This is a genomic window from Cribrihabitans marinus, assembly GCF_900109035.1.
GTDB classification, from domain to species: domain Bacteria; phylum Pseudomonadota; class Alphaproteobacteria; order Rhodobacterales; family Rhodobacteraceae; genus Cribrihabitans; species Cribrihabitans marinus.
The window spans coordinates 55,337-166,106 of the sequence record NZ_FNYD01000005.1 but is presented as its reverse complement, the minus strand read 5'-3'; the positions used below and the strand labels follow the sequence as shown (position 1 = coordinate 166,106).

The following is a 110,770-nucleotide window of genomic DNA, read 5'->3' as shown; positions in this document are numbered from 1 at the left end:
TGTCTGTTACATCAAGTCACAACAACAAGGATGGGCGATATGCGAGCAAAAGGGATTGTCACGGGGCTGGCGCTGTTTGCCGGCCTGGCGGCCTGCGGAGACAACACGACGGAACGCGTGCTCTATGGCGGCGGGGCCGGCTTGGCCGGGTCGCTGCTGCTCGACACCAACCCGGTTGCGGGCGCTGCGGTCGGTGCCGCGGGCAACGTCATCTATTGCGAAGAGAACCCCGGCCGCTGCTGATCTGAGCGGCGCGCCCTACGGAGAGACCTCCCGCCGCGCGGCGGGGACCGAGATTTTTGGAACCGCCGTTCCGGGCCCGAGGGCACCGGGGCGGCGGTTCCGCGTTTTTGCGCCACAAGAACAAGGGACTGCCGATGTTTGACAAGATCCTGATCGCCAATCGGGGCGAGATCGCCTGCCGGGTCATCAAGACGGCCCGGAAAATGGGAATCAAGACCGTCGCCGTCTATTCCGACGCCGACAAGAACGCGCTGCATGTCGAGATGGCCGACGAGGCCATCCATATCGGCCCGCCGCCCGCGAACCAGTCCTATATCGTCATCGACAAGGTGATGGAGGCGGTCCGCGCATCCGGCGCCCAGGCGGTGCATCCCGGCTATGGCTTCCTGTCCGAGAACTCGAAATTCGCCGAGGCGCTGGAGGCCGAAGGCGTCGCCTTCATCGGCCCGCCCAAGGGCGCGATCGAGGCGATGGGCGACAAGATTACCTCGAAGAAGATCGCGCAGGAGGCCGATGTCAGTACCGTGCCCGGCTATATGGGCCTGATCGAGGATGCCGAGGAGGCGGTGAAGATCTCCAACGAGATCGGCTATCCGGTGATGATCAAGGCCAGCGCCGGCGGCGGCGGCAAGGGCATGCGGATCGCCTGGACCGACGACGAGGCGCGCGAGGGGTTCCAAAGCTCCAAGAACGAGGCGGCCAGTTCCTTCGGCGACGACCGCATCTTCATCGAGAAATTCGTGACGCAGCCGCGCCATATCGAGATCCAGGTGCTGTGCGACACGCATGGCAACGGCATCTACCTCAACGAACGCGAATGCTCGATCCAGCGCCGCAACCAGAAGGTCGTGGAAGAGGCGCCCAGCCCGTTCCTGGACGAGGCCACCCGGCGCGCAATGGGCGAACAGGCCGTCGCCCTGGCGCAGGCGGTGGACTATGCCAGCGCCGGCACGGTCGAGTTCATCGTCGACGGGGACAAGAATTTCTACTTCCTGGAAATGAACACCCGCCTGCAGGTGGAACATCCCGTGACCGAGCTGATCACCGGGGTCGACCTGGTCGAGCAGATGATCCGCGTGGCGGCGGGTGAAAAGCTGTCGATCAGCCAGCAGGATGTGAAGATCGACGGCTGGGCCATCGAGAACCGGCTCTATGCCGAGGATCCCTATCGCGGGTTCCTGCCGTCCATCGGCCGGCTCACCCGCTATCGCCCGCCGCAGGAAGTGGCCGCCGGGCCGCTGCTGGCCGACGGAAAATGGCAGGGCGAGGCGCCCGAGGGCGCAACGGCCGTGCGCAACGACACCGGCGTCTTCGAGGGCGGCGAGATCAGCATGTACTACGACCCGATGATCGCCAAGCTGTGCACCTGGGCGCCGACCCGGGCCGAGGCCATCGAGGCGATGCGCGTGGCGCTGGACAGTTTCGAGGTCGAGGGGATCGGCCACAACCTGCCGTTCCTGAGCGCGGTGATGGACCATCCGAAATTCATCTCGGGCGACATGACCACCGCCTTCATTGCCGAGGAATATCCCGACGGGTTCCAGGGCGTGACGCTGGACGGCGACAGCCTGCGCCGGGTCGCGGCGGCGGCGGCGGCCATGTACCGTGTCGCCGAGATCCGCCGCACGCGCGTATCGGGCCGGATGGACAACCACGAGCGCAAGGTCGGCGAGAACTGGGTCGTGACGCTTCAGGGCGAGGCGTTCGCGGTCACCATCGACGCCGACAAGGAGGGCTCGACCGTCACTTTCGACGACGGCGCCAAGCTGCGTGTCACCTCGGACTGGACGCCCGGCGACAGCCTCGCGCGGCTGGACGTCGGCGGGGCGCCTCTGGTGCTCAAGGTCGACAAGATCACCGCCGGCTATCGGTTGCGGTCGCGCGGCGCCGATCTGCGGGTGCATGTGCGCACGCCGCGACAGGCCGAGCTTGCGGCGCTGATGCCCGAGAAACAGGCGGCCGACACGTCCAAGCTGCTGCTCTGTCCGATGCCGGGCATGGTGGTCAAGCTGGATGTCGAAGCCGGGCAGGAGGTGCAGGAAGGCCAGGCGCTTTGCACCATCGAGGCGATGAAGATGGAGAACATCCTGCGCGCCGAGCGCAAGGGCGTCGTGTCCAGGATCAATGCCGGCGCCGGCGACAGCCTGGCGGTGGATGACGTGATCATGGAGTTCGAATAGGCGATGCAGGACACCCTGTCGCAATACTGGCCGATCCTGGTGCTGGGAGGGGCCGCCGTTCTGGCGGTGGCCTTCTTCCTGACCGAGGACGCGGCGGTTTCGCGCAGGGTGTTCCGACGCTTCTTTCTCAATATCGGCCTGCCGCTGGTGGTGCTGCTGGGCCTGCCGCTGGTCGTTCTGGCGCTGAATGTGGACCTGGAGCCGCGGTTGATGCAGGCGCTGGTGGCCGGGCTGATCATCGCCGCCGGCTGGCTGACCACTGCGATCTTTTCGGAACTGGAGAAGGCGCGCGCCAAGGCGGAAAAGACCCGCGACTATCACAAAGCGCTCTTTGCCGAGATCCGGCATACGCTCGAGGCCTTCTATGCCGACGGCAGCGCCGACGAGATGGTGGGCCGGATCGTAGAACGGATGCAGGCCGACGAGGCGTTCGTGCCGTTCATTCCCAAGGAGCGGCACGACCTGGTCTATTCCGCGTTGGTGGACGGGATCGAGGTGCTGCCGCGCCAGACCATCGACGCCGTTGTGGCCTTCTACAGCGTGATCGCAGCACTACAGGCCTTTGCCGAGGACATGCGCGGCGAGGCGTTCAAGACGCTGGCGCAACCGCGCCGGATCGCGATGTACGAGGACTACGCGGCGATGCGTGTGCGCGCATATCAGTTGGGAAGCTATGCCTTGCGGCTGATCCAGGCCTATAGCGAAGGTGGGGCGGCTGCGGCGGAAAGCGCCGCCAAGCGGTTCAGTAGCCCGGCCGCGGGCCACCCCGGCCAGTCACCGGAATCGGGGTAAGCGGGATGCTGGGATCCTTTTCCATGATGCTTGCCCTTTCGCCATGCCACGCGGGCCGTTCCCGCGCGTTCATCTCCAATATATGGTGCCGTCCGGACCCGGACAAGAGGGTGCACCCTCAGGGGGCGGCGCGCCGGTCGCGGATTTCCCGCTGCCGCATCGGCGTCTTGTCGATGGACCGGCTGATTTCCCGCACGCTCCACGGTGACGGCTTGCGGAGCTTCACGCTACCATCCTTGCCCACCAGCACCAGTTGGAAACCACGCGGGCGCAGTTTCTTGCGCAGCGGCGAGAGCGTGTCGGGGTCGGTATCGGTAAGCACGACCACATCGCGCTCGATCATCATCTCGGCGCCTTCGGTCAGCGCCTTGATCTGCTCCTGGAACCGCGGATCCGCCGGCGTGTCCGCAAAGACGATCACCGGCCGGTTTATCCATAGAAATTCGCTCAAATCGCTGTCTTCCGCGGGCCGCAGATACGCGTCCCCGTCCACGATGGACGGGTCCGTGGCGCCTGCGGCCAACGGAAGAAAGGCCGAGAAAACAAGGGCTAGCGTGCGTTTCATGAACACTCCTGTCGGGATGAATATAACCCCCCCGCCGGTGATTGCGACCGCACAAATCGCCCCCGACATCAAAAATTCGAGCGTTAAGGGCCTGGAGAGGGGGGCGGCATGACCATGCGTGCATCTTTTCCAACCCGGCCGCGCCGCGCGGCCCCGGACCGAGGCCGAGCCATGGATGTCATTCTGCATATCGGCGCGCATCGCTGCGCCACCACTACCTTTCAGGGATACCTGCGCCTCAATGCGGTGCGTCTGACGCGCGAGGGAACCGGGTTCTGGGGACCGGGCCGCACCCGCAACGGGCTGTTCAGCGGCCTGTCCGACGCGCCGCCGGCGGGGCCGGTGCGCGACCCCCTGCGGCGCGCGCGCCGGGCGCGGGGGCGGATCCGCCTCAACCTGCGCCGCAGCGCCGATGCCGGGCTGGAGCGCCTGGTGGTCAGCGACGAGAACATGCTGGGTGCGATGGGCGCGAACCGGCGCGCGGGCGGGCTCTATCCGGCGGCGGGTGAGCGGATCGCGCGCTTTGCCGAGGCGTTCGGCATCATGCCGCTGCGGCTGGCGCTGACGATCCGCGCGCCCGAGATCTGGTGGCCCTCGGCGCTGGGCTACGGGCTGTCGCGCGGTGCGCCGCTGCCCGGATCGGCCGAGCTGGAGGCCATCGCCGCGGCCCGGCGCGGCTGGCGCGAGGTGATCACCGACCTGGCCTGCGCCGCTCCGAACGCGCAGATCCTGGTGCTGCCCTTCGAGGTCTTTGCCGGGCGCCCCGATGCCCAGCTGGCCGCGCTGATCGACCGCGCCGCGCCGAACCTGCACAGCCGTGACTGGCGCAACCCCACGCCGCGCCTGGAAGAGCTGCGCCAATTGCGCCCCGACCTGGACCTGCCCGACGGCAGCGGCCGCTGGCAGCCCTTCACACCGGTCCAGACGGCGCAGCTGCGCCGGCTCTACGAGGCCGACATGGCCTGGCTGACGGCCGGAGCCGACGGGCTGGCCCGGCTAGTGACGGACCCGGACAAGACCCCGGCGGGAGAAAACCCGCCAACACCCGATGCGACAAGAGGAAGACGCGATGAGCAAGACAGACGACTGGCGGGCGCTGGCTGAGAAGGAATTGCGGGGCCGCGCGCTCGAGGATCTGACCTGGGAGACGCTCGAGGGGATCGACGTCAAGCCGCTCTATACCGAGGCGGACACGCGCGACCTGCCGCATATGGGCTCGCTGCCCGGCTTCGCGCCCTTCACGCGCGGCCCCAAGGCCACGATGTATGCCGGGCGCCCCTGGACCATCCGGCAATATGCCGGCTTCTCGACGGCCGAGGAATCCAACGCCTTCTACCGCCGCAACCTGGCGGCCGGGCAGCAGGGCGTTTCGGTGGCCTTCGATCTGGCCACGCATCGCGGCTATGACAGCGACCATCCGCGCGTGGTGGGCGATGTGGGCAAAGCCGGCGTCGCCATCGACAGCGTCGAGGACATGAAGATCCTGTTCGACGGCATCCCGCTGGATCAGGTCAGCGTGTCGATGACGATGAACGGCGCGGTGATCCCGATCCTGGCCAGCTTCATCGTCGCGGGCGAGGAGCAGGGCCACGACAAGTCGCTGCTGTCGGGCACGATCCAGAACGACATCCTCAAGGAGTTCATGGTCCGCAACACCTATATCTATCCGCCCAAGCCCTCGATGCGGATCATCTCGGACATCATCGAATACACGTCGAACGAGATGCCCCGGTTCAACTCGATCTCGATTTCCGGCTATCACATGCAGGAGGCCGGCGCGAACCTGGTGCAGGAGCTGGCCTATACGCTGGCCGACGGGCGCGAATACGTGCGCGCGGCGATCGAGGCGGGCATGGATGTGGACAAGTTCGCCGGGCGGTTGTCCTTCTTCTTTGCCATCGGCATGAATTTCTTCATGGAGGCGGCCAAGCTGCGCGCCGCGCGCCTGCTGTGGCACCGGATCATGACCGAGGCGGGGGCGAGATCCGACCGCTCCAAGATGCTGCGCACCCATTGCCAGACCTCGGGCGTCAGCCTGCAGGAGCAGGATCCCTATAACAACGTGATCCGCACCGCCTACGAGGCGATGAGCGCGGTGCTGGGCGGCACCCAGTCCCTGCACACCAACGCGCTGGACGAGGCCATCGCGCTGCCCACCGACTTCTCGGCCCGGATCGCCCGCAACACCCAGCTGGTGCTGCAGGAAGAGACCGGGATCACCAATGTCGTCGATCCCCTGGCCGGGTCGTACTATGTCGAGACCCTCACGCATGAGCTGGCCGAGAAGGCCTGGGCGCTCATCGAGGAGGTCGAGGAGATGGGCGGCATGACCCAGGCGGTGATCTCGGGCCTGCCCAAGCTCAGGATCGAGGAGACCGCCGCGCGCCGCCAGGCGATGATCGACCGCGGCGAAGAGGTGATCGTCGGCGTCAACAAGTACCGCAAGGACAAGGAGGATCCGATCGACATCCTGGATGTCGACAACGTGGCCGTGCGCGAGTCGCAGATCGCCCGGCTGGAGCGGATCCGTGCAACCCGTGACGCCTCGGCCTGCGAGGCGGCGCTCGATGAATTGACCCGCCGCGCGAAAGACGGCGGCAACCTGCTCGAGGCGGCGGTCGAGGCCGCACGGGCCCGTGCATCCGTGGGAGAGATCAGCATGGCGATGGAAAAGGAATTCGGCCGCCACCGCGCCGAGGTCAAGACGCTGGCCGGGGTCTATGGCGCCGCCTACGAGGGCGACGCCGATTTCGCCGCAATCCAGAAGGACATCGAGGCCTTTGCCGAGGCCGAGGGGCGGCGCCCGCGGCTGCTGGTGGTCAAGATGGGCCAGGACGGCCATGACCGCGGCGCCAAGGTCATCGCCACGGCCTTTGCCGATATCGGCTTCGACGTGGATGTGGGCCCCCTGTTCCAGACCCCCGCCGAGGCCGCGCAGGACGCGGTCGACAACGATGTGCACGTGGTCGGCATCTCCAGCCAGGCGGCGGGTCACAAGACCCTGGCGCCGCAGCTGGTCGAAGAGCTGAAGAAGGCCGGCGCCGAGGACATCGTGGTGATCTGCGGCGGGGTCATCCCGCAGCAGGACTACCAGTTCCTGCACGATCACGGGGTCAAGGCGATCTTCGGGCCGGGCACCAACATCCCCGAGGCGGCGCGGCACATCCTCGGCCTGATCCGCCAGGACGCCCCGGCGTGAGCAAGCGCGCCACGGTCCTCGCCGGCATGGCCGGCAGTGCGCTCTGGGCCGTGGCGCTGGTCTGGCTGCCGCAACGCGCGGAGCTGCCGTTTATCCCGGCACCGGTCGCCCTGCCGCTGGCCTTTCTGGCGCCGGGCCTGGTGATGGTGGCGATGATCGGGCGGCTGGCGCAGCGGCGGTTCTTCGACGACGAGATCATCGACGGCGCGCGATTCGCCCCCGGCTCGGGCGCCGAGATCGACCAGAGGGTACTGACCAACACGGTCGAACAGCTGGTGCTGGCGGCCGTTCTGTGGCCGTTTGTCGCCAATTCCCTGGGTGGCGCGGTGGTGATTGCGCTGGGACTGGGACTGGCGCTCATGCGGGTCTTGTTCTGGGTCGGCTATCACCTGTCGCCCCCCTTGCGCGGGCTGGGCTTTGCCGGCAGTTTCTACCCGACGATCCTGGCGGCACTGTGGTCGCTGGTGGCCTGGCTGGGCTAGGGGGCTGTCTGCCCCCTCTTGAGCCTGCGGCTCAATTCACCCCCGAAGGTATTTCGGGCAAGAGGAAGGGCGGGACGGCGCGATGCAACTGGATCACCTGGCCGTGGCCGGGGAAAGCCTGGGGGCGGCGGCAGAGGCGGTCGAGACGGCTTTGGGCGTTCCGATGCAGTCGGGCGGCCGGCACGCGCGGTTCGGCACCCACAATCGGCTGCTGGGCCTGGCCGGCGGGCTCTACCTCGAGGCCATCGCCGTGGATCCCGACGCGCCGGATCCCGGGCGGGCGCGCTGGTTCGACATGGACCGGTTCTCGGGGCCGCCGCGCCTGGGCAACTGGATCTGCCGCACCGGCGACCTGGACGCCGCTCTGGCGGCGCTGCCGGTGGCGGCCGGGAAGCCGGTCGCCCTGGAGCGGGGCGATCTGCAATGGCGCATGGCCGTGCCGGATGACGGCGTTCTGCCCTTCGACAACCTGTTTCCCGCCCTGATCCAGTGGCAGGGCGATCTGCATCCCGCCTCCATGCTGACCGACCGGGGCTGTGCCTTGCGACGGCTGGTCGTGTCGCATCCCGACGCGGCTGCGCTGGCGGAGGTGCTGGCGCCGATACCACTTGTCGTGATCGAGCCCGGCGAGCCCGGCCTGATGGCCGAGTTCGACACGCCGCATGGCCTGCGGGTACTGCGGTGACGGTGCGCACGGCCCGCGCCGCCGATGCCGGCGCCGTGGCCCGGATCGCCAACGCGGTGATCCGCGACACGCTGATCACCTTCACCACCGACCTGCGCCAGCCCGAGGACATCGCCCGCCAGATCGCGGCGCGCGCCCCGCGCTTCCTTGTGGCCGAGCGCGACGGGCAGGTGGTCGGCCACGCCACCTATGGCCCGTTCCGGACCGGTCCCGGCTATGCCCACACCGCCGAGCACAGCATCCAGCTGGACGAGCGCGCGCGCGGGCAGGGGCTGGGCCGGGCGCTGATGGCGCGGCTGGAGGCGGTCGCGCGGGACGACGGCATTCACGTGCTGGTCGCCGGCATCAGCGGGGCCAACGCGGGCGGCATCGGCTTTCACGCGCGGCTGGGCTTTGCCGAGGTCGGGCGGATGCCGCAGGTCGGGCGAAAGGCCGGGCAATGGCTGGACCTGGTGCTGATGCAGAAGATCCTGTCCCCGCGCCCGCAAGCCGTACCTGACACCGCAACGGCCAGCGGCTAGACTGGCGCCATGTCACTGTGGACCCGCATCGCCGACGCGCTGGGCGCGCTGGCCCAAGGCGAAAGCCTGGGGGCGGTATTCGACCGCCTGCGCACCCCGCCCGAGCGCTCGGTGGCCTTTGCCATCGCTGTGATCGCGCTGGGCGCCAAGATGGCCAAGGCCGACGGCCGGGTGACGCGCGACGAGGTCACGGCCTTTCGCGAGGTGTTCCGGATCCCGCCCGAGGAGGAACGCAACGCCGCGCGGGTGTTCAACCTGGCGCGGATGGACGTGGCCGGCTACCGCGAGTACGCGCGCAAGATCCGCCAGATGTTCGGAGAGGATTCGCAAGTCCTGTGCGACCTGATGGAGGGGCTGTTCCACATCGCCCTGGCCGACGGATCCTATCACCCGGACGAGGACGCCTTTCTGCTCGACGTGGCGCGCATCTTCGGCCAGAGCGACCGCCAGTTCCAGGCGCTGCGCGCGCGTTTCGTGCCGGATGCGCCCAAGGATCCCTATACCGTCCTCGGTGTCAGCCCCGACATGCCGCTGGACGAGATCCGCAAGGTCTGGCGCCGGCTCGTGCGCGACACCCATCCCGACGCGATGGTCGCGCGCGGGGTTCCGCCCGAGGCGATCCAGCTGGCCGAGCGCCGCATGGCCGACATCAACCGCGCCTGGGACGAGTTGAACGGCGCAAGGGTCTGAGCCATGCGGCTGGCGACCTACAACGTGGAATGGTTCGCCAACCTCTTCGACCGTGACGACAGGCTGCTGCTGGATGACGGTTGGTCGGGCCGGCACGATGTCACCCGCGCGCAGCAGATCGAGGCGCTGGCCAAGGTGTTCACCGCGCTTGATGCTGACGCGGTGTTGGTGATCGAGGCGCCAAACACCGGCCGCACCCAGAACACGGTGCGCGCGCTGGAGCAGTTCGCCGCGGCGTTCGGGCTGCGCACGCGGCGCGCGGTGATGGGATTCGTCAACGACACCCAGCAGGAGATCGCGCTGCTGTTCGATCCCGACCGTCTGAGCGCCCGGCACGATCCACGCGGCGAGGAGACCGGCAAGAAGGGCAGCCCCGAAGCGCCCCGGTTCGACGGGGTGTTCCGGATCGACCTGGACATCGACGCAACCGAGGATCTGGTCAGGTTCTCCAAGCCGCCTCTGGAACTGGCGCTGCGCACGCAGGCGGGGACCGAGCTGCGCATGATCGGTGCGCATCTCAAATCCAAGGCGCCGCACGGGGCCAAGACCCGGGACGAGATCATGCGGCTTTCCATCGCCAACCGCCGCAAGCAGCTGGCGCAGGCGATCTGGCTGGCCATGCGGGTCGAGGCGCATCTGTCGCAGGGCGACGAGCTGATCCTGCTGGGCGATCTCAACGACGGGCCGGGCCTGGACGAGTACGAAAACCTGTTCGGCCGCTCCTCGGTCGAGATCCTGGTCGAGACCGGGCTTTATGATCCGCATGCCGACAAGATGCGCCACCGCCGTGCCGGGGCCCTGCCCAGCACCGCGCGGTTCCAGATATCCGAGGACGGGCGGTTCCTGCAGGCACTGCTGGACTACGTGATGATCTCGCCCGGCCTCAGGGTGCGTAACCCGCGATGGCGCATCTGGAATCCGTTCGAAGACATGAGATGCTGGCAGGCGGTGGAGCTGCGCGAGGCGTTGCTGACCGCCTCGGACCATTTTCCGGTTTGCCTGGACATCGACATCTGAGCTTTGAACCCCGTCGCGCGGCGACCTATATTGTAGGCATGAAACGTCTCGCCGCCCTTGCATTCGCCGCCCTGATCGCAGCACCCGCCCAGGCCGAAGAGCCCGAGGGCAAGTCCCTGATGGAGCAGGGCGCCGAGCTGTTCCTGGAAGGGCTGCGCCAGGAGATGTCGCCGGCGCTGGAGGATCTGCAGGATCTGGCCCGGGAATTCGGACCGGCGATGGCCGGCTTTCTGCAGGAAATGGGGCCTGCGCTGGCCGAACTTGCCGACGAGGTGAAGGACTGGTCGGTCTATCACCCGCCCGAGATCCTGCCCAATGGCGACATCATCATCCGCAGGAAGGTGCCTGAGGACCGGCCGGACCCCGTGCCCGAGGAGAGCCTGCCGGAACCGGGGCCGGGCGGAGCGATCGAGCTTTAAGCCGGTGTCAGCCGCGGATCGTCACCGACAGATCCGCGCCCAGGGCCGATGTCAGCGATTTCAGCCGTGCCTGCGCCACTTCTCCGAACAGGGGTTCCGCCTGCTCGGGCAGGACGAGGTCCAGCTGCTTTTTCTTGGGGAACCACCGCAGCCGGCCCATCGGGGCGTCGGGCTGCATCCACAGCATGGCGCCGAAGCGCAGCGCCTTGCCCAGGATCTCGGCCTCCTGCTGGCCCTTTTCGTCGAGCAGGGCATAAAGAGGCTCGAACCGGTTGCCCTCGCGCTTGTTGCGGTAGCGATGCAGGAGCGCCAGGCCAAGGAACACCCGTTCGGAGTGTTTCAGGCCGCCCAGGTTCGCGCGGGTGGCGTTGTCGAAACAGACCTCGGCGCGATAGTCGGGATGCGCCCGCCAGCTGACGTCGTGCAGCAGGCAGGCCGCCTTGACCAGCCGCAGGCGGGCGGGCGGGGCCGACTTGAACAGCGGCGAGACGAACTCGAACAGCGTCTTGCCGAAGCCGGGCAGGCGGGCATCCTTGTTCTCGGCGAAATGGCAGGCCTCGATCAGCGGGTCGCGGTCGCGCAGGCGCTGCGGCATCTGTTCATAGAGCAGCCCCTCGCGGATGCCGTATGAGGAGATCGCGATGTCCTTGGGCTTGAACACGCGCACCAGCCGGACCAGGACATCGGCGGCATAGGGCACCAGTGCCATGCGCGCGCCCGACACTCCGGCCTCGGCGCGCAGCGCCTCGGGGTCGCTTTGCTCGATGAACTTGGCGGTCTCGCGCACGTCCTTGGTGGACATGCGGTATTCGTGCAGCACCTTGAGCGGATAGCCGCGCCGCACCATGTCGATGCGCGCGATGGCCCGCCAGCTGCCGCCGACCAGGAACAGCCGGTCGCGCTGCGGTCCCATCTGCGCGCGCAACTCCTCGAGCGTTTCCTTGATCGCCGCCTTGCGCCCGCGCCGGCCGCCCTTGATGTCGCGCAGCTTGAGCGGGCCGAGCGAAGAGGTGACGCAGCGCCCGACCTTGCCGCCGCCGATCTCGGCCAATTCCATCGAAGAGCCGCCGATGTCGCAGATCAGGCCATAGGCGCCGGGCCAGCCCAGCAGCACGCCCTGCGCCGAGAGCCGCGCCTCCTCGGTGCCGCGGATCACCTGCACCTGCAGGCCGGTGCGCGCCTGGACTTCGGCGCAGAAGGCGGCGCCGTCCTCGGCATCGCGCACCGCGGCGGTGGCGACCACGTGCAGCGGCGGCATCTCCAGTCCGCGGGCGAGATACTGGAACCGTTCCAGCGCCGCCAGCGCGCGTTCCCGCCCCTCGGGGTTCAAGCGGCCGGTCTCGGACAGCCCGGCACCGAGGCCGCACATGATCTTTTCGTTGTAGAAATAGGCGGGCGAGCGCGCCGCGCCGTCAAAGACCACCATCCGCACCGAGTTCGATCCGACATCCACCACCCCGACACGCGACAGCGCGCGCGCGCTGGGTTCGTTGAAGAGCGGTCTGCCGAGCGGGCCCCAGTCGGGCGTGGCGGTCTCTGTCTGCAGGTTCATGGTGTCCTTGATCCTTGCGCCGGCAGGATTCTGCGATCGGCCCGTCCTTGTCAATCGTGCCGTTGCTCTGGCGCGGGGGCCATCCCTTCGACCACCGCGGCGGCCAGGCTGCGGGTGATGCCGCGCCGTTCCGCCAGCGCCGCCCGGTCGAGCCGCGCAACCGCACGGGCGGCGGCGTCAAAGCTGCGCTCCAGCCGGCGCACCAGATAGGTGATGACCTCGGGCCCGGGGCTGAGCTGGCGGTCGTCGAAGAGCTTGGCCAGCACCGCGCCCAGCAGCGCGTCGTCGGGCGCGCTCAGCGCGGCGTGATTGGCGCCCTCGATCCGGCTTGTCAGGTCGGGCAGGGTCAGGCCCCAAAACCGCGGCGCGCCGCGCCCGGTGAGCAGTAGCGCGCGCCCTTCGGCCAGGGCCAGGTTGTGCAGGTGGAAGAGCGCGTCCTGCGCCTGCGCGTCTCCGGCGATTTCTGGCACATCCTCGATCGCAACTGGCCCCTGCGCCAGGGTCGGCACGGCCTCGGGTGTCAGCGCGGTTGCGGCGACGATCCGGCCGCCGGTCTGCGCCGCCCAGACATGGGCGAGATGGGTCTTGCCCGATCCCGCCGGTCCCGACAGCACCAGCTTGTTGCCCGGCCAGTGCGGCGCCGAGATCGCCGCCACCGCCTGGCTGTTCGCGGGCGAGACGAAGAAATCCTCGCGCCCGAGCGCGGTGTGGGCCGGCAGGTCGAAACTGAGCTGCTGGGCCATCATTCGGCGTCCTGCTCGCTCAATCCCTTGTAGAGACGGCTTTGCAGGTATTGCTCGGTACCGAACCGGGCCAGCACGCCCAGCGCCGCCGCCACCGGCACGGCAACCAGCATGCCCACGAAGCCGAACATCGAGCCGAAGACCGACAGCGCCAGCAGCAGCCAGACAGGATGCAGGCCGACCGAGTTGCCGACCAGCTTGGGGGTCAGGAAATTGCCCTCGACCACCTGGCCGATGGCGAAGATCCCGGCCACCAGCGCGATCGAGCCCCAGGACCCCCAGAACTGGAACAGCGCCAGCCCGATGGCCAGCAGCCCGCCGATCAGCGCGCCCAAGTAGGGGATGAACGTGACCAGCCCGGCGATGAAGCCGACCACCAGCCCGAATTGCAGCCCGACCGCCATCAGCGCCACGGCGTAATAGGTGCCCAGGATCAGGCAGACGGTGCCCATGCCGCGCACGAACGAGGCCAGCACCCGGTCGATATCCGTCGCCAGTTGCCGGATCACCGGCGCATGGTCGCGCGGCAGCAGTTGGTCGATGCGCCCGATCATCCGGTCCCAGTCCAGCAGCATGTAGACCGACACCACCGGCACGATGACCAGCAGCACCACCACGTTGATCGCCGAGGCGGCCGAGCCCAGCACTGTCTTCAGCACGTCGCCGATGCGCGACTTCAGGGTCTGGCCGATCTCGGTGAGGGCCTTGTGCGCTTCCGAGTTCTGGTCCAGCAGGGACGGGAAATGCTTGTTGATGAAGCCGCGCAGGTCCTGGAACAGCTGCGGCATGGTGTTGGCCAGGTCCACCATCTGCGTGATCAGTGCCGGCACCACCGCCAGCAGCAGGATCACCACCACCAGGATGGACGCCACCGTGATGACGAAGGTCGCGGCGACCCGCGAGAGGCCCCAGCTTTCCAAACGGTCGGCCACCGGGTCCACGAAATAGGCGATCGCGCTGCCGATGATGAACGGCAGCAGAACGTCGCCCAGAAACCACATCACGACCACGAAGATGGCCGTGGCGATGCCCCAGTATCGGAACTGTGTCGAAGTCGGAAGCGCCATCGGCCCTCTCGTCGGTTGACCTAGACATCGCCCAATCCCCCGGCGGGCGCAAGTGGCGGCGGCCCAAGCGTATTGGCCGATTGCCTGTCACGCGGCGATGCCGTAGACCGCGACACAGCGAAACGTTGCGAGACAAGAGAGGTCCGATGCGCCTGACCCGTTACTTTCTGCCTGTTCTCAAGGAGACGCCCAGCGAGGCGCAGATCGTCAGCCACCGCCTGATGCTGCGCGCGGGCATGATCAAGCAGGCCGCGGCGGGGATCTACTCGTGGCTGCCGCTGGGCTACAAGGTGCTGCGCCGGATCGAGCAGATCGTGCACGAGGAGCAGGTGCGCGCGGGTCACATCCCGCTGTTGATGCCGACCCTGCAATCGGCGGACCTGTGGCGCGAGAGCGGGCGCTATGACGACTATGGGCAGGAGATGCTGCGCATCACCGACCGGCACGGGCGCGATATGCTCTATGGCCCGACCAACGAGGAGCTGATCACCGACATCTTCCGCGGCCATGTCAGCAGCTACAAGGACCTGCCACTGACGCTCTACCACATCCAGTGGAAGTTCCGCGACGAGATCCGCCCGCGTTTCGGCGTCATGCGCGGCCGCGAGTTCCTGATGAAGGACGGCTACAATTTCGACCTGACCAAGGAGGACGCGCTGCACGCCTATAACCGTCACCTGGTCAGCTATCTGCGCACCTACGAGCGGATGGGGCTGCAGGCGATCCCGATGCGCGCGGATTCCGGCCCGATCGGCGGCGACGACACGCATGAGTTCCTGGTGCTGGCCGAGACCGGCGAATCCGAGGTGTTCTATGACAGCGCGGTGACCGACATCCGCCTGGGCGAGCGCGAGATCGACTACGATAACGTGGACCAGTGCCGCGCGGTGATGGAGGAGTTCACCGCGCTCTATGCGCGCACCGACGAGACCCATGACGAGGCGCGGTTCAACGAGGTGCCCGAGGACCGGCGCCGCAACGCGCGCGGAATCGAGGTGGGCCAGATCTTCTACTTCGGCACCAAGTATTCCGAGCCGCTGGGAGCCGTGGTGCAGGGGCCGGACGGCAAGCAGTCGCCGGTGCACATGGGCAGCCACGGCATCGGCGTCAGCCGGCTGGTCGGCGCGATCATCGAGGCCAGCCATGACGACAGGGGCATCATCTGGCCCGAGGGCGTGACGCCGTTCCATTGCGGGATCGTGAACCTGAAACAGGGCGACGCCGAGGCCGACGCGGCCTGCGAGCAGCTCTATTCGGCGCTGACCGCGATCGGGCTGGAGCCGCTCTATGACGACCGCAACGAGCGCGCCGGCGGCAAGTTCGCCACGATGGACCTGATCGGTCTGCCCTGGCGCATCACCGTGGGTCCGCGTGGGCTGAAGAATGGTGTGGTCGAGCTGACCTCGCGCCGCACGGGCGACAGCGAGGAGGTGAGCCCCGAAGAGGCGGTGCGCCGGATCGCGGCCATCTACGAGCCGCACCGCTGAAGGGCGGTCAGGCCGGGCGGCGCGGGCCGGTCGCGATCAGTTCGCCATCCGCGCGACCGCCGGGCAGGGGCCGCACCGCGGGCCGGCCCAGTCTCCTGACCAGCTCGCCGAAGGGCTGGCCCAGGAAACGGTCCGAACAGACCCGCTCCTTGCCGGGCAGGCTGGTCAGCACCAGGCGCCCGCCATAGAAGGCCAGGCCATAGCCCTTGCGGGCCAGGCGGCTCAGCAGGCCACCCCATGTGTTGGACCGGTCGAAGATCGGGTTGAGGCTGGCGCGCAGCAGGGCCGCTGTTTCACAGTCCGGCTTGGGCGCCATGGATGGCGGCAAAACCTTGCCGGCCATGTCTTCGGTTCGCGTCTGTTTCATAACACCAGTTCACTTGTCACCCCAGGTAAAGCACATCACGGGTTAAAGCCTGCCTGACGCCCGGCGAATCCCAAAGGTAAAAAGTCACATAACGCGCAAGTGTTGTCTAAAACGACACAATGCCAGCGGCCATGGCTGCTTTGTTCGGGGCCGTCGCACGTTCCGCGCGAGCGGTTCCGGCGCAGGACGACCCCGGCGGGCGTGGCGTTCACGGCTTGACGATACCGGTCGAAACGCACAGGTTCGCCGCGAAACCACGACAGGACGGAACATGGCCCAAAGCCCGCCCCCCTTTGCCAGGCACGAGTGGATGATCGCCTGGCGCTATCTGCGCGCCCGCCGGTCCGAGGGCGGGGTCAGCGTGATGACCTGGATCTCGCTCATCGGGATCACCCTGGCGGTCTTCGCGCTGATCGCAACGCTGGCGGTGCGTTCGGGCTTCCGGGCCGAGTTCGTCGACACGATCCTGGGCGCGAACGCCCATGTGACGGTCTACAACGCCACCATGATCGGCGAGACCGGCGCCGCCGACCGCAGCATTCCCGACTATGCCGAGATGGCCGCGCGGGTGGCCGAGGTGCCGGGCGTGACCCGCGCCGCGCCGCTGGTGCGCGGGCAGGTGCTGGCCTCGCATGGCGACCGCAACGCCGGCGTGCAGGTCTATGGCATCGCGCCCGACGACCTGGCCGACCTGCCGGGCATCGCCGACGGCGAGGCGGCGCAGGGCGACCTGTCGCGCTTTGGCGAAGGTGTCGCCATCGGCTCGGGCGTGGCGCGCGAACTGGGCGTGGTGGCAGGCGACCGGATCAAGCTGATCTCGCCCAACGGGGTCAAGACCGCCTTCGGCACCAGCCCCCGGGTCAGCGCCTACGAGGTGGTCTATGTGTTCTCGGTGGGCCGCTACGACATCGACCGCACCCGCGTCTACATGCCGTTCTCCGAGGCGCAGATCTACTTCAATCGCGAGGGGGTAGCCGACGAACTTGAAGTGATGGTCGAAGAGCCGGAGGCGCTGGACAAGGTTGTTGTCCCGATCCTGACCGCCGCGGGCGAGCGTGCCCGGGTCTGGACCTGGCAGGACGCCTCGGGCGGGTTCCTGCGCGCGCTCGAGGTCGAAGACAACGTGATGTTCGTGATCCTGTCGATCCTGGTGCTGATCGCGGCGATGAACATCGTCTCGGGGCTGATCATGCTGGTCAAGAACAAGGGCCGCGACATCGGCATCCTGCGCACCATCGGGCTGAGCGAAGGCTCGGTTCTGCGGGTGTTCTTCATCTGCGGCGCCTTCACCGGGCTGATCGGCACCGCGCTGGGCGTGATCCTTGGGTGCCTCTTTGCCATCTACATCGATCCGATCTTCTCCTTCGTGAACTACGCGATGGGCGGCGGCGTCTGGGATCCGGCGATCCGGGGCATCTATGCCCTGCCGGCGCAGCTGCACCTGTCGGACGTGCTCAAGGCGGTGTCGCTGTCGCTGGGCCTGTCTTTTCTCGTCACCTACTTTCCCGCCCGCCGCGCGGCGCGGATGAACCCGGTGGAGGCGCTGCGCTATGAGTGAGACGGTTCTGCGGCTGGAGGGTTTGACCAAGACCTACAATTCGGGACGGCCGAACGAGGTCCAGGTGCTGCGCGGCTCCGACCTGGAACTGCGCGCGGGCGAGACCGTGGCGCTGGTGGCGCCCTCGGGGGCGGGCAAGTCGACGCTGCTGCACATGGCGGGCCTGCTGGACACGCCCGACCGCGGCCGGGTCGAGATCGGCGGCGCCGACATGGCCGGGCGCGGCGACCGCGCGCGCACCGCTGCCCGTCGCCGCGACGTGGGCTTCGTCTACCAGTTCCACCACCTGCTGCCCGAATTCACCGCCGTCGAGAATGTGGTGCTGCCGCAGCTGGCCAACGGCACCTCACCGGCCGAGGCCGAGGCCCGCGCGATGGAGCTTCTGGGCCGGGTCGGGGTGGCCGAGCGCGCGGGCCACCGGCCCGCGGCGCTCTCGGGCGGCGAGCAGCAGCGTGTCGCCTTCTGCCGCGCGCTGGCCAACGCGCCGCGCCTGCTGCTGGCCGACGAGCCGACCGGCAACCTCGATCCCGAAACTTCGGACCGGGTGTTCGCGGCGCTGATGGGGCTGGTGGCCGATACCGGCCTTTCGGCGCTGATCGCCACCCACAATCACGACCTGGCGGCGCGGATGGATCGCGTGGTGCACCTGGACGCGGGCCGGATCACGCCAGCTGCGTGACCGCCACGCCCGCCGCCATCAGGGCGATTCCCGCCGCGCGGCTCAGGCTCAGCGGGCTGACCTGGGCGCCGAACAGTCCGAAATGGTCGATCGCCGCGGCCGAGAGCAACTGGCCCAGCAACACGAAGAACACCGCGTTTCCGACGCCGAAATGCGGTGCGATATGCGTGATGGTCAGCACGTAGAACGCCACCAGGAGGCCGGCGAGGAACAGGTGCCGCGGCGCCTCGGCCAGCCGGCCCAGCGCCTGCGGTCCGGAAAAGGCCAGCATCAGCGCGCCCGAGGCCAGGAACGCGATCAGGAAAAGTACCGCCCCCGCGGTGGTGGGCGAGCCGATCACCCGGCCCAGCGCGGCATTCAGCGCCGCCAGCACGGGAATCCCGATCCCGGCGGCCAGCATGATCAGGGCGTAGTGGGTCATGGCAGATCTCCGGCGATTGGCGGTTCGATTTGACGTGGATCATTGCGGCGCCGACCGGAATCCACAAGCCTGTGAGTACCGAGGGGCAAAGCTCGAAGGATGAAGCGACCATGAAATACAAAGCGATAGCCGCGATCCTGATGGCCCTGGCGACACCGCTGGGCGCGCAGGATGCCGAACGCGGAGAAGAGCTGTTCCTGCGCCATTGCGCCACCTGCCACGGGCTGGAGGCGACCGGGCAGGGGCCGATGACGGGCGTTCTGGTCATCAAACCCGCCGATCTGACCGCCCTCACGCCCGAGGGCGGCGAATTTCCGCTGGAACGGGTGATCAAGCGCATCGACGGGCGCGACCCGCTTGTCAGCCACGGCAGCCCGATGCCGGTCTACGGCTTCTTCTTCGAGGGCGAGGATGTCGCGGCCAAGACCGCGTCGGGCCAGCCGATCCTGACAAGCGTTCCGATCCTGGATCTTGTGGCGTATATGAAGACCTTGCAACGCCACTGAAAGGACCGACGCCCATGACCCGACCCGCCGCCTTCTCCGCCCTCGCCGCGGCCGCCTTTCTGGCCGCCTGCGGCCCGGAAAACGAGATGCCCACCGCGTCGGACGGGGCCGCCATCTTTGCCGAGAACTGCGCGGCGTGCCACGGGTCGGATGCCAAAGGCCGGGTGTTGCCCGCCGGCGGCCGGGCGCCGGACCTGACCACCATCGCGGCGCGCAACGGCGGTACCCTGCCGCGCGCCGATACCCTGTCGCGAATCGACGGCTATGGCCGCGGCCGGGTGCCCAGCGACGTGATGCCGGAATTCGGCGCCCTGCTCGAAGGGCCAACGGTGCCGGTCGAGGTCGACGGCACGATGACGCCGACGCCCCGCCCGCTGGCGGCATTGCTGTTCTATCTCGAAAGCATCCAGCCCGCCGCGCTCTGACGCCGCTCAGTCGCAGATGTCGCGCAGCTCGGCCCCCCGCCACGGCAGGTAGACATCGCTTTCGCGGCTTTGCGGCAGGTCCGAGACGGGAAACGCACCCGAAAGCATCCTGTGCAGCCGCCGGGTGCGCTCGGCGCCGGGTGCAAGCGCCCGGCAGCAGACATATTCCTCGACGATGGCGCCCTGCTGTTCGTATCCGAAGCTCAGCAAATCCGGGGCGCCGGACAGGTCGAACAGGTACGGATCATCCACCCGCCCGTGTTCGGTGGCCGCGCGCAGCGGCGTGTATCCGGTGCGGTCCCGGTTCTGCCACTGCCAGACATGGGTCAGCTCATGCGCAAGCAGCATCGCCTCGATCAGCGGAAGGCTGTCGGGATAATCCGGGGTGTAGTTCTTCAGATACCATTCGCGCACGAAAAAGATCCGGTTGAACAGCGCGACCGCGGCCGGTTTCGACGTCACTATCTCTTCCCTGACCGGCGGCAGGATCCGCTCGCGGCAGGTCACGCGCGGGCGCGGCTGGCGGCGAAAGGTGATTGCGGCGACCGGCGCGCCTTCGACTAGGCGGACCCGGTCGAGATCCAGCGCGTCGCCGTGGATCTGTCCGGCAAAGGCCCGCTCGGTTTCGCTCAGCGGGCGACCGCAGGAGATCAGGAAGATGCAAATCAACAGGAAACGCGTGACCATGACCCGAGCCTATCGGGTTGGCCTGTCGCCGGGTAGACCGAATCTCCGAACGCCGGCGCGTCACGCGGCGTAGAAACTGGCGGTTGCCGTGGCGACCAGCTTGGCGCTGTCCGCGTCGCTCATCTCGGCCCGGGCGAAGACCAGCGCGCGCCCGGCCCGCACCACATGCGCCCGGCACAGGATCGCCCGCCCGGTGCCGGGGCGCAGGAACTGGGTGTGCAGGTCGGTCGTGGCAAAGAGCCGGGGGCGCCGGCATGGGCGATCGCGGCCAGCACCATCGCGGTGTCGGCCAAGGCCGCCAGCGCCTGTCCCGAGACGATGCCGCCCACCCGCGCCAGGTGCTCGGCCATCGGCATGCGCAGGGTCACGCCGTCGGGACCGGCCTCGGTCACGCTCAGATCCAGCGCCAGCACCCAGGCGGCGAAATTCTCGTCGAGCACGCGCTGCACGTCTTGCGGGGTCATCGGCTCTGGCGCGGGGTCTGTCGTCACGTTGGCCGTCCTCCTGGTGCCCGGCTTCGGTGTCCGGTGCCGGGCGAGGATCAGCCTGCCCGGGCACTTGACTTTGCGCAAGGCGGCAGGGCAGGCGGGATGTCACAACCCGCCCGGAACCCGGAACCAGACGCGGAGGTCACATGTTGGGATGGGGCGAATTCAGCCTTGCGCTGGCGGTCTTTCTGCTCAGCCATGCGGTCCCGGTGCGTCCGCCGGTGCGGCCCTGGCTGATCGCGCGGCTGGGAACGCGCTATTTCGCCGCCTATTCGGCGCTGTCCCTGGCCGTGCTGGGCTGGCTGATCCTGGCCGCCGCGCGCGCGCCCTATGTTGAGGTGATCCCGCCCTGGCCGGCGCTGCGCTGGCTGCCGCTCCTGGTGATGCCCGTGGTCTGCCTGCTGGCGGCGGGTGGCATGGCGATCCGCAATCCTCTCTCCTTTGGCGGCATGGGGCGGCGGCCCTTCGATCCCGCGCAACCCGGCCTGCTGGCGTTGACGCGGCATCCGCTGCTGCTGGCCGCGTTCCTCTGGGCGCTTTCGCATCTGCTGGCCAATGGCAGCCTGGCGCATGTGCTGCTCTTCGGCCTGTTCGCGGGCTTTTCGGTGATCGGCATGGCGCTGATCGACCGGCGCAAGCGGCGCGAGATGGGGGCGGAGTGGGACCGCCTGGCGCGGCGAACCGCGCGTTTCGATCCCGCCGCGCGGGGCTGGGTGCCGGGCGCTGGCATCTGGCTGGCGGCGGCGGCGCTCTACCTGCTGCTGCTGGCCGCGCATCCCCTCGTGATAGGGCTTTCGCCCCTGCCGTGACCTGTGCCAAACTCTGACCGCCCGAGACGGCGCGAAAGGACCCCGAGATGAACCTGGCCTATGTCTCCACCACCGAACGCGGCGCCACCGACCGGCTGCTGAGCGCCGCGGCGGCGCATCTGGCCGCAAGGGGCGTGGCTCTGGCCGGCGTCGTGCAGAGCAACACCGAATGCGCCGACAGCAGCAAATGCGACATGGACCTCAAGGTGCTGCCCGATGGCGAGACCATCCGCATCTCGCAATCGCTGGGCGCGGGGTCGCGCGGCTGTCGCCTGGACCCGGCCGGGCTGGAGCTGGCGGTCGGGCTGGTGGGGCGGTCGCTGGATGCCGGGCCGCGCCTGCTGATCGTCAACAAGTTCGGCAAGCACGAGGCCGACGGGCGCGGCTTTCGCCCGCTGATCGGCGAGGCGCTGGCCCGCGACATCCCGGTTCTGGTGGGGCTGAACGGCCTGAACGCCGAACGGTTCCTGGAATTCACCGATGGCGCGGCCGAACAGCTGTCGCCCGAGATCGAATCCATCGAAACCTGGCTGAACCGCGTCGCGCCCGAGGGCACCGCCGCCGCCTGACCCGCGCATCGCGGGCGTGTTCCGAGGAAAAGGAAGATGGTGGGCGACCCTGGAATCGAACCAGGCGTGCGTCTCCGCGAGGGAGTTACAGTCCCCTGCCACACCTTGCGGCCTGTCGCCCATCTGGCGCGGACTTAGCCAATCTGCGCGGGGGGCGTCAACCGGAAAAGTGGCGAATTCTCCGGCCTTGATCCAGGGCGTGGCGCCCGCATGATGGTTTCGACCGGGCCGGGCATCTGCTATGCGGCTTGCTATCCGAAATATGCGGGACGCACATGGCCAGGAAACCGAAATGGGTCGTCGAGAAGGAGCAGGCGCGCAAGGCCGCCGGGGCCGAGACCGTGTGGCTGTTCGGTCTGCACGCGGTGCGCGATGCGCTGGAAAACCCGCGCCGGGAAAAGCTGCGCCTTGTGGTCACGCTCAATGCCCGCGACAAGCTGGCCGAAGCGATCGACACGGCCGGGATCGAGCCCGAACTGTCGGACCCGCGCAAGTTTGCCGCGCCCATCGACCCCGGTTCGGTGCACCAGGGCGCCGCGCTGGAGGTGAAGCCGCTGGACTGGGGCGGGTTGGCCGAGACCTGCGTCGGCCGCGAGATGCCGCGGGTGATTCTGCTGGACCGGGTCACGGACCCGCATAACGTGGGCGCGATCCTGCGCTCGGCCGAGGTTCTGGGCGCCAGCGCGGTGATCGGCACCCGCCATCATTCGGCACCCGAGACCGGCGCGCTGGCCAAGACCGCCAGCGGCGCGCTGGAGCGCCAGCCCTATCTGCGCGTGCGCAACCTGGCCGAGGCGATCACCGAGCTGCAGCGCATGGGATTCGTGGTGCTGGGCCTCGATGGCGAGGCCGAACAGACCGTCGAGCAGGCGCTGGAAGGCCGGCGCGACCGGCCGGTGGCGCTGGTGCTTGGCGCCGAGGGCCCGGGATTGCGGCAAAAGACCCGCGAGACCGTGGATCTGCTGGTCAAAATCGACGCGTCGGGCGGGTTTGGCTCGCTCAACGTCTCAAATGCGGCGGCGATTGCCCTATATGCCTCTCAACCGAGATAGGAGGCCGCTATTCCCGCCCCCCGCAAGATCGCCACGTGCTGCTATTGCGGCACCCGCGCCGCGCTGGTCCTGGCCGGCGACACGCGCCACGAGCTGAGCTGCGCGGCCTGCGGCGCGCCGCTGCGCAATCTCAAGATGCTGCCCGACCGCAATTCGGGCCGCACGCAGCCCGGCCGCCCGAAACCCTCGGCGCCACCCCCGGCCCGCAAGAAAAAGCCGAAATACAGGAAGCCGAAAAAGCGCAAGAGCGTGTTGGTGCGGTTCCTCGACGAGGCCTGGGACGTGGTCGAGGACATTTTCGACTAGGATGCCGGTCTTTCCGGACACTTTGCGTTCACAACCCTGTCACCCCACTTCCCCGGCCGGGCGCGCGGGGGCATGTTGACGGCATCGCATTCTCAAATGACGGACGCGCATGCAGAGACGACGCAGTTTCCTGGCCGGGTTGGCCGCAATCGCACTGGCCCCGGCGGTCTGGGCCGAGACCCCGGTCTACTACGCCCCCGCAGGCGTGGCCATAGGCGGCTATGACCCGGTTGCCTATTTCCGCGACAATGCGCCGACGCTCGGGCGGGCGGAGATCTCGGTGCGCTGGAAGGGGGCCGAGTGGCATTTCGATAGCCAGGCCAACCGCGCCGCGTTCGAGGCCAATCCCCGCGCCTATGCGCCGCAATTCGGCGGGTACTGCGCCTATGCCATGTCGCTGGGCCGCAAATCGACCACCGACCCCGAGGCGTGGCGAATCGTTGACGGCAAGCTTTACCTTGTGCATTCGCGCAGCGTGGCAAGGGTTTGGGAGGCCGATATGTCCGGCAATATCATCCGGGCCGAGGCGCATTGGCCGGCCGTGCTTTATGATTGAGCGCATTTGCCAATCACGAATATGAGACCACCCCTTTATTTTGGGAAACGAGTGCCTAAATGTCACGGTGTCTGCGGATTGGAACCTCCGTAGATCATTTCACTGTCCCTCGTTCCATACCTAGCGCCCGGATCATTCCGGGCGCTTTTTTCTTTCCCGCCATGGCGCTAGGGTGACGCAATGAGCACCTATTCCGACAGCTGGCTGAAACGGATCCTGCAACGGACCAGGGTGATCGCGGTTGTCGGCGTGTCGATGAACCCGGTGCGCCCCAGCTATTACGTGGCGCGGTATCTGTCGCTCAAGGGCTACAAGGTCATCCCGGTCAATCCCGGCCATGCCGGCAAGGTGCTGTTCGGCGAAACCGTGCGTGCGGGGCTAAAGGACATCCCGGAACCCGTTGATATGGTGGATATCTTTCGGCGGTCCGAGGCCGTCCCACCGATCGTGGACGACGCGCTTGAGCATCTGCCGGGGCTGCGCACGATCTGGATGCAGATCGGGGTCGAACATGCCGGGGCCGCGGCTGTGGCGCAGGCGCGGGGGATCGACGTGATCCAGAACCGCTGTCCCAAGATCGAGTATCAGCGCCTGTTCGGAGAGCTGCGCATGGGCGGTTTCGCGACCGGCGTGATCTCGTCGAAACTCTAGCGGGGGCAGGCGGAATCGGGCTTGTGCCGGGGCGTGCGCTGTGGCACGGGACCGGCCGCATGGTTCACAAAATGACACAGGTGGGCCGTGGCATCGGGGCGGTTCATTGAAATGACCGGCCCGGATTGCTACCTTTTCCATACCCGGGCGCCGCAGGGTTGTGGCGGCGCGCTACCAAGGAGGACCATGTCCTGTCCACTTTTGCAGAGTCGGCAATTTCCGCCGATGACGGGGCCATCGTGATGGCCCGAACTCCGCTGACCAGCGAAACGCTGCTGGCGCGTATCCTGACCTCCCTGACTGATGACAAGGCCGAAGAGGTCGTGCAGATCGACCTGCGCGGCAAATCCTCGATGGGCGATTACATGGTGATCGCTTCGGGCCGGTCGTCGCGGCAGGTTTCGGCCCTGGCCGAGAAACTGGCGGATCGCATCAAGCAGGAATTCGGCGTGACCTCGAAGGTCGAAGGCAAGGATGCCGGCGACTGGGTTCTGATCGATACCGGCGATGTCATCGTCCATATCTTCCGCCCCGAGGTGCGCGAATTCTATCAGCTGGAAAAGATGTGGCAGCCCCAGGGAGCCAACGTCCCGGCAAGCTGAGGCGCCGGACGGCCCGGATTTGACGAGGCCGGAGGCGGAGAGGAATGCGGATCAGCATTTGCGCGGTCGGCCGCCTGAGGGCCGGACCGGAGAAAACCCTGATTGACGACTATCTGACCCGGTTCGACCGGACGGGCCGCGCCCTCGGGCTTGGTCCCGCACGGGTTGTCGAGGTCGAGGACCGCAAGGGCGGCGGTATGGGGGCCGAGGCCGGGTTGCTGCGCAGGGCGGCACCGACGGGCGCAGTTCTGTGCACGCTGGATGAACGCGGCAAGGCGCTGTCCTCGCCCGAGCTTGCCCAGCGCCTGGGGGCGTGGCGCGACCAGGGTCGGGGCGACCTTGCGCTTGTGATCGGCGGGGCCGACGGGATCGACCCGGGCCTGCGGGCCGAGGCGGACATGGCGCTGTCCTTCGGGCGGATGGTCTGGCCGCACATGCTGGTGCGTGTCATGCTGGCCGAGCAACTCTATCGCGCCGCGACCATCCTGGCCGGCGGGCCGTATCACCGCGACTGAGGCTTGCGGGCCGTCAGTCGGCGGCCTCGGCCCCCTTGCCGTGGACCTTTTCGCGCAAGCCCTGCATCGCCGCATAGAGCACCGGCACGAGGACGACGCCCACGACCGTGGCCGCCAGCATGCCGCCGAACACGGCGACACCGATCGCCCTTTGGCTGGCCGCGCCGGCGCCATCGGCGATCAGCAGCGGCACCACCCCCAGCAGGAAGGACAGCGCGGTCATCATCACCGCGCGGAACCGCTGCTGCGCGGCCGCGGCGGCGGCCTCGCGGATCGACAGGCCGTGCGCGCGCTGTTCCATCGCGAATTCGACGATCAGGATACCGTTCTTCGAGGCCAGCCCCACCAGCATGATCATCCCGATCTGGGTGTAGAGGTTGATGTCGCTGCCAACCACGGCGACCGCGGCCACCGCGCCGAACAGCGCCACGATCACCGACAGCAGGATCGACACCGGCATCGACCAGCTCTCGTACTGGCCCACCAGGAACAGGTAACCGAACAGCACCGCAAGCCCCAGGATGATCTGCACCAGGCCACCGGTCGCCAGCTGCTGCTGCGCCGTGCCGGTCCATTCGAAGGCATAGCCGGGCGGCAGGGCGGTGGCGGTCTCTTCGCCCATCACCCGGATCGCGTCGCCGGTCGACAGGCCCGGCGCAGGAACCGCCGTGACCGTGGCCGAACGGAACAGGTTGTGGCGTTTCAACAGGATCGGGCCCAGAACATTCTCGACATTGATCAGCGTGCCCAGCGGCACCATCGCTCCCGCGGCCGACCGCACGTAGAGGTTCGAGATGTCGTCCACCTTGTCGCGATAGGAGGTGTCAGCCTGCACCATCACCCGGTAGACGCGCCCGAACAGGTTGAAGTCGTTCACATAGTAGGACCCCAGATGCGCCTGCATGGTCTGGAACACCTCGGCCACCGAGACGTTCAGCGTCTTGGCCTTTTCGCGGTCCAGGTCCACGAAGACCTGCGGCACGTTGGCCCGGAACGTGGTATAGGACTGGGCGATCTCGGAGCGTTGGTTGGCGGCATAGACCAGCGAACCGACCGCCGCGGACAGGTCCTGCGGGCTGCCGCCGGCGGTCTGCTGGACCTGCATCTCGACGCCGGCCGACATGCCCAGACCCTGGATCGGTGGCGGGTTGAAGGCCAGGACCGAGGCCGCGGCCTCGCCGTTGGCGATCTGCTGGATCTGCCCCAGGATCCCGTTGGCGCTGAGCGGCTTGGTCTGCCGCTCTTCCCAGCTGGTGAGGTTGACGATGATCATCGCGCCGTTCGAGGCCGAGCCGTTGAGCAATGAGAACCCGTTGACCAGCACCGAATTGGCGACGCCGGGGATTTCGAGGATCTGCGCGTTGAGCCGGGCGGTCACCGATTCCGTGCGCCCCAGGGTGGCGGCGTCGGGCAGTTGCACGTCGACAAAGAGATAGCCGTTATCCTCGAGCGGCAGGAACCCCTTGGAGGTGTTGGTGAACACCGCGCCCGAAGCCAGCGCGAACCCCGCGATGATCGCGATCCCGAGGATCGGCAGGCGCAAGAGGCGGCGCACGATGCCGACATAAGCGCCGCGTGCCCCGCCGATGACCTTCTCGAAGACCGCCAGAAGCCCGCCCGGCGGGCCCGACCGGGCGCGCAGGACCAGCCCGCACAGCGCCGGCGACAGAGTCAGCGCGTTGATCGACGAAATCAGCACCGCCGCCGAGATGGTGATGGCGAATTGCGAGTAGAGCCGCCCGGTGATGCCGGGCATGAAAGTGACGGGCACGAACACCGCCAGCAGCACCAGAGTGGTTGCGATGATCGGGCCGGTGATCTGGCCCATCGCCTGCCGGGTGGCTTCGGCCGGTGGCAGGCCTTCCTCGGCGATGATGCGCTCGACATTCTCGACCACGATGATCGCGTCGTCCACGACGATTCCGATGGCCAGCACCAGCGCGAAGAGCGAAATGGTGTTGAGCGACATGCCCAGCGCCAGCAGCACCGCGAAGGTGCCGATCAGCGACACCGGGATCGCAACCGCCGGGATGATCGTGGCGCGCCAGCTGCCCAGGAAGACGAACACGACGGTGATGACCAGCGCGAAGGTCATCATCAGGGTGACGATCACGTCGTTGAGCGATTGCTGGACGAAATCCGTGGTGTCGAAGGGTAGGGCGTATTCCACGTCGTCGGGAAAGCTGCGCGACAGCCGCTCCAGCTCGGCGCGGACGCGGTCGGCCACCGCCAGCGCGTTGGCGCCGGGCGCCTGGTAGATGCCCAGCACGGTGGCCGGTGTGCCGTCGAAGAAGCCCGAGGCGGAATAGACCCGCGCGCCCAGCTCGACCCTGGCCACGTCGCGGACGCGGACCACCGCGCCTTCGCTGCCGGCGCGCACGACGATGGCGCCGAACTCCTCGGCGCTGGACAGCTTGCCCTTGGTCTTGATCGTATACTGAAACGTCTGGCCCTCGGGCGCGGGGGGCGATCCGACCTGGCCGGCCGAGACCTCGACATTCTGCTCGCGGATGGCCGATATCACGTCGCCGGGCGTGATCGACAGCGCGGCCATGCGGTCGGGGTCCATCCAGACCCGCATGGCGTATTCCAGGTTGGTCAGGATGTCGGCCTTGCCCACACCCTGCACCCGCGCCAGCGCGTCCTTGAGGTTGATCGCGGCGTAGTTCGACAGGAACACGTCGTCATAGGTGCCGCCCGGCGAGGTCAGCGTGACCACCAGCAGCATGTTGGTCGACGCTTTCTGGGTGACGACACCCGACGACGTGACTTCGGTGGGCAGCGACGACATCGCCTGCGCCACCCGGTTCTGCACGTTGACCGATGCGATGTCGGGGTCCGTGCCCACCTCGAAGGTGACGTTCAGCGAATAGCCCCCGTTGTCGGCCGAGGTCGAGGTCATGTAGATCATGTCGTCGACGCCGTTGACCTGCGCCTCGATCGGCGCGGCGACGGCATTTTCGACGGTCTCGGCATTGGCGCCGGTATAGTTGGTCGAGACGCTGACCACTGGGGGTGTGATGTCGGGGAACTGCGCCACCGGCAGGACCATGTAGGCAATGCCGCCGAGGATCGTCAGCACCAGCGAGATGACCAGCGCCAGCTTGGGCCGGCTGATGAACAGGGCTGAGAACATCCTCTAGTTCCCCGCCGCGTCCGAGGCCAGAACCGCATCCACCGCCACGCCGGGCCGCACCCGTTGCAACCCTTCGACGATCACGCTTTCGCCGGCGCGCAGCCCGTCGAGGATGACGATGCCCCGGTCGACCAGTTGGCCGGTCTGCACGTAACGCTGCTCGACCATCTGCTGGTCGGTCACGACCAGAACGAATTCGCCGCGCTGGTCGCGTTGCAGGGCCGCTTGCGGAGCCAGGACCTGCTCCACCGGCTGCGGTGCCTGGATCTGTACCTGCACGAAGGAGCCGTCGGCGATCAGGCGGTGCTCGTTGTCGAATTTGGCCCGGATCGAGATGGCGCCGGTGTCCGGATCGACGCGGTTGTCGATGAAGACCAGCTTTCCGGTCTCGCCCAGCGGCGTGCCGTTGGGCAGGCGGACATGAACCTCGGGGCTGTTGTCCGAGGTCAGGAGCGTCGCCGGTGTCTCATCCAGCTCTTCCATCGTGTTGGTCAGCTGGCGTTCGTTGACCGCGAAGGCCACCTCGATCGGCGCGTCGCGCACCAGTGTCACCAGCGGCGCGGTGTTCGGGCCGACCACGTCGCCGATACTGGTCGAGATCTGGCCGATCCGGCCCGCGAAAGGCGCCGTGATCTCGGTATAGCTCAGGTCCAGCTCGGCCTGGCGGATCGCCGCCTCGGCGGATTTCACCTCGGCCTCGGCGACCAGCTCGTTTGCGCGCGCGATGTCGCGCTCCGAGACCGGCACCGCGTCGCGTTTGAGCAACTCCTCCTTGCGCGCCAGTTCGACCCGCGCCAGTTCCAGGTTGGCCTCGGCGCGGTCCAGATCCGCCTTGCGTGCCTGCAGCGTCGCCTCGTAGAGATCGGGCTCGATGCGGAACAGAAGCTGCCCCTCTTCGATGCTGGCCCCGTCATCGACGGCGCGCTCCTGCAGGTATCCGGACACGCGGGCGACGATATCGACCTTGTCGATGGCCTCGCCCCGCCCGATGAAGGTGACCTCCTGCGTCACCTCGGCGGAAAAGGCCGCCGCGATCGTGACCTTGGGCGCGTCCTGCGCCACCAGGGGACCGGCCAGGATGGCACCGACCAGAGCCGCCCAGAGCGGCGCGGCACGAAGTTGCAGACGGGGCGGAAAAAAGGGGGGAAAATGCGTCATTTCAATCGCCTCGAAAGGATCGCGCGCCACTGGCGGGCCGATGATGTCGGATCAGGCGAGAATGGCCGCATTCCCCGCAACGCACAACCCATTGCAGCGGAGATCTGTAACCGAAACGACTGCGGCGAACTCAGAAACAGGTGTTACCGGCATCCGGTATTGTTTCCGTATTGTCGACAATTGCCACGGCCCGCACCGGATCACGACCGGCCGCCGGCAAATCGGGCCTGCCAGCTTTCGCGCTCCTCGTCGGTGATCTTGGCGAATAGCACGTCCGGCACGGTGAACGTATGCCCCGGCGGCAACGCCTGCAACGCCGTGGCCACGTCATCGGGCCAGCTTGCGTCTTCGGTGCGCATCGCCTCGAGCATCCGTGCCGAGGCGAAGGGGATGAAGGGCGCCGACAGCACCGCGTAGAGGCGGATCAGGTTCAGCCCCAGCCGCACCTGCGCGGCGGCCCGGTCGGGATCGGTCTTGAACGTGGCCCAGGGCGCCGCGCTTTGCAGATATTCATTGCCGGCGACCCAGATCGCCCGCAGCTCTTGCGCGGATTTGCGGACGTCCATCGCCTCCATGTGACGCTCATAGGCGCGCACGCGGGTGGTCAGTTCCTCGATCAGCGCCTGCTCCTGTGGGCCGAATTCGCCGCCCTCCGGCACCGCCTCGCCGAATTTCGAGCGGCAGAACTTGGTGATACGGCTGACGAAGTTGCCCAGCACATCGGCCAGGTCCTTGTTCACCGAGGACTGGAAATTCTCCCAGGTGAATTCGCTGTCGCTCGACTCGGGCGCATGACTCAGCAGCCACCAGCGCCAGTAATCCGCCGGCAGGATCTCCAGCGCCTGGTCCATGAACACGCCGCGCCCCTGGCTGGTCGAGAACTGGCCGCCATCATAGTTGAGATAGTTGAACGACTTGAGGTGATCGACCAGCTTCCACGGCTCCCCCGAGCCCAGGATCGTCGCCGGAAAGCTCAGCGTGTGGAAGGGCACGTTGTCCTTGCCCATGAACTGCACATAGCGCACGTCGTCCGCGCCCTTGTCGGTGCGCCACCAGCGCTGCCAGTCGGCCTCGGTCTTGCCGTTGGCCTCGGCCCATTCGCCGGCGCAGGCGATGTATTCGATGGGCGCGTCGAACCAGACATAGAAGACCTTGCCTTCCATTCCGGGCCAGTCCTCGTCGCCCTTCTTGACCGGAATGCCCCAGTCCAGATCGCGGGTGATGCCGCGATCCTGCAGACCGTCGCCGTCATGCAGCCATTTCTTGGCGATGGACGTGGTCAGCAGCGGCCAGTCCGACTTGCTGTCGATCCAGGCGTCCAGCCTGTCCTTCAGCTGCGACTGGCACAGGTACAGATGCTTGGTCTCGCGCACCTCCAGGTCGGTGGAGCCCGAGATCGCGCTGCGCGGCTCGATCAGGTCGGTCGGGTCGAGCTGCTTGGTGCAGTTCTCGCACTGGTCGCCGCGGGCGCGGTCATAGCCGCAATTGGGGCAGGTGCCCTCGATGTAGCGGTCGGGCAGGAACCGCTTGTCGGCGTTGGAAAAGACCTGTTTCTCGCTCACCTCGCGGATCAGCCCGGCCTCGGCCAGCTTGCCGGCGAAATGCTGGGTCAACCGGTGGTTCTGCTTGCTGGAGGACCGCCCGAAATGGTCGAAGCTGAGCCCGAACCCCTGTCCCAGACGGTTCTGCACCTCCCACATCTCGGCGCAATACTCCGCCACCGGCTTGCCCGCCTTCGCGGCGGCCAGTTCCGCGGGCGTCCCGTGCTCGTCGGTGGCGCAGAGGAACATCACCTCGTTGCCCCGTCCACGCTGGTAGCGGGCATAGAGATCGGCGGGAAGCTGGCTGCCCACCAGGTTGCCCAGGTGCTTGATCCCGTTGATATAGGGGATCGCCGAGGTGATGAGGATGCGTGCCATGTGGTCCCGTCCGTCGCTTGTCCGCGCCCGTCTATCGCAGATCGGCAGGCAGAGGGAAGCCCTAGCGCCGCTTGCGCGAGCGTTTCAGCAGCCGCCCGATGGTGAACGAGGTGCGCGGGGTATAGGCATAGGCGGTGCGATCCTCGGGCGAGGGCCGCGCGCGCATCCGCTTCAGGCCGAAGGCGATCAGGAAGAGATGCCCGAACGCCACGAAGGCGAAGAGGGCGGGGGGGCCGAACCGGTCGATCAGCGCCGAGGTGACATAGGGCGAGGCGATGGCGCCCAGGGCGAAGAAGAACATCAGCGCCGCGGCCAGCTCGACGCGCTGGTCGGAACTGGCGAAGTCGTTGGCATGGGCCGCCGAGATCGAGAAGATCGGAAAGGTGGTGAAACCGAACAGCGTGGCCGTGATCATGACACCCACGGTGCCGGTCGTGCTGGCACCGATGGTGATGCCGCAGGACACGATCGCCGCGCCCGACATCCAGATCAGCACCCAGCGCCGGTCGTACTTGTCGGCCAGCCAGCCCATCGGGTACTGCGCCAGCGCGCCGCCCAGCACGAAGGCGGCGAGGAAATAGGCGATCTGGTCCACCGCCAGCCCGACCTCCTGCCCGTAGATCGGGCCGACCATCCGGAACGAGGACGAGCTGAGCGCGGCGACGATTACGCCGGCCACCGCCAGCGGCGAGCAGCGCCAGGCCAATGCCGGACGCAGGCGCGGGGTGTCCGGCGTCTCGGGCTGGCTGGCCCGGGTCAGGGTCAGCGGCAGCAGCGCCGCGCAGCACAGGATCGCCAGCAGGTTGTAGGAGACATAGGAGGCCGGCGGCAGCACCGCGATCAGCAGCTGCGCGACCAGCGACGCGCCCAGGTCGGCGATCCGGTAGGTGCCCATCGCGCGGCCGCGCGTCGCGTTGGTGACCTTGGCGTTGAGCCAGGCCTCGATCACCGTGTAGCACCCGGCGACGCACAGGCCCGAGGCCACGCGCAGCGCCGCCCAGATCGCCGGGTTCTCGGTCAGGGTATGGCCCAGCAGGCCCATTGCACCCAGTGCGGTGCAGACCGCGAAGGCACGGGAATGGCCGATCGAGCCCATCAGCCGCGGCGCCCACCAGCAGCCGGCGAAGAAGCCCAGGAAATGCGCCGAGCCCAGCAGGCCGATCTGCTCGGTGGTAAAACCCAGCGTGATGCCCGAGATCGCGTCGAGGGGGCCGACACCGCCGGTGGACAGCTGCAGCAGGATGACCGACATGAACAGGGCTGCAAGCGAGATGATCAGGCGCATGGCGGCCCCAGAATGGCGCGGCCCTGGCCGGGCGCGCGCGTGTTCTCGACCGATAGGCGTCGGTTTTGAACCTTTCCGCCGGGCCTCAGCCTGTCGCGCGGATACCGGCTGCGATGTCCAGTTCGACCGTGTCGGCCACCAGGTCGGCATGGGCCGTGGCGCCGAAGGCGGATCGGCTGATCGCTCCGCGCAGGCGGATGTCCAGCCGCGACAGGTCGTCGGGCGCGCTGCCCGCCGGACGGTAGAGCGCCGCCGCCAGGGCCACCGGCCGCGTGATGCCGCGCAGGGTCAGATCGCCGCGGATCAGCGCCCCGTCCGAGATCCGGCCCCCGGACCCCAAAGCGATCGAGGTCGAGACGAAGCGGATGGTGGGAAACCGCGCCACCTCCAGCACGCCGGGGCCCAGCATGGCGGTCTGCGCAAAGCTCAGCGCGGTGCGGGCGCGGGCGGCATCCAGCGTCACGTCCACGCGGCTGCGCTCCAGCCGGTCGGTATCGACCAGGATGTCGGCGCGCCGCACCGGCATCGTGCCGGTCTGGCGCAGGCCCGACAGCGTGAAGGCAAAGCCCACGCGCGAGGCCGCCGGATCCAGCCGGTAGCGCCGCCGCGCCGCCGCGGACGGCGTGGCGAGCCAGGGCGCCAGGCAGGCCCCGGCCAGGGCGTGCAGGACCATGCGGCGGGACGGGCGGGTCATGGCACGGGCTCCTCGGGGTCACGCCGGCTGCATCCGCTGGCGCGGCCGGCTGCGCGACAGAAGGTAGAGCATCAGCGCGATGTTCAACCCGTTCCACAGGATGCCGTTGACGAAGGCCGCCTGGTAGCTGCCGCTGATGTCGTAGATCCAGCCCGACATCCAGCCGCCAAGCGCCATGCCGAGAATGGTCATCATCATCACGAACCCGACCCGCGCCCCGGCCTCGCGCGCGGGCAGGTATTCGCGCACCACCAGCGCATAGCTGGGCACGATGCCGCCCTGGGCCAGGCCGAACAGCGCGCTGATGAGGTAGAGCGGCACCATGCCGTCCCAGGGCAGGAACAGGAATAGCGCCAGGCATTGCAGGACCGACCCCGCCAGCAGCGTGCGCACACCGCCGAACCGGTCGGCCACCAGACCCGAGATCACCCGGCTCACCACTCCGCCCAACAGCATCAGTGCCAGCATCTCGGCGCCCACCGCCGGGCCATATCCCAGGCCCACACTATAGGCGACGATATGAACCTGGGGCATCGCCATCGCCACGCAGCAGCCGATGCCGGCCAGCCCAAGCAACAGCTGCAGCGCCCGCGGGCTGAGACCGGCGCTCTTTGCTCTCAGCTGCGCCGCCGCCTGCGCCGCGCCATGCGCTTCGAGCGGGACGCGCCGGCGCAGCAGCAGCGACAGCGGGATGATGGTGACCAGGGTGATGACGGCCAGCGCCAGGTAGACCCGGTTCCAGCCGCTGTCGGCCAGCATGTCGGCAAGCAGCGTGGGCCAGACCGCGCCGGAGAGGTAATTGCCGCTGGCCACCAGCGCCACCGCGATACCGCGCCGGCGCGAGAACCAGTGCGAGATGTCGGCGATCAGCGGCCCGAACCCCACCGCCGTGCCCAGGCCCAGCGCCAGATGCACGGCCGAAAGCGTCAGGATCGACGGCATCACCGTGGCCGCGACATAGCTTGCCGCGCTGAGCGCCGCCGCCCCGATCAACGCTGCCGTCACGCCCAGCCGGTCGACCAGCTGCCCCAGCCAGAGGTTGCCCAGCGCAAACCCGATCATGGTCAGCGTATAGGGCAGCGAGGCCTCGGCCCGGCCGGCGCCGAATTCGGCCTCGATGGCCGGCATCACCACGATTACCGCCCACATGCCCACATTGGCCACGGTCGCGATGGCCAGTGTGACCAGCAGGCGCAGCCAGGAATAGGCGCTGTCGTGGATCTCGTGGGTCATGGCGGCACGCTAGGACCGCCCCGGGGGATTGACCAGACGTAAAACGCCCCGGTTGGCCGGTCAGCCGCGCGGCATCTTCAGGGTCACGCTGCGCCCGCTTTTCTGGTAGCGCAGCTCGCTGTCGCCGATGGCCACGATGCGCCCGCCGTCGAGCCGGTCGCCGACCTTGACCTTCTTGTAGCGGCCCGAGGGCAGGCGGATCAGCGCGCGGCGGTTCGACGGCTTGCCGTAGACCCCGATCAGGTTCATCCGCCGCAGGTTGATGGCGTTGTTCATGGTTGCCTGCCGCGCCACCGAGGTCGGCGAGGGTGCCCGCGGCTTGACTGCGCGCGGCACGAAACTGTCGGGTTCCCGCGCAGCGCTTTGCTGTGGAACGGCCGAGCCCAGGCTGGCCGTTCGGCGCGGTGTGGTATCCAGGTTGGCGGGCCGCTGCTTCGGCCGCAGAACGACCATGCGCGTGGCCTCGAACTCGGCGGCGGCGTCCTGGGCGGCCTGGGACGCGGCGGCGGCCACCGCAAGCGCCTCGGCCTCTGCCTGCAGCGAGGCGGGCCGGGTCCGCGGCCGCAACGTGGCCAGTTCGTCCAGCGACCGGCCGCCAAGCCGCGCGCGCTCGTTCGATTCCGCCAGCCCGTCGGGCCGCGACCGGGGCCGGAAGGCGGCCAGCCGCGCGCGGTCCTCGTCGGCCTGCGGCTCTTCGGCAAAGCGCAGCGGTGCCGGCGGCGGCAACGTCGGCGGGGCGCCGAGAAAGACCATCACGCCATCGGGATTGCGGGTGCCATCGGGCGTGGCCTCGACCAGGCCCTGGTCGTCCAGGTCGAAGCGGCGGCCGGGGCTGGCAGGCGTCGGCGAGGTGTCGGGCAGACCGTCACCGTCATAGCCGGCCGCCGGCGGCAGCGCGACCGCATCCTGCGACAGGTCGTTGGGGTCGATCGAGGCGAGGTAGAGATCGTCGAGCGCGATCACGCCCGGCGTTTCCGGCCTGGCCGGCGGCACAGGCCAGATCCCGGTCGCGGCATAAAGCGCGGTGGATTCCGAACCCTGCGCCAGCGGATCACCTGACGGTTCGGGCGGTGCCTCGGCCTCGGCCTCATCCTGCAACGCGTCCAGAACCGCGCTGTCGGTATCGCTGAGCGCCGGCGCGTCGGGCGGCGTGTCCTGTGCGGTCCCGCTTTGCGGATCGGCAGGTGCGTCTTGCAGGGGAACCGACGTGGGGGCCGGCAGCGACGCCAGCACATCCGGCACGGCGGGAGCCGTCGGCGCCGGACCGGCCTGATAAAGCTCGCGGACCTCGGCGGTTTCGGCGGGTGCCGGATCGACCTTGGCGCGCGGGGCAGGTGTCAGCGCAGGTTCGGCCGCCTCGTCGTCCAGCCAGCCGGCGAGGCCGCCATCGGGCGAAAGCGCCGCCAGCGCGGCGATGCCGGCCAGCAGCAGCAGGGCCACCGCGGCGGCGGCCAGTGCCACGCGCTTGCGGCGGTCACCTTCCAGGTCGGAATCGCGCGCGCCGAATATCGTCAGCCGCCGCTCCTCCTCCTCGGGGTCGAGCCCTGCGCCGGGACCGGGGCCGGCCACCGGGATCGGTGTGGTGTCACCGGGCAGCGGCGGCGCCTTGGGGATGGTCAATCCCGGAGATCGAGGCGCGGCCAACTGTTCCGGTTCTGGCTCCGGTTCCTTTTCGGGATCCGGCCCGGGATCCTGTTCCGTTTCGGACCGTGGTTCAGGGTCCGGTTCCGATTTAGCCTGAGGTTCGGGCTGCGGTTCCGGTTCTGGCTGTGCGTCCGGCGCAGGCGCGTCGGGCTGCGTTTCGGTCTTCGGCAGCGTGTCCTCGGCCCCGGCAACCGGCTCGGGTTCTACTGCAACCTCGTCCTCAGCCGGCTCGTCCGTGGCCTCGTGTGTGTCCGAGCCGGATCGGCGGCTTGAAAACTGGAGCGGCGGGGCCTCGGGCTCCTCGGCATCCTGCGCGGGTGGGTCCGAGGGCGGCTCGTCGGCGGTGTCGGTGTCCTCCTCGGGCGGCATGACCGCCGGGCCGATCACGACCACGGCAATTCCATCGGCCTCGACCGTTTCGGCGCCGGGCTGCGCACGGGCCAGGTCGGTCGGGCCGAAAAACGGCTCGCCCAAGAACGGGTTGTCGCCAGGAATCGCGACAAAGCTGACCGGCTCGAACCCGTGATCCACGGCAAAGGCTTCGGCCTCGGCCAGGGTCTCGCGCGCGACGGCGGCGACATGGGTCACCTCGCCATCCTGCGCGGTGTCGAAGGCCAGATCCTCCAGCGGATAGGGCGTGGCGTCGTCCAGCGCGCGCTCGACGGCACTGCGGGTGCGGTCGGCGTCGGCGCTGTCTGTTTCGACCGTCATGTAGCGGATCTGGTCGTTGGGCAGGATCAGCTTGCACCGCAGGTCGGGCTGCAGCGCCGCCGCCTGCGCGCGCAGCCCGTCCAGTTCCGCGTGCAGGTCGGGCGCATCCGGCGCCACCTCGCCCACGCAGCGCCATCCGCCGGCGGCACGGTGCAGCAGGACGATCCCCTGATAGGACAAAGACAGCGCGAAGGCGGGTTTCATGCGATGGGTTTCCCGTCCGATTCCGGTTCGGTTTCAGGTGGTGACTGCCCCTTGCCGCAACCATAGTGCAGGATCTTGCCGAGGGAAAGAAGAACGCCGGGATTCCCCCTTGTCGGGCAATGTGCCGCGCACCCATGATCGGCATGTCTTGAGAAGGAGTGAGAGGCTTGAGAAAATTGGTTTTTCTGACCGCCGCCGTTATCGTTGCCGCGGTTGCAGGGCTGGCACAGGCGGATGAGCGCCGGATTGCCGTCACCGGAACCGGCCAGGTCGAGGCCGCGCCGGACATGGCGGTCATCACGCTGGGCGTGACCGAGCAGGCGCCCCAGGCGCAGGAGGCGATGCGCGCGAACTCGGAGGCCGTGGCGCGGGTTCTGGAGCGGCTGGCCGACATGGGCGTGGAATCACGCGACGTTCAGACCCGCGACCTGAGCCTGTCGCCGGTCTGGTCCAACCGCCGCGCCAACCAGGAGGCGCCGCCGGAGATCACCGGATATGTCGCCTCGAACCGAGTCGTCGTGCGGGTGCGCGAGCTGAGCGCGTTGGGCAGGATCCTCGATGCCGCGATCACGGATGGCGCCAATGATTTCAATGGCCTGCAGTTCTCTGTTGCCGAGCCGAAACCGCTGACGGATGCCGCGCGGGCCAAGGCCGTTGCCGACGCGGTCGACAAGGCCGGGCAATTGGCCGCGGCGGCCGGCGTGACGCTGGGTCCGGTCGTCTCGATCACCGAGGGCGGCGGCGGGCCGCGCCCCGTGCCGCGCATGGCCGAGATGGCGATGGCCGATTCCGGTGCCGTGCCAGTGGCCGCGGGCGAGGTGTCGGTCTCGGTCTCGGTGTCGATGGTGTTCGAAATCGCCGAGTGAGGCAACAGGGGGCGGGCCTTTCCGGCCCGCCCGCGCGGGTTCAGGCCGTGGCCTTGGCCAGCGCCTGGTTCAGATCGGCGATCAGGTCCTTGGGATCCTCGATCCCGATTGAGAACCGCACCACGTCCGGCGCCGCCCCGGCGGCGATCTGCTGTTCCTCGGTCAGCTGCCGGTGCGTGGTCGAGGCCGAGTGAATGACCAGCGACCGCGTGTCGCCCAGGTTCGCCACGTGGCTGAAGATCTCCAGCGAATCCACCAGCTTGATGCAGGCGTCATAGCCGCCCTTGAGCGTGACGGTGAACAGCCCGCCGGCGCCCTTGGGGCAGATCCGCTGCGCCTTTTCGTGGCTCGGCGAGGAGGGCAGGCCGGCAAATGTCACCGCCGCCACCGCATCGTGGGTTTCAAGCCACTGGGCGATCTCCATTGCATTCTCGCAATGCCGCTGCATCCTGAGGCTCAGCGTCTCGATCCCCATCAGCGTGTAATGCGCCGCCTGCGGGTTCAGCGTCATCCCCAGGTCGCGCAGCCCGATGGCGATGCCGTGGAAGGTGAAGGCCAGCGGGCCGAAGGTTTCGTGGAACTTCAGCCCGTGATAGGCCGGCTCCGGCTCGCTGAGCGAGGGGAACTTGCCGCTGGCCGACCAGTCGAAATTGCCCGAATCCACCACGCAACCGCCGGTCACGGTGCCGTTGCCGGTCAGGTACTTGGTCATGGAATGCACGACCAGCGTCGCGCCGTGGTCGATCGGGCGGCAGAGATAGGGCGTGGCCGAGGTGTTGTCGACGATCAGCGGCAGCCCGGCGTCATTGGCGACCTTGGCCGCCGCATCCAGGTCGGTGACATAGCCGCCCGGATTGGCGATGGATTCGCAGAAGATCGCGCGGGTGTCGTCGTCGATGGCCCCGGCGACGGCCTCCATGTCGTCGAAATCGACGAACCGGGCCGACCAGCCGAAGCGCTTGATGGTCTGGCTGAACTGGGTGATCGAACCACCGTAGAGCCGGGTCGAGACCACCACGTTGCGGCCCGGTCCCATCAGCGGGAACAGCGCCATGATCTGCGCCGCATGGCCCGAGGAACAGCAGACCGCGCCGACGCCGCCCTCGAGCGTGGCGATGCGCTCCTGCAGCACGGCCACGGTGGGGTTGGTCAGGCGCGAATAGATGAACCCGACCTCCTGCAGGTTGAACAGCGCCGCGGCGTGGTCGGCATCCCGGAACACATAGGCGGTGGTCTGGTAGATCGGCGTCTGCCGCGCGCCGGTCGCGGGGTCGGGGCGGCTGCCCGCGTGGATCTGCAGCGTGTCGAAGCCGTGGGCCATGTTGTCTCTCCCTTGGGGTAACGGTTCGACGCCAAGGTTTAGGGCATCCGCAGGCTTGCCACAACTGCGACGGCGAGCGGCGCGGGCTCAGCGCAGCCAGAGACCCGCGGACTTGATGCGGTTGCGGATCGCCTGTTCGCGGCGGGGCAGGTTCGCCTGGTCGAACAGCGCGCGCACCCGCTCGCCCTTGCGCTGCAACACCAGTTTGCGGATCGGCTCGTATTGCTTGAGCACCTTCTTGATCCAGTTCGGCGCGGCCACCGTCTCCAGCATCTCGACCACGCGGTCGTCCTCGCGCGCGTAGAGCAGCGGAAACAGGCGGTAGTGGCAGCTGACATCGCCGTCCAGCGCCTGCGCGGGCAGGGGGTCTCGGCCGCCGCCGAAGGAATGGATCACCAGCGGCAGGGCCACCTGGTCGAGCCAAGGGTCGAGGTTCTGGCAGATCAGTTCCGCCGGCGGGTCGTCGCGGATCTCGCGAGCGTAGTCCAGGAAGCGGTGCCCGAAGGCACGGGGGCAACGGTAGAAGAACCAGCCGGCGTTGAAATAGAGGTAGCGCGCCCAGTATTCGTCGGGCTGGTCCAGGTCCAGCGAGCTTTCGAATTCCAGCCCGAACCGGTCGTAGAGAGATTTCCAGATCTGCGCGTATCCCGGCCCGTAAAGCGTGGGTTCCGGCCAGGTGCCCTCGCGCTTGAGCGATGCGGTGGGACGGTCGAAATCGAAAGGCACTCGCGCGATGTCGCCGGTGATCAGCGTGTCGGTGTCGAAGAACACGAAGGGCTCGCCCTCGGGCAGGGCCAGAAGCGCCTCGATCTTGTTGCCCTGGGGATAGTCCGCGCCGAACACCGTGTTGTCGAAGGGCACGATCTCGGCCCCCAGCCGGTCGAGCGCGGCCAGCAGCTCGGTATTGCGGATCGACGGGTCCGACGGCCAGAGCGGGCCGGGCTGCGGCACCGCGACCAGCAGGCGCCCGGCAAAGTCGGGCGCGGCATGGCGCAGCGAGGCGGCGAACAGCAGCGCCTCGTATTGCAGGCGGTTGTTCTGGCCCACGATCACGATGTTGAAAGGGTGGGGGCGTGCCCGTTTCGCTGCCATTTTCCGTCCCGGCCGCATCGTTTTTGCTGCGGCGACTGCCGTTTGCGGGCACTATAGGCACAGGGGCCTGTGCACGAAAACCCCGATTTCGGCGCGGAATTTCGATGGAGGCATTGCGATGTTGGATTTCTTTCTTGTCATGGTGGCGGCAGCCAGCGCGGCGGCAGGCTCATCGGGTGGGCCGGCCGCCCCGCAGGCGGCCGCCGCGCCGCCGGCCTTTCTGGCGCCGGAGGAGGCGCCCGCACCGCCTGCGTTCCTGGCCCCCGCGCCGCAGCTGGTGGCCGAGCCGCAGGTGCCCAGCGGCAAGTTCACCACCGCGACCGAGGTGCGCCCGATCCTGGCGGCCACCCGTGCAAACTGGATCGCCGTGCGCGAATATGACGGGCAGGACCTGCTCTATGTGACGCAACTCTGGTCGTGGCGCTGCGGGCTGGTGCAGATGCGCATCGGCGTCAACGGCGCCCCGCCCGAGCCCTGGCCCCTGCCGCCCTGCCGCGAGGACCAGCCGGCGCCCAACATGATCCTCGAGGAGGACGGCCTGCCGTTCCGCAGCTACGCGCCGGGCTCGGTGGCCGTTGTTGACGTGATCTTAACCTTCGACGACTTGAGTGAGGAGCAGGCCCGGTTCGAACGTCAGGCGGTGCTCATGCCCTGACGACGACCGGCCGAGGCAGACACGCAGGCGGACCGCAACCCCAGGAGAGGGAGGCGTGTGAATGACCGCCGACAAAGACCCCGAACCGGTCATGCGTCCGGTCGCCGTGATTGCCCTGACCGTTCTGGCGGCGCTGTTCGTGCCGTGGTTCAGCGGCGCGGCAGATCGCGCGGGCGGTGCGCTGCCGGTTCCGGCTGAAGAGGCGAATTTACCGCGAATCTCGCGGGTTACACCGCCACGCTTGTCCGGCCGGACCGCGCTCCCGCCGCCCGCCCTCGTGCCGCAGGAGCTTCGGCCGGTGGTCCTCGGGCGGATCGCCGAGGGCGCGATGTTCCGGTTCTGAGACTAGATCAACGCGGTGCTGAGGGCGGGGAAATAGCTGAGCAGGATCAGCACCACCGACACCGCCAGCAGGAACGGCCAGAGCGCGCCGAAGATCTGGAACGGGCGCACGCCCGACATGGCCGAGGCGATGTAGAGGCCCACACCCACGGGCGGCGTCAGCAGGCCGAGCACGAGGTTGAGGCTGATGACCACGCCGAACTGGAACGGGCTGATGTCGTAGCTGTTCATCGCGATGGGCAGCAGGATCGGCGTGACCAGGATCAGCGCGGCGATCCCGTCGATCAGCATCCCCACCACCAGCAGGCACAGGTTGACGATCAGCAGGAACAGGAACGGGTTTTCGGTAAGCGTGGTGATGAAGGCCGCCAGCTTCTGCGGCAACTCCTCGTAGACCACGACCCAGCCGAACACGTTGGCCGCGGCGATCATGAAGATCACCAGCGAGGAATTGGTGGCGGTGCGCACGAAGAGCTTGCCCAGCTGGCCGGGCCGGATCTCGCGATAGATGCCCCAGCCCACGGCAAACGCGATCAGCGAGGCGACTGCGGCGCTTTCGGTTGGGGTGGCGATACCGAAGATGATGCCGCCGACGATGGCCACGGGGATCAGCACCGCCGGCAGGGCATCACGCAAGGCCAGCGCCGCCGCGCCCAGGGTCATCCATTCGCCCTTGGGGAAGTTCTGCGTGAAGCCCACCAGCGCGATCACCACGAAAAACGCCACCGACAGGATCAGGCCCGGGATGATGCCGGCGATGAACATGTCCCCGATTGGCAATTGCGCCAGCACCCCGTAGATCACGAACAGCATCGAGGGCGGGATCACCGGCGCCAGCAACCCGCCCGCGGCGGTGGTGGCGGCGGCGAAACCGGGGTCATAGCCTTCCTTGACCATCGCGGGCACCATCGCCCGGCTCATCACCGCGATCTGGCTGGCGGCCGAGCCGATGATGGCGGCCATGAACATGTTTGCCAGCAGGTTGATATAGGCCAGCCCGCCACGGAATCCGCCGACAAAAACGCGGGCGGCGCGCACCAGCCGCTGGGTCATGCCGCCCTCGTTCATCAGCTCTCCGGTCAGGATGAAGAGCGGGATGGCCAGCAGGCCGTAATTTTCAATTCCTGCAAAGACTTGCTGGGCAAAGCTGTCGTAAAGTACGATGTTGCCGCTTTCCTGCACATACCACATCGCGGTCAGCGCCAGCACCAGCGCGATGGGCACCGAGGCGAACATCAGGACAAGAAAGACCAGAGGGGTCATGCGTCGCCCTCGGACCGGGGCGTGGCCTCGGGGTGCAGCAGGTTGGCCGCCGAATGCAGCAGCGCGCCCAGGGTGAAGAGCGGCATCACCAGCCAGACCCAGACCTTGGGCAGGCCCAGCGTGTTGGTCGGCTCGGCATAGATGAAGTTGAAAGTCTGGCCCTGGAACGCCTTCACGTCCCAGCCGGTCTGCATCAGCTGCAGCGGCATGAACCAGCGCAGGCAGATCCACACCATCAGGCAGGCGAAGACGAAGGCGGTCAGATCGACGAACCGGTCGAGCCAGCGGCAGGCGTGATGGGGCAGGATCTCCTTGACCACTGTGACGGCGATGGCGCTGCGGAAATGCAGCGCGGCCGAGGCGGCGAGGACGGTCATCCAGACCATCGCATAGATCGCCGCCTCGTCGACCCAGTAGATCGCGTTGCCGGCCGCGCGTGTGACCACGTTGAGCAGGATCAGACCGGTGACCGACGCCGCCAGCGTCGCGGCGGCGGTGATCTCCACCCGTGCCCAGATTGAGGATGCCCGATACAGCATGCGATGGCCTTCATGCGAAACGGGCCGGGCGGAACCCGGCCCGTTCTTGCCCCGTTGCCGGGCTTACTTGGTGGCCTCGGCCGCGGCCCGCAAGTCGGGCAGCGACGGCGCCTTCTCGGACCAGATGGCTTCCCATTCGGTGATGGCATCGCCGAAGAAGTCCGGGCCCGCCTCCTTGGTGGTCTTGCCGACGCCCATCAGGTTCTCGGTCCAGACCGGCTCCTTCTCGGTATAGGTGTCGAGCGTGCTGTCCACGTGCTTGGCCATCAGCTCGGTGATCAGCGCCTTGTCCTCGTCCGAGAGACTGCCATAGACCCGCGCCGAGATCAGGCCGACCATCGGGAACATCATGTGGTTGGAGAACAGGATCGTGTCGGCGTGCTCGTAGTATTTCAGCACGTCGATCAGCTCGACATCCATGTCGATGGCGTCCACCTGGCCGTTGGCCAGCGCGTCATAGACCGCCGGCAGCGGCATCGGCGTGGGCGCGGCACCCAGCGCGTTGTAGAAATCGAGGATCGGGTCGAAGGGCGTGATCCGCAGCTTGAGACCGCTCAGGTCCTCGGCCGAGTTGATCTCGCCCCGGCTGACGATCTGGCGCAGGCCGGCGCTGCCATAGCCCACGCCCACGACGCCCGCCTCCTGCGGCAGCACCTCGAGCATGCCGCGCGCGGTGTCCGAGCGCAGAATACGCGCGGCGTGGCCGATGTCGTCGGCCAGGTAGGGGGCATAGAAGGCGCCCATGTTGGGCACCCGGTTGGACACCTCGGCCACGGTCATGAAGGCCATGTCCAGCGCGCCGGTCTGCAATTGCTGCAGCATCTGCGCCTCGTTGCCCAGCTGGCGCGCCGGGAACACCGACACGCTGTGTTCGCCGCCCGATTTCTCGGCCAGTTCTGCGCCAAAGGCCTCGGCGGCCTTGGTCCAGACATGCGGCGGCGGGGTGATCAGCCCCAGCCGGAATTCCTTGGCCGCAGCCGGCAGCGCGGCCAGCATCACGGCGGCACAGGCGGCCCCGCGGGCCAGCCCCTTGAAGGTGATGGTCATGTCATACTCCCCTGAACAGAATCATTGTTTTTTGGCAGTTTAGGCGAGGATCAGAGATTTACCCAACCCTCTGGCGGTTCCTTGCCCGGATGGACCTCTCGGCAGTCGGGACAGGTGCGCGCCGCCTCGTCGGCATAGAAGGCCTGGTAGACGGGCGGCAGGTCGCGCACGATGCTCTCCAGGATCAGTTCGGCCCGGTGCACGCGGGTGCCGCAGTTGAAGCAATACCACTCGATCGCGTCATGCGCGCCCTCGGGGCGCTTGGGTTCGATCACCAGCCCGATGGAGCCTTCCTGCGGGCGCTGGGGCGAGTGGCGCATATGCGGCGGCAGCAGGAAGATGTCGCCCTCGCGGATCGGCACGTCATAGAATTCGTCGCCGTCATAGAGCTTGAGCAGCATGTCGCCCTGCAGCTGGTAGAAGAATTCCTCGACCGGGTCGTCGTGATAGTCGGTGCGCTTGTTGGGCCCGCCGACCACCGTCACCATCAGGTCCGCATCCTCCCAGATCTGCTGGTTGCCCACGGGCGGTTTCAGCAGATGCCTGTGCTCGTCGATCCATTTCTGGAAGTTGAAGGCCGCAAGACGTCCCATGATGTCCTCCCCGATTGTCCCGGGTCAGGGTCGCGCCCGGCAGGTCGCTGCGGCAAGTCGATTATGCGGATTCAGGTATAAAAAATCCGGATACCTGCGCGATTGGCCATCAGGGAATCCGTTTTCACTCGGCCAGTGTCGGTCTGCCGGGCCAGACAACAGTTTGAAAACAGGGGCATACCGTGGCGCGGGGCCTTCTGCAATCGGGGCGGAAAAAACCTGTCCGGTGCCAAATTTTACCAATTGATAAAAAATCCAGTTGTGGCAGTCTGGGTGGCAAGAACGAACATATCTACAGGGAGTAGAGACATGGCACAGGGCCAGACGGCCCCTGGCATCGTTGCCGGGCGGCTCTCCAGCGAAGACCTGACCGCGAATTTCGGCGACCTGCATCCCGCCTATGCCCCGCATGAGGCGGCGGTGGCGGCGGATCGCTGCTATTTCTGCCACGACGCGCCCTGCGTGACGGCGTGTCCCACCGATATCGACATCCCCTTGTTCATCCGGCAGATCCAGGCGGGCAATCCCGAGGGCGCGGCCGAGACGATCCTAAACCAGAACATCCTGGGCGGCATGTGCGCCCGGGTCTGCCCGACCGAGACGCTGTGCGAGGAGGTCTGCGTGCGTGAGGTGGCCGAGGGCAAGCCGGTCGAGATCGGACGGCTGCAACGCTATGCCACCGACACGCTGATGGCGCAGGACATCCACCCATTCACCCGCGCGGCCCCAACCGGCAAGCGCGTGGCCGTGGTGGGGGCGGGGCCGGCGGGTCTGGCCTGTGCGCACCGGCTGGCCATGCTCGGGCATGACGTGGTGATCCACGAGGCCAAGCCAAAGCCCGGCGGCCTCAACGAGTTCGGCATCGCCGCCTACAAGACGACCGAGGATTTCGCCGCGCGCGAGGTCGACTGGTTAATGAAGATCGGCGGCATCACGATGGAATCCGGTCGTGCTCTGGGCGACGGGCTGACCCTGGAGGCGCTGAAGGCCGAATATGACGCGGTGTTCCTGTCCATCGGTCTGGCCGGGGTCAATGCGCTGACGGTCGACGGGGATGACAGGGACGGTGTGCGCGACGCCGTGGATTTCATCGCCGAACTGCGGCAGGCCGAGGATCTGTCCAGCCTGCCGGTCGGGCGCAACGTGGTGGTGATCGGTGGCGGCATGACCGCCATCGACGCCGCCGTGCAGTCCAAGCTGCTGGGCGCCGAGAACGTGACCGTGGCCTATCGCCGGTCGCGCGACGAGATGGGCGCCAGCCGGTTCGAACAGGACCTTGCCGCCTCGAAAGGCGTGAAGGTGATGTTCAACCTCCGGCCGGTCGCGGTGCATGGCAAGGGCGCGGCGGCCCAGGTCGAACTGGAATACACGCGCAGCGAGGGTGGCCGCCTGACCGGCACCGGCGAGACGCTGCGCCTGCCCGCCGACCAGGTGTTCCGGGCCATCGGCCAGAGCCTGCAGGGCGCGCCGGATGCGTTGGCACTCGACGGCCGCAAGATCGCCGTCGACGACCGCGGCCGCACATCGTTGCCCGGCGTCTGGGCCGGGGGCGATTGCGCCGCCGGCGGCGAGGACCTGACCGTGACCGCGGTGGCCGAGGGGCGCGATGCGGCGATGGACATCCACGATGCCCTGTCCGGTGATTGACGCGCGGCTACCGGCGAAACCTGTTACACTGGCCTCTCACGCAGTGCAGGAGGCCGGACGGATGAGCCTGGAAAAGAACGTGGCCGCCCATTACACGACGGACGATCTGCTGGACCGGATCCGTGAGGGGTTGCGCCGGGCCGGGGCCGATCCGGACCGGCCCGGGCCCGAGGACCTCAAGGGGGTGGACGAGTTCCACACCGGCGGCGTCCTGGCCACCGATGACCTGCTGGACCAGCTGCCGATCGGGCCGCGCACGCGGGTTCTGGATATCGGCTGCGGTCTGGGCGGCACGGCGCGCCACATCGCGGCCCGCACCGGCGCGCAGGTCATCGGTGTCGATCTGACACCGCATTTCATCGAGGTCGGCAAGGAACTGACCCGCATGGTCGGGCTGGACGACAAGGTCACCTTGATGCGCGGCAGCGCGCTGGACCTGCCGCTGGTCGAGGACACCGTGGACGTGGCGACGATGTTCCATGTCGGCATGAACCTGCCCGACAAGCAAAAGCTGTTCTCCGAGGTGAACCGCGTGCTGGCGCCGGGCGGGATCTTTGCCCTGTTCGACGTCATGCGCGCGGGCGGGGATGGCGATCTGACCTTTCCCTTCCCCTGGGCCGAGACCGCCGAGACCTCGTTTGTCGCGCCGGCGATGGACTATGTCGAGGCCGGCGAGGAGGTGGGATTCATCTTCAAGTCGATCCGCAACCGGGGCGATTTCGCGCTGGAATTCTTCCGCGAGATTGCCGCCCGCGTCGAGGCGGCCGGCGGCCCGCCGCCGCTGGGCCTGCATCTGCTGATGCCCGACACCGCGACCGAGAAGCAGGGGAACTACGTCGCCTGCGTGAAGGCCGAGCTGATCGCCCCCTTCGAACTGATTTTTCGCAAGCCTGTCTGAAAGGAGCCGATGAAATGGCCGATCTGACGACCGAATTTCTTGGCATCACCACGCCCAACCCGTTCTGGCTGGCCTCGGCGCCGCCCACGGACAAGGAATACAACGTGCGCCGCGCCTTCGAGGCCGGATGGGGCGGGGTGGTCTGGAAGACGCTGGGCGCCGAGGGCCCGCCGGTGGTGAACGTGAACGGCCCGCGCTATGGCGCGATCTACGGCGCCGACCGGCGGCTGCTGGGGCTGAACAATATCGAGCTGATCACCGACCGGCCGCTGGAGGTGAACCTGGAGGAAATGGCGCGCGTGAAGGCGGATTACCCCGACCGGGCGCTGATCGCCTCGATCATGGTGCCCTGCGAGGAAGGCGCGTGGAAGGCGATCCTGCCGCGCGTGGCCGAGACCGGCGCCGACGGGATCGAGCTGAATTTCGGCTGCCCGCACGGCATGTCCGAGCGCGGCATGGGATCTGCGGTCGGCCAGGTGCCGGAATATATCGAGATGGTCACCCGCTGGTGCAAGAAATACTATGACCGCCCGGTGATCGTGAAGCTGACGCCCAATATCGCCGATATCCGCAAGCCGGCAACGGCGGCGAAGAATGGCGGCGCCGATGCGGTCAGCCTGATCAACACGATCAACTCGATCACAAACGTGAACCTGGACACGATGAGCCCCGAGCCCTCGATCGACGGCAAGGGCAGTCATGGCGGCTATTGCGGGCCGGCGGTCAAGCCGATCGCGCTCAGCATGGTGTCCGAGATCGCGCGCAATCCCGACACCCACCTCCTGCCAATCAGCGGTATCGGCGGTGTGACCACCTGGCGCGACGCGGCCGAGTTCATGGCGCTGGGCTGCGGCAACGTGCAGGTCTGCACCGCCGCGATGACCTACGGGTTCCGCATCGTCGAGGAACTGGCGACCGGGCTGAGCCAGTGGATGGATGAGAAGGGATATGCCAGCACGCGCGAGGTCGTCGGCCGCGCGGTACCCAATGTCACCGACTGGCAGTATCTCAATCTCAACTATGTCGCCAAGGCGAAGATCGACCAGGACCAGTGCATCAAGTGCGGCCGCTGCTACGCCGCCTGCGAGGACACCAGCCACCAGGCGATCTCGATGTCGCCCGACCGGGTGTTCGAGGTGATCGACGAGGAATGCGTGGCCTGCAACCTGTGCGTGGATGTCTGCCCGGTCGAGGGCTGCATCTCGATGGTGCCGATGCAGCCCGGCGAGGTGGACCCGAGGACCGGCAAGGTGGTAGAGGCGGGATATGCCAACTGGACCACGCATCCCAACAACCCGGCGGCCAAGGCGGCCGAATAGGCCGGACGCGCCTGCGGCGCGTGCCTCCGGCGGGGATATTTCAGGCAAGAGGAAGTACGGGCGCGTAGAGCTGTCCGCCGTCCTGTCGGTGTCCGGGTGATCCGGCAACTGCTTCCCGTAAGCGCGCTGCTGCTGGGCTCGGCCCTGCTGCTGTTCGCGGGCGGGATGAACAGCCTGATCCTGCCGATCCGCGGCACCGCGGAAGGGTTCAGCGCGGCGTCGCTGGGGCTCTTGGGCACCGGTTGGGCGCTGGGCTATGTCGCGGGCTGCATCCTGACCCCGCCGCTGGTGGGCAAGGTGGGCCATATCCGCGCCTTCAGCGTGATGTCGGCATTTGCCGCCGTGGCGATGCTGCTGTCGCTGCTGATCCTGTCGCCCTATGCCTGGATCCCGCTCAGGGCGCTGTCGGGCTTCTGTTTCGCCGGCGCGGCGATGATCGTGGAAAGCTGGTTGAGCGAACGCGCCGACCCGAGCTCGCGCGGGCGGATCTTCGGCCTCTACACGATGGTCAACCTGATCGCCTCGACCGCCGGGCAGCTGGTGCTGACCCTGGGGGATGCGACCGGCATCCTGTTCTTCATCCTGCCGGCGATCTTCTATTGCCTGGCGCTGGTGCCGACGGCGATGTCCACCACGGCGATGCCCAAGCCGCTGGTCAATGTGCGCCTGGATCTGCGCGCGCTGTGGCGCAACTCGCCGGTGGCTGTGTTCGGCGTGTTCTGCGTCGGCATCTCAAACAGCGCCTTCGGCACGCTGGCCGCGGTCTATGCCGACCGGGTGGGCCTGGCGGTGACCTCGGTGGCGCTTTTCGCCAGCCTGCCGGTGCTGGCGGGCGCGGTGTCGCAGATCCCCATCGGTTGGCTGTCGGACCGCATGGACCGGCGCGTCGTGCTGGTCGGGGTGGTCGCCGCGGCGCTGGCGGTGGACCTGGTCTTCATCTTCCTGCGCCCCGAGGCGCTGGGCCTGAACCTGATCCTGTCGGCATCCTTCGGCGCGGCGATCTTCGCCATGTATCCGATCATCGTCGCCCATGCCAATGACCATGCCGCCGAGGGCATGGCGATCCAGGTCAGCGGCGGGTTGCTGATGGTCTACGGTCTGGGCTCGATCGCGGGGCCGACGCTGGCCGGGGTCGGCATGGGGATGCTGGGCGGTGCGGGGCTGTTCCTGACCTCGGCCGGGGCGCATCTGCTGCTGATCGCCTTCGCCATCCTGCGCATCGCGCAGCGCGCACCGGTGGAAGACGCCGACAAGGGCGTGTTCGTCCCGGCCCCGGCGGCCCGCGCCTCGACGCCGGAGACCGCCGCGCTGGCCGTGGGCGAGGATGACGCGCCGGCCGAAGAGGAACGGTGATCAGCCCGGGGGGTGCAGCAGCCGCCGGTAGAGCGTGTCGATGAACGCCTCGGCCCCGTCGAACGGATCCTCCTCGCCCAGCACGGCGCGGACCTGGGTGTCGAAATCGGCATAGTGCTGGGTCAGCGCCCAGATCGAGAAGATCAGGTGATAGGGGTGGACCGGGGCGATCCGCCCGGCCGCCATCCAGCCCCGCAGCAGCGTCACCTTGTCATCGACCAGCGCCTTGAGATCCTGCGACAGCGCCGCGTGGATGCGCGGCGCGCCCTGCACGATCTCGTTGGCGAAGAGCCGGCTCTCGCGGGGAAAGTCGCGGCTCATCTGCAGCTTGCGGCGGATATAGGCCAGGATCTCCTCGAGCGGGTCTCCGTCCTCGTCCAGCGCGCGCAGCGGGTCGAGCCAGGTGTCGAGCAGCGCCTCGAGCAGCGCGTTGTGCATCGCCTCCTTGGACGGGAAGTAGTAGAGCAGGTTGGGCTTGCTCAGCCCGGCCTCGGCGGCGATCTGGTCCACCGTCGCCCCGCGGAACCCTTGCGCCGAGAACACGTTCAGCGCGGCCTCCAGGATGGCGGCGCGGTTCTTCTTCTGGATCCGGGTCGGCGCGGGATCGGTCGGCATGCGCGGCGGTGCCTGGTTTTCGGCCCGTTATCCGGAAATCAGGGCCGGTTGCGCGGGCAGGGGCTGCAATTTCTTGACTGGTGGTCTTGCCGTGATAGCGTGACTTTGACCAGTTGGTCAAATCATTCCAGAACGCGGACCAACCGCGACAAACCGACAGGGGAGAATCATGGCGGCTCCGGCGCAGAATCTCAGGATCAACGGCGAACGGCTGTGGGACAGCCTGATGGAAATGGCCAAGATCGGCCCCGGCGTGGCGGGCGGAAACAACCGCCAGACGGTGACCGACGAGGATGGCGAGGGACGCGCCTTGTTCCAGCGCTGGTGCGAGGAGGCGGGCTGTTCCATGGGGCTGGACCAGATGGGCAACATGTTCGCCCGGCGCGAAGGCACCGACCCGGACGCGTTGCCGGTCTATGTGGGCAGCCATCTCGACACCCAGCCCACGGGGGGCAAATATGACGGCGTGCTGGGCGTGCTGGGCGGGCTGGAGATCATCCGCACGCTCAACGACCTGGGGATCAAGACCAAGCATCCCATCGTGGTGACCAACTGGACCAACGAGGAGGGCACGCGGTTTGCCCCGGCGATGCTGTCCTCGGGCGTCTTCGCGGGGATGCACACGCAGGACTGGGCCTATGCGCGCGAGGATGCCGAGGGCAAGAGTTTCGGCGACGAGCTGCAGCGCATCGGCTGGCGCGGCGAGGAAGAGGTCGGCGCGCGCAAGATGCACGCCTTCTTCGAACTGCATATCGAACAGGGCCCGATCCTCGAGGCCGAGGGCAAGGATATCGGCGTTGTCACCCACGGCCAAGGGCTGAGCTGGACGCAGGTGACGGTGACCGGCAAGGAGAGCCATACCGGCTCGACCCCCATGCCGATGCGCAAGAATGCCGGGCTGGCGATGGCGCGGATCCTGGAGAAGGTCGACGAAATCGCCTGGTCGCACAAGCCGCACGCGGTGGGCGCGGCGGGGCATATCGACGTCTATCCCAACTCGCGCAACGTGATCCCCGGCAAGGCGGTGTTCACGGTCGATTTCCGCTCGCCCGACCTGAGCGTGATTCAGGACATGGAGGCGCGGCTGCGGACCGAGGCCCAGGCGATCGTGGGTGACATGGGGCTGGAGGTGGAGTTCGAGAAGGTCGGCGGCTTCGACCCCGTGGAGTTCGACGCAGGCTGCGTGGCCGCGGTGCGCAGCGCGGCCGAGCGGCTGGGCTATTCCCATCGCGACCTGATCTCGGGCGCCGGGCATGACGCCTGCTGGATCAACCGCGTGGCACCTACCGCGATGGTGATGTGCCCCTGTGTCGACGGGCTGTCACATAACGAGGCCGAGGAGATCAGCCCCGACTGGGCGCGGGCCGGCGCGGATGTGCTGTTCCACGCAGTGGTCGAGACGGCGGAGATCGTGGAGTGAGCGCGACGCCCGGCCGCCACGTCCCGGGCTTGACCCGGGACCTCCTGGCCCGAGGCACCGGGTCAGGCCCGGTGCGGGTTTCACCACCCGTTAACCGCCATGCGCGAGTGTCGGGCGATGCCGCATTTTGTCTATATCATGGCCTCGCGCCCGGCCGGCGCGCTCTATACCGGGCGCACACGCGACCTGCGTCGCAGGGTCGAGGCGCATCGTGCCGGGTTTTCAAATCACACCGCGAAATACAAGATCCGTACGCTGGTCTGGTTCGAGGGGCTGGACGATTTCGAAGCATCTCTCGCCCGCGAGCGCCAGATCAAGCGATGGCGGCGCGATTGGAAGATCGCGTTGATCACCCGGTCCAACCCGGACTGGAAAGACATGACAGCCCACGTCCCCGACTGAGCCGGCGAGAGGTCCCGGCTCAGGGCCGGGACGGGCACAGACAGGGAGACTAGGGCATGAGCACCATCATCAAGAACGGAACCGTTGTCACCGCCGACCTGACCTACAAGGCGGATGTGAAGGTCGAGAACGGGGTGATCACCGAAATCGGACCCGACCTCAAAGGCGGTGAGGAACTGGACGCGACCGGCTGCTACGTGATGCCCGGCGGGATCGACCCGCATACGCATCTGGAGATGCCCTTCATGGGCACCTATTCCAGCGACGATTTCGAATCCGGCACCCGTGCGGCGCTGGCCGGGGGCACCACGATGGTGGTCGATTTCGCGCTGCCCAGCCCCGGCGAAAGCCTGCTGGACGCGCTGAAGCGCTGGGACAACAAGTCGACCCGGGCCAATTGCGACTACTCCTTCCACATGGCGGTGACCTGGTGGGGCGAGCAGGTGTTCGACGACATCAAGACCGTGATCGAGACCCGCGGCATCAACACGTTCAAGCATTTCATGGCCTACAAGGGCGCGTTGATGGTCAATGACGACGAGCTCTACGCCTCGTTCCAGCGCCTGGCCGAGCTGGGCGGAATCGCGATGGTGCATGCCGAGAACGGCGATGTCGTGGCAGAACTCAGCGCCAAGCTGCTGGCCCAGGGCAATACCGGCCCCGAGGCGCATGCCTATTCCCGCCCGCCCCAGGTCGAGGGCGAGGCCACCAACCGCGCCATCATGATCGCCGACATGGCCGGCGTGCCGCTCTACGTGGTGCACACGTCCTGCGAGGAAAGCCACGAGGCGATCCGCCGTGCGCGGATGCAGGGCAAGCGGGTCTGGGGCGAGCCGCTGATCCAGCACCTGACGCTGGACGAAAGCGAGTATTTCAACAAGGACTGGGACCATGCCGCGCGCCGCGTGATGAGCCCGCCCTTCCGCAACAAGCAGCACCAGGACAGCCTGTGGGCCGGGTTGCAATCGGGCAGCCTGTCGGTGGTGGCGACCGATCACTGCGCCTTCACCACCGAGCAGAAGCGCTATGGCGTGGGCGATTTCACCAAGATCCCCAACGGCACCGGCGGCCTGGAGGACCGGATGCCGATGCTGTGGACCCACGGGGTCGAGACCGGGCGGTTGACGCCGAACGAGTTCGTCGCGATCACGTCAACGAACATCGCCAAGATCCTGAATTGCTATCCGAAAAAGGGCGCCGTTCTGGTGGGCGCCGATGCCGATCTGGTGGTCTGGGATCCTGAGCGGCGCAAGACGATCTCGGCCAAGACGCAGCAATCGGCGATCGACTACAACGTGTTCGAGGGCAAGGAGGTCCAGGGCCTGCCGCGCTTTACCCTGACCCGCGGCCAGGTCGCGGTGAACGATGGCGAGATCCGCACCGAGGAGGGGCATGGCAAGTTCGTGCCGCGCGAGGCGAACATGGTGGTCAACAAGGCCCTGTCGACCTGGAAGGAGCTGACCGCGCCCCGCCCGGTGGAGCGCAGCGGCATTCCGGCCACCGGGGTCTGATCGGTGCCGGCGGGGCTGAGCAGTGGAGAGGAAAAGGCCATGCGCCTGGCCGCCGAGGCGGCCATCGCCTATCGGCTGGGCGTGCCCGACCGCCCGGTTCCGCCGGCCTGCGACCTCGATACTGCCGTTGCCCGGTTCCGCACACCGCTGGCCGAGGCGGGCATCCCGGCGGCGGAGGTGATCGAGACCCTGGTCCACGAGACCGATGACGGTCTGAACCAGATGACCTCGCCCGGGTTCTACGGCTATGTCCTGGGCGGCTCGCATCCGGTGGGCGTGGCCGCGGACATGCTGGTCTCGGCCTGGGGGCAGAACGCCGGCTCTTCGGCCGAGACGCCCGCCGTCACCGGCCTGGAACGCGCGGTCTGCGACTGGGTCATCGACCTGTTGGGCCTGCCGCCCGAGAGCGGCGCCGGCATCACCACCGGCGCCACGGTCGGCAACACCGCGGCCATTTTGGCCGCCCGCAACGCGCTCTGCGCGCGCGCCGGATGGGATGTCGAGGCGCGCGGCCTGTTCGGCGCACCCGGGATCGCCGTGATCATGGGCGCCGATGCCCATTCAGCGCCAAGCGCCGCGCTCAGATATGCCGGCTTCGGGACCGAGCGCACATTGCTGGCCGATACCGACGACCAGGGCCGGATCCGGCCCGAGAGTTTCGAACGCTGCCTGGCGTCGGTCGACGGCCCGGTCCTGGTGGTGCTGCAGGCCGGACAGATCAACAGCGGCGCGTCCGACCCGTTTGCCGAGCTGATCCCGATGGCCCGGGCGCGGGACGCCTGGGTGCATGTGGACGGCGCCTTTGGCCTGTGGCTGGCCGCGGTGCCGGAGCTGGCACCGAGGCTTGCCGGCGTGCAGGAGGCGGACAGCTGGGCCGTCGACCTGCACAAATGGCTCAACGCGCCCTTCGATGCGGGCATGGCCATCGTCCGCGACCGGACCGCGCTGGTGGCGTCGATGTCGGCGCGGGGCGCCTACCTTCCGGATCTGACCGGCCATTGGGAGCCCACGGACAGCGTTCCGGAACTCTCGCGTCGGGCGCGCGGCGTGCCGAGCTATGCCATCCTGCGCCACCTGGGGCGCGCCGGCGTCCGCGAGATGGTCGCTCGCCACTGCGCCCTTGCCAAAGGAATCGCGGCTGAGATCTCGGACCTGCCGGGGCTGTCGGTTCTCAACGAGGTCGCGTCGAACCAGGTCGCGATCCGCTGCGGCGAGGACGCCGAGGGCGACGCGCAGACCCGCGAGGTTCTGCGCCAGGTGCAGCGCAGGGGGCGGGTGTACCCCTCGCACGGCACGTGGCAGGGTCGCGACATCATCCGGGTCTCGGTGATCGGATACGCCACGCAAAAGGCACATGCGGATCTGCTGGTCTCGGAAATCGCCGAGGCCTGGCAAATCGTCAGGGGGGGAAATTGAACGAAACGATCATCGACGCGCAGGGGCTGGACCTGACATTCCAGACCAATGACGGCCCGGTCCACGCGCTCAAGGACGTGAGCCTGACCATCGGCAAGGGCGATTTTGTCAGCTTCATCGGCCCGTCGGGCTGTGGCAAGACGACCTTCCTGCGCTGCATCGCAGGGCTCGAGACGCCGACCGGCGGCAGCCTGTCGGTCAATGGCATGACGCCGGACGAGGCGCGGCGCAAGCGGGCCTATGGCTATGTCTTCCAGGCGGCGGGACTCTACCCGTGGCGCACCATCGCAAAGAACGTCAAGCTGCCACTCGAGATCATGGGGTTTTCCCGCGAGGAGCAGGAGCGCCGCGCCGACCGGGTGCTGGAGCTTGTCGACCTCAAGGGGTTCGGGGCCAAGTATCCCTGGCAATTGTCGGGCGGCATGCAGCAGCGGGCCAGCATCGCCCGCGCGCTGGCCTTCGATGCCGGCATCCTGTTGATGGACGAACCGTTCGGCGCGCTGGACGAGATCGTGCGCGACCATCTCAACGAGCAGCTCCTGGCGCTTTGGGCGCGGACCGAAAAGACCATCGGGTTCGTCACCCATTCCATCCCCGAGGCGGTCTATCTCAGCACCCGCATCGTGGTGATGAGTCCGCGGCCGGGTCGCATTACCGACGTGATCGAAAGCCCGCTGCCGAAGGAACGGCCGCTGGACATCCGCGATACGCCGGAATTCCTCGATGTCGCCCACCGTGTGCGCGAAGGGCTGAGGGCGGGGCATGCCTATGACGGTTGAACGGATGACTGCGGCCCGGGCCAGGGCGGATCGGATCCGCCCCGCCCGGGTGCCGCCCCGCGGTTCGGGTGAGGACGCGGGCTCCCCTTTCACCGTTCACGGTCATCGGCTCTCCAGCCTGTACCGTGGGACCAGAAAAGCCCATAAACCTTTCATCGTTCTTAAAATACTCAAACGCGCGCCGGTGAATTCCGTGTCGCCGATCGAGTATTTGCGGAACAGTGAAATCAGGGAGGGTCGGGCATGAGGGCGGCCCTTCCGGTTCTGACCGTGCTCGCGGCCATCCTGCTGCTGTGGTACCTGGCGGTGGCGCCGATGAACATTCGAGGTGCGCTCGACTTGGCCGAACGTTCCGGCCGGGCGGTGACGCCCGAGACCCCGTTGGCACGGCAGGACGTGTCGGTTTGGCGGCTGATGGCGCAGAACCCGGGCCAGATTGCGGCGGCCTATGAATTGGACCGGCCACGTCTGCCCACGCCGCAGCAGGTCGGGGGCGAGCTTTGGAAGACCACGGGCGAGATGGCGCTGCGGGGGCGGGCGATGTCGAAACGCTCGCTGATCTACCACGCCGCGGTGACCCTGCGCTCGACCTTGTGGGGCTTTGTGCTGGGCACCGCGCTCGGCATCCTGGGCGCGGTCGCCATCGTCTATTCCCGGGTCGTGGACATGAGCCTGATGCCCTGGGCGATCATCAGCCAGACCATTCCCATCGTCGCCCTGGCGCCGATGATCATCGTGCTGAGCTCGCAGCTGGGGATCGAGGGGCGCGGCGTGCCGAAGGCGATCATCGCCGCCTATCTGTGCTATTTCCCGGTCCTGGTCGGCATGGTCAAGGGGCTGCGCGCCCCGGCGCCGTCACAGCTGGACCTGCTGCAGACCTACAGCGCAAGCGGGTTGCAGGTGTTCCTGAAGCTGCGGTTGCCGTCCTCGGTGCCGTATCTGTTCACCTCGCTCAAGATCGGCATCGCGGCGTCTCTGGTAGGCACGATCGTGGGCGAGCTGCCGACCGGCGCGATCTCGGGGCTTGGCGCGCGGATCCTGATCGGTGACCAGTTCGGCACGCCGCTGGCGATATGGGCGGCGCTTCTGGCCGCGGCGCTTATGGCGGGGGCGCTGGTGACGCTGCTGGACCTGTTGCAGCGGATCACGCTGAAACGCATGGGGATGCAGGCATGATGTGGCTGATCTTTGCATTGGCATTCTGGGCCGGGGCCTGGGCGCTGAACGCCGCCCTGGCGCGGTCGCGCTGGCGCGACACCCGCGTTGTGCGCATCGCGGTGCCGGTGCTGTTCGGCGTGACCCTCCTGGTGCTGTGGGAGGGCATGGTGCGCGGCCTGGGCGTCTCGCCGGTTATCCTGCCGGCGCCCTCGGTCGTGGCGCAGACCTTCGCGGCCTCGACCGAGACCCTGTGGGAGGATTTCCGCCAGACCGTGCTGAAGGGCGCGCTGACCGGATTCGCCATCGGAGCCAGCGCCGCGCTGCTCACCTCGGTCGCCATCGACCGGTCGGCCTTCCTGACCCGGGGCCTGCTGCCCATCGGAAATTTCGTGGCCGCGCTGCCCATCATCGGCATCGCGCCGATCCTGGTCAGCTGGTTCGGCTTCGACTGGCAGTCGAAGGCCGCGGTCGTCGTCGTCATGGTGTTCTTCCCGATCCTGGTGAACACGGTGCAGGGCCTGCGCGAGACCGACGCGATGCAGCGCGACCTGATGCGCACCTATGCGGCCGGCTACTGGCACACGCTGCTGAAGCTGCGCCTGCCGGCGGCGATGCCCTTCATCTTCAACGGTCTGAAGATCGCCACGACGCTGGCGCTGATCGGTGCCATCGTGGCGGAATATTTCGGCTCGCCCACCCGCGGCATGGGCTTTCGCATTTCGACCGGGGTGGGTAGCCTGTCCATCGACCTGGTCTGGGCCGAGATCGCGGTGGCCGCTCTGGCGGGCACGGCGTTCTACTCTCTCGTGGCGCTGGCCGAACGGGCGGTGACATTCTGGCATCCCTCTCAACGCAGGAGATAACGCGCAACCACAAGCAAGACCCCCGGCAAACGGGGCAGAATCATCAACAAGGAGAAGACAGCATGACGAAGCGACTGAGCGGGGCCATTGTCGCCCTGAGCCTGGCAGCCGGCGGCGGCGTGGCCGCAGACGAGGTGACATTGCAGCTGAAATGGGTCACGCAGGCCCAGTTCGCGGGCTACTACGTGGCCGAGGACCAGGGGTTTTATGACGAAGAGGGGCTGGATGTCACAATCCTGCCCGGCGGGCCGGACATCGCGCCCACGCAGGTGATCGCGGGCGGCGGGGCCGACGTGGTGGTCGAATGGATGCCCGCCGCGCTGGCCGCGCGCGAGAAGGGCCTGCCGCTGGTCAACATCGCCCAGCCGTTCAAGAGCTCGGGCATGATGCTGACCTGCTGGAAGGATGCCGGCATCGAGACGCCCGACGACCTGAAGAACCGTACCCTGGGGGTCTGGTTCTTCGGTAACGAGTTCCCGTTCATGAGCTGGATGAGCAGTATGGGCATCTCGACCGACGGCAAGGGCGAGAACGGGGTCGAGGTATTGAAGCAGGGCTTCAACGTCGATCCGCTGCTGCAGCGTCAGGCCGATTGCATCTCGACCATGACCTATAACGAGTATTGGCAGGTCATCGACGCGGGCGTGAACCCGGACGAGCTGGTGACGTTCAAGTACGAGGACCAGGGTGTGGCGACGCTGGAGGACGGGCTTTACGTGCTCGAGGGGAATCTCGACGACGCCGCCTTTGCCGACAAGATGGCGCGCTTTGTCCGCGCGTCGATGAAGGGCTGGAAATACGCCGAGGAGAACCCCGAGGAGGCGGCGATGATCGTTCTGGACAATGACCAGACCGGGGCGCAGACCGAGAAGCACCAGAAGCGGATGATGGGCGAGGTGGCCAAGCTGACCGCCGGTTCGAACGGCGCGCTGGACCCGGCCGATTACCAGCGCACGGTCGACACGCTGCTGGCCGGCGGGTCGGATCCGGTCATCACCAAGGAACCCGAGGGGGCCTGGACCCATGCGATCACGGATGCGGCGCTGAACTGATCCGGATCGAGGTGAGCAAGGGGCGCGGTCCGTGGTCGGGCCGCGCCCATTCGTTTGGTATTTCGCCGCCTGCGGCGGCGACCGGCCGGGGGGCGTTGCCCCCCAGACCCCCCAGGATATTTTCGGCAAGAGGAATGAGGGATCAGTGTGTGGACCGGGAGGGCGGTCAGTCCAGCCGCACGTCCGGCCCGGTGGTGGCGTCGGCGGCGGAGAAGCCGACCTCTTGCAGGACCAAGGGCGCGGCGGCGGTGATGACGATCATGGCCGCAACGGCGGCGAGGAAGGCTTTCATCGGGTCTCTCCTGAGGATGTGGCGCGGCGCATATAGGCGATCAGATCGGCCCGGTCCTGCGCCCGCACGATCCGCTGCATGGGCATCTTTGTACCCGGAATATAGTGATCCGGGCCGAGGTCGAACAGGGCGTCGATGGTCCGTTCGGACCAGACAATGTCCGATCCATCCAGCCGCTCGGAATAGAGGTAGCCGGGCACCGTGCCGGCCTGCCGCCCGAACACCCCGTGCAGGGTCGGGCCCGCGCGGCGCTGGCCGTCCGGGGTCAGGCTGTGGCAGATCGAGCATTTGCGGGCGAACTGGCGCTCGCCATTGTCCATCTCTTCGGGATCCCGGAGGAAGCTGGGCTGGGCGCTTGCCATCTTCTCGGCCCCGTCCAGCCCATCCATCGGCCAGCTGTAGAGCGTGTCGTCTATGCCGCCCGCATGCAGGTTCGCGCCGTCGGGCGAGAAGGCCAGCGCCCAGACCGGGCCGCGCAGGGTGGCGCGGAAATCATGGGCGATGCGCCACGCCTGCGTGTCGATGATCATGATATAGCCCTCGCCATCGCCGACCGCGAGGTGGCGGCGGTCGGGGCTGAGCGCCAGGGCCAGGATCGGGCGGCGGTCGAGGGTGAAGTCGCGCTGTTCGCCGGTCCCAAGATCGACCACGCGGGTGCCGCCATCGACCGCGCCATAGGCCAGCCAGCCGTCCTGCGTGTTCAGCACCAATTCGTTCAGGCCGAACCCGTGGCGGACGATCTGGCGCAGCTCCTGCCCAGTGGCCACATCCCAGAGCCGCAGAACGCCGTCCATGCCGGCGGAGTAGAGGCGGTCGCCATCCGGGGTGAACGCCACCGCGTTGACGCCGCTGCCTGCCGGCAGCGACCGGCCGGGTCCGCCATCCGCGGGCCAGAGGCCGATGGTGCCGTCCCAGCTGGCCGAGGCGACAAGGCTGTCTGACACCGCCAACCCGACGATCTTGCCCGTGTGCCGCCCGATCACCTCACCGCCGGGCCAGCGGCGCAGGGTGAAATCGTCGCCGCCCGAGTAGATCGCCGTGCCGTTCACCGCCACGGCGTTCACCGCGGCCTCGTGCCCGTCGAGCCAACGCGGATTTCGGTCCCGCCAAAGGCCCACGGAATTGTCGAAACTGGCCGTGACGATGCGGCCGTCCGGCGCGACCGCGATCGCCATGATCGGGCCGCCATGGCCCTTGAGCGTGTAGAACTCGGAGGCCGCGGACGGCCAGGGCAGCAGCGTCAGCACAAGGGCCAGCGCGCGCATGTCACTCGGCGGGCGAGGGGCTCTTGTCCCCTTCCTGCGCCGCCTCGGCCTGCTTCACCTCGTCCAGCCAGAGCGAATGGTGCTCGCGCGCCCATTGCTCCTCGACCTCGCCCGAGCCCATCGCGTCGAACGCGCCCTCCATGCCGAGGGATCCAAGGTAGATATGGGCGAGGATGATGGCCAGGAAGGCATAGGCGACGATCACGTGCCACATCTGGGCATATTGCATCTCCTGGTGCGGGCTCATCTCTTCGGGCAGATTCAGCCCCATCGCCTGCGGCAGGCCGGTCTCGTTGGCCAGCGCGAAGGTCTTGGCGAACATCGGCAGCTCGAAGGGAAACAGCAGCGACAGACCGGACAGAGAGATGGAAATGCCGAGAAGCACGCAGGCCCAGAAGATGATCTTCTGCCCGGCGTTGAACTTGCGCGCGGGCGGGTGGCTGTGTTTCGAGAACAGCCCGCCGGCTTTGGCCAGCCAGACCAGATCGTGCCGGTTGGGGATGTTGTGGGCGACCCAGTTCACGATGATGATGACCAGCCCCAGCATGAACGCCCAGGCCAGGTTGTTGTGCAGCCACTTGCTGGCCAGCGCGAGGGTGGCAAACGTGTTCTTGCCGACCAGTGGTATCAGGAAATCCCGGCCGTAGAGCGAGATCAGGCCGGTCGCGCCCAGCACCAGGAACGAGACGCCGAACAGCCAGTGGCCGAACCTCTCGAACCCGCGAAATCGGGTGACGGTGCGGCCGGTCCGTTCGCCGTCGATGCGGATGCGCCCGCGGATCACGTAGAACAGTGCCAGAATGAACAGCATGCCGGCTAGCGCGTAGGTGCCGTAGTCGCGCAGCGGCCCGGTGCGGAACTGCAGCCACCACATGCCGTCGTCCTGGATAAGCACGCCATCGGCCGGGCCGCGCGACGAGACGTTGACATCGGCCGACCCGAACCGCAGCGATCGGTAGATGTCGCTGTTCGAGGCGGTGCCCTGGCTGCGCAGCTGCCCGATCAGGGCCTCGACATTGCCGGCGCCGGTGTTCGACGACCTGTAGGAGTTGTCCACCGTCTCGCCGCGCTGCCGGGCCAGGATGTCTTCGAGCGTCGTGGCGCCCCCGGTCTGCGCGCGCGGCGCGGACTCGGCGGTGTCCGGGGCGTCGGCTTCCTGGGCTGTTGCGGCCGAGGCCAGGCCCAGAACAAGGGTGATGGTGAACAGCAATCGGAACATGGGTGCCTCGGTCGGACAGGGACGGGGACGGCCCGGATATCCGGGCCGCCCGATCGTGTCAGGTGCGGAAGGTCGGCTCAGCCGTCCTTCTGGTCATAGGCTGTGCCCCAGCCCCAGGCGCCCGAGCCGAAACCGCGCGCGACCACGCGCTCGCGGTAGATGCCCGAGACCACGTCGCCATCGCCGGCCAGAAGCGCCTTGGTGGAGCACATCTCGGCGCAGATCGGCAGCTTGCCCTCGGCGATCCGGTTGCGCCCGTATTTGGCGAACTCGGCCGTCGAATGGTTCTCTTCCGGTCCGCCGGCGCAGAAGGTGCACTTGTCCATCTTGCCACGCGATCCGAAATTGCCGGCCTGCGGGAACTGCGGCGCGCCGAACGGGCACGCGTAGAAGCAGTAGCCGCAGCCGATGCACAGATCCTTGGAGTGCAGGACGATGCCTTCCTCGTTCTGGTAGAAGACGTCGACCGGGCACACCGCCATGCAGGGAGCGTCCGAACAATGCATGCAGGCGACCGAGATCGACCGCTCGCCCGGCTTGCCGTCGTTGATGGTGACGACCTTCCGGCGGTTGATGCCCCAGGGCACCTCGTGCTCGTTCTTGCACGCGGTCACGCAGGCATTGCACTCAATGCAGCGTTCGGCGTCGACGAGAAACTTCGCTCTTGCCATGTGTCATCTCCTCCTTACGCTGACCAGATCTTGCAGAGAGTGGCCTTGGTCTCCTGCATCTGCGTCACCGAGTCATAGCCATAGGTCTGGGCGGTGTTGGAGCTTTCGCCCAGCACATAGGGATCCGCCCCCTTGGGGTATTTCGACCGCTGGTCCTCGCCCTGGAAATGGCCGCCGAAATGGAAGGGCATGAAGGCAACGCCCGCGCCCACCCGCTCGGTCACCATCGCCATCACCTTGACCTTGCCGCCCTCGGGCCCTTCGAGCCAGACCTGCGCCCCGTCGCGCACGCCCAGATCGTTGGCGTCGCGGGGGTTGATCTCGACGAACATGTCCTGCTGCAGCTCGGCCAGCCACGGGTTCGACCGCGACTCGTCGCCGCCGCCCTCGTATTCGACCAGGCGACCCGACGTGAGGATTAACGGGTAATCCTTTGAAAAGTCGTTCTTCTGGATCGAGGCATAGAGCGTCGGAAGGCGATAGGCATGCCGGTCCTCATAGGTGGGATAGTCGGCCACCAGGTCGCGCCGCGGGGTATAGAGCGGCTCGCGGTGCAGCGGGATCGGATCCGGGAAAGTCCAGACCACCGTTCGCGCCTTGGCATTGCCGAAGGGCGCGCAGCCATGTGCGATGGCGACCCTCTGGATGCCGCCGCTGAGGTCGGTCTTCCAGTTGGTTTTTTCGCCCGCGATTGCGTCGATCGTGGCCCGCTCCTCGGGCGTCAGATCGCCGTCCCAGCCGAGATCCATCAGCATCTGCATCGTGAATTCGGGATATCCGTCCTGGATCTCCGAACCCACCGAGTAGACGCCTTCGGCCAGCAGGTTTTCGCCGTCGCGTTCCACCCCGAACCGCGCGCGGAACGTAAGCCCGCCCTCGGCCACGGGTTTCGACATGTCGTAGAGGTTCGGCGTGCCGGGATGACCCATCTCGGCCGTGCCCCAGCAGGGCCAGGGCAACCCGTAATAGTCGCCATCCGCCGGGCCGCCCACCGCCTGCAGCGTCGTCCGGTCGAACGTGTGCTGGTTGGCCATGTGCAGCTTCATCCTCTCCGGGCTCTGGCCGGTATAGCCGATGGTCCAGAGGCCCGAGTTGAACTCGCGCGTGATGCTCTCGACATTCGGGGTCTCGGCATCCTCCATCTCGATATTGCGGAACAGGCGGTCCGCCCAGCCGAACTTGTTGGCGAACTTGGCCATGATGATCTCGTCCGGCAGGCTCTCGAACAGCGGCTCGACCACCCGGTCGCGCCATTGCAGCGAGCGGTTGGAGGCCGTGACCGAGCCGCGCGTCTCGAACTGCGTGCACGCGGGCAGCAGGTAGACCCCGTCGGTGCGGTCATGCAGAACGGCCGAGACGGTGGGATACGGGTCGACCACGACCAGCATGTCCAGCTTCTCCATCGCCGTCTTCATCTCGGTCATGCGCGTCTGCGAGTTCGGCGCGTGACCCCAGAGCACCATAGCGCGGACATTGTTGTCCTGGTCCATGTTCTCGGGATCCTCGAGCACGCCGTCGATCCAGCGGCTGACCGGGATGCCGCTCTCGTTCATCAGCGGCTTGTCCTTGCCGTCCTTGGCCTTGATCGTGGCGAACTGCCCCTTGAGCCAGTCCAGATCCTCGCCCCAGACACGCGCCCAGTGTCCCCAGGCGCCGGCGCTCAGGCCGTAATAGCCGGGCAAGGTATGGCTGAGCACGCCCAGATCGGTGGCGCCCTGCACGTTGTCATGGCCGCGGAAGATGTTGGTGCCGCCTCCGCTGATGCCCATGTTGCCAAGGGCCAGCTGCAGGATGCAGTACGCACGGGTGTTGTTGTTGCCGTTGGTGTGCTGTGTGCCGCCCATGCACCAGATCACGGTGCCGGGACGGTTGTTGGCCAGGGTGCGGGCCACGCGGCGCAACTGGCTGCCGGGTGCGCCGGTGACGCGTTCGACCTCTTCGGGGGTCCACTTGGCCACCTCGGTCTTGATCTGGTCCATGCCCCAGACACGGGTGCGGATGAACTCCTTGTCCTCCCATCCGTTCTCGAAGATGTGCCACAGGATGCCCCAGATCAGCCCCACGTCGGTGCCGGGGCGGAAACGGACATATTCGTCCGCATGCGCCGCGGTGCGGGTAAAGCGCGGATCGCAGACGATCAGCGGCGCGTTGTTCTGCTCCTTGGCGCGCAGCACGTGCAGCAGCGAGACGGGATGCGCCTCGGCCGGATTGCCGCCGATGATGAAGATCGCCTGGGAATTGTGGATGTCGTTGTAGCTGTTGGTCATGGCGCCGTAGCCCCATGTGTTCGCAACGCCCGCAACGGTGGTCGAGTGGCAGATCCGCGCCTGGTGGTCGACGTTGTTGGTGCCCCAGTAGGCGGCGAACTTGCGGAACAGGTAGGCCTGTTCGTTGTTGTGCTTGGCGCTGCCCAGCCAGTAGACGCTGTCAGGTCCGCTTTCCTCGCGGATCTTCATCATGCCGTCGCCGATCTCGTTGATCGCCTCGTCCCAGCTGATGCGCTTCCACTCGCCGCCCTCTTTCTTCATCGGGTACTTGAGCCGGCGCTCGCCATGCGCGTGTTCGCGCACCGAAGCCCCCTTGGCGCAATGGGCGCCCAGGTTGAACGGGCTGTCCCAGCCGGGTTCCTGACCGATCCAGACGCCGTTCTGAACCTCGGCCACGACCGTGCAGCCGACCGAACAATGCGTGCAGACCGATTTGACGGTATCAACGGCGGTGGCCGCCGCGCTTTGGGCAGAGGCCGGTGTCACCGTGCCTCCGGTGGCGCTGATCGCGGCCAGGCCGCCGATCGCCAGTCCCGATCCGCGCAGAAACGCGCGGCGGTCGACGCATGAATCGCCGGCCTTGGACAGGATACTTGTCCGCTGGGGGCGTCGCGCAACCCCGTTGGTCTTTTTCCTAAGCATGTCTTTCCTCCCTTGCGCGCCACGGCTTGCGTGGCTGGCTTGGTACCTGTGAGAAACCGGCGTCGGGGCCTTTCGCAACCGTCGGCCGGGGGCGACAGCGTCCGGGGATCAGACCGGGCGGCGTCCTGTCTCGGTCAGCGCGTCAGAAGCGCGCGCTGTCGTAATAGGCGCGGGTATGCGCGGTGTCCTGCATCCGGCCGTCCTCGACCGGCTCCGGGGACGCCTCGGCCGTGCCGGACGTGGCCACCACGGCCGCGGCCGCGGGTGCCGCCGTGCCGGCGAGCTTGAGGAAATCGCGGCGGCTTGCGCCCTGCTTTTCCGTCTTCTTCATCGGGATCCTCCTCCCTGTTGCGGTTTCGGCACCCTGCGCGGGTGCCGGCGAAATGCGGCTCAGGCCGCCGACATCCGGAACGCCTCGCGCTCGATCTCCATGAACACCCGGCCGGCTGTGCCGACCGAGGCATAGAGGACCGACGCCTCGGCGGCCTCGAGATCCGAATAGAAATGCCCCGCCCAGGGGCCGATATGCCGGTTCCAGAAGGTCTTTTGCACGTCCTGCGGCGCCGGTGCGCCGCCGAAACGGCCGACGATCAGCCCGGCCATGACCTCCATCAGCGAGGCGATGTTGTCTTCGGGCTCGTGCACGGCGCGCGCCCGCGTGATGCCCTGTGCCGCCATGTCCTGGCGCAGCTGCGCCAGCGGCTTCTCGTTGAGGAACCCGGTCAGGTAGTAGCTGGCATAGGGCAGCAACTCGCCCCGGCCCAGCCCCACGAACAGCGCGTTGTATTCGCGTTCGGCGGCGGCGGGTCCGGTGACGCCGGCGACCCGGGCCATCGCGCCGACGGCCTGGCCCAGATCGGTGTCGTCGCCGCTCAGCCCCGCGATCTGGTCCAGCAGCCCCTGGTCCGGCGGTCCGGCCAGCACCAGGCCGAGAAAGTTGTAGAAATCCGCGCGCAGGCGGTCTTCCTCGCTGATCTCCGGGGTCTGGGTCGTGGCCGTGTCCATTCTCTATCCTTCGAATTCGAACCGCATGCGGCGCGGGGCGGGGGGAGCCTCGTCGCCGGTTTGGGCCATGGGCGTCGCGGCATAGGCGGGCGCCGGCTCTTCCGGCGCCTCCACCGGCTTCCGGGCATCCGGATCCTCGGGCTCTGCCGCAGCGACCTCCGCCGCCTCTTCCTGCCGGGCCAGCGTCTCGGCATGGGCCAGCATGCCGCGCCCGACCTGATAGGCGGTCTGCAGGTTCTCGATCATGCAGGCGGCGTCGGTATAGTCCCCGCCGTAATCCACCAGCCCGTCGACATTGGCCAGCACCGGGTTGAGCCGCCACAGCCGGCGCAGCGCGCGACGGCGCAGACGATCGGGCACGGCACGGGCCATGAAGCCCGACACATCGTCGCCCGGCTGCAGGCTGTCGGGATCGGGCAGGTCCAGCTCTTCCAGGATCTCTGCATCGCTGCGGTCGGCCAATGCGGCCCGTTCGGCCTCGGCCTGCTCGGCGGCCAGCGCGGCGTGCTCGGCCTCTTGCTCGGCGGCGACCGAGGCGCGGCGGCGTGACCAGAAATCCGACCCCGCGCTCATTGCATCGCCCTCCGCGGCGCGCGGTAGACATCCGCGGGCTGGCGGATCCGGGCGTCGCCCTTGCCGTCCTCGACCCGATCGACCCGCGCCTTGTCGCGCTTGCGCTTGACGAAATGCTCGTCGCGGTGATGTTCCAGCGCGAAATCCCGGACCCAGGCGATCAGCCCCTCGGTCATGGGGATCTTCTCGACGATCTCCTCGCCGGTATCGGCATAGTCCTGCGCCTCGTAGGGCGAGGCGGTGACGAGAACCGCGTCCAGCGGCTGCCCGTCGCGCGCCTCGTCCCGCAGGACCAGGTAGATCGACGGCTGCTTGTCCGAGAGATTTGCCAGGTAGGCCTCGGCCTCGGCCGCCCAGAGCGTCAGCGGAAGGGTCGCGGCGTGGTATTCCACCGCATCGCCCTCGCGGCGCAGCTCGACCCAATCGGCAGGTCCGGCGCCCGGCAGCACCGCTACCGCGCGCCAGTTCCACTGCGCCCAGCGGGTGACGCCCGGTATCTTCCGGACAATGACGCCCAGCGGCATGTCGATGTGTATGGCGGCTGACGCCAATCTTCCCTCCCTGGAAGGCTCGCCCCAGCCTTCCGTTGCGACAAGTATGAAACAGAATACCACCGTGTGCCAAGCCTTTTCCGATTGCGCAGCACCCCGGGGCCGCCGCGACAACCGGGTCTTTGACCGCAGCGCGCGTGCGGGCTTTACGCGGTGCCGTGCAAGGGCCTAGTCTGCTGCCGGGGCGCGCGGTGATGCCGTGCATCGAACCCCGAGGGAGAAACATGGTCAAATCGTTGATTCTTTGCGATTGCGCCGGATCGCAGGCGGTCGATGCCGAGCGGATCGCGCAGGGATGCGGCACCAGCTGTTCGCGGGTCCATACCGAGCTGTGCGGGGCCGAGCTGGACCAGGCCGCGCGGCTGATCGGGCAGGGCGACGCCGTGATCGCCTGCCAGCAGGAGCGCGCGACGTTCGAGGCGCTGGCCGAAGAACTGGGCGTCGAGGCGCCGGGCTTCGTCGATCTGCGCGACCGGGCGGGGTGGTCCGACCAGGGCGACCGGGCCGGGCCCAAGATGGCCGCTCTGGCCGCCGAGGCGCTTTTGCCCGCTCCGATCACGCCTGCGGTGGACGTGATCAGCGAGGGCGTCTGCCTCATCGCCGGCCCCGGCGATGTCGCCTTCGATCTGGCCGCCCGCCTGTGCGGGACGCTCGCGGTCACGGTGCTTGTCACCGACGCGGCGGACCTGCCAGCGCGGCGCGATTTCGACGTGATCCGGGGCCGGGTGCGTCAGCTCAGCGGCGCGCTGGGCGGGTTCGCGTTGCGGCTCGACGGGTTTCGGTCGGTCTCGCCCTCGGGGCGTGGCGACTTCACGTTGACCGAACCGCGCGACGGCGCGCGCTCGGATTGCGACATCGTGATCGACCTGACCGGCGCGGCGGCGATGGTTCCGGCGCCGGACAAGCGCGAAGGCTATCTGCGGGCCGATCCGCGCGATCCGCTGGCCGTGGCGCGGTTGGCGAATGACGCGGCGCAGCTGGTCGGCACGTTCGAAAAGCCGCTCTATGTGCGGCTGGACGAAAGCCTGTGTGCCCATTCCCGCGCCGGGCAGGTGGGGTGCACCAACTGCCTCGACATCTGCCCCACCGGCGCGATTGTGCCCGCCGGCGACCACGTGGCCATCGACCCGATGGTCTGCGCCGGGTGCGGGTCCTGCGCGGCGCTCTGCCCCTCGACCGCGATCACCTACGAGGATCCGGCGATTTCGACCCTGCTGCGCCGGATGGAGGTGCTGTCCCGGACCTACCGGCAGGCCGGCGGGGATGCGCCGCGCCTGCTGGTGCACGAGGCGCACGGGGCCGAGATGATCCGGCTGGCCGCCCGCTTCGGGCGCGGCCTGCCGGCCGATGTGATCCCGCTGGAACTGGAGGTGGTGTCGGGCTTCGGCCATGCCGAGATGCTGGCCGGGCTGGCGCATGGCTTTGCCCGCGTCGATGTCGTGCTCGCGCCCACGACCGAGCGCGATGCCCTGAGCCGCGACCTGGCCCTGGCCGAGGCGATTGCCGGGCCGGGGCGTCTGGGTCTGATCGACGAGGCCGATCCGGACGCGCTGGCCGATCTGCTCTATGCGGCCGACGCGCCCGCGCCCCTGGCCCAGCCGGTGCTGCCGCTGGGCAACCGGCGCCAGGTCGCGCGGCTGGCGGCGCAGGCGCTCAACCCGCAGGCCGAGGCGCCGCTGCCGTTGCCCGAACACGCCCCCTATGGTGCGGTTCTGGTGGATACCGACGCCTGCACGCTGTGCCTGAGCTGCGTGTCGCTTTGCCCGTCGGGCGCGCTGATGGACAACCCCGACAAGCCGCAACTGAACTTCCAGGAGGATGCCTGCCTGCAATGCGGCATCTGCCGCAGCGTCTGCCCGGAGGATGCGATCGCGCTGGAGCCGCGGTTCGACCTGTCCGATGCGGCGCTGGGCCAGCGCGTCCTGAACGAGGAGGAGCCGTTCGCCTGCGTCGAATGCGGCGCGCTGTTCGGAGTGAAATCCACAGTTGAGCGGATCATGGACAAGCTGGCCGGCACTCACCCGGCCTTTGCCTCGTCAGAGCAGGCGCGGATGATCCAGATGTGCGACGATTGCCGGGTGCAGGCGCAGTTCCACAGCGAGAACAATCCCTTCACAGGCGCGCCCAGGCCCAGGCCGCGAACCACCGAGGATTACTACTCGACGCGCAAGGATCACTGAAGTTGCAGCGGCGCGCCGAGATCAGCGGCGGATGTCGTCGCCACGAAGGCCAGGATCGCTTCGAGATCGTCCAGCGTCATGCGCACGGGATGGATCGGAGACGGGCGTTCGATGTCGAAGGGCGGGGTGACTCCCTCGATCTGGGTGAAGGCGCCATGCGGCTTGAGCACGTAGAACTGCTGAAACCGCTCGGCCCAGTCGGGCAGCGTGCGCAGAACCGCGAAGGAGGGCGTGGAGCCGAGCCCGTTCATCCGGTTCTGCGGCCCGATCACATGGCAGCGCCCGCAATGGGTCAGGGAGAGCCGCGCGCCCGCCGCGCTGTCGCCCTCGAAACCGACGGTCTCCTCTTCGACTTGGGCGTCGAAACGGGCGGTGAACATCGGCTCTCCATCGGGCTGGAAACTTTCGATCGTCCGGCGCCCGATCTCGGAGATGAGCCAGTCGCGGAATCGCACCTGCCGCGGATCGTCGCCGATCTCGAGGTGATAGACCGCCCCTCCGCGCCGGAACACCGGCGGGCCCGCGCCCGCTTCGGCCAGCCGCATCGCGCCGTTTTCGTCGGGACGAACCCGGATTCCGGTCTTGAGCGAGAAGCGCGGCAGAATATGTTTGAGAAGCCCGGTCCGCGCGACGGCCTCGGGTGCGGCCAGGCCAAGCGGTTCCTGCGACCAGGAGGCACTGGCAGCCAGGAGCAGGGTCAGGCACAAGAGGACCGAACGCATGGGCACTCAGCCTAGGGTCGGCGATGCGCGTGCGTCAATTGTTTTGAAACCCCGGAAGGAGGTCCGAGAACCATGAGCGGCGATTACAACATGTCGATGCGCAAGTTCCTCAAGCAGGTCGGCGTGACCAGCCAGCAGGCCATCGAAGAGGGGTTGCGCAAGGCCGGCACCCCGCCCGGCGGCGACTTCGAGGCCAAGATGGTGCTGACCATCGACGGGCTGGAGGTCGAGCACGTGGTCCACGGCCGGATCAAGGACGGCGAGGCATGAGCACACGCGATGCGGTTCTTGCGAACCTCAGGAAGATCACCGATCCGGTCTCGGGGCAGGATATCGTCAGCGCCGGCCTGGTGCGGGCGCTGAATGTCGAGGGCGGCACGGTGCGTTTCGTGCTCGAGATCGACCCGAAACAGGCCGACAAGATGGAGCCCGTGCGCGCCACCGCCGAAGCGGCCGCGCGCGAGGTAGCGGGCGTCGAGACGGTCTCGGCGATGATGACGGCACATTCCGAAAAGGCGCCGCCGGACCTCAAGCCCAAGCCGAAACCCTCGCAGACCGGCCCGCAGCCGGTGGCCGGTGTGGATCGCATCATCGCGGTGGCCAGCGGCAAGGGCGGGGTCGGCAAGTCCACGATCTCGGCCAACCTGGCCTGTGCCCTGGCCGCCGAGGGGCGGCGCGTTGGGCTGCTGGATGCCGATGTCTACGGGCCGTCGCAGCCCAGGATGCTGGGCGTGTCCGGCCGGCCCGCCAGCCCGGACGGAAAGACCATCCTGCCGCTGCGCAACCACGGCGTCACCATGATGTCCATGGGGCTGATGGTGAACGAGGCGCAGGCGGTGGTGTGGCGCGGTCCGATGCTGATGGGCGCGCTGCAGCAGATGATGAACCAGGTGCAATGGGGCGCGCTGGACGTGCTGATCGTCGACCTGCCGCCGGGCACCGGCGACGTGCAGATGACGCTGAGCCAGAAATTCGTGGTCGACGGCGTGATCGTCGTCTCGACCCCGCAGGACGTGGCGCTGATCGACGCGCGCAAGGGCATCGACATGTTCCGCCAGCTCAAGGTGCCGATCGTCGGCATGATCGAGAACATGTCCACCCATATCTGCTCGAACTGCGGGCACGAGGAGCATGTGTTCGGGCATGGCGGCGTGGCGGCCGAGGCGCGGGCGCTGGACGTGCCTCTGCTGGGCGAGATCCCGCTGCACCTGGACATCCGCGTCACCAGCGACAGCGGTGCGCCCATCGTGGTGACCAGGCCCGACAGCTCCCAGGCCGAGGCGTTCCGCCGGATCGCCCGCGATCTGGTCGCGCAGGGCCAGGCCTGAGCATGGCGCAGCCCACGTTCCCGCCGCTGATGCAGGGCCAGGCCGTCACCGCGGGCGCGGACCCGTTCGACCGGGCCCGCGCGCTGGCGGCGCTGGGCTGCGATGCCGGGACGGTGGTGCACAACGTGCAGGCCGACCGGCTGCGCGCGGCGCTGGTCGTCGCGCCCGAGGTGCCGCTGGCCGACGCGATGGCGATGATGCCGCTCTGCGGTGTCGGGTTCCAGAACGCGCTGGGCGCGCTCGCCCCGCCCGAGGTGGCGGTGCATCTGGGCTGGGACGGGACGATCCGCGTCAACGGTGCGCGCTGCGGCACCCTGCGCGTGGCCGCAGCGACGGATGCGCCGGATGCCGTGCCCGACTGGCTGGTGGTGGGGCTGGATGTTGCGATCCTGCAGACCGCGCAGGCGCCGGGCGCCACGCCGGATGTCACCGCGCTCCATGACGAGGGCTGCGCCGAGGTGGATCCGCAAACCCTGCTCGAGGCCTGGGCGCGCCACACGCTGAACTGGATCAACCGCTGGGACGGCGCGGGCAATGCGCCGCTGCACGGCGAATGGATGGGGCTGGCGCATGGCGTCGGCGAGGCCGTCGAGCAGGGCGGCCTGACCGGCACCTTCCTGGGCGTCGACGAGCGGTTCGGGATGCTCCTGCGCGACGGCGACCAGACCCACCTGCTGCCGCTGACCACACTTCTGGGAGATCGGTGATGAAACTGGCCCGTGCGATCCATTTCGACGAGAGCGACCAGCGCGTGTTCCACTCTCCGGCCCGGACCGGCGAATGGTGCATCTCGGGCGGGTTCGAATTCTCGAACTGGGGCGAGGCCGACCTGGAAGGCAAGCCGCGCCAGGCCTTCATCAACGGCTGGCTCGGGCTCGAGACCTTCGGCCGCGTCACCTTCGTCGCGGTGACGCAGATCCAGCCCGAGGAGCGCGCGGCGCTCGAACAGGATCTGGCGCAGCATTTCGTCGATCTCTACGGCGCCCCCTCGGTCGAGGCGGCGCTGGGCGTGGCCCGCGAGGAGATCGCCCAGATGTGCGACCTGTGCGAAGCCCATGCCGCCAACACCCTCCTGACCGTCACCCGCGAGCTGGACGACGACGGCGTGCGCGAAACCTACCGCGTGATCGAACCCCAGGGCGCGGCGCTCGATATCCTGGCTGTGCATGGCTCGCTGGAGGAGTAGGGGGCGGGGTGAGCTGCCGGTGGTGCGTCAAAGTGTGGTGCGTTTTCGATCTTGCAGGATTTCCGGACTTTCGATGGTGTTTCGCGAAGAAGTGCGAACGTCCCTTGGCCGACGGTCACACCTTCCATGCCAAACCTCCGCTGCGAGACCAATCACGTCATTGGCTTGCCATTCCAACCAGCATCGAGCCGAACGCAACGAGGTGCACCAGCACCAGCGCCCGGTCGTTCCACAGCACACCCACCATCAACCAGCCCAACACACCGACGAGAAACAGGTACAGGTTCCAAGGCGTCAACCCGAACCCGGTGGCCGCATAGCCCATGATTTGCATGAACGAGGCCACCCATTTCACGGCGAACGCGGTCCGTCCGGTCTCGATGATATTGGTCGCCTCACACGCCACGGGTCAGCCCTCCGTCGATCCGCCAGTTTTGCCCGGTGACGTAGCCGCCACCCTCGGAGGCGAGCCAGCCGATCAGGGAAGAGACCTCGTCTTCCTTGCCGTAGCGACCCATCGGGATGCGTGACCGGCGCTCCTCCGTCTCCGGAAGACTGTCGATGAAGCCCGGCAGGATGTTGTTCATGCGGATGTTCTGCGCGGCATACTTGTCCGCGTAGAGCTTGGCGAAGCCGGCGAGCCCGGCCCGGAAGATGCCGGAGGTCGGAAAGAGCGGGTCGGGTTCGAATGCCGCGAATGTGGAGATGTTGATGATCGCGCCGCCGCCCTGGGCCGCCATGACCGGCGTGACGAGGCGGGTGGGACGGATCACGTTCAGAAGGTAGACGTCGAGCCCTGCGTGCCAGTCCTCGTCCGTCATCTCGAGAATATCACCCTTGGGGCCGTGCCCGGCCGAATTCACGAGAACGTCGACGCGGCCCCACCGGTCCGTCGCGCCGTCGACGAGGCGCGCAAGATCCTCGACCGATTGGTTCGATCCGGTGACGCCGAAGCCGCCGAGATCTTCGGCAAGGGCCTCCCCCTTGCCGGAGGACGACAGGATGCCGACCTTGAAACCATCGGCGGCCAAGCGTTTCGCGGCACCGGCGCCCATGCCGCTGCCACCTGCCGTGATCAATGCCACTTTTTCTGTCGTCATGATCCTATGCTCCTTACTTGCCGGAGAGGTCCGGCTTCACCTGTATTTCAGCAGTTAAGGGGTTTATGATGCTCTGACCAGCCAGATGGGTTGTTGCTTGAGTGTAGGAAATCTATTGTGTCGAACGAAATCGGCTTGCCTCCGCTGAACGGCCTCCGGGCATTCGCAGCGGCGGGCAGACATCTGAGCTTCCGCGCGGCGGCCGACGATCTGGGCGTGACCCAAGGTGCGGTTGCTCAGCAGGTGCGTGGACTCGAGGAGCATCTCGGCCTCCGCCTGTTCCTGAGGGAGCCGCGCGGCCTGGCGTTCACCGAGGAGGGGCGCGCCTACCACGCGCCGGTCTCGCGCGCTTTCTCCCAGCTCTCCGATGCGACCGCGGCGCTTCGGTCGGCACCGTCTCGGGTGACAATCAGCGTCACCCCTACCTTCGCGTCGAAATGGCTCATCCCGCGGCTTGCGGAGTTCACCGCAGCCCATCCCGGGATCGATCTCCGCATCACCGCCACGGAGCGCGTCTCGAGCTTCCATTCAGACGGGATCGACCTGGCGGTCCGACAGGGACGACCGCCGTTCGGGGCGAGCTTGCGCGCCGATCTAATGTTCCGACAGGACGTCATTGCGGTCTGCTCGCCAAGCCTGGTTGCCGCTCATACCCTGCCGCTCGACGCGGCGGGCTTGGCGCGCATGACACTGCTGCACGACACACACGATCTCTGGCCGAAGTTCATCGGCTTGACCTTCGGGGACGACGCCGAGCAGCCGCGCGGGCTCCGGTTCAACCAGACAACGTTGAGCCTCGACGCGGCCCTGGCTGGGCAGGGGATCGCCCTGGCAAGCCGCTACCTCGTTCAGCGCGACCTGGAGACCGGTCGTCTTGTGCAACCGATCGACGGTGCTCTTGAGGCTGGACTGGACTTCTATCTGCTGACGCCGCGACAGGGCGCTTCTGACGCCTCGTTGCATGTGCGGGACTGGCTGCTCGGCATGACGAGCGACGGAGGCTGATTAGCGCTGCCCCGATGATGGCTGGTGACGCAGCTTTGCCGACCGGGCCGGCTTTCGTTCTCGATGCAGTGAATTTCAGTTTCCCGGCCTTCCCAATGGATGGTTTGCATTCCACCACCGTCGTGGTCGTGCGCACAGCTGACCGCATTCCGCCAAGATCCACCACTCCAAAAACAAGGGGCAGCGACCCTGCCGCTGCCCCCAAAGAGTCCCGTGTGGCCCGCCTCAGTCGGCCGGGCCGAAGGCCGAGAGGCCCTTGAGGATGTCGATGGCATAGGCCAGCTGGTAGTCCTCTTCGCGCAGTTCGGCGGCGGCGTCGGCCTTGGCGCGGTCTTCCTCGATCTGGCGGATCTCGTCCTCGCTCAGGCTGTCGTTGTTCAGCCGCCCGCGCAGATCCGCCTCGGAGCGGCTGGGGCGGTCGCCGTTTTCCTCTTCCTCGGCCTCATTGGGGCGGCGGCGCGGTTGCTGCACCACGATGTCGGGGCTGACGCCCAGCGCCTGGATCGACCGGCCCGAGGGCGTGTAGTAGCGCGCGGTGGTCAGGCGCATGGCGCCGTCGCCCCTGAGCGGCATGACGGTCTGGACCGAGCCCTTGCCGAAGCTCTTGGTGCCCACGACGATGGCGCGGCGGTGGTCCTGCAGGGCGCCGGCGACGATTTCCGAGGCCGAGGCCGAGCCGCCATTGATCAGCACGACGATGGGCTTGCCCGAGGCCAGGTCGCCCTCGGAGGCGTTGAACCGCTCGCCATCGGCGGCCTGGCGGCCCCGGGTCGAGACGATCTCGCCACTGTCGAGGAACGCGTCCGAGACCTTGATCGCCTGGGTCAGCAACCCGCCGGGATTGTTGCGCAGGTCCAGCACGATGCCGTTGACCTGATCCATGCCGCCGGCTTCCTCGACTTGTTTTTTCAGCCCCTCTTCGAGGTTGGGATAGGTCTGGTCGTTGAAGGTGGTGACGCGCAGCACCACGCTTTCGCCCTGGGTGCGGGCGCGCACGGCGGTGAGCTTGATCGTGTCGCGGATGATCGAGATGTCGAAGGGTTCGTCCTCGCCCTCGCGCACCACGGTGATGATGATTTCGGATCCCACCGGGCCGCGCATCATCTCGACCGCCTTGTCCAGCGTCAGGCCCAGCAGGCTTTCGCCGTCCACATGGGTGATGAAGTCGCCGGCCTCGACCCCGGCCTCGTCGGCGGGCGTGCTGTCGATGGGCGAGACCACCTTGACGAACCCGTCCTCCTGCGTGACCTCGATGCCCAGGCCGCCGAATTCGCCGCGGGTCTGCACCCGCATGTTCTCGGCGTCGTCGGGCGAGAGATAGCTGGAATGCGGATCCAGCGATGTCAGCATTCCGTCGATCGCGGCCTCGATCAGCTCGCCGGCCTCGACCTCCTCGACATATTGCGCCCGGATCCGCTCGAAGATGTCGCCGAACAGGTCGAGCTGCTCGTAGACATTGGCGTTCCCCTTGGCCTCTTGCGCCACCAGCGGTCCGGCGATCTGCGTCGTCGCCACGATCCCCGCCAGAATGCCGCCGGCGGCGGCCATCACGAATTTTTGCATGCTCGTCTATCCATCCATTTCGGTTCTGAACCACGTTGCGGGGTCCACGGGGCTGCCCCCTTCCCGGACCTCTATATAGAGCGTTTCTGACCGGTCAGTTCCAGTACCCTCACCGCTTGTTGACAGGATTGCGCCGATTTCGGGCGTCTGACCGCCCATCAGGCCGACCGGCGCGCCCTCGGGGATCACCTGACCGGCCTCGCCGAAGACCTCGGCCAGGCCGGAGAGCACGAAGAGCACGTCCTGCTGCGGCTCCAGAATCACCACGTTCCCCAGATCCAGCAGGGGGCCGCGATAGCGGATCGTGGCCGGTGCCGGCGACGTGACCAGCGCGCGGGGCCGTGTCGCCAGGATCACGCCCTCGCGCGAGATGCCGGCGGCATCGGCCTGGCCCGCCCGGTGCAGCAGCACGCCCTGCACCGGCCAGGGCAGCTGGCCCTTGCGAGACGCAATGGACATCGCGGTATCGCCGATCTCGCCGGTGCCGATCAGCGACAGGCCGTCGGCGAACCCGGCCAGCGTCTCGGTGGAATCGATCAGGATCGCGGTGCGCACCGGGTCGGCGGTAAAGCGGCGGGGCAGGTCGGTGCGGTCGGCGATGGCCTTGCTCAGCTCCGCGCGGGCCTGCTGTACGCCCGCCAGACCGTCCTGCAGCGTCTCGGCGGCGTTGTGCTGCAGCTGGCGCAAGGTGCGCACCTCCTCCAGGTCCCGTGCCAATGCCTGGGTGCGGGTGTTCAGCGCCGGTGTCACCTCGGCCAGCATCATCGCCGAGCGCGCGGCGCCCATCGGGCCCGAGGGATGCAGCATCAGCAGCGGCGGCGGCGAGGTCTCGATGGTCTGCAGCACGCCCAGCAGGCGCGCCACCTCGCCCTCGCGGGCGCTCAGCTGTTGGGTCAGCGCGCGTTCGCGCAGCGAGGCCTGGCGCAGGCCCTTGCGCATCGCGCCCAAGCCAGCCTCGTATGCCTTGACCGTCTCGGTCAGCGCCTTGACCCGGTCGCGGGCACTTTCGGCCTCGTCCAGCGCGACCGAGGCCTGTTCCAGCATCTGCGCGGCCGCGCGCGCGGCGCCGGCCGGATCCTCCTGCGCGCCGGCTGCGCTGGCCCAGAGAAACGCGCCGGATATGAGCGCGGCCAGCCTCATTCGATCAGGCTCTTGCCGGTCATCTCGGGCGGTGGCGCAAGGCCCATCAGGTCGAGGATCGTCGGCGCCAGGTCCGACAGCCGCCCGTCGCGCAGGCGTGCGTCGGCGGGGCCGCCGACCAGTGCCACCGGCACCGGGTTCAGGGTGTGGGCGGTGTGCGGCCCGCCGGTCTCGGGATCGACCATGACCTCGCAATTGCCGTGATCGGCGGTGACGATCATCGCGCCGCCGGCCTTCTCCAGCGCGGCCAGAACCTGCGCCAGCCCTTGATCGACCGCTTCGCAGGCCTTGATCGCCGCGTCCAGGTCTCCGGTATGGCCCACCATGTCGGGATTGGCGTAGTTGGTGACGATCAGGTCATAGCCTTCGCCGATCGCCTCGACGAATTTCTCGGTCACGTCGGGGGCCGACATCTCGGGCTGCAGGTCATAGGTCGCCACCTTGGGCGATTTCGGCATATGCCTGTCCTCGCCCGGCTCGGGCTCTTCCTTGCCGCCGTTGAGGAAGAAGGTCACATGCGGGTATTTCTCGGTCTCGGCCAGCCGGAACTGCCGCAGCCCGTGCCCGGCCACCCAGGCGCCCAGCGTGTTCACGATGTCGCGGGGCGGGAAGACCGTGGTCATATAGGCGTTGTGGCCCTGGGAATACTCCACCATCCCCAGAAGGGCGGCCAGGTCCGGCCGCGGGCCGGTGTCGAACTCCGAAAAACCGGGTTCGCCGATGGCGCTCAGGATCTCGCGGGCGCGGTCGGCCCGGAAGTTGAGGCAGAACATGCCGTCGCCGCTCTGCACCCCGGCATAGTCGCCGATCACGGTGGCGGCGATGAACTCGTCGGTCTCGCCCCGCTCATAGGCCTGCGCGACCGCCTGCGCCGCGCTGTCGGCATGCTGCCCGTCGGCGCGTATCATCGCGGCATAGGCGGCGCCCACGCGCTCCCAGCGGTTGTCGCGGTCCATCGCAAAATAGCGCCCGGTGATGGTGACGATGCGCGCGCCCTCGGGCAGGCGCTTCTCCAGCGTGGCGATGAAGCCCTCGGCGGATTTCGGCGCCACGTCGCGCCCGTCGGTCATTGCGTGCAGCGCCACCGGCACTCCGGCGCGGGTCACGGCCTGGGTTGCGGCGACGATGTGGTCGAGGTGCCCGTGCACTCCGCCGTCCGAGACCAGCCCCATCAGATGCGCGGTGCCGCCGGTCTTTTTGAGCCGGTCGATGAAGGCGAGCAGATTGGGGTTCTCGAAGAACGATCCGTCCTCGATCGCCAGGTCGATCTGGCCCAGGTCCATCGCCACCACCCGGCCGGCGCCGATATTGGTGTGGCCGACCTCGGAATTGCCCATCTGGCCGCTGGGCAGGCCCACATCGGGGCCGTGGGTGGTCAGCGTGGCATGTGGCCCCTGCATGATCGCGTCGAAGGTCGGGGTGCGCGCCAGGTGCGGCGCGTTGGCCTGCGTTCCCTCGGACAGGCCCCAACCGTCGAGGATGCACAGGCAAACGGGCTTGGGCACGGTCATGTCGATCCTCCGGGGGCTGCTCCTGCCCGCCTTCTACCCTTTGCCCGCAGCGGGGTGAACCATCTTTTTCCGCCCCTGCCGGTTGTGGCAGGATCAAGCGTCGCGGGCGGCGTCGGTGCGCGGGGGCGGATTTCCGTGTTCGATCCCGCCGGTTCCGGCCCCCGGCGTCAGCAGGTGGCGCAACAGTGCCACGGGATGCGCCTTGAGGCTGAGGCGCAGGGCGACGTAATCCTCGACCACCTCCTCGCCCAAGCTCATCCGGGGCAGATGCGCGGCGGGCTCGTCGATGGCCTCGCCGTCCATGTCCTGCGCAAAGAGCGGCAGCGGACGGTCCTGGGCGATGGCCTTGGCGGCCCAGAGCGCCTCGCGCCGGGTGAGCCCGCAGCCGGCGAAGGCGTCGGCCTCGGCCAGCCGCTCGATCGCGGCGGGCGTCAGCCCGGCGCGGCGCCAGACATCCTGGACCTCGGTATAGCCGTTGCCGCGCGCGGCGGTCAGCCAGCCGGCATCCTCCTCGCTCAGCCCCTTGATCTGCCGGAACCCCAGGCGCAGGGCCAGCCCGCCCTGGCCATCGGGCTCCATCGCGTTGTCCCAGTAGCTGGCATTGACGCAGACCGGGCGCACGGTGACCCCGTGCTCGCGCGCGTCCCGCACGATCTGCGCCGGCGCGTAGAAGCCCATCGGCTGCGAGTTCAGCAGCGCACAGGCGAAGAGGCCGGGATGGTGGCACTTGATCCAGGCCGAGGCATAGACCAGCAGCGCGAAGCTGGCGGCGTGGCTTTCGGGAAAACCGTAGGACCCGAACCCCTCGATCTGCGAAAAGCAGCGTTCCGCGAACTCGGCGTCATAGCCGTTGCGCTTCATCCCGCGCAGGAACAGCGTGCGGAACTCGCTGACATTGCCGTGCTTCTTGAAGGTGGCGAGCGACCGGCGCAGGCGGTCGGCCTGTTCGGGGGTGAAGCCCGCGCCGACGATGGCGATCTGCATCGCCTGTTCCTGGAACAGCGGCACGCCCAGCGTCTTGCCCAGCACCGCGCCCAGCGCGTCCGAGGGAAAGCTGACCTCCTCCTCGCCGTTGCGGCGGCGGATATAGGGATGCACCATGTCGCCCTGGATCGGGCCGGGACGGATGATCGCCACCTCGATCACCAGGTCGTAGAAGCAGCGCGGCTTCATCCGCGGCAGGAAGTTCATCTGCGCCCGGCTCTCGACCTGGAACACGCCCACGCTGTCGGCGCGGCAGAGCATGTCATAGACTTCCGGATCCTCGGGCGGCAGGGTGGCCAGGCCGAACCGGGTCTGGTGATGCCGTTCGATCAGGTCGAAGGCCTTGCGGATGCAGGTGAGCATCCCGAGCGACAGCACATCGACCTTGAGGATGCCCAGCGAATCGATGTCGTCCTTGTCCCAGCAGATGACGGTGCGGTCCTCCATCGTGGCGTTCTCGATCGGCACCAGCTCGTCCAGCCGCCCCTCGGTGATGATGAAGCCGCCCACATGCTGGCTGAGGTGGCGGGGGAAGCCCACGATCTCGTGGACCAGCGCCATGGTCTGTTTCAGGCGGCGGTCCTCGGGGTCGAGGCCGATCTCGCGCATCCGCTGCGCCTCGAGCCCGTCGGTCGAGAAGAAGCCCCAGAGCTGCGAGGAGAGCGCCGATATGGTGTCCTCGGTCAGGCCCATGGCGCGGCCGACCTCGCGGATGGCGCGCTTGCCGCGGTAGTGGATCACCGTGGCGCAAAGCCCGGCACGGTGACGGCCATAACGCTCATAGATCCACTGGATCACCTCCTCGCGGCGCTCATGCTCGAAATCGACGTCGATATCGGGCGGCTCGTCGCGCGCCTCGGAAACGAAGCGTTCGAAGACCATGGTGCCGATCTCGGGCGAGACGCTGGTGACGCCCAGGCAGTAGCAGACCACCGAATTGGCAGCCGAGCCGCGCCCCTGGCAGAGGATGTCGCGCGAACGGGCGAAATGCACGATGTCGCGGACGGTGAGGAAATAGGGCTCGTAGTTCAGCCGGGCGATCAGGTCGAGCTCATGCGCCAGCATCCTGCGCACGGAGGCCGGCGCGCCCGCGGGATAGCGCCACTCCAGCCCTTCGTGGGCCAGCCGGTCCAGCCGGTCCGAGGGGGTTTCTCCGCCGGCGATCTCGCTGGGATATTCATAACGCAGCTGGTCCAGCGAAAAGCTCAGGCTGTCCGCCAGGTCCCGGGCCCGCGCCACCGCGTCTTCGTGACCCTTGAAGAGGCGCCTCATCTCGGCCCCCGAGCGCAACCGCTGCTCGCCATTGGCCAGCGCCGCGCGGCCCAGCTCCTCGACCTTGCAGCGCAGGCGGATGGCGCTGAGCACGTCGGCCAGCCGGCGCCGCCGCCCGCGATGCATCCGCGGCGCGGCGCTGGCCAGGGTCGGCAGGCCCAGCCGCCGCGCCTCGTCGGCCAGCGCGTCGAACCGCGCCGGATCGGTGCCGTCATAGCGCGGCGTCAGCAGCAGGTGCATCCGCCCGGCAAAGCGGCGCGACAGCCGTTCCGCCCGTGACTGCCATCCGCACGCGCCGTCCGGCGAGGGGGCCGCCCGTGGCCAGAGCAGCAGGTGGAGCCCGTCGGCATGATCCAGCAGGTCCTCCAGCTGCAGGATGCAGTCGCCCTTTTCGGCCCTCAGCCGACCGAGCGAGAGGATCCGGCACAGGCTGGCCCAGCCCTGCCGGTCCATCGGCAGCGCCGTCACCGGGGGTGCGTCGGTGAAGACCAGCCGCGCCGCCGGGATCAGCCGCGGCACATCACGGATCGGGTAGGAGGGCGGTTTCGGCAGGTGTTCGGGGCGCGGCGGGCCGATGGGGGTGTTGGCGGCCTCCCAGTCCAGCCGCTCGCGGACCCGGCGGGCGACATGGCGCGTCTCGGTATGGGCGCGCACGATGCCCGCCACCGAGTTGTCGTCGGCGATGGCAAGGGCGGGCAGGCCCAGCCGCACGGCGCGCTCGACATAGTCCTCGGGGTGCGAGGCCCCGATGAGGAAGGTGAAGTTCGAGGTTATGGACAATTCGGCAAACATGGCTGGGGGATAGTATATTCACCTTTTGTTCCATTTCGAGTCCTTCCGCAGGAACCGGGTCGCCGGGGCCGCCGCGGCAGGGCAGGCTGGACCCGCACATCACGTTCGGACCAAGGAGACACGTCATGAGAATCTCGGCCCTGCCCACCGACATCGCCCGCGCCTACCAGTCCGGCGCCCCCGACGCCCACGGCCAGCCGCCCGAGCGCACCGTCTCGGACGGACAGGGCAAGCCCTGCCGCCATTGCCTGCGCAACATCCCCGAGGACGCGGGCATGCTGATCCTGGCCCACCGGCCCTTTGCCGCGCCGCAGCCCTATGCCGAGACCGGCCCGATCTTCCTGTGCGCGGCGCCTTGCGAGCGTCACCAGGATGACGGCGATCTGCCCGAGGTGCTGACCAGCTCGCCGGATTACCTGATCAAGGGCTATGGCGCCGATGACCGCATCGTCTATGGCACCGGTGCGGTCACGCCCACGCCAGAGATCGCCGCGGCGGTGGACCGGGTGTTTGCCCGTCCGGACGTGGCCTATGTCCATGTGCGCTCGGCCCGCAACAACTGCTACCAGGCGCGGATCGACCGGGACGCGGGGTGACGGGACGCCGTGCGTCCCGAGGTCAGCGCGAGGCGGTCAGCGACAGGAACACGTCCTCGAGATCGGCTTCCTCGGTCTTGACGTCGCGGATCGCGATTCCGGCGGCGCGCACGGCCTCCAGCACCTCTTCGGCGCGGGTCGTGCCGCTGCGGTAGCGCAGGACCAGCGCGCCGTCCTCGCGCAGCGTCGCCTCGATCCCCTCGGCGCGGGGCAACGCGCCGACCGGCCCATCCGGCGCGATCACCATGGCGCGCGCGTCCAGCCGGCCCAGCAGGTTGGCGGTGCTGTCCTGGGCCACCAGCCGGCCGTGGTTGATGATGGCGATCTCGTCGCACATCTCCTGCGCCTCCTCCAGGTAATGGGTGGTCAGGATGATGGTCATGCCCTGCTGGTTCAGCTTGCGCACATTGGTCCACAGCATCTGGCGCAGCTCGATATCGACGCCGGCGGTCGGCTCGTCCAGCACCAGCACATGCGGTGCGTGGACCAGCGCCTTGCCCAGCAGCAGGCGCCGGCGCATCCCGCCCGAGAGGGTGCGGGCATAGGCCTCGGCCTTGTCGGAAAGCCCGACCATCGCCAGGATCTCGTCGCTGCGGCGCTGCGCCTTGGGTACGCCGTAGAGCCCGGCCTGCACCTCAAGCGCGCCGCGCGGGGTGAAGAAGGGATCGAGGTTCAGCTCCTGCGGCATCACCCCGATGGCGGCGCGCGACTGGCGCGGGTTGGCGTCCTGGTCGAAGCCCCAGATCGTCACCTTGCCGCTGGTCTTGACCACCAGCCCGGCCAGGATGTTGATCAGCGTCGACTTGCCCGCCCCGTTGGGCCCCAGCAGCCCGAAGACCGATCCGCGCGGCACCGAAAGGTCGATGCCGTCGAGCGCGCGCTTCTCGGGCGTCTTGCGTCCCGCGCCATAGGTCTTGGTCAGTCCGTCGATGCGGATCGCGTCCCCGGTCATCCGATCCTCTTGCCCCTCAGCTTGGCTTGGCTCATAAACGCTCCTAATCCATGCCCGCGTGGCCGACAACTGCCGAAAGGACCGCAAAGCCGATGACGATCGAAGCGCCGGAAACGAAAATCGTCGAGACCTCCCGCGTGGCCTGCGACGGGGGCGAGGGGGCGCTGGGCCATCCCCGGGTCTGGCTGCAGATCCCCGAGGATACCGGCTGGGTCGAGTGCCCGTATTGCGATTGCCGCTTCGTGCTGAAGGGGCGGGAGGCATCCGCCTGACCGGCACGCCCAGCCGAACCGGTGCGCCGCGAGTATTTGGAAAAAGATGAAGGGCCGGGATTCGCGCGGGCGGACCGGCCGGGACGAGTCAGGACGAGGGGCGCGCGATGAGCAGCAGTTTCGGCAAGGGGAGTCACCTGCACCTGATCGACGGATCGGCCTTCATCTTCCGGGCCTATCACGCGCTGCCGCCCCTGACGCGCAAGTCCGACGGTCTGCCGATCGGGGCGGTCAGCGGGTTCTGCAACATGATCTACCGCTATGTCGAGGACAATGCAGGCCCCGACGCGCCGACCCATGTGGCAGTGATCTTCGACAAGGGCAGCCACACGTTCCGCAACGATCTCTATGATCTCTACAAGGCCAACCGCGACGAGATGCCCGAGGATCTGCGCCCGCAGATCCCGCTGACCCGGCGCGCGACCGAGGCGTTCAACATCGCGTGCAAGGAGATGGAGAATTACGAGGCCGACGACATCATCGCGACGCTCGCCTGCCAGGCGCGCGACGCGGGCGGGCGGGTGACGATCATCAGCAGCGACAAGGACCTGATGCAGCTGGTCGGCGACGGGGTCGAGATGCTGGACGCGATGAAGAACCGCCGCATCGACCGCGACGGGGTGTTCGAGAAGTTCGGCGTCTGGCCGGATCAGGTGGTCGACGTGCAGGCGCTGGCCGGGGACAGCGTCGACAACGTGCCGGGCGCACCGGGCATCGGGGTCAAGACCGCCGCCCTGCTGATCAACGAGTTCGGCTCGTTGGAGGATCTGCTGGACCGCGCCGACGAGATCAAGCAGCCCAAGCGGCGCCAGACCCTGATCGACAAGCGCGAGCAGATCGAGCTGTCGAAGCGGCTTGTGCAGCTCGATTGCGACACGCCGCTGGATTTCACGCTGGACGATCTGGAGGTGCGCGACCCCGACCCCGAGGCGCTGATGCCGTTCCTGGCCGAGATGGAGTTCCGCACCCTGACCAAGCGGATCGCCGACAAGCTGGGCGTGGAGCCGCCGGTGATCGAGGACACGCCCGCGCCCGAGCCCGAGGACAGCGCCGAGGAGATCGCCTTTGATCCGGCCAACTATGTCTGCGTGCGCGACACCGAGACGCTGGATGCGTGGATCGCGCAGATCCGCGAGCGCGGCTATGTGGCCGTGGACACCGAGACCACCGGGCTCAACGAGATGACCGCCGGTCTGGTGGGCATCTCGCTGGCGGTGGAGCCGGGCCATGCCTGCTATGTCCCGCTAGCCCATCGCGACGGGGCGGCGGATGACCTCTTTGGCTCGGACGCGCTGGCCGAGGGGCAGATGGCGATGGAAGATGCGCTGGCGCTGCTCAAGCCGGTGCTGGAGGACGACGCGATCCTGAAGATCGGGCAGAACATCAAGTATGACGCCAAGATCTTTCGCCGCCACGGCGTGGACGTGGCGCCGATCGACGATACGATGCTGCTGAGCTATGCAATGTATGGCGGGCTGCACGGACACGGGATGGACGCGCTGAGCGAGCGCTATCTGAGCCACACGCCGATCCCGATCAAGCCGCTTCTGGGCTCGGGCAAGTCGGCGATCACCTTCGACAAGGTGGGCATCGACGAGGCCACCGCCTATGCCGCCGAGGATGCCGACATCACCCTGCGCCTGTGGCAGACCTTCAAGCCGCGGCTGCACCGCGAGAAGGTGACCACCGTCTACGAGACGCTGGAACGCCCGCTGGTGCCGGTGCTGGCCGAAATGGAGATGCACGGCATCAAGGTCGACCGCGAGGTGCTGAGCCGCATGTCGAACGCCTTTGCGCAGAAAATGGCGGGGCTGGAGGCCGAGATCCACGAGCTGGCGGGCGAGGAATTCAACGTGGGCTCTCCCAAGCAGCTGGGCGAGATCCTGTTCGACAAGATGTCGCTGCCCGGCGGCAAGCGCGGCAAGACCGGCGCCTATTCGACGCCGGCCGATGTGCTCGAGGATCTGGCGACCGAACATGAGCTGCCGGGCCGGGTGCTGGACTGGCGGCAGCTGTCCAAGCTGAAATCGACCTATACCGATGCGCTGCAGACCCATATCAACGGCGACACCGGCCGGGTGCATACGTCCTATTCGATCACCGGGGCGAATACCGGCCGGCTGGCCTCGACCGATCCCAACCTGCAGAACATCCCCGTGCGCACTGACGAGGGCCGCCGCATCCGCGAGGCCTTCGTGGCCGAGCCGGGCAACGTGCTGGTCAGCCTCGACTATTCCCAGATCGAGCTGCGCATCCTTGCCCACATCGCCGGGATCGACGCGCTGAAACAGGCGTTTTCCGACGGGCTGGACATTCACGCGATGACCGCCAGCGAGATGTTCGACGTGCCGCTGGACGAGATGACGCCCGAGGTGCGCCGCCGCGCCAAGGCGATCAATTTCGGGGTGATCTACGGCATCTCGGGCTTCGGCCTGGCGCGCAACCTGCGCATCCCGCGCGGCGAGGCGCAGGGCTTCATCGACCGCTATTTCGAACGCTTCCCGGGCATCCGGGCCTATATGGACGACACCATCGCCTTTGCGAAGGAGAACGGATACGTGCAGACCCTGTTCGGGCGCCGCATCCACACGCCCGAGATCAACGCCAAGGGCCCGCATGCCGGTTTCGCCAAGCGCGCGGCGATCAATGCGCCGATCCAGGGCACGGCGGCGGATGTGATCCGGCGGGCGATGGTTCGGATGCCTGCGGCGATCGACGGCCTGCCTGCCAGGATGCTGCTGCAGGTGCATGACGAATTGCTGTTCGAGGTGGCCGAGGACGCGGTGGACGACACCATCGCCGCCGCCCGCGCGGTGATGGAGGGGGCCGCCGATCCGGCGGTGAAGCTGGACGTGGACCTGGTCGCGGATGCCGGGCAGGGCGCCAACTGGGCCGAGGCGCACTGAGCCGCGCCCCTGCGTGGGATCCGTCGCGGCGGCACTTGGGGCCGGCCCGGTCAGACCAGGCCTGTGAACCCGCCATACTGGCCACGCTTGAACATCAGCCCCTTGCCGGGGCGATGCATGGCGCGCAGCACTTCGCCCACGATGATCGCGTGATCGCCCGCTTGGTGCAGCGAGTGGCGGCGGCAGTCGAAGCGGGCCAGGCAGTCGCGCAGAACCGGCGTGCCGTGGGCATCCTCGGTCCAGTCCGCATGGTCGAAATCCACCCCATCACGGGCAAAGGACAGCGCGGTATCCTGCTGGTCCTCGGCCATGACGTGGACCGCAAAGCGCTCGGCGGCGGCAAAGCCGGGATACCGGTTGGTCCCGGTCGCCACGCACCACAGGATCAGCGGCGGGTCCAGCGAGACCGAGGTGAAGGAGTTTACCGTGATCGCCAGCGGCCCCTCGGCGGTGGCGGCGGTGACGACCGTCACCCCGGTGCCGAAGCAGCCCAGCGCCTCGCGAAAGGCGCGGGCGGTTTCGGGGCCGGGGGTGAAACTGGTTTCGGTCATCTTGGGCCGTCCGCGGCTCGGGTTCGGACCTGACGTGCCACGGGCCGAGGGAATTGTCCATGCCGGGGCGGGTTGTGCCGCGCGGATCCTCAGTTGAGGTCTTCCAGCAGCCGGCCGTGCTTGCGGGTCTCGGCAATCACGTCGCCGAAGCGTTCCATCCCGCGCGCCTCGAGCATCGGCAGCATGCGCACCAGGACCTCGGCGGTGGCCTGCGCGTCGCCCAGGGCGGTGTGGCGCAACCGCTCGGGGATCGTCACGCCCAGCCGCGCGCACAGCGCGTCCAGCGTATGCGTTTCGCCGGCGCCGAACAGCACCGCCGACAGCAGCACGGTGTCGAGGATCGGATGATCCCATTCCACCCCCATCCGCCCGGCATGCCGGCGCAGGAACGCCATGTCGAACGGCGCGTTATGGGCGACGATCACCGCGTCGCGGGCGAATTGGTGGAACTGCCGCCCGGCCTCGGTAATGTCCGGCGCACCGCGCACCATCGCGTCGCTGACGCCATGCACCCTGGTCGAGGCGGGCGGGATCGGGATCCCGGGATCGACCAGCTGGTCCATCGTCTCGCCCTCGACGATGCGGCCGCGCAGCACCCGGACCGCGCCGATCTGCACCACCTCGTCCTTGTGCGGCAGCAGGCCGGTTGTCTCGGTGTCGAACACCACGAAACACAGGTCCGACAGGCGGCGGTCCTCGAAGGCGTCGTCGCCGGCGGTGTCCAGCAGGTCGAAGTCATAGACCAGCGGGCGCGCGTCCTCCGGGGCGATCCGCGCCTGGCTGTCGTCGAAGATCAGCATGTATCCTGGCGTGTGGCCCAGCGGTTTCATCCGCGCGGCATATTGCTGCGCGCCATCGCTGCCGGTCAGGGTGCAGCTCTGCTCCAGCCCGGTCTTGACCAGCCTGGCATAGGCGGCTTCGACCGCGCGCCGGTCCAGGTAGTCGAACAGCGACGCGTTGAGCCTGGGATGGGCGATCTGCGCCAGCACCGCCGCGGCCTGCCCGTCATAGAGCACGATCTGATGCGACGGGTTGACCAGCACCATCGCCAGCGGGATCTCGGTCAGGAGCGCGGTCAGCCGCTCCTTCTCCGAGGCCAGCCGCGTGGTTTCGGCCATCACCGCCTCGGCGGTGCCCATCGCGCTCTCGCTCAGCCGGCCGGCCAGGCCCGCGGCCGCGGGGGCCAGGTCGCCCAGGTAGCGCGCGGAATGCAGGTCCATCTCGGCGTCGATGCCTGCATGGGCGCGGGCGCGCATCTGCGCCGCCAGCCGCTCGATCGGGCGGGCCACGTTCTCGTCGAACAAGAGCCAGACACCGGCGATCAGCGCGACCTGGCCAAAGCCGATCAGCAGGCCGGCAAAGACCAGCGGGTCCAGCAGGTCCGGCATCTCCGCCCGGCCATAGGCCAGCGTCAGCGCGCCGCCGGTCAGCACCAGACCGCCAAGAGCCAGCAGGCAGAAGAACAAGAAGATCCGCAGCCGCAGGCTCAGCCCGGTGAACATCACGACGCCTCGCAGATCGCGCGCAGCACCGGATCCTCGGCGCCCACCTGCACCCATTCAGCGTCCAGAACCGCGCCGTCGTCGCCGAATTCGGCCCCGTCGGCCAGGCTGGCCCGACGCCCGCCAGCGCAATCGACCAGCACCGGCAGTTTCGAGACCGGCGCCCAGCGGCCGAAGAAATAGAGATCCGCCAGGTGCTGGCCCGGCAGCTCCGCGTTGGACTGCACCGAGGCGGTGTCCACCGCCGCGAACCGGTCCACGTAGGGCACGACATAGGTCCAGGGCCGGTAGAAGGCGCGGCTCTCGACCTCCTGCACCACCTGCAAGCCGTCGGGCAGGTTGGCGCGGGTGCGGTCATACCAGCTGTATTCGCTGGAAATGGTCACCGCAATCATCGCCAGGCCCGCCGCCACCGGCACCAGCCAGCGCGGCAGCCGCCCGCCGGTCGCGCGGTTGAGCGCCATGACCACCCCGGCCATGGCCAGACCGGCGAACACGGTTCCGATCAGCTCCAGAAACATCGCACCTCCCGGCGGCCCCTCGGCCGCATTCATCGTTCTTCAAATACTCCAGCCGGAGGCGTTCCGACCGTGCCGCGGGCGCGGCGGTCAGCCGAGCATGCCCTTGCCTTGCCCCACCGCCGACTGCATCGTCTTTACCACGACGAAGGCGTCGCGCAGATGACTTCGCTCAAAATCCGACAGATCGCCGGGCGCCAGGAAATTGTCGGGCGCCGCACCCTGCCGGACCCGCGCGACCTGGTGGTTCAGCCGGGTCTCGGCGATCAGGTCATAGGCGTCCAGCAGGTCGCGGCCACCCGACGCGCTCAGCACGCCGGCGGATTCCGCGGCCTGCAGCCGGGCGCGCGTGTTCACCTCGGTCAGCCGCCCCTGCAGCGCATAGATGCGGCCCAGATCGACCACCGGCACCACGCCGTTGTGCTTCATGTCCACCGTGTTGCGGTGCTCGCCGGACCGGATCGTCGCAAGCCCGCGCAGCAGACCCAGCGGCGGCGTGTGTTTCAGCGAATTGGAGATCATGTGCGCCACGAAGATCGAGTTCTTCGAGGCCGCCGCCAGCGTCTCCTCCTGCAGGTCGCGGAACAGCTCGGCCGCGCCGCCGATCGGGCGCAGGTCGAACATCACAGAGGCCAGCATCTGCGCCTCGGGGTTCGGCCTGGCGATCCAGCCGGCGAAATAATCGCGCCAGACCCGCACCGGCTGGCACCAGCGCGGGTTGGTGGCCATCATGTCGCCGGGACAGTGGAAATAGCCGCAGGCGTCCAGCCCGTCGCTGACGAATTTCGCCAGATCGGCGAAATAGGGCATCTGGGCTTCGGTCACCGCATCGTCCAGCATCAGGCAGTTGTCCTGGTCGCTGACCCCGGTCTGTTCCTGGCGGCCCTGGCTGCCGCAGGCCAGCCACAGGTAGGGCACGGGCGGCGGACCCAGCTGCGCCTCGGCCAGCGCCAGCAGGCGGCGCGTGGCGGTGTCGGCGATGTCGGTGATCAGGCGCGTTACCACCTCGTGCCGGTTGCCGCCGGCAACCAGCTGCACCAGCAGGCGCGGGATCTCGGCGGTGACCCTGGCCATCTCATCGGCCGTGTCCGCCCGCGCCAGCCGCGAGACCAGTTCGGCCGAGCTGACCGCCTGGAACCGGGTCAGGTCGGTCTGGGTGACGATGCCCACCAGGCGGCCGCCCTCGGTGATCGGGACATGGCCGATCCGGTGTTCCATCATCGTGTGCAGCACGTCCGACCCGACCGCCGCCGGCGACAGGGTCAGCGGCGCGGCGGTCATCACCCGGGCGATGGCGGTGTCGGCGGGCAGGCCCGTGGCCACGACCTTGTTGGACAGGTCGCGCACGGTGACGATGCCTTCCAGCCGGTCGCCCTCGGTCACGCAGAGCGACGAGATGTGGTGGTCGCGCATCAGCGCCGCGGCATCCTGCACGCTTGTGTCGGGGGCGCAGGTGACCGGGTCGGCGGCCATGAGCGTCTCGACCCGGCTGGTCGCCAGGTCGCTGCCGCGCGGCGTGTCGGCCCGGCGCCGGTCGAAGAACCGCGCCACGGCGGGCTCCGACGCGATCAGCGCATGGAACGCCTCGGCCGGCAGCAGCAGCAGCCGCGTCGCGGCGGTCGTGCGCGCCTGCGTCACCGCCTGGCCATCGCGCAGCAATCCGCGTTCCCCGAACGAGTTGCGCGGTCCGAGCAGCGACACCGGGTTGCTGTTCTCGTCGGTGATCTCGACCTCGCCGTCCTGGATCAGGTAAAGCCCCTCCAGCCGGTCGCCCAACGCATAGACCGGCGCATCCGCAGGCAGGTCGACCTGCCGGAAGTCGGGCGCCAGCGCGTTCAGCGCCTCGGCGTCGAGACTGTCATAAGGGTGCACCGAGGACAGGAACCGGGTCAGCGCGGCGCGATCGGGGGCAGTGGCGGTCGGCGGCATGGGCAGGGGCTCCGGAACTCGGGCTTGAAACGGTCCGGTCCCGCCCCGCAGGTGCGGGGCGGGACCGGTTGTGGCGCGGACGGGCGACTAATCGGGGAGTGACCGGCCCGCCCGCGCCGAGGTTCAGTGATCCTGTGCCACGCCGGCGCCGCGCGGGATGCGCACGCTTTCCACCAGCTCTTCGATCTCGGCGGGGATCGCCTCGGTCGATCTCGACACCATGTAGGCCACCGCGAAGTTGACCATCGCACCGACCGCGCCGAACGAGGTCGACTTGATCGTGCCCAGCAGCGGATCGGAGTCCGTGAAGCTGTTGGTGTCGGGGATGAAGAACCAGCCCTTGTGCAGGAAGATGTAGATCAGCGTCACGACGAGACCCGAGATCATGCCTGCGACCGCGCCCTTGTTGTTGACCTTGGTGAAGATCCCCATCATCAGCGCCGGGAAGATCGACGCCGCGGCCAGTCCGAAGGCCAGGGCAACCGTCTGCGCGGCAAAGCCCGGCGGGTTCAGACCCAGGTAGGTCGCCACCACGATCGCCACCGCCATCGCGATCCGGGCCGAGAGAAGCTCGCCCTTTTCGCTGATCTGCGGGTTGATCGACCCCTTGATCAGGTCGTGGCTGACCGCCGAGGAGATCGCCAGCAACAGGCCGGCGGCGGTGGACAGCGCGGCGGCGAGACCGCCCGCGGCGACCAGGCCGATCACCCAGCCCGGAAGGTTGGCGATCTCGGGATTGGCCAGGACCAGGATGTCGCGGTTGAACTTGGTCAACTCGTTGCCGGTCCAGCCGTTCTCGGCGGCCTTCGCCTGCATCTCCTCGGAGGCGTCGTTGTAGTACTGGATCTTGCCGTCGCCGTTCTTGTCCTCCCAGTCCAGCAGACCGGTCTTCTGCCAGGTTGCCATCCAGTCATAGCGCGGATCCGTCTCGATCATCTCGACCGACACGGCCTCGCCATTGGTGCCGTTGGGCCACATCATGTCGGTGATGTTCAGCCGTGCCATGGCGCCGACAGCCGGGGCGGTCAGATAGAGCAGGGCGATGAACACCAGCGTCCAGCCGGCCGACCAGCGGGCGTCGGCCACGCGGGGCACGGTGAAGAAGCGCATGATCACGTGCGGCAGACCGGCGGTGCCGATCATCAGCGAGAGCGTGAACAGCACCATGTTGAACGTGTCGCCGTGATGGGCGGTGTATTCGTTGAAGCCCAGTTCCGCGACGATCGCGTCCAGCTTGGCCAGCAGCGGTTCGCCCGAGGCCTGGTGCTCGCCGAAGAGGCCCAGCGCCGGGATCGGGTTGCCGGTGAGCTGCAGCGAGATGAACACGGCCGGGATCGTGTAGGCCATGATCAGCACGCAGTACTGCGCCACCTGCGTGTAGGTCACGCCCTTCATGCCGCCGAACACCGCATAGGCGAAGACGACACAGGCACCGATCAGCAGGCCGGCGGTGTTGGACACTTCCAGGAAGCGGCCGAACGCCACACCGACGCCGGTCATCTGGCCGATCACGTAGGTCACCGAGGCGACGACCAGGCAGATCACCGCGACAAGGCGCGCGGTGGGTGAGTAGAACCGGTCACCGATGAACTCGGACACGGTGTATTTCCCGAACTTGCGCAGATAGGGCGCAAGCAGCAGCGCCAGCAGCACGTAGCCACCGGTCCAACCCATCAGGAAGGTCGAGTTGTCGTAGCCGGTGAAGGCGATGAGGCCGGCCATCGAGATGAACGAGGCCGCCGACATCCAATCGGCCGCGGTCGCCATGCCGTTGGTGACCGGGTGCACGCCGCGCCCGGCGGCGTAGAACTCGGATGTGGACCCGGCACGGGCCCAGATCGCGATGCCGATGTAGAGCGCGAAACTCGCGCCCACGAACAGCAGGTTGATGGTGAACTGATCCATGGCGGCTTACTCCTCTTCCACGCCGAATTCACGGTCGAGACGGTTCATCCGCCAGGCGTAGAAGAAGATCAGCGCCAGGAAGACGAGGATCGAGCCTTGCTGGGCGAACCAGAAGCCAAGATCGGTGCCACCGACGCTGATGCCGGACAGCATGGGGCGCAGCAGGATGCCGAACCCGAACGAGACAAGAGCCCAGATCACCAGGCTGATGAGAATGATCCGCACGTTGGCCTGCCAATAGCCCTTTCCGGCCTCGGCAGCCTGCGCGGTGGTGGTGCGTTGATCCGCCATGGCGGTTCCTCCTTGCTTCCTCCTGAGCGCGCGCCCGACCGGCGTTGCGCCCTTCGATCCCCGCGCCGGACCCCGGCATCGGGCAAGCCTTGCCGGATCCGCCAGGGCGGGTAACCGGGGTCAGCCGTTGTAGGGGGGCGGGGCCGGCGTCCTGCCGGACCCGCGTATCAAGCCTTGCCCATCGCCCCCTTGACGATGGTGGCGAGGCCCTGGGCGATCTCGTCGATCCCGCCCATGGCGTCGATTCTCTTCAGCACGCCCTTGCCGTCGTAATAGGCGATCAGCGGTGCGGTCTGCGCGTGATAGGCGGCCAGGCGGCTGGCCACGGTCTCGGCGTTGTCGTCGGCGCGGCGCAGGAACTCGGTCTTGCCGCAGGTGTCGCACAGGCCCGCCTGCGCGGGTGTCTTGAACGTGTCGTGATACCCCTCGCCGCAGCCGGCACAGGTGTAGCGGCCCGATATCCGCGTCACCATCTCGGCATCCTCGACCTCGAGGCTGATGGCACCGTCGATCCGCTGGCCGGTCTCGGCCAGCAACCGGTCGAGCGCCTCGGCCTGGACGGTGGTGCGCGGAAACCCGTCGAGGATCACGCCCTTGGTACAGTCCGGCTCGGCCAGCCGGTCGCGCAGGATGGCGATGACGATCTCGTCGCTGACCAGGTCGCCGGCCTCCATCACCGCCTGGGCCTTCTGGCCGGCCGGTGTGCCGGCCGCGACCGCGGCGCGCAGCAGGTCGCCGGTGCTCAGCTGAACCAGCCCGAAGGCCTCCTCCAGCTTGCGCGCCTGGGTGCCCTTGCCGGCCCCCGGAGGGCCCAGCAGGATCAGGACGGCCGGGGTGGTCATCACGTCAACGCCCGCCATGATCTTACTGTCCCGCCCGGTTTTCGATCAGGTTCTCGACCACCGAGGGATCGGCCAGGGTCGAGGTGTCGCCGAGCGCGCCGAAATCGTTCTCGGCGATCTTGCGCAGGATGCGACGCATGATCTTGCCCGAGCGGGTCTTGGGCAGGCCCGGCGCCCACTGGATCACGTCGGGGGACGCGATCGGGCCGATCTCTGTGCGGACCCAGCTGCGCAGCTCCTTGCGCAGCTCCTCGCTGGGCTCGCGGTCGTTCATCAGGGTGACGTAGCAATAGATACCCTGGCCCTTGATGTCGTGGGGATATCCCACTACGGCGGCCTCGGCCACGGCGGCATGGGCGACCAGCGCGCTTTCCACCTCGGCGGTGCCCATGCGGTGGCCCGAGACGTTGATCACGTCATCGACCCGGCCGGTGATCCAGTAATCGCCATCCGCGTCGCGGCGGCAGCCGTCGCCGGTGAAGTAGTAGCCCTTGTAGTCGCTGAAATAGGTCTTCTCGAACCGTTCGTGGTCGCCCCAGACGGTGCGCATCTGGCCCGGCCAGCTGTCCTTGATGCACAGCACGCCCTCGACGCCGTTGCCCTGGATCTCGACGCCCGATTGCGGGTCCAGGACCACCGGCTGCACGCCGAAGAACGGCTTCTGCGCCGCGCCCGGCTTGAGCGCATGCGCGCCGGGCAGGGGGGTCATCATGTGGCCGCCGGTCTCGGTCTGCCACCAGGTGTCGACGATCGGGCAGCGGCCCTGGCCCACCACCTCGTTGTACCACGTCCAGGCCTCGGGGTTGATCGGCTCGCCCACGGTGCCCAGCAGGCGCAGGTCGCTCAGGTCGCACTTCTCGACATATTCGCTGCCCTGGCCCATAAGCGCGCGGATCGCGGTGGGCGCGGTGTAGAACTGGTTGACCTTGTGCTTCTCGCAGACCTGCCAGAACCGGCTGGCATCGGGATAGGTCGGGACGCCCTCGAACATCAGCGTGGTGCCGCCATTGGCCAGCGGGCCATAGACGATATAGCTGTGCCCGGTGACCCAGCCGACATCGGCGGTGCACCAGTAGATGTCGCCCTCGTGATAGTCGAAGGTGATCTCATGCGTCATCGCCGCATAGACCAGGTAGCCGCCTGAGCTGTGGACCACGCCCTTGGGCTGCCCGGTCGAGCCGGAGGTATAGAGGATGAACAGCGGATCCTCGGCGTTCATCTCGGCGGGGGCGCAATAGTCGTCGGCCTCCAGCGCCATCTCGTTGTAGTCGTAGTCGCGCCCGTCGATCCAAGTGGTCTGCCCGCCGGTGCGCTTCACGACCAGGCATTTGACGGTGTCCTTGCAATGCAGCAGCGCCGCATCCGCGTTGGATTTCAGCGGCGTCTTGCGGCCGCCGCGCGGCGCCTCGTCGGCGGTGATGACTACCTTGGCGTCGCAGCCGTTGATCCGTGCGCCCAGCGCGTCGGGCGAGAAGCCCGCGAAGACGATGGAATGGATCGCGCCGATGCGCGCGCAGGCCAGCATGGCATAGGCCGCCTCGGGGATCATCGGCAAGTAGATCACCACCCGGTCGCCCTTGCGCACGCCCATGCTCTCCAGGATGTTGGCCATCCGGCAGGTGCGGCGGTGCAGCTCGTTATAGCTGATGTGCTGGGCTTCGTCGGTGGGCTCGTCCGGCTCCCAGATGATCGCGGTCTGGTCGCCGCGGGTCTTGAGGTGACGGTCGATGCAGTTCGCGCTGACGTTCAGCGTGCCGTCCTCGAACCACTTGATGGCGACCTTGCCGAATTCGAATGTCGTGTTCTTGACCGTGCTGTAAGGCTGGATCCAGTCGATCCGCTTGCCGTGCTCCTGCCAGAAGGCCTCGGGGTCCGCGACAGAGGCGGCATACATCTCATCGTATTTCGCGGCATCCACATGGGCGCGTGCAACGGTTTCGGCAGAGGGGGTAAAGACCTTGGAATCGGTCTGTGCGGCGGTTGTCATGCGTGGCTCCTCCCTACGACTGTCATTCGAAGATCGTTTTCACCCGGCGATTAGGATTTGTCGATCATGTTCCGAACCTGCCCAGATAATACGCAAAACTGAAAATATTGAAATAACTGTATGTAAATGAACATATTAACTGTAAAGTAGTTTCACAGTGAAAGCGGTAACTGTAAACTCTTGGCGCAGATATCGGCGCAAACGCCTGCCGGAATTGAGGATTGCGAGTCAACGATCACCAGGGCCCGAAGCCACCCCCGCGGCCCCCGCGGCCGGTGCCGGCAGTGTATCTGACCGGCCATCCGTGTGACACATCGTTTCGCGGGGCGCACGTTAGCGGCAACAATCCTTCGCCTTGACGCTAGGTGAGTCGCGGATGCGAGGCTTGGCAGAGACCGGTTCACGCACTAGCGTGGGGCCAAGCGGGCCGCCGAAGGCCTGCGCGCAATACGGGAGGACTTCATGAACAAGATTTTGACCGGCACATCCGCCGCCCTGCTCAGCGTGGCCTTCGTGGCCGATGCCGCCGCGACCGAGTGGAACGCCTCGGTCTGGGGCAAGCGGCGCGCCTTTACCGAGCATGTCGAGAAGCTGGCCGAGCTGGTGGCCGAGAAGACCGGCGGCGAGTTCACCATCAACGTCAGCTATGGCGGGCTCAGCAAGCCGCGCGAGAACCTGGACGGCATCAGCATCGGCGCCTTCGAGATGGCGCAGTTCTGCGCCGGCTACCACCGCGACAAGAACCGCGCGATCACCGTTCTGGAACTGCCGTTCCTGGGCGTGAGCAACCTGGACGAGGAAGTGGCCGTCAGCCACGCCGTCTATGACCATCCCGCGGTGATGGAGGAGATGGCGCAGTGGAACGCGCGCATCATCATGACCTCGCCCATGCCGCAATACAACATCGTCGGCACCGGCGAACCGCGCGACGAGCTGGCCGATTTCGACGGCATGAGGGTGCGCGCCACCGGCGGGCTCGGCCAGGCCTTCGAGGCTGTCGGCGGCGTGCCCACCTCGGTGCCCGCGACCGAGGCGTTCAACGCGATGGAATCGGGCGTGGTGGACACCGTGGCCTTTGCCCAGCATGCCCATCTCAGCTTCGGCACCATCAACAAGGCCGACTGGTGGACCGCGAACCTGAACCCCGGCACGGTGAACTGCCCCGTGGTGGTCAATATCGACGCCTACGAGGCGCTGCCGGCGGAACATCGCGAGGCGCTGGACAGCTCGATCGACGAGGCCATCGACCACTACCTGGCCAATTACGGCGAACTGCTCAAGAAATGGGATGGCGTGCTCGAGGAGAAGGGCGTGCAGAAGGTGATGATCGACGACGCGGTCATCGAGGAGTTCCGCGCCAAGGCCGCCGATCCGATCCGCGAGGCGTGGATCGCGGACATGTCCGCGCAGGGGATTCCGGCCCAGGACCTCTATGACCTTGTGATGGAGACTCTCAAGACCGCCAAGGCGGGGAACTGATCGCACAAGGCAAATCGGGGGCGCGCGGGCACGCGCGCCCTCGGGCCGCCGGAGGGGCGCAGTGAACAGGGACGGCTTCAACGCCTTCTGCGGCGCAATGCGCGGCACGAGCCACGTCGTGCAATGGGGCAATTCGGACGTCTGGAAGGTCGGTGGCAAGGTCTTTGCCGTGGGCGGCTGGAAAGACGGCGGGGATGCGTATTCCTTCAAGGTGACGGAAATGGTGTTCGACCTCATGCGCGATGCGCCGGGATACCGACCGGCGCCCTACCTGGCCTCGCGCGGCATGACCTGGCTGCAGGTGCATGACCCGGCGCAGGTCCCGGACGACGAGATGCGCCAGAATCTCGAAGTGTCATACGAACTGGTCGCGGCCAAGCTCACGCGCAAGCTGCGGGCAGAACTTGGAATAGAAGGGGACTGAGCAATGGCCGGACATGCCTCGGTGCTGGAGGATCTCAGCATTCTGAGCCGTCTCGACCGCGCCCTGCTGCGGCTGGAACGGGCGTTTGCGCTGTTGAGCGGGCTGGCGGTCTTCAGCCTGATGCTGATGGCCGTGGTGTCGGTCAGCGGGCGCAACGCGATCAACGCGCCCCTGCCGGGCTATGTGGACTGGATCGAGCAGGCGATGCCGCTGATCGCCTTCCTGGGCATTTCCTTCGTGCAGCGCGAGGGCGGGCACATCCGCATGGACATCTTCATCAGCCGCCTGCGCGGCCGGGCGCTGTGGCTGTTCGAACTGGTGTCGGTGCTGCTGATCCTGGTGCTGATGATGGCGCTGGTCTGGGGCAGCTGGGCGCATTTCCTGCGCAGCTTCGATTTCGGAGCGCCGCTTTGGAGCCGCGACAGCTCGATCGATATCGGCATTCCGCTCTGGCCGGCCAAGCTGCTGGCGCCGGTCGCCTTCTCGGTCCTGTGCCTGCGGCTGGCACTGCAGGTCTGGGGGTTCGGCCGCGCCCTTGTTCTGGGGCTCGAGACGCCGGTTGCGGTCCCCCTCATTCAGGATGCCGCGAAACAGGCAATGGCCGAGGCCGAACAGCTGGACGGGCAGGGCTGAGGAATGGAGACAATCGATATCGGGCTCTGGGTCACCGGCGGCTTGCTGGTGCTGGTGATCGTCGGGATGCGCGTGGCCTTTGCCGCGGCGCTGGCCGGGCTGGTCGGCCTGGTCTGGATCTTCTGGTCCAAGAAGGGCTACGCCTCCGAGGATCTGGGCTGGGCGCTGACGGTGGCGATCAAGACCGCGGGGCAGGTGCCCCATTCCAAGGTCTCGACCCATACGCTCAGCCTGATCCCCACCTTCATCCTGATCGGCTACCTCGCCTATTACGCGGGTCTGACACGGGCGCTGTTCGAGGCCGCGAAACGCTGGGTCGCCTGGGTGCCGGGCGGGCTGGCGGTGTCGACCGTTTTCGCCACTGCCGGGTTCGCGGCGGTGTCGGGGGCGTCGGTGGCGACCTCGGCGGTGTTCGCGCGCATCGCCATCCCCGAGATGCTCAAGATCGGCTACAACAAGCAGTTCGCCGCCGGCGTGGTGGCGGCAGGCGGCACGCTGGCCTCGCTGATCCCGCCCTCGGCGATCCTGGTGATCTATGCGATTATCGTCGAACAGGACGTGGGCCGGCTGCTGCTGGCGGGGTTCATTCCCGGCGCGTTCTCGGCGCTGGTCTATGGGCTGCTGATCGTCGGCATCGCGGTGATCTTCAAGAATGTCGGCCCGCCCGTGGGCGGCTTCACCTGGGGCCAGCGCTTTGCCGCGCTGCCCGGCGCGCTGCCCATCGTGGCGGTGATCCTGATCATCATCGGCTTCGTCTACAACCCGTTCGGCGAGCAGGCCTGGGGTACGCCCACCGAAGGCGGGGCCATCGGTGCCTTCATCGTGTTCTGCTTCGCGCTGTGGCGCGGGATGCGCTGGGGGCAGCTGAAATCGGCGCTGCTGGAGACCGCCAAGCTGACCGCGATGATCTTCTCGATCATCTGGGGCGTGCTGATCTATGTGCGGTTCCTGGGCTTTGCCGACCTGCCGGGCGCGTTCTCGGACTGGATCACCTCGCTCACCCTGTCGCCGATGCTGATCCTGGTCTGCATCCTGCTGGCCTATGCGGTGCTGGGCATGTTCATGGATGCGATCGGAATGCTGCTCTTGACGCTGCCGGTGGTCTATCCCGCGGTCATGGCGCTGAACGGGGGCGAGACGGTGGCGGCCGCCGACAGCGCCTTCGGCATGTCGGGGCCGATGTGCGCGATCTGGTTCGGCATCCTGGTGGTCAAGATGGCCGAGTTCTGCCTGATCACGCCGCCCATCGGCCTCAACTGTTTCGTGGTCGCCGGGGTGCGCCCGGATCTGAGCGTGCAGGATGTGTTCCGCGGCGTGATGCCGTTCTTCGTGGCCGACGGGATCACCATTGCCCTGCTGGTCGCGTTTCCGGCAATCGTGCTCTACCTGCCGTCGCTTGCGGGGTAGGGTGATGGCGATCCGGCGCGGCCCTGTCCGGCCGCCAGCTTGAAAGGAGTTCCCATGCCGCAGATCCTAGCCAACCCGCTGCGCGGCACCGGCCTGCCGGATGCGACAAGCGGGGACCAGCGCCCCTCGACCGATGCCGCGGCCGTGGCGCGCCTGCTGGCGCTGTGCCCGGCCCATGCGCCAACCCCTTTGATCGAGGCGCGCGAGGTGGCAGCGCGGGCCGGGGCCGGCGCGGTCTGGATCAAGGACGAGCGCGGGCGGATGGGGCTGGGCAGCTTCAAGGCGCTGGGCGCGGCCTATGTGATCGCCCATGACGCCGCCGCTGCCGTGCGGCAGGACGATTGGCAATCGGCCCTGGCCGGACGCACCTATGTTACCGCCAGCGCGGGCAATCACGGCTTGTCCGTCGCCGCCGGTGCACGGCTCTTCGGGGCGCAGGCGGTGATCTACCTGGCCGAGACCGTGCCCGAGGCCTTTGCCGCCCGCCTGCGCGACCAGGGCGCGCGCGTGGAACGCGCCGGCGCGACCTATGAGGACAGCATGGCGGCGGCCGAGGCCGCGGCGGAGGACCAGGGCTGGTCCCTTCTGTCGGACAGCACATGGCCGGGATGCACCGCGCCGGGCCGCCGGGTGATGGAGGGATATCTGCAAATGGCCGCCGAGGCGGCAGACCAGATGCCCGAGCCGCCCAGCCATATCCTGCTGCAGGCCGGCGTTGGCGGGCTGGCTGCGGCTGTCGCGGCACATGCCCGCGCGGTCTGGGGCGATGCGCCGATCATCATCGTCGTCGAACCCGCCGCCGCGCCCGCGCTGATCGAGAGCATCCGCGCGGGGCGGCCGGTCACCACTGCCGGCCCGGTCTCGTCGATGGGGCGGCTGGACTGCAAGACGCCGTCCCTTGTCGCGCTGGTGGGTCTGGCGCGCGACGCCGACATCTTCGCCACGATCACCGAGGCGGAAGCGGCCGACGGCACCGAGGCGCTTGCCGAGCTTGGCTTTGCCACCACGCCGTCCGGCGGCGCGGGGCTGGCGGCGCTGCTGGCCGGGCTGGACGGGATCGACACCGCGTCCCGGGTGCTGGCCATCCTCAGCGAAGGGCCGGAGGATGGGTGACCATCCGGGCCGTTACCCGGAGGGTGAGTTCCGCCGCCGGGTCGCCGCCCTGCAGGCGCGCATGGCCGCGGCGGACATCGCGGCCCTGCTGCTGACCACCGCCGCGGACGTGTTCTATGTCACCGGGTTTCTGACGCGGTTCTGGGAAAGCCCGGCGCGGCCGTGGTTCGTGGTCGTGCCGGCCGCGGGCGATCCGGTGGCGGTGATCCCGTCCATCGGCGCGGAACTGATGGCAGGTACCTGGCTGAGCGACATCCGCTGCTGGGACGCACCGCATCCCGAGGATGACGGCGTGAGCCTGCTGGCGGACACGCTGAACGACATGGTGCCCCCGAGCGGGCGCATCGGCCTGCCCATGGGGCTCGAGACGCATCTGCGGATGCCGCTCGCGGACTACCTGCGCATCAGCGACCGGCTCGCGCCGCGAGAGATGGCCGATGCCACCGACATCCTGCACCGGGTCCGCGAGATCAAGTCCGAGGCCGAGATCGAGCTGATCCGCGCAACCTGCCGGATCGCCGACGCCGCCTTTGCCCGGGTGCCCGAGTTCGCAGGTCCCGGCGTGCCGCTGGATGCGGTGTTCCGGGACTTCCAGTGCGCGCTGCTTGGGGAAGGTGCCGACTGGGTCAGCTATGTCGCGGGCGGCGCCGGTCCGGGCGGCTATGGCGACGTGATCTCGCCCGCCACCGCGCGGCCTCTGGCGCGGGGCGATGTCCTGATGCTGGATACGGGCGCGGTGAAGGACGGGTATTTCTGCGATTTCGACCGCAATTACGCGGTGGGCCCGCCTTCGGACGCGGTGCGCCGGGTTCATGATGCGCTCTATGCCGCGACCGATGTGGCGCTGGCCGCCCTGCGGCCGGGAATGACCGCCGCCGATCTGCACCGGCTGATGACCGCGACCCTGAAATCGGCCGGGGTCGAGGCCGGCGGCGGCCGGCTTGGCCACGGGCTTGGGATTGCCCTGACCGAATGGCCCTCGCTGACGCCGCTGGACGACACCGAACTGCGCGAGAACATGGTGCTGACGCTGGAGCCGGGCGCGGTGGTGTCCCCGGGTCGGATCCTGGTGCACGAGGAAAACATCGTCCTGCGCGCGGACGGCCCCGAATTGCTGTCGGCGCGTGCGCCGGCCGAGCTTCCGGTGCTGGGCTAGCGGCATGGCGCGGTTTCCCTATCGCCTGACCGGCCCGATCGGTTCGCGCGCCACGCTGGGACTGGTGGTGCTGCGGGTGGACGAGACCATCGAGCAGGATTTTCGCCGGCTGTTTACCGGAGGCGACGTGGCGCTCCATGTCACCCGCATCCCCAGCGGCGATGACCTGACCCCCGACACGATCGCGACGATGGAGGGCGCGCTTCCCCGGGCGGTGTCGCTGCTGCCGCCGGCGGCCGCGTTCGACGTGGTCGGATACGGCTGCACCTCGGGCACCACGCTGATCGGGGCGGAGCGGGTGGCGCAGCTGGTGCGCGGATCGGCCCGCACTCGCGCGGTCAGCGACCCGCTCACCGCCGCGCTGGCCGCGATCGCGGCGATGCGGCTGCGCTCGGTGGCCATCGTCTCGCCCTATATCGAAACCGTCAACCGGCCGATCCGGGCGGCCTTGGAAGGGGCGGGGCTGAACGTGCCCGAAACCGTTTCTTTCGGCGAGGAGGTCGAGGCGCGCGTGGCCCGGATCGACCCCGCCTCGATCCGCGACGCGGCGCTGTCGGTCGGGCGTGCGCCGGGGGCTGAGGCGGTGTTCCTGTCCTGCACCAACCTGCGCACCCTCGACATCATCGAGGGGCTGGAGGCCGAGCTGGGCAAGCCGGTGCTGAGCAGCAACCAGGCGCTGGCCTGGCACATGGGGCAGCTGGCCGGCGGGTTGCTGCCTACGGGCGCGCCGGGCCGGCTGTTCCGGCTCTGACCGCTACGTCTCGGCCACGTCACGCACGACCAGCGCCAGCATCTCGCCGCGCCGGACCATGCCACGGCAGGTATGCGCCAGGACGAAGCCATCGTTGGGAAAGGTCAGGGCCTGCGCCGGGCGCGCGGGCTCGCCGATGAAACGCAGCGTTCCGGCCACGTCACCGGCGCGCACGTCCTGACCGGCGCGGCAGGCCCGGTCGAACAGCCCGTCTGCTGGCGCAAAGAGCGTGTCTTGCGGATCGGCGATCTCGACCATGCGGGGCGCGACCGGTTCGGGGCTGCCGGCCATCATCCCCAGATGCCGCAGGCAGCCCAGCAGCCCGGCCTCGGCCTGGTCGGTGATGCCGGGACCGACCCCGCCGCCGCCACCCAGCTCGGCCGCAATCATCGCCACACCCTGCCGCTCGGCCGCGCCGTTGACCGAGCGGTTGTCGTTATGCGCGCCCAGCCGCCAGACCAGGGGCAGGCCGAAGGCCCGGGCCAGGCCCATGTTGCGGTCAAAATGACCGGCATCTGCCGTATGCGTGACCAGCGCCGAGGGGGCGAAGAACGAGGCCTTGCCGCCCGAATGCAGGTCGATCACGGCATCGCAGCGCGGCATCAGCTCCTGCTCGACGAAATGGGCCAGCATCGCCGTCGGTCCGCCATCGGCATGACCGGGAAAGGCGCGGTTGAGGTTCTGCCCGTCCAGCGGGCTGATGCGTGACGATGCGGCCACTGCCGGGCCGTTGAAGGCCGGCATCAGGATCAGCTGGCCCGACAAGTCCTCGGGCGGCAGCCGCGCCGCCAGCCGCAGGATCGCCGCGGGGCCCTCGAACTCGTCGCCATGGGTGCCGCCGAGGACCAGCAGGACAGGCCCCGCACCGCCCCTGATCGAGATTACCGGGACCGGGTGATAGCCCAGCGGGTTGGAATTGTCCGACCAACGCAGCATCAGATCGCCGATCTGATGCCCGGCACGGTCAAGGTCGATGGTCAGCGACAGGCGGCTTGGGGTCATCGGGAACTATCCTTGCAGAGGGGGGCGGGCCACGCCACAGGCCGCCGATCTCGCGCCGGGCCACGTGGCCGGCAAGCAGCAGCGCCAGCCCCAGCCCGCTGAGCACCGCGCAGGCGATGCCCAGCCAGACACCGATCTCGGAAAAGCCCAGCAGCCCGACGAACACCCAGACGAAAAGCGCCACGCCGAGACCCTGCCGGTAGAGGCTGATCCACACGGTCCAGATCGGCCGCTTGAGCGCCTGCAGAAACGAGTTGATGGCAAACAGCATCATGTAGGCGGGCAGGATGAAGCTCTCGACCCTGAGATAGGCGAGGCCGACCCGCAGGACGTCCGGATCGTCGGTGAACAGGCCCAGCACCGGCCGGCCCAGCAGCCACAGCAGCGGAAAGGCCAGCGCGGTCATGATCGCGCCGACCTTCCAGCAGAAGAACAGCGCATCGCGCACCCGGTCGAAGTCGCGGGCGCCGAAATTCTGCGCGGCGATGGGCAGCAGCGCCTGGGTCACGCCCAGCACCGGAAGCAGCAGGATCTGTTCCAGCCGGATGGCGATGCCGAAGCCTGCGATGGCGTGCTCGCCGAACCCCTTGAGCGCGTATTGCACGACAAAGCCCGACAGGAACATCACCAGCAGCGAGACGGTCACCGGCAGCGCCTGAAGCGTGATCTCTCCCACCGTCGCGGCGCGCGGGCGGAAGTTGCGCGCCCTGAGCCGGGCCATGGTGCGCAGCCGCAGCACCTGGGCGATCATGTAGACCATCACGCCGCCCTGGCTCATCACCGTCGAGGCCGCCAGCCCGTCGAAGCCCAACCCGTTCCAAAGCCCGGGAATGCCGTAGATCATCAGCGGGTTGAGCACGATATTGGCGAAGAAGGCCACCACCAGCGCGCGCTGCATCGAGCGTCCGTCGCCATGCGCCTGCAGGATGCCGTTGCAGGCAAAGGCCAGCAGGAAACCGGGCAGGGCCAGGGACAGGATCAGGTAATAGCGGATGCCGGCGTCGCGATAGGGGCCGGGTTCGGAGACCAGCTCGACGATGCGCGGCGCATACCACGCACCGGCCGCCATCAGCACCAGCGCGGCAATCACGCCGCAGGTCAGGCCCTGCGCCGCCAGCCGGCGGGCTGCGCGCCGGTCCCCTCCGCCGAGGGCGTTGCCGACGATGGCCCCCATCGCCGCGCCCAGGCCCACGCCCGCCGATATGGCGATGTAGAAGGCCTGGAACCCCAGCGCCAGACCGGCCTGCGCGCTGGTCGACAGCAGGCCCGCAAAGAACATGTCGACCACGTTGTAGAGCGTGTTGAACAGCATCCCCACCGCGGCGGGGATCGCCAGCGCGCGGAAGTGGCCGGCAATCGGCCCCTGCGTCAGGTTGCTGTCCACCGGTTGGGTCATTGCGCGACGCTCATGGCCGCTCGGCCTGCACGGTGAGAAAGACGAAGCGTTCCGTCAGCACTTCGACGAACCCGTGGTTCAGCTCGGCATCCACGCTCAGGCTGTCGCCCGCACCGAGGGTGAATTGCTGCTGGCCATAACGATAGACCGCCTCGCCCTCGATCACCTGGATGAACACCACGCCATGCCCGACATAGGTGGGCGGCGGCCCGCCGTCGCGCAGGAGAGTCACCTGGCGGGCCTGGAACCTCAGGTCGCGCCGCGCATGGATGGCCAGATTCACGTATTCGTGCCGGTGTCCGTCCGTCATTCGCGTCGCGCGCAGCCCTTCGCCGTTGCGGACCAGGGTGAAATCGGTGTGCTCGGTCCGCGCCTCGCGGAACAGCGAGACGATGGGAACCTCCAGCGCCTCGGCCAGCGCCGCCAGCGTGCCGATGCTGGGAGAGACCAGCCCGTTCTCGATCCGGCTGATCATCGCCGCCGAGATGCCGGACCGCTCCGCCAGGCGGCGGGCCGACAGCGCGCCCTCGCTGCGCAGCCGCCTGAGCGCGCTGCCGATGGCCTGGTCGATGCGCCTGCCGGGGGGGTCGCCTTGCATCCCGGGGTCAGTCACCGGCGTAGTAGCCGACGATGTCGCCATCGGTGGTCACACCAAGACCGTTCAGCAACCTGTTGGCGTAGTTGAAATATCCGGTGATCTGGTTGATCTCCAGGATCTCGCCGTCGCGCCAGCCCGCGTCACGCAGACCGGCGACATCGGCCTGCGCCATGGTGCCGGGATCCAGCGTCAGCTTTTCGGCATAGCGCAGCGCCGACAACTCGCGCCCGTCGAAGGCGCGCTCCGGCTGGCGGGCGCGCAGCGCGGCCTCGACCGTGTCGGCCCGCGCGTCGTTGCCGATCAGGTGCCGGGCGTTGGCCCAGTGGTTGGCATAGGAATAGGCGCAGTCGTTCAGGGTCGAGACGTAGGAGGCGATCACCTCCTGGAACCAGGTGGGCACGGTGTTGCCCTCGTCATGCAGGCAGGCCCGGTAGAGCACCACATGCCCGGTCATCGTGCTGGGCCGCAGCGAGTGAACCCGCATCACGTTGTCCACGGTTCCATGCGGTGTGCGCGCGAAATCCAGCGCCCGGGCAAGGGGTTCGTCCGCGTCCTCGTCGGATATCATCTCGATCCATGCTGACATTCTGTGCTCCGCCGGTGGCTTGCGATTAATTCTTGGAATCTGCGGCCATGCGCTATGATCTATCATGGACTCGCGGCCGGGATGTTGACTAAAGTGCAATTATTGTGAGCCATGCGCAATCTTTGTGTTGTCGTGGCGGCCGCGGAGCCAAGGGCGCGGCGCACCGGGACAGCGGCGGGGAACCGAGAGGAAGACACCATGTCCGGACAGGGATCGAACCCCGAATGACCCGACCCGACGTGATGATCGAGGCCCAGAACCTCGACAAGTTCTACGGGCCGTTCCATGCGCTCAAGGATGTCTCGATCACCGTCGGCCGCGGCGAGAAGATGGTGATCTGTGGCCCGTCCGGCTCGGGCAAATCGACATTGATCCGCTGTTTCAACGGGCTGGAGTGGCACAATTCCGGGCGCTTGACCGTGGACGGGATCGAGGTCTTCGAAGGCGCGGCCGAGATCCGCACCCTGCGCCAGGAAGTCGGCATGGTGTTCCAGCAGTTCAACCTGTTCCCGCATCTGACGGTGCTGGAGAACCTGACCATCGGCCCGATGAAGGTGCGGGGCCTGACCCGCGCGCAGGCCGAGGAGACCGCGCGCACCTATCTCGACCGGGTGCATATCCCCGAACAGGCCAACAAGTATCCCGCGCAGCTGTCCGGCGGACAGCAGCAGCGGGTGGCCATCGCCCGGTCGCTCTGCATGGAAACCCGGGTGATGCTGTTCGACGAGCCGACCTCGGCGCTGGATCCGGAAATGATCAACGAGGTTCTGGACGTGATGGTCGAACTGGCCGGAACTGGCATGACCATGGTGGTGGTGACGCACGAGATGGGCTTTGCCCGCAAGGTGGCCGACACGATGGTGTTCATGGAGGCGGGGCGGATCGTCGAGGTCTCGCCGCCCGACACGTTCTTCACCAACCCGTCCAGCGAACGGTGCCGCCTGTTCCTCGACCAGATCCTGGATCACTGAGATGACCGCGCGGGCCGAGCCGGACCTGAAGGGCCAGCCGCTGCCGCGGCCGCCGGCGTTCCAGCGGGTGCTGAACTCGGTGCCTGTGGCGGTGGGGCTCTATGCCGTGGTGATGGCGCTGATCGTCTACGGCTCTTACGTCGGCGCGCAGAACATGGGCTACAACTGGCAATGGTACCGGGTGCCGCAATTCATCTATTCCCGCACCGCGGACGGGTTCCAGTGGGGCGAGATTGCGCTCGGACTGGTCGAGACTGTGCGGATCTCGCTTTTGTCCTTTTCGCTGGCCACGCTGCTGGGCCTTCTGGTGGCGTTGCTGCGCCTGTCGGGGCTGGTGGTCGGCACGGCGGTGGCGGTGGGCTTCCTGGAACTGATCCGCAACATCCCGCTGCTGGTGCTGCTCTACCTGTTCTACTACGTGCTGGGGCCGATCTTCGGGATGGACCGCTACACCGCCAGCGTCCTGACCCTCGCGGTGTTCCATTCCGCGCTGATCTCGGAGATCCTGCGCGCCGGGATCAACGCGGTGGCCACCGGCCAGTGGGAGGCCGCGAAATCCATCGGCATGACGCCGTATCAGACCTATCGCTACATCATCCTGCCGCAATCGGTGCGCTTCATGCTGCCGCCGATGACCGGCGAGATGGTGCACCTGATCAAGTCCTCGGCCATCGTCAGCGTGATCGCCGTGGCCGAACTGACCACGGTGGGCCGCAATATCATCTCGGACACCTACATGAGCTTCGAGATCTGGTTCACCATCGCCGCCGTCTACATGGCGCTGACCCTGCTTCTGTCCATCGGCGTGTCATATCTGGAGCGGAGATATGCCGTCGATCAATGAAAAAACCCAATCCGTTCATCCAGTCAGGAGGTAAGTCATGAAATTCACCCGCAGAATGCTGGGCGCGGCGCTGGCCGCCACGGCCGCCGCGTCGCTGGCGCTGCCGGCGTCAGCGCAGACCGCGACGCAATCGCTCAGCCGCGAAAGCGTGATCGAGACCATCAAGGAAGAGGGCGTGATCCGCATCGGCCTGTCGCTCTTCGTGCCGTGGTCGATGCGCGACAAGAACGGCGACCTGATCGGCTTCGAGCTGGACGTGGGCCGCAAGCTGGCCGAGGACATGGGCGTCGAGGTCGAGTTCGTGCCCACCGCCTGGGACGGCATCATCCCGGCGCTGGTCTCGGGCAATTTCGACGTCATCATCTCGGGCATGTCGGTGACGCCGCAGCGTAACCTGACGGTCAACTTCTCGGATGTCTACGCCTATTCCGGCCACGCGATCCTGGCCAACACGGCGATGACCGAGGGTTTCAGCTTCGAGGATTTCAACTCGCCCGATGTCACCTTTTCGGCGCGGCGCGGGGCGACCCCGGCCACGGTGATCGCCGAAACCTTCCCCGAGGCGCAATTGCTGCTCTTCGACGAGGACGGCGCCGCCACGCAGGAGGTGCTGAACGGGAACGCGCATGCCACGATGGCCTCGCAGCCCAGCCCGAACCGCGATGCGGCGCGTAACCCGGATGTGGTCTACGTTTTCCCCAGCGATCTCATAAACCCCGCCGGCGAGGCCTTCGCGCTGCGCAAGGGCGACGCGGATGCCCTCAACTTCTTCAACAACTGGATCGCGCAGCAATGGCGCAACGGCTGGCTGCAGGAGCGCCATGACTACTGGTTCAAGACCGAGGAGTGGGCCGACCAGGTCGCCCAGTAACTCCGACGATACCAGGACCGGGGCCCGCGCGGGTCCCGGCCGAACCCGGCAG

The 110,770-nt window shown here is 67.8% G+C and carries 109 protein-coding genes and 1 tRNA gene; 58 read left to right on the top strand and 52 right to left on the bottom strand.

The genetic code is table 11. From position 1 onward, the window contains the following. Positions 1-39: 39 nt before the first annotated feature. The 3 genes from BMX57_RS10075 to BMX57_RS10065 all read left to right on the top strand — a co-directional run bounded on the left by BMX57_RS10075 (position 40) and on the right by BMX57_RS10065 (position 3,215). Positions 40-243, top strand: coding sequence for a hypothetical protein (locus tag BMX57_RS10075; RefSeq protein ID WP_092366022.1), 204 nt, complete (start codon positions 40-42; stop codon positions 241-243). A gap of 134 nt (positions 244-377) precedes the next feature. Continuing rightward, the gene (locus tag BMX57_RS10070) at positions 378-2,423 is read left to right on the top strand and encodes an acetyl-CoA carboxylase biotin carboxylase subunit (RefSeq protein ID WP_092366019.1); all 2,046 of its coding nucleotides are present in this window, start codon (positions 378-380) and stop codon (positions 2,421-2,423) included. A gap of 3 nt (positions 2,424-2,426) precedes the next feature. Next, entirely contained in the window at positions 2,427-3,215 is a 789-nt protein-coding gene (locus tag BMX57_RS10065) for a hypothetical protein (RefSeq protein WP_177175431.1), read from the top strand. Between the two features lie 118 nt (positions 3,216-3,333). Here the strand turns inward: BMX57_RS10065 and BMX57_RS10060 are convergent, their stop codons facing one another. Next, positions 3,334-3,969, bottom strand: a complete 636-nt coding sequence (locus BMX57_RS10060; protein WP_308419734.1) for a DUF4174 domain-containing protein — start codon at positions 3,967-3,969, stop codon at positions 3,334-3,336. Between BMX57_RS10060 and BMX57_RS10055 the strand changes: the two genes are divergently transcribed. From BMX57_RS10055 to BMX57_RS10020, 8 genes are all read left to right on the top strand, one after another. After that, positions 3,952-4,884 (top strand): hypothetical protein, encoded by a 933-nt coding sequence (locus BMX57_RS10055; RefSeq protein ID WP_177175430.1) that lies wholly within the window; start codon positions 3,952-3,954, stop codon positions 4,882-4,884. The two genes, BMX57_RS10060 and BMX57_RS10055, sit on opposite strands and share 18 nt — an antisense overlap. Then, entirely contained in the window at positions 4,850-6,979 is a 2,130-nt protein-coding gene (gene scpA / locus BMX57_RS10050; RefSeq protein ID WP_092366013.1) for a methylmalonyl-CoA mutase, read from the top strand. The genes BMX57_RS10055 and scpA overlap by 35 nt, the downstream gene beginning before the upstream one ends. After that, positions 6,976-7,461, top strand: coding sequence for an MAPEG family protein (locus BMX57_RS10045; protein ID WP_229724228.1), 486 nt, complete (start codon positions 6,976-6,978; stop codon positions 7,459-7,461). Before scpA ends, BMX57_RS10045 begins: the two co-directional genes overlap by 4 nt. 82 nt (positions 7,462-7,543) lie before the next feature. Continuing rightward, positions 7,544-8,146, top strand: a complete 603-nt coding sequence (locus BMX57_RS10040; protein WP_092366010.1) for a VOC family protein — start codon at positions 7,544-7,546, stop codon at positions 8,144-8,146. Next, positions 8,143-8,667, top strand: a complete 525-nt coding sequence (locus BMX57_RS10035; protein ID WP_092366007.1) for a GNAT family N-acetyltransferase — start codon at positions 8,143-8,145, stop codon at positions 8,665-8,667. Before BMX57_RS10040 ends, BMX57_RS10035 begins: the two co-directional genes overlap by 4 nt. A gap of 9 nt (positions 8,668-8,676) precedes the next feature. Further along, entirely contained in the window at positions 8,677-9,357 is a 681-nt protein-coding gene (locus BMX57_RS10030) for a TerB family tellurite resistance protein (RefSeq protein WP_092366004.1), read from the top strand. A gap of 3 nt (positions 9,358-9,360) precedes the next feature. Then, positions 9,361-10,374, top strand: a complete 1,014-nt coding sequence (locus tag BMX57_RS10025) for an endonuclease/exonuclease/phosphatase family protein (RefSeq protein ID WP_092366001.1) — start codon at positions 9,361-9,363, stop codon at positions 10,372-10,374. A 38-nt stretch (positions 10,375-10,412) separates the two neighbouring features. Then, entirely contained in the window at positions 10,413-10,793 is a 381-nt protein-coding gene (locus tag BMX57_RS10020; RefSeq protein ID WP_092365998.1) for a hypothetical protein, read from the top strand. A gap of 7 nt (positions 10,794-10,800) precedes the next feature. On the opposite strand, the gene BMX57_RS10015 is transcribed toward BMX57_RS10020, so the two are convergent. From BMX57_RS10015 to BMX57_RS10005, 3 genes are read right to left on the bottom strand one after another with little or no spacing between them, the layout of a single operon-like run. Continuing rightward, positions 10,801-12,345 carry a Ppx/GppA family phosphatase gene (locus BMX57_RS10015; protein WP_092365995.1) on the bottom strand — a complete coding sequence of 515 codons (1,545 nt, stop codon included), beginning with the start codon at positions 12,343-12,345 and terminating at the stop codon, positions 10,801-10,803. Between the two features lie 50 nt (positions 12,346-12,395). Continuing rightward, entirely contained in the window at positions 12,396-13,088 is a 693-nt protein-coding gene (locus BMX57_RS10010; protein WP_092366483.1) for a P-loop NTPase family protein, read from the bottom strand. Next, positions 13,088-14,155, bottom strand: a complete 1,068-nt coding sequence (locus tag BMX57_RS10005) for an AI-2E family transporter (protein WP_092365993.1) — start codon at positions 14,153-14,155, stop codon at positions 13,088-13,090. The genes BMX57_RS10010 and BMX57_RS10005 overlap by 1 nt, the downstream gene beginning before the upstream one ends. Before the next feature lie 146 nt (positions 14,156-14,301). On the opposite strand from BMX57_RS10005, the gene proS reads away from it, so the two are divergent. Next, positions 14,302-15,642, top strand: a complete 1,341-nt coding sequence (gene proS / locus BMX57_RS10000; protein WP_092365990.1) for a proline--tRNA ligase — start codon at positions 14,302-14,304, stop codon at positions 15,640-15,642. Between the two features lie 7 nt (positions 15,643-15,649). On the opposite strand, the gene BMX57_RS09995 is transcribed toward proS, so the two are convergent. Next, positions 15,650-16,009: a hypothetical protein gene (locus BMX57_RS09995; protein ID WP_092365987.1), complete on the bottom strand. Its 360-nt coding sequence runs from the start codon at positions 16,007-16,009 to the stop codon at positions 15,650-15,652. A gap of 271 nt (positions 16,010-16,280) precedes the next feature. Between BMX57_RS09995 and BMX57_RS09990 the strand changes: the two genes are divergently transcribed. Both BMX57_RS09990 and BMX57_RS09985 read left to right on the top strand, forming a co-directional pair. After that, the gene (locus BMX57_RS09990) at positions 16,281-17,567 is read left to right on the top strand and encodes a lipoprotein-releasing ABC transporter permease subunit (protein ID WP_092365984.1); all 1,287 of its coding nucleotides are present in this window, start codon (positions 16,281-16,283) and stop codon (positions 17,565-17,567) included. Then, on the top strand, positions 17,560-18,246 hold the full coding sequence (locus tag BMX57_RS09985; protein ID WP_092365981.1) for an ABC transporter ATP-binding protein: 687 nt from the start codon (positions 17,560-17,562) through the stop codon (positions 18,244-18,246). Before BMX57_RS09990 ends, BMX57_RS09985 begins: the two co-directional genes overlap by 8 nt. Here BMX57_RS09985 and BMX57_RS09980 read toward each other — a convergent pair. Continuing rightward, complete coding sequence (locus BMX57_RS09980) at positions 18,230-18,667, bottom strand: DMT family transporter (RefSeq protein WP_092365978.1); 438 nt, start codon at positions 18,665-18,667, stop codon at positions 18,230-18,232. The genes BMX57_RS09985 and BMX57_RS09980 overlap by 17 nt on opposite strands. A gap of 110 nt (positions 18,668-18,777) precedes the next feature. Between BMX57_RS09980 and BMX57_RS09975 the strand changes: the two genes are divergently transcribed. Further along, positions 18,778-19,173: a c-type cytochrome gene (locus tag BMX57_RS09975; protein WP_092365976.1), complete on the top strand. Its 396-nt coding sequence runs from the start codon at positions 18,778-18,780 to the stop codon at positions 19,171-19,173. A gap of 14 nt (positions 19,174-19,187) precedes the next feature. Continuing rightward, positions 19,188-19,598 carry a c-type cytochrome gene (locus BMX57_RS09970; RefSeq protein WP_092365973.1) on the top strand — a complete coding sequence of 137 codons (411 nt, stop codon included), beginning with the start codon at positions 19,188-19,190 and terminating at the stop codon, positions 19,596-19,598. A gap of 6 nt (positions 19,599-19,604) precedes the next feature. Here the strand turns inward: BMX57_RS09970 and BMX57_RS09965 are convergent, their stop codons facing one another. Further along, a complete protein-coding gene (locus tag BMX57_RS09965) occupies positions 19,605-20,285 on the bottom strand; it encodes a hypothetical protein (RefSeq protein ID WP_092365970.1) in 681 nt (226 codons plus the stop codon). 60 nt (positions 20,286-20,345) lie between these two features. Continuing rightward, positions 20,346-20,843 carry a PaaI family thioesterase gene (locus BMX57_RS09960; protein WP_342341976.1) on the bottom strand — a complete coding sequence of 166 codons (498 nt, stop codon included), beginning with the start codon at positions 20,841-20,843 and terminating at the stop codon, positions 20,346-20,348. A 76-nt stretch (positions 20,844-20,919) separates the two neighbouring features. Here BMX57_RS09960 and BMX57_RS09955 point away from each other — a divergent pair, with 76 nt between their 5' ends. Further along, complete coding sequence (locus BMX57_RS09955) at positions 20,920-21,582, top strand: NnrU family protein (protein WP_177175429.1); 663 nt, start codon at positions 20,920-20,922, stop codon at positions 21,580-21,582. A gap of 47 nt (positions 21,583-21,629) precedes the next feature. Continuing rightward, positions 21,630-22,151, top strand: a complete 522-nt coding sequence (locus BMX57_RS09950; RefSeq protein ID WP_092365967.1) for a DUF2478 domain-containing protein — start codon at positions 21,630-21,632, stop codon at positions 22,149-22,151. A gap of 37 nt (positions 22,152-22,188) precedes the next feature. On the opposite strand, the gene BMX57_RS20665 is transcribed toward BMX57_RS09950, so the two are convergent. Further along, positions 22,189-22,272 (bottom strand) — tRNA-Tyr (locus tag BMX57_RS20665). 154 nt (positions 22,273-22,426) lie between these two features. On the opposite strand from BMX57_RS20665, the gene rlmB reads away from it, so the two are divergent. The 6 genes from rlmB (at position 22,427) to rlmH (ending at position 25,833) form a co-directional block, all read left to right on the top strand. Further along, positions 22,427-23,203 (top strand): 23S rRNA (guanosine(2251)-2'-O)-methyltransferase RlmB, encoded by a 777-nt coding sequence (gene rlmB / locus BMX57_RS09945; protein ID WP_092365964.1) that lies wholly within the window; start codon positions 22,427-22,429, stop codon positions 23,201-23,203. A 9-nt stretch (positions 23,204-23,212) separates the two neighbouring features. After that, positions 23,213-23,509, top strand: coding sequence for a hypothetical protein (locus BMX57_RS21100; protein WP_092365961.1), 297 nt, complete (start codon positions 23,213-23,215; stop codon positions 23,507-23,509). Positions 23,510-23,618: 109 nt separating this feature from the next. Beyond that, positions 23,619-24,065, top strand: coding sequence for a YHS domain-containing (seleno)protein (locus tag BMX57_RS09935; RefSeq protein ID WP_092365958.1), 447 nt, complete (start codon positions 23,619-23,621; stop codon positions 24,063-24,065). Between the two features lie 180 nt (positions 24,066-24,245). Continuing rightward, positions 24,246-24,716, top strand: coding sequence for a CoA-binding protein (locus BMX57_RS09930; RefSeq protein ID WP_092365956.1), 471 nt, complete (start codon positions 24,246-24,248; stop codon positions 24,714-24,716). Positions 24,717-24,958: 242 nt separating this feature from the next. Then, positions 24,959-25,318 (top strand): ribosome silencing factor, encoded by a 360-nt coding sequence (gene rsfS / locus BMX57_RS09925; RefSeq protein WP_092366477.1) that lies wholly within the window; start codon positions 24,959-24,961, stop codon positions 25,316-25,318. A gap of 44 nt (positions 25,319-25,362) precedes the next feature. Beyond that, complete coding sequence (gene rlmH, locus BMX57_RS09920) at positions 25,363-25,833, top strand: 23S rRNA (pseudouridine(1915)-N(3))-methyltransferase RlmH (protein ID WP_092365953.1); 471 nt, start codon at positions 25,363-25,365, stop codon at positions 25,831-25,833. A gap of 13 nt (positions 25,834-25,846) precedes the next feature. Here rlmH and BMX57_RS09915 read toward each other — a convergent pair whose 3' ends face one another. The 7 genes from BMX57_RS09915 to BMX57_RS09885 all read right to left on the bottom strand — a co-directional run bounded on the left by BMX57_RS09915 (position 25,847) and on the right by BMX57_RS09885 (position 37,817). Continuing rightward, positions 25,847-28,969 (bottom strand): efflux RND transporter permease subunit, encoded by a 3,123-nt coding sequence (locus BMX57_RS09915; protein ID WP_092365950.1) that lies wholly within the window; start codon positions 28,967-28,969, stop codon positions 25,847-25,849. A gap of 3 nt (positions 28,970-28,972) precedes the next feature. Beyond that, positions 28,973-30,127, bottom strand: a complete 1,155-nt coding sequence (locus tag BMX57_RS09910) for an efflux RND transporter periplasmic adaptor subunit (RefSeq protein WP_092365947.1) — start codon at positions 30,125-30,127, stop codon at positions 28,973-28,975. A 200-nt stretch (positions 30,128-30,327) separates the two neighbouring features. After that, positions 30,328-32,046 carry a methionine--tRNA ligase gene (gene metG, locus BMX57_RS09905; protein ID WP_092365944.1) on the bottom strand — a complete coding sequence of 573 codons (1,719 nt, stop codon included), beginning with the start codon at positions 32,044-32,046 and terminating at the stop codon, positions 30,328-30,330. Positions 32,047-32,107: 61 nt separating this feature from the next. Next, positions 32,108-33,331 (bottom strand): MFS transporter, encoded by a 1,224-nt coding sequence (locus BMX57_RS09900; RefSeq protein ID WP_092365941.1) that lies wholly within the window; start codon positions 33,329-33,331, stop codon positions 32,108-32,110. Positions 33,332-33,416: 85 nt separating this feature from the next. After that, complete coding sequence (locus BMX57_RS09895) at positions 33,417-34,025, bottom strand: YceI family protein (protein ID WP_092365938.1); 609 nt, start codon at positions 34,023-34,025, stop codon at positions 33,417-33,419. Between the two features lie 18 nt (positions 34,026-34,043). Beyond that, on the bottom strand, positions 34,044-35,258 hold the full coding sequence (locus BMX57_RS09890; protein ID WP_092365935.1) for an MFS transporter: 1,215 nt from the start codon (positions 35,256-35,258) through the stop codon (positions 34,044-34,046). 60 nt (positions 35,259-35,318) lie between these two features. Further along, complete coding sequence (locus tag BMX57_RS09885; protein ID WP_092365932.1) at positions 35,319-37,817, bottom strand: hypothetical protein; 2,499 nt, start codon at positions 37,815-37,817, stop codon at positions 35,319-35,321. A 158-nt stretch (positions 37,818-37,975) separates the two neighbouring features. Between BMX57_RS09885 and BMX57_RS09880 the strand changes: the two genes are divergently transcribed. After that, positions 37,976-38,683, top strand: coding sequence for an SIMPL domain-containing protein (locus BMX57_RS09880; protein WP_308419737.1), 708 nt, complete (start codon positions 37,976-37,978; stop codon positions 38,681-38,683). A gap of 40 nt (positions 38,684-38,723) precedes the next feature. On the opposite strand, the gene BMX57_RS09875 is transcribed toward BMX57_RS09880, so the two are convergent. Continuing rightward, entirely contained in the window at positions 38,724-40,004 is a 1,281-nt protein-coding gene (locus BMX57_RS09875) for an O-acetylhomoserine aminocarboxypropyltransferase/cysteine synthase family protein (protein ID WP_092365927.1), read from the bottom strand. 87 nt (positions 40,005-40,091) lie between these two features. Continuing rightward, the gene (locus BMX57_RS09870; protein WP_092365924.1) at positions 40,092-41,096 is read right to left on the bottom strand and encodes a hypothetical protein; all 1,005 of its coding nucleotides are present in this window, start codon (positions 41,094-41,096) and stop codon (positions 40,092-40,094) included. 118 nt (positions 41,097-41,214) lie between these two features. Between BMX57_RS09870 and BMX57_RS09865 the strand changes: the two genes are divergently transcribed. Both BMX57_RS09865 and BMX57_RS09860 read left to right on the top strand, forming a co-directional pair. Continuing rightward, positions 41,215-41,751, top strand: coding sequence for a hypothetical protein (locus tag BMX57_RS09865; protein WP_092365922.1), 537 nt, complete (start codon positions 41,215-41,217; stop codon positions 41,749-41,751). Positions 41,752-41,812: 61 nt separating this feature from the next. After that, entirely contained in the window at positions 41,813-42,094 is a 282-nt protein-coding gene (locus tag BMX57_RS09860; RefSeq protein ID WP_092365919.1) for a hypothetical protein, read from the top strand. A gap of 2 nt (positions 42,095-42,096) precedes the next feature. On the opposite strand, the gene BMX57_RS09855 is transcribed toward BMX57_RS09860, so the two are convergent. The 4 genes from BMX57_RS09855 to BMX57_RS09840 all read right to left on the bottom strand — a co-directional run bounded on the left by BMX57_RS09855 (position 42,097) and on the right by BMX57_RS09840 (position 45,535). After that, complete coding sequence (locus BMX57_RS09855) at positions 42,097-43,356, bottom strand: TRAP transporter large permease (protein WP_092365916.1); 1,260 nt, start codon at positions 43,354-43,356, stop codon at positions 42,097-42,099. After that, positions 43,353-43,895 carry a TRAP transporter small permease gene (locus BMX57_RS09850; protein WP_092365913.1) on the bottom strand — a complete coding sequence of 181 codons (543 nt, stop codon included), beginning with the start codon at positions 43,893-43,895 and terminating at the stop codon, positions 43,353-43,355. The genes BMX57_RS09855 and BMX57_RS09850 overlap by 4 nt, the downstream gene beginning before the upstream one ends. A gap of 63 nt (positions 43,896-43,958) precedes the next feature. After that, a complete protein-coding gene (locus tag BMX57_RS09845; protein ID WP_092365910.1) occupies positions 43,959-44,942 on the bottom strand; it encodes a TRAP transporter substrate-binding protein in 984 nt (327 codons plus the stop codon). A gap of 50 nt (positions 44,943-44,992) precedes the next feature. Beyond that, a complete protein-coding gene (locus BMX57_RS09840; RefSeq protein ID WP_092365907.1) occupies positions 44,993-45,535 on the bottom strand; it encodes a 3-hydroxyanthranilate 3,4-dioxygenase in 543 nt (180 codons plus the stop codon). Between the two features lie 309 nt (positions 45,536-45,844). Between BMX57_RS09840 and BMX57_RS09835 the strand changes: the two genes are divergently transcribed. The 4 genes from BMX57_RS09835 to BMX57_RS09820 all read left to right on the top strand — a co-directional run bounded on the left by BMX57_RS09835 (position 45,845) and on the right by BMX57_RS09820 (position 50,752). Next, complete coding sequence (locus BMX57_RS09835) at positions 45,845-47,182, top strand: NAD(P)-dependent oxidoreductase (RefSeq protein ID WP_092365905.1); 1,338 nt, start codon at positions 45,845-45,847, stop codon at positions 47,180-47,182. Positions 47,183-47,243: 61 nt separating this feature from the next. Next, complete coding sequence (locus tag BMX57_RS09830) at positions 47,244-48,080, top strand: class I SAM-dependent methyltransferase (RefSeq protein ID WP_177175428.1); 837 nt, start codon at positions 47,244-47,246, stop codon at positions 48,078-48,080. Positions 48,081-48,094: 14 nt separating this feature from the next. Next, on the top strand, positions 48,095-49,399 hold the full coding sequence (gene preA, locus BMX57_RS09825) for an NAD-dependent dihydropyrimidine dehydrogenase subunit PreA (RefSeq protein ID WP_092365899.1): 1,305 nt from the start codon (positions 48,095-48,097) through the stop codon (positions 49,397-49,399). A gap of 96 nt (positions 49,400-49,495) precedes the next feature. Next, positions 49,496-50,752, top strand: a complete 1,257-nt coding sequence (locus tag BMX57_RS09820; protein ID WP_177175427.1) for an MFS transporter — start codon at positions 49,496-49,498, stop codon at positions 50,750-50,752. On the opposite strand, the gene BMX57_RS09815 is transcribed toward BMX57_RS09820, so the two are convergent. Beyond that, the gene (locus BMX57_RS09815) at positions 50,753-51,367 is read right to left on the bottom strand and encodes a TetR family transcriptional regulator C-terminal domain-containing protein (protein ID WP_092365896.1); all 615 of its coding nucleotides are present in this window, start codon (positions 51,365-51,367) and stop codon (positions 50,753-50,755) included. Positions 51,368-51,536: 169 nt separating this feature from the next. Between BMX57_RS09815 and BMX57_RS09810 the strand changes: the two genes are divergently transcribed. The 8 genes from BMX57_RS09810 (at position 51,537) to BMX57_RS09775 (ending at position 59,968) form a co-directional block, all read left to right on the top strand. Further along, positions 51,537-52,787, top strand: a complete 1,251-nt coding sequence (locus tag BMX57_RS09810; protein ID WP_092365894.1) for a Zn-dependent hydrolase — start codon at positions 51,537-51,539, stop codon at positions 52,785-52,787. 117 nt (positions 52,788-52,904) lie between these two features. Next, positions 52,905-53,189, top strand: coding sequence for a GIY-YIG nuclease family protein (locus tag BMX57_RS09805; RefSeq protein ID WP_092365891.1), 285 nt, complete (start codon positions 52,905-52,907; stop codon positions 53,187-53,189). A gap of 56 nt (positions 53,190-53,245) precedes the next feature. Further along, complete coding sequence (gene hydA, locus BMX57_RS09800; protein WP_092365888.1) at positions 53,246-54,700, top strand: dihydropyrimidinase; 1,455 nt, start codon at positions 53,246-53,248, stop codon at positions 54,698-54,700. Positions 54,701-54,739: 39 nt separating this feature from the next. Continuing rightward, positions 54,740-56,116 carry a pyridoxal phosphate-dependent decarboxylase family protein gene (locus BMX57_RS09795; protein WP_092365885.1) on the top strand — a complete coding sequence of 459 codons (1,377 nt, stop codon included), beginning with the start codon at positions 54,740-54,742 and terminating at the stop codon, positions 56,114-56,116. Further along, a complete protein-coding gene (locus BMX57_RS09790) occupies positions 56,113-56,895 on the top strand; it encodes an ABC transporter ATP-binding protein (protein ID WP_092365882.1) in 783 nt (260 codons plus the stop codon). The genes BMX57_RS09795 and BMX57_RS09790 overlap by 4 nt, the downstream gene beginning before the upstream one ends. A gap of 243 nt (positions 56,896-57,138) precedes the next feature. Next, positions 57,139-58,071 carry an ABC transporter permease gene (locus BMX57_RS09785; RefSeq protein WP_092365879.1) on the top strand — a complete coding sequence of 311 codons (933 nt, stop codon included), beginning with the start codon at positions 57,139-57,141 and terminating at the stop codon, positions 58,069-58,071. Continuing rightward, positions 58,068-58,916 (top strand): ABC transporter permease, encoded by an 849-nt coding sequence (locus BMX57_RS09780; protein WP_092365876.1) that lies wholly within the window; start codon positions 58,068-58,070, stop codon positions 58,914-58,916. The genes BMX57_RS09785 and BMX57_RS09780 overlap by 4 nt, the downstream gene beginning before the upstream one ends. A gap of 62 nt (positions 58,917-58,978) precedes the next feature. Beyond that, complete coding sequence (locus BMX57_RS09775; RefSeq protein ID WP_092365873.1) at positions 58,979-59,968, top strand: ABC transporter substrate-binding protein; 990 nt, start codon at positions 58,979-58,981, stop codon at positions 59,966-59,968. Positions 59,969-60,134: 166 nt separating this feature from the next. On the opposite strand, the gene BMX57_RS21010 is transcribed toward BMX57_RS09775, so the two are convergent. The 9 genes from BMX57_RS21010 to BMX57_RS09735 all read right to left on the bottom strand — a co-directional run bounded on the left by BMX57_RS21010 (position 60,135) and on the right by BMX57_RS09735 (position 68,453). Then, on the bottom strand, positions 60,135-60,260 hold the full coding sequence (locus BMX57_RS21010) for a hypothetical protein (protein ID WP_268236014.1): 126 nt from the start codon (positions 60,258-60,260) through the stop codon (positions 60,135-60,137). Continuing rightward, positions 60,257-61,525, bottom strand: a complete 1,269-nt coding sequence (locus BMX57_RS09770) for a c-type cytochrome (RefSeq protein ID WP_092365870.1) — start codon at positions 61,523-61,525, stop codon at positions 60,257-60,259. Before BMX57_RS09770 ends, BMX57_RS21010 begins: the two co-directional genes overlap by 4 nt. A 1-nt stretch (position 61,526) precedes the next feature. After that, a complete protein-coding gene (locus BMX57_RS09765) occupies positions 61,527-62,744 on the bottom strand; it encodes a formate dehydrogenase subunit gamma (protein WP_092365867.1) in 1,218 nt (405 codons plus the stop codon). Between the two features lie 77 nt (positions 62,745-62,821). Beyond that, positions 62,822-63,415: a formate dehydrogenase FDH3 subunit beta gene (fdh3B, locus tag BMX57_RS09760; RefSeq protein WP_092365863.1), complete on the bottom strand. Its 594-nt coding sequence runs from the start codon at positions 63,413-63,415 to the stop codon at positions 62,822-62,824. 14 nt (positions 63,416-63,429) lie between these two features. After that, positions 63,430-66,324, bottom strand: coding sequence for a formate dehydrogenase subunit alpha (locus BMX57_RS09755; RefSeq protein ID WP_092365860.1), 2,895 nt, complete (start codon positions 66,322-66,324; stop codon positions 63,430-63,432). A gap of 142 nt (positions 66,325-66,466) precedes the next feature. Beyond that, positions 66,467-66,655 carry a twin-arginine translocation signal domain-containing protein gene (locus BMX57_RS09750; protein WP_092365857.1) on the bottom strand — a complete coding sequence of 63 codons (189 nt, stop codon included), beginning with the start codon at positions 66,653-66,655 and terminating at the stop codon, positions 66,467-66,469. A 59-nt stretch (positions 66,656-66,714) separates the two neighbouring features. Further along, a complete protein-coding gene (locus tag BMX57_RS09745; protein WP_092365854.1) occupies positions 66,715-67,329 on the bottom strand; it encodes a TorD/DmsD family molecular chaperone in 615 nt (204 codons plus the stop codon). A gap of 3 nt (positions 67,330-67,332) precedes the next feature. Next, positions 67,333-67,902: a DUF3306 domain-containing protein gene (locus tag BMX57_RS09740; RefSeq protein ID WP_092365850.1), complete on the bottom strand. Its 570-nt coding sequence runs from the start codon at positions 67,900-67,902 to the stop codon at positions 67,333-67,335. Then, positions 67,899-68,453 (bottom strand): DUF3305 domain-containing protein, encoded by a 555-nt coding sequence (locus BMX57_RS09735; RefSeq protein WP_092365847.1) that lies wholly within the window; start codon positions 68,451-68,453, stop codon positions 67,899-67,901. The genes BMX57_RS09740 and BMX57_RS09735 overlap by 4 nt, the downstream gene beginning before the upstream one ends. Positions 68,454-68,677: 224 nt before the next feature. Between BMX57_RS09735 and BMX57_RS09730 the strand changes: the two genes are divergently transcribed. Continuing rightward, positions 68,678-70,633, top strand: a complete 1,956-nt coding sequence (locus tag BMX57_RS09730; RefSeq protein ID WP_092365844.1) for a 4Fe-4S binding protein — start codon at positions 68,678-68,680, stop codon at positions 70,631-70,633. On the opposite strand, the gene BMX57_RS09725 is transcribed toward BMX57_RS09730, so the two are convergent. After that, a complete protein-coding gene (locus tag BMX57_RS09725; protein WP_092365841.1) occupies positions 70,627-71,355 on the bottom strand; it encodes a c-type cytochrome in 729 nt (242 codons plus the stop codon). The two genes, BMX57_RS09730 and BMX57_RS09725, sit on opposite strands and share 7 nt — an antisense overlap. Positions 71,356-71,427: 72 nt before the next feature. Between BMX57_RS09725 and BMX57_RS09720 the strand changes: the two genes are divergently transcribed. From BMX57_RS09720 to BMX57_RS09705, 4 genes are read left to right on the top strand one after another with little or no spacing between them, the layout of a single operon-like run. Further along, positions 71,428-71,625, top strand: a complete 198-nt coding sequence (locus BMX57_RS09720; protein WP_092365838.1) for a DUF6494 family protein — start codon at positions 71,428-71,430, stop codon at positions 71,623-71,625. Then, positions 71,622-72,683, top strand: a complete 1,062-nt coding sequence (locus tag BMX57_RS09715) for an Mrp/NBP35 family ATP-binding protein (protein WP_092365835.1) — start codon at positions 71,622-71,624, stop codon at positions 72,681-72,683. The genes BMX57_RS09720 and BMX57_RS09715 overlap by 4 nt, the downstream gene beginning before the upstream one ends. Positions 72,684-72,685: 2 nt before the next feature. Continuing rightward, positions 72,686-73,390, top strand: a complete 705-nt coding sequence (locus BMX57_RS09710; protein WP_092365832.1) for a biotin/lipoate--protein ligase family protein — start codon at positions 72,686-72,688, stop codon at positions 73,388-73,390. Beyond that, positions 73,390-73,869 carry a DUF6505 family protein gene (locus BMX57_RS09705; RefSeq protein WP_092365829.1) on the top strand — a complete coding sequence of 160 codons (480 nt, stop codon included), beginning with the start codon at positions 73,390-73,392 and terminating at the stop codon, positions 73,867-73,869. The genes BMX57_RS09710 and BMX57_RS09705 overlap by 1 nt, the downstream gene beginning before the upstream one ends. A 157-nt stretch (positions 73,870-74,026) precedes the next feature. Here BMX57_RS09705 and BMX57_RS09700 read toward each other — a convergent pair whose 3' ends face one another. Together BMX57_RS09700 and BMX57_RS09695 are read right to left on the bottom strand one after the other, a co-directional pair. Further along, on the bottom strand, positions 74,027-74,275 hold the full coding sequence (locus tag BMX57_RS09700; protein WP_092365826.1) for a DUF6552 family protein: 249 nt from the start codon (positions 74,273-74,275) through the stop codon (positions 74,027-74,029). Continuing rightward, positions 74,265-74,969, bottom strand: a complete 705-nt coding sequence (locus tag BMX57_RS09695; RefSeq protein ID WP_092365823.1) for an SDR family oxidoreductase — start codon at positions 74,967-74,969, stop codon at positions 74,265-74,267. The genes BMX57_RS09700 and BMX57_RS09695 overlap by 11 nt, the downstream gene beginning before the upstream one ends. Positions 74,970-75,086: 117 nt before the next feature. Between BMX57_RS09695 and BMX57_RS09690 the strand changes: the two genes are divergently transcribed. Continuing rightward, positions 75,087-75,974 carry a LysR substrate-binding domain-containing protein gene (locus tag BMX57_RS09690; protein ID WP_092365820.1) on the top strand — a complete coding sequence of 296 codons (888 nt, stop codon included), beginning with the start codon at positions 75,087-75,089 and terminating at the stop codon, positions 75,972-75,974. 225 nt (positions 75,975-76,199) lie between these two features. Here BMX57_RS09690 and BMX57_RS09685 read toward each other — a convergent pair whose 3' ends face one another. From BMX57_RS09685 to BMX57_RS09670, 4 genes are all read right to left on the bottom strand, one after another. Beyond that, positions 76,200-77,537, bottom strand: a complete 1,338-nt coding sequence (locus BMX57_RS09685) for a S41 family peptidase (protein WP_092365817.1) — start codon at positions 77,535-77,537, stop codon at positions 76,200-76,202. 6 nt (positions 77,538-77,543) lie between these two features. After that, positions 77,544-78,677 (bottom strand): murein hydrolase activator EnvC family protein, encoded by a 1,134-nt coding sequence (locus tag BMX57_RS09680; protein WP_092365815.1) that lies wholly within the window; start codon positions 78,675-78,677, stop codon positions 77,544-77,546. Further along, positions 78,674-80,188 carry a 2,3-bisphosphoglycerate-independent phosphoglycerate mutase gene (gpmI, locus tag BMX57_RS09675; RefSeq protein WP_092365812.1) on the bottom strand — a complete coding sequence of 505 codons (1,515 nt, stop codon included), beginning with the start codon at positions 80,186-80,188 and terminating at the stop codon, positions 78,674-78,676. Before gpmI ends, BMX57_RS09680 begins: the two co-directional genes overlap by 4 nt. Positions 80,189-80,281: 93 nt before the next feature. Beyond that, positions 80,282-83,236 carry an error-prone DNA polymerase gene (locus BMX57_RS09670; RefSeq protein WP_092365809.1) on the bottom strand — a complete coding sequence of 985 codons (2,955 nt, stop codon included), beginning with the start codon at positions 83,234-83,236 and terminating at the stop codon, positions 80,282-80,284. 125 nt (positions 83,237-83,361) lie between these two features. Between BMX57_RS09670 and BMX57_RS09665 the strand changes: the two genes are divergently transcribed. After that, the gene (locus BMX57_RS09665; RefSeq protein ID WP_092365806.1) at positions 83,362-83,832 is read left to right on the top strand and encodes a DUF1203 domain-containing protein; all 471 of its coding nucleotides are present in this window, start codon (positions 83,362-83,364) and stop codon (positions 83,830-83,832) included. A gap of 22 nt (positions 83,833-83,854) precedes the next feature. Here the strand turns inward: BMX57_RS09665 and BMX57_RS09660 are convergent, their stop codons facing one another. Then, positions 83,855-84,784 (bottom strand): ABC transporter ATP-binding protein, encoded by a 930-nt coding sequence (locus BMX57_RS09660; protein WP_092365803.1) that lies wholly within the window; start codon positions 84,782-84,784, stop codon positions 83,855-83,857. A gap of 92 nt (positions 84,785-84,876) precedes the next feature. Here BMX57_RS09660 and BMX57_RS09655 point away from each other — a divergent pair, with 92 nt between their 5' ends. Further along, on the top strand, positions 84,877-85,056 hold the full coding sequence (locus tag BMX57_RS09655; protein WP_092365801.1) for a zinc-finger domain-containing protein: 180 nt from the start codon (positions 84,877-84,879) through the stop codon (positions 85,054-85,056). 107 nt (positions 85,057-85,163) lie between these two features. Further along, positions 85,164-87,962: a DNA polymerase I gene (gene polA, locus BMX57_RS09650; protein ID WP_092365798.1), complete on the top strand. Its 2,799-nt coding sequence runs from the start codon at positions 85,164-85,166 to the stop codon at positions 87,960-87,962. Positions 87,963-88,012: 50 nt separating this feature from the next. Here the strand turns inward: polA and BMX57_RS09645 are convergent, their stop codons facing one another. The 8 genes from BMX57_RS09645 to acs form a co-directional block, all read right to left on the bottom strand. Then, complete coding sequence (locus BMX57_RS09645) at positions 88,013-88,513, bottom strand: flavin reductase family protein (RefSeq protein ID WP_092365795.1); 501 nt, start codon at positions 88,511-88,513, stop codon at positions 88,013-88,015. Positions 88,514-88,602: 89 nt separating this feature from the next. Next, the gene (locus BMX57_RS09640) at positions 88,603-90,015 is read right to left on the bottom strand and encodes a 3'-5' exonuclease (RefSeq protein WP_092365792.1); all 1,413 of its coding nucleotides are present in this window, start codon (positions 90,013-90,015) and stop codon (positions 88,603-88,605) included. Then, the gene (locus BMX57_RS09635) at positions 90,015-90,536 is read right to left on the bottom strand and encodes a hypothetical protein (RefSeq protein ID WP_092366471.1); all 522 of its coding nucleotides are present in this window, start codon (positions 90,534-90,536) and stop codon (positions 90,015-90,017) included. The genes BMX57_RS09640 and BMX57_RS09635 overlap by 1 nt, the downstream gene beginning before the upstream one ends. Positions 90,537-90,623: 87 nt before the next feature. Then, entirely contained in the window at positions 90,624-92,462 is a 1,839-nt protein-coding gene (locus tag BMX57_RS09630) for a DUF294 nucleotidyltransferase-like domain-containing protein (RefSeq protein ID WP_092365789.1), read from the bottom strand. 123 nt (positions 92,463-92,585) lie between these two features. Further along, the gene (locus BMX57_RS09625) at positions 92,586-94,367 is read right to left on the bottom strand and encodes a sodium:solute symporter family protein (protein ID WP_092365786.1); all 1,782 of its coding nucleotides are present in this window, start codon (positions 94,365-94,367) and stop codon (positions 92,586-92,588) included. 6 nt (positions 94,368-94,373) lie between these two features. After that, positions 94,374-94,658: a DUF4212 domain-containing protein gene (locus tag BMX57_RS09620; protein WP_092365783.1), complete on the bottom strand. Its 285-nt coding sequence runs from the start codon at positions 94,656-94,658 to the stop codon at positions 94,374-94,376. A gap of 167 nt (positions 94,659-94,825) precedes the next feature. Continuing rightward, positions 94,826-95,518, bottom strand: coding sequence for an adenylate kinase (locus tag BMX57_RS09615; RefSeq protein WP_092365780.1), 693 nt, complete (start codon positions 95,516-95,518; stop codon positions 94,826-94,828). A 4-nt stretch (positions 95,519-95,522) separates the two neighbouring features. Beyond that, positions 95,523-97,487 (bottom strand): acetate--CoA ligase, encoded by a 1,965-nt coding sequence (gene acs / locus BMX57_RS09610; protein ID WP_092365777.1) that lies wholly within the window; start codon positions 97,485-97,487, stop codon positions 95,523-95,525. A 462-nt stretch (positions 97,488-97,949) separates the two neighbouring features. Here acs and dctP point away from each other — a divergent pair, with 462 nt between their 5' ends. The 7 genes from dctP to BMX57_RS09575 all read left to right on the top strand — a co-directional run bounded on the left by dctP (position 97,950) and on the right by BMX57_RS09575 (position 104,450). Next, positions 97,950-98,966 (top strand): TRAP transporter substrate-binding protein DctP, encoded by a 1,017-nt coding sequence (gene dctP / locus BMX57_RS09605; protein ID WP_092365774.1) that lies wholly within the window; start codon positions 97,950-97,952, stop codon positions 98,964-98,966. A 61-nt stretch (positions 98,967-99,027) separates the two neighbouring features. Next, positions 99,028-99,390: an MmcQ/YjbR family DNA-binding protein gene (locus BMX57_RS09600; protein ID WP_092365771.1), complete on the top strand. Its 363-nt coding sequence runs from the start codon at positions 99,028-99,030 to the stop codon at positions 99,388-99,390. A gap of 3 nt (positions 99,391-99,393) precedes the next feature. After that, positions 99,394-100,023, top strand: coding sequence for a TRAP transporter small permease subunit (locus BMX57_RS09595; protein ID WP_092365768.1), 630 nt, complete (start codon positions 99,394-99,396; stop codon positions 100,021-100,023). A gap of 3 nt (positions 100,024-100,026) precedes the next feature. Next, positions 100,027-101,430, top strand: a complete 1,404-nt coding sequence (locus BMX57_RS09590) for a TRAP transporter large permease (protein ID WP_092365765.1) — start codon at positions 100,027-100,029, stop codon at positions 101,428-101,430. Between the two features lie 54 nt (positions 101,431-101,484). Continuing rightward, positions 101,485-102,543 carry a pyridoxal-phosphate dependent enzyme gene (locus tag BMX57_RS09585; RefSeq protein ID WP_092365762.1) on the top strand — a complete coding sequence of 353 codons (1,059 nt, stop codon included), beginning with the start codon at positions 101,485-101,487 and terminating at the stop codon, positions 102,541-102,543. Continuing rightward, entirely contained in the window at positions 102,536-103,699 is a 1,164-nt protein-coding gene (locus BMX57_RS09580) for a M24 family metallopeptidase (protein WP_092365759.1), read from the top strand. The genes BMX57_RS09585 and BMX57_RS09580 overlap by 8 nt, the downstream gene beginning before the upstream one ends. 4 nt (positions 103,700-103,703) lie before the next feature. After that, positions 103,704-104,450, top strand: coding sequence for a maleate cis-trans isomerase family protein (locus BMX57_RS09575; protein ID WP_092365756.1), 747 nt, complete (start codon positions 103,704-103,706; stop codon positions 104,448-104,450). Positions 104,451-104,453: 3 nt separating this feature from the next. Here BMX57_RS09575 and BMX57_RS09570 read toward each other — a convergent pair whose 3' ends face one another. From BMX57_RS09570 to BMX57_RS09555, 4 genes are read right to left on the bottom strand one after another with little or no spacing between them, the layout of a single operon-like run. Beyond that, positions 104,454-105,452, bottom strand: a complete 999-nt coding sequence (locus BMX57_RS09570; protein WP_092365753.1) for a succinylglutamate desuccinylase/aspartoacylase family protein — start codon at positions 105,450-105,452, stop codon at positions 104,454-104,456. Next, complete coding sequence (locus tag BMX57_RS09565) at positions 105,415-106,848, bottom strand: MATE family efflux transporter (protein ID WP_092365750.1); 1,434 nt, start codon at positions 106,846-106,848, stop codon at positions 105,415-105,417. The genes BMX57_RS09570 and BMX57_RS09565 overlap by 38 nt, the downstream gene beginning before the upstream one ends. 10 nt (positions 106,849-106,858) lie before the next feature. Continuing rightward, entirely contained in the window at positions 106,859-107,446 is a 588-nt protein-coding gene (locus tag BMX57_RS09560; protein ID WP_092365747.1) for a helix-turn-helix transcriptional regulator, read from the bottom strand. Positions 107,447-107,453: 7 nt separating this feature from the next. Beyond that, a complete protein-coding gene (locus tag BMX57_RS09555; RefSeq protein WP_092365744.1) occupies positions 107,454-108,032 on the bottom strand; it encodes a carboxymuconolactone decarboxylase family protein in 579 nt (192 codons plus the stop codon). A 224-nt stretch (positions 108,033-108,256) separates the two neighbouring features. Between BMX57_RS09555 and BMX57_RS09550 the strand changes: the two genes are divergently transcribed. Genes BMX57_RS09550 through BMX57_RS09540 form a run of 3 tightly spaced genes read left to right on the top strand, consistent with a single transcriptional unit; the run spans position 108,257 to position 110,718 of the window. Next, entirely contained in the window at positions 108,257-109,003 is a 747-nt protein-coding gene (locus BMX57_RS09550) for an amino acid ABC transporter ATP-binding protein (protein ID WP_092365741.1), read from the top strand. Position 109,004: 1 nt separating this feature from the next. Next, entirely contained in the window at positions 109,005-109,847 is an 843-nt protein-coding gene (locus BMX57_RS09545; protein WP_092365738.1) for an amino acid ABC transporter permease, read from the top strand. 37 nt (positions 109,848-109,884) lie between these two features. Continuing rightward, a complete protein-coding gene (locus BMX57_RS09540; protein WP_092365736.1) occupies positions 109,885-110,718 on the top strand; it encodes a transporter substrate-binding domain-containing protein in 834 nt (277 codons plus the stop codon). Positions 110,719-110,770 lie beyond the last annotated feature (52 nt).

What these genes read in the sequence shown, in the direction of transcription:
- BMX57_RS10075 (WP_092366022.1), top strand. Translation starts at nt 40, where the DNA reads ATGCGAGCAAAAGGGATTGTCACGGGGCTGGCGCTGTTTGCCGGCCTG.
- BMX57_RS10070 (WP_092366019.1), top strand. Translation starts at nt 378, where the DNA reads ATGTTTGACAAGATCCTGATCGCCAATCGGGGCGAGATCGCCTGCCGG.
- BMX57_RS10065 (WP_177175431.1), top strand. Translation starts at nt 2,427, where the DNA reads ATGCAGGACACCCTGTCGCAATACTGGCCGATCCTGGTGCTGGGAGGG.
- BMX57_RS10055 (WP_177175430.1), top strand. Translation starts at nt 3,952, where the DNA reads ATGGATGTCATTCTGCATATCGGCGCGCATCGCTGCGCCACCACTACC.
- BMX57_RS10060 (WP_308419734.1), bottom strand. Translation starts at nt 3,969, where the DNA reads ATGCAGAATGACATCCATGGCTCGGCCTCGGTCCGGGGCCGCGCGGCG.
- scpA (WP_092366013.1), top strand. Translation starts at nt 4,850, where the DNA reads ATGAGCAAGACAGACGACTGGCGGGCGCTGGCTGAGAAGGAATTGCGG.
- BMX57_RS10040 (WP_092366010.1), top strand. Translation starts at nt 7,544, where the DNA reads ATGCAACTGGATCACCTGGCCGTGGCCGGGGAAAGCCTGGGGGCGGCG.
- BMX57_RS10030 (WP_092366004.1), top strand. Translation starts at nt 8,677, where the DNA reads ATGTCACTGTGGACCCGCATCGCCGACGCGCTGGGCGCGCTGGCCCAA.
- BMX57_RS10025 (WP_092366001.1), top strand. Translation starts at nt 9,361, where the DNA reads ATGCGGCTGGCGACCTACAACGTGGAATGGTTCGCCAACCTCTTCGAC.
- BMX57_RS10020 (WP_092365998.1), top strand. Translation starts at nt 10,413, where the DNA reads ATGAAACGTCTCGCCGCCCTTGCATTCGCCGCCCTGATCGCAGCACCC.
- BMX57_RS10015 (WP_092365995.1), bottom strand. Translation starts at nt 12,345, where the DNA reads ATGAACCTGCAGACAGAGACCGCCACGCCCGACTGGGGCCCGCTCGGC.
- BMX57_RS10010 (WP_092366483.1), bottom strand. Translation starts at nt 13,088, where the DNA reads ATGGCCCAGCAGCTCAGTTTCGACCTGCCGGCCCACACCGCGCTCGGG.
- BMX57_RS10005 (WP_092365993.1), bottom strand. Translation starts at nt 14,155, where the DNA reads ATGGCGCTTCCGACTTCGACACAGTTCCGATACTGGGGCATCGCCACG.
- proS (WP_092365990.1), top strand. Translation starts at nt 14,302, where the DNA reads ATGCGCCTGACCCGTTACTTTCTGCCTGTTCTCAAGGAGACGCCCAGC.
- BMX57_RS09995 (WP_092365987.1), bottom strand. Translation starts at nt 16,009, where the DNA reads ATGAAACAGACGCGAACCGAAGACATGGCCGGCAAGGTTTTGCCGCCA.
- BMX57_RS09990 (WP_092365984.1), top strand. Translation starts at nt 16,281, where the DNA reads ATGGCCCAAAGCCCGCCCCCCTTTGCCAGGCACGAGTGGATGATCGCC.
- BMX57_RS09985 (WP_092365981.1), top strand. Translation starts at nt 17,560, where the DNA reads ATGAGTGAGACGGTTCTGCGGCTGGAGGGTTTGACCAAGACCTACAAT.
- BMX57_RS09980 (WP_092365978.1), bottom strand. Translation starts at nt 18,667, where the DNA reads ATGACCCACTACGCCCTGATCATGCTGGCCGCCGGGATCGGGATTCCC.
- BMX57_RS09975 (WP_092365976.1), top strand. Translation starts at nt 18,778, where the DNA reads ATGAAATACAAAGCGATAGCCGCGATCCTGATGGCCCTGGCGACACCG.
- BMX57_RS09970 (WP_092365973.1), top strand. Translation starts at nt 19,188, where the DNA reads ATGACCCGACCCGCCGCCTTCTCCGCCCTCGCCGCGGCCGCCTTTCTG.
- BMX57_RS09965 (WP_092365970.1), bottom strand. Translation starts at nt 20,285, where the DNA reads ATGGTCACGCGTTTCCTGTTGATTTGCATCTTCCTGATCTCCTGCGGT.
- BMX57_RS09955 (WP_177175429.1), top strand. Translation starts at nt 20,920, where the DNA reads ATGTTGGGATGGGGCGAATTCAGCCTTGCGCTGGCGGTCTTTCTGCTC.
- BMX57_RS09950 (WP_092365967.1), top strand. Translation starts at nt 21,630, where the DNA reads ATGAACCTGGCCTATGTCTCCACCACCGAACGCGGCGCCACCGACCGG.
- rlmB (WP_092365964.1), top strand. Translation starts at nt 22,427, where the DNA reads ATGGCCAGGAAACCGAAATGGGTCGTCGAGAAGGAGCAGGCGCGCAAG.
- BMX57_RS09935 (WP_092365958.1), top strand. Translation starts at nt 23,619, where the DNA reads ATGCAGAGACGACGCAGTTTCCTGGCCGGGTTGGCCGCAATCGCACTG.
- BMX57_RS09930 (WP_092365956.1), top strand. Translation starts at nt 24,246, where the DNA reads ATGAGCACCTATTCCGACAGCTGGCTGAAACGGATCCTGCAACGGACC.
- rsfS (WP_092366477.1), top strand. Translation starts at nt 24,959, where the DNA reads ATGGCCCGAACTCCGCTGACCAGCGAAACGCTGCTGGCGCGTATCCTG.
- rlmH (WP_092365953.1), top strand. Translation starts at nt 25,363, where the DNA reads ATGCGGATCAGCATTTGCGCGGTCGGCCGCCTGAGGGCCGGACCGGAG.
- BMX57_RS09915 (WP_092365950.1), bottom strand. Translation starts at nt 28,969, where the DNA reads ATGTTCTCAGCCCTGTTCATCAGCCGGCCCAAGCTGGCGCTGGTCATC.
- BMX57_RS09910 (WP_092365947.1), bottom strand. Translation starts at nt 30,127, where the DNA reads ATGACGCATTTTCCCCCCTTTTTTCCGCCCCGTCTGCAACTTCGTGCC.
- metG (WP_092365944.1), bottom strand. Translation starts at nt 32,046, where the DNA reads ATGGCACGCATCCTCATCACCTCGGCGATCCCCTATATCAACGGGATC.
- BMX57_RS09900 (WP_092365941.1), bottom strand. Translation starts at nt 33,331, where the DNA reads ATGCGCCTGATCATCTCGCTTGCAGCCCTGTTCATGTCGGTCATCCTG.
- BMX57_RS09895 (WP_092365938.1), bottom strand. Translation starts at nt 34,025, where the DNA reads ATGACCCGCCCGTCCCGCCGCATGGTCCTGCACGCCCTGGCCGGGGCC.
- BMX57_RS09890 (WP_092365935.1), bottom strand. Translation starts at nt 35,258, where the DNA reads ATGACCCACGAGATCCACGACAGCGCCTATTCCTGGCTGCGCCTGCTG.
- BMX57_RS09885 (WP_092365932.1), bottom strand. Translation starts at nt 37,817, where the DNA reads ATGAAACCCGCCTTCGCGCTGTCTTTGTCCTATCAGGGGATCGTCCTG.
- BMX57_RS09875 (WP_092365927.1), bottom strand. Translation starts at nt 40,004, where the DNA reads ATGGCCCACGGCTTCGACACGCTGCAGATCCACGCGGGCAGCCGCCCC.
- BMX57_RS09870 (WP_092365924.1), bottom strand. Translation starts at nt 41,096, where the DNA reads ATGGCAGCGAAACGGGCACGCCCCCACCCTTTCAACATCGTGATCGTG.
- BMX57_RS09865 (WP_092365922.1), top strand. Translation starts at nt 41,215, where the DNA reads ATGTTGGATTTCTTTCTTGTCATGGTGGCGGCAGCCAGCGCGGCGGCA.
- BMX57_RS09860 (WP_092365919.1), top strand. Translation starts at nt 41,813, where the DNA reads ATGACCGCCGACAAAGACCCCGAACCGGTCATGCGTCCGGTCGCCGTG.
- BMX57_RS09855 (WP_092365916.1), bottom strand. Translation starts at nt 43,356, where the DNA reads ATGACCCCTCTGGTCTTTCTTGTCCTGATGTTCGCCTCGGTGCCCATC.
- BMX57_RS09850 (WP_092365913.1), bottom strand. Translation starts at nt 43,895, where the DNA reads ATGCTGTATCGGGCATCCTCAATCTGGGCACGGGTGGAGATCACCGCC.
- BMX57_RS09845 (WP_092365910.1), bottom strand. Translation starts at nt 44,942, where the DNA reads ATGACCATCACCTTCAAGGGGCTGGCCCGCGGGGCCGCCTGTGCCGCC.
- BMX57_RS09840 (WP_092365907.1), bottom strand. Translation starts at nt 45,535, where the DNA reads ATGGGACGTCTTGCGGCCTTCAACTTCCAGAAATGGATCGACGAGCAC.
- BMX57_RS09835 (WP_092365905.1), top strand. Translation starts at nt 45,845, where the DNA reads ATGGCACAGGGCCAGACGGCCCCTGGCATCGTTGCCGGGCGGCTCTCC.
- BMX57_RS09830 (WP_177175428.1), top strand. Translation starts at nt 47,244, where the DNA reads ATGAGCCTGGAAAAGAACGTGGCCGCCCATTACACGACGGACGATCTG.
- preA (WP_092365899.1), top strand. Translation starts at nt 48,095, where the DNA reads ATGGCCGATCTGACGACCGAATTTCTTGGCATCACCACGCCCAACCCG.
- BMX57_RS09815 (WP_092365896.1), bottom strand. Translation starts at nt 51,367, where the DNA reads ATGCCGACCGATCCCGCGCCGACCCGGATCCAGAAGAAGAACCGCGCC.
- BMX57_RS09810 (WP_092365894.1), top strand. Translation starts at nt 51,537, where the DNA reads ATGGCGGCTCCGGCGCAGAATCTCAGGATCAACGGCGAACGGCTGTGG.
- BMX57_RS09805 (WP_092365891.1), top strand. Translation starts at nt 52,905, where the DNA reads ATGCCGCATTTTGTCTATATCATGGCCTCGCGCCCGGCCGGCGCGCTC.
- hydA (WP_092365888.1), top strand. Translation starts at nt 53,246, where the DNA reads ATGAGCACCATCATCAAGAACGGAACCGTTGTCACCGCCGACCTGACC.
- BMX57_RS09795 (WP_092365885.1), top strand. Translation starts at nt 54,740, where the DNA reads ATGCGCCTGGCCGCCGAGGCGGCCATCGCCTATCGGCTGGGCGTGCCC.
- BMX57_RS09785 (WP_092365879.1), top strand. Translation starts at nt 57,139, where the DNA reads ATGAGGGCGGCCCTTCCGGTTCTGACCGTGCTCGCGGCCATCCTGCTG.
- BMX57_RS09780 (WP_092365876.1), top strand. Translation starts at nt 58,068, where the DNA reads ATGATGTGGCTGATCTTTGCATTGGCATTCTGGGCCGGGGCCTGGGCG.
- BMX57_RS09775 (WP_092365873.1), top strand. Translation starts at nt 58,979, where the DNA reads ATGACGAAGCGACTGAGCGGGGCCATTGTCGCCCTGAGCCTGGCAGCC.
- BMX57_RS21010 (WP_268236014.1), bottom strand. Translation starts at nt 60,260, where the DNA reads ATGAAAGCCTTCCTCGCCGCCGTTGCGGCCATGATCGTCATCACCGCC.
- BMX57_RS09770 (WP_092365870.1), bottom strand. Translation starts at nt 61,525, where the DNA reads ATGCGCGCGCTGGCCCTTGTGCTGACGCTGCTGCCCTGGCCGTCCGCG.
- BMX57_RS09765 (WP_092365867.1), bottom strand. Translation starts at nt 62,744, where the DNA reads ATGTTCCGATTGCTGTTCACCATCACCCTTGTTCTGGGCCTGGCCTCG.
- fdh3B (WP_092365863.1), bottom strand. Translation starts at nt 63,415, where the DNA reads ATGGCAAGAGCGAAGTTTCTCGTCGACGCCGAACGCTGCATTGAGTGC.
- BMX57_RS09755 (WP_092365860.1), bottom strand. Translation starts at nt 66,324, where the DNA reads ATGCTTAGGAAAAAGACCAACGGGGTTGCGCGACGCCCCCAGCGGACA.
- BMX57_RS09750 (WP_092365857.1), bottom strand. Translation starts at nt 66,655, where the DNA reads ATGAAGAAGACGGAAAAGCAGGGCGCAAGCCGCCGCGATTTCCTCAAG.
- BMX57_RS09745 (WP_092365854.1), bottom strand. Translation starts at nt 67,329, where the DNA reads ATGGACACGGCCACGACCCAGACCCCGGAGATCAGCGAGGAAGACCGC.
- BMX57_RS09740 (WP_092365850.1), bottom strand. Translation starts at nt 67,902, where the DNA reads ATGAGCGCGGGGTCGGATTTCTGGTCACGCCGCCGCGCCTCGGTCGCC.
- BMX57_RS09730 (WP_092365844.1), top strand. Translation starts at nt 68,678, where the DNA reads ATGGTCAAATCGTTGATTCTTTGCGATTGCGCCGGATCGCAGGCGGTC.
- BMX57_RS09725 (WP_092365841.1), bottom strand. Translation starts at nt 71,355, where the DNA reads ATGCGTTCGGTCCTCTTGTGCCTGACCCTGCTCCTGGCTGCCAGTGCC.
- BMX57_RS09720 (WP_092365838.1), top strand. Translation starts at nt 71,428, where the DNA reads ATGAGCGGCGATTACAACATGTCGATGCGCAAGTTCCTCAAGCAGGTC.
- BMX57_RS09715 (WP_092365835.1), top strand. Translation starts at nt 71,622, where the DNA reads ATGAGCACACGCGATGCGGTTCTTGCGAACCTCAGGAAGATCACCGAT.
- BMX57_RS09710 (WP_092365832.1), top strand. Translation starts at nt 72,686, where the DNA reads ATGGCGCAGCCCACGTTCCCGCCGCTGATGCAGGGCCAGGCCGTCACC.
- BMX57_RS09705 (WP_092365829.1), top strand. Translation starts at nt 73,390, where the DNA reads ATGAAACTGGCCCGTGCGATCCATTTCGACGAGAGCGACCAGCGCGTG.
- BMX57_RS09695 (WP_092365823.1), bottom strand. Translation starts at nt 74,969, where the DNA reads ATGACGACAGAAAAAGTGGCATTGATCACGGCAGGTGGCAGCGGCATG.
- BMX57_RS09685 (WP_092365817.1), bottom strand. Translation starts at nt 77,537, where the DNA reads ATGCAAAAATTCGTGATGGCCGCCGCCGGCGGCATTCTGGCGGGGATC.
- BMX57_RS09680 (WP_092365815.1), bottom strand. Translation starts at nt 78,677, where the DNA reads ATGAGGCTGGCCGCGCTCATATCCGGCGCGTTTCTCTGGGCCAGCGCA.
- gpmI (WP_092365812.1), bottom strand. Translation starts at nt 80,188, where the DNA reads ATGACCGTGCCCAAGCCCGTTTGCCTGTGCATCCTCGACGGTTGGGGC.
- BMX57_RS09670 (WP_092365809.1), bottom strand. Translation starts at nt 83,236, where the DNA reads ATGTTTGCCGAATTGTCCATAACCTCGAACTTCACCTTCCTCATCGGG.
- BMX57_RS09665 (WP_092365806.1), top strand. Translation starts at nt 83,362, where the DNA reads ATGAGAATCTCGGCCCTGCCCACCGACATCGCCCGCGCCTACCAGTCC.
- BMX57_RS09660 (WP_092365803.1), bottom strand. Translation starts at nt 84,784, where the DNA reads ATGACCGGGGACGCGATCCGCATCGACGGACTGACCAAGACCTATGGC.
- BMX57_RS09655 (WP_092365801.1), top strand. Translation starts at nt 84,877, where the DNA reads ATGACGATCGAAGCGCCGGAAACGAAAATCGTCGAGACCTCCCGCGTG.
- polA (WP_092365798.1), top strand. Translation starts at nt 85,164, where the DNA reads ATGAGCAGCAGTTTCGGCAAGGGGAGTCACCTGCACCTGATCGACGGA.
- BMX57_RS09645 (WP_092365795.1), bottom strand. Translation starts at nt 88,513, where the DNA reads ATGACCGAAACCAGTTTCACCCCCGGCCCCGAAACCGCCCGCGCCTTT.
- BMX57_RS09640 (WP_092365792.1), bottom strand. Translation starts at nt 90,015, where the DNA reads ATGTTCACCGGGCTGAGCCTGCGGCTGCGGATCTTCTTGTTCTTCTGC.
- BMX57_RS09635 (WP_092366471.1), bottom strand. Translation starts at nt 90,536, where the DNA reads ATGTTTCTGGAGCTGATCGGAACCGTGTTCGCCGGTCTGGCCATGGCC.
- BMX57_RS09630 (WP_092365789.1), bottom strand. Translation starts at nt 92,462, where the DNA reads ATGCCGCCGACCGCCACTGCCCCCGATCGCGCCGCGCTGACCCGGTTC.
- BMX57_RS09625 (WP_092365786.1), bottom strand. Translation starts at nt 94,367, where the DNA reads ATGGATCAGTTCACCATCAACCTGCTGTTCGTGGGCGCGAGTTTCGCG.
- BMX57_RS09620 (WP_092365783.1), bottom strand. Translation starts at nt 94,658, where the DNA reads ATGGCGGATCAACGCACCACCACCGCGCAGGCTGCCGAGGCCGGAAAG.
- BMX57_RS09615 (WP_092365780.1), bottom strand. Translation starts at nt 95,518, where the DNA reads ATGGCGGGCGTTGACGTGATGACCACCCCGGCCGTCCTGATCCTGCTG.
- acs (WP_092365777.1), bottom strand. Translation starts at nt 97,487, where the DNA reads ATGACAACCGCCGCACAGACCGATTCCAAGGTCTTTACCCCCTCTGCC.
- dctP (WP_092365774.1), top strand. Translation starts at nt 97,950, where the DNA reads ATGAACAAGATTTTGACCGGCACATCCGCCGCCCTGCTCAGCGTGGCC.
- BMX57_RS09595 (WP_092365768.1), top strand. Translation starts at nt 99,394, where the DNA reads ATGGCCGGACATGCCTCGGTGCTGGAGGATCTCAGCATTCTGAGCCGT.
- BMX57_RS09590 (WP_092365765.1), top strand. Translation starts at nt 100,027, where the DNA reads ATGGAGACAATCGATATCGGGCTCTGGGTCACCGGCGGCTTGCTGGTG.
- BMX57_RS09585 (WP_092365762.1), top strand. Translation starts at nt 101,485, where the DNA reads ATGCCGCAGATCCTAGCCAACCCGCTGCGCGGCACCGGCCTGCCGGAT.
- BMX57_RS09580 (WP_092365759.1), top strand. Translation starts at nt 102,536, where the DNA reads ATGGGTGACCATCCGGGCCGTTACCCGGAGGGTGAGTTCCGCCGCCGG.
- BMX57_RS09575 (WP_092365756.1), top strand. Translation starts at nt 103,704, where the DNA reads ATGGCGCGGTTTCCCTATCGCCTGACCGGCCCGATCGGTTCGCGCGCC.
- BMX57_RS09570 (WP_092365753.1), bottom strand. Translation starts at nt 105,452, where the DNA reads ATGACCCCAAGCCGCCTGTCGCTGACCATCGACCTTGACCGTGCCGGG.
- BMX57_RS09565 (WP_092365750.1), bottom strand. Translation starts at nt 106,848, where the DNA reads ATGACCCAACCGGTGGACAGCAACCTGACGCAGGGGCCGATTGCCGGC.
- BMX57_RS09560 (WP_092365747.1), bottom strand. Translation starts at nt 107,446, where the DNA reads ATGCAAGGCGACCCCCCCGGCAGGCGCATCGACCAGGCCATCGGCAGC.
- BMX57_RS09555 (WP_092365744.1), bottom strand. Translation starts at nt 108,032, where the DNA reads ATGTCAGCATGGATCGAGATGATATCCGACGAGGACGCGGACGAACCC.
- BMX57_RS09550 (WP_092365741.1), top strand. Translation starts at nt 108,257, where the DNA reads ATGACCCGACCCGACGTGATGATCGAGGCCCAGAACCTCGACAAGTTC.
- BMX57_RS09545 (WP_092365738.1), top strand. Translation starts at nt 109,005, where the DNA reads ATGACCGCGCGGGCCGAGCCGGACCTGAAGGGCCAGCCGCTGCCGCGG.
- BMX57_RS09540 (WP_092365736.1), top strand. Translation starts at nt 109,885, where the DNA reads ATGAAATTCACCCGCAGAATGCTGGGCGCGGCGCTGGCCGCCACGGCC.